Below are 85857 nucleotides of genomic sequence, written 5' to 3' on the forward strand. Positions count from 1 at the left end.
GGGCAGCCACCGATTCGGTGGTCAGAGCCCTGTCGCTGGTCCGCGAGATGAGCGCCTGACACCGCACGGTCGACGGGGACGGGCGGGTGTTGGGCGAGCCGATCAGCCGGTCGGCGAGACCGAATCCGACGGTGCGCCCGACGTCGGGGCCGGTGAACCATCCGACCAGACGACCGGCGCGGACTTGTAGTCGAACTGCTCGTCACCGGTGTCCGCCCAGTAGATGACCCGGGTCAGCTGGGTATCCGGGTCTGCCAGCGCCACAAGGCAGGTGGCGTAGGACTGGCCTTTGGCGAGGGTCTCCGGTGGCGGGGTGGCCTGGCAGCCCGCGACGTTGTCCGGTGGGGTGAGGGTGAGTGCGGGCGTCACCCCGTCTGCGCTGCCCGCGAAGCCCGCGACCGACAGCGCGTTGCGTTGCCGGTCCACGGCTTGTGTGACGGTGAGATGGATGAAGAAAGGGTCGCCGCCGTGGGTGAACGAGTCTGGTAGGTCTGTGCCGGCGGGTTCGATCCCGGTGACCGTGAAGCCGGAGAGCTGCTGGCCAGGCCGGAATGCGTCCGAGGGCAGCAGCGCGGTGTCCGACCACAACAGCGCTTCGCCGGGTTCGGTCAATGCGAGCGGCCCGGCCGGGAGGGTGACGTTCGCCGAGGTCGGCACCGTCACGCTGGGGGTGGTCCGAGTCGATTCGTCCGAGTCGCCACCGTTCGAACACGCGGCCACGGTCGTCAACAGCGCCGCTGCCACCACAGCAGATGCCACGCCATTTCGCACAGTCATCTCGTGATCGTATGTGGTCGACGCCGTTCCGGGGCGACGTAGGGTGTGCACCATGGGAAATCAACAGGACGAGGTGTACGGGCGCGGAGCTTTCCAGCTCTACGGCAGCGAACTGCAGGTGAAGATCAGCGACCTGCTGGCCGACGTCTTCGGGCGCGACGACATCACCTGCTGGGCCGGCGACTGGCGCGGAATCCTGTACTTCACCCTCGATGACGAGGACGGCGTCGACCCGCAGCAGATCTTCGGTTTCGATCCTTCCACCGGCGACAGCGGAGAGCTCGCGACCCTGCCCGAGTTGATGGCGGCCATCGACCGCGGAGACATCGCCGACGCGGTCGACGGGACCGGGTTCGCGACATGGCTGGCCGAGACGGGAAACACCGAACTGGCCGTGGCGACCTGCGCGCCGACGGTCGAACTCGAGTTCATCGGCGGTTCACCGGATGAACGGGTCACCGAACCTCGCGATGTCGTGACCCACGTGGCCCTGGCCGCCGTGATCATGGGTCGGCTGCAAGCCCTCGACGTCCAGCCCGGGGACCCGATCCCGGACGAACTGTTCGACCGATCACGCTGGGAATGAGGTCTATTCGCTGCCCTCGGCGACCTTGACCAGCGTCGACGGTCCCATCTCGCGGCCCGTCGGATACGGCATCCGAATACCGTTCGTCTCGTACGCCGCCAGGATCTGCTTACGGATCCGTCGCTGTAGAGCCCACTGCGCATTGGGGCGGGTCTTGAGGAGGATCCGCAAGGTGACCATGTCGGCGGAGATCTCCTGCACACCCAGCATCTCAGGGACACCGAGCACATCCTTGGCGACGGCATCGTCGGCCACCGCGTCCTCCGCGGCCTCGAGCGCCACCCGTTGAGCCCGCTCGAGATCGACGTTGTGCGCGACGGGGACCTCGATCCTGGCGACGGCGTAGTCCTGGCTCATGTTGCCGACCCGGACGATCTCGCCGTTGCGGACGTACCAGAGGGTGCCGTCGATGTCTCGCACGGTGGTCACGCGGAGGCCGACTGTCTCGACCTCGCCGACGGCCTCACCGAGGTCGACGATGTCGCCGACACCGTATTGGTCCTCGAGCAACATGAACACGCCGGAGACAAAGTCTTTCACCAGGTTCTGGGCACCGAAACCGATCGCCAGACCGACGAGGCCCGCCGACGCGAGGAACGGCGCGATGTTGACCTGCAGCACACTCAGGCAGGTCAAGACGACCCAGACGAGGATCAGGATCGATGCGGTGGACTTGAGCACCGAGCCGATGGTCTCGGCACGTTGCTGCCGACGTTCGATCACCTGCGGGTCTCGTAGGGCCTTGGGGCTGCGGTCACGCAGGTGACGCAGCAACGCCGGCTTCTTGCCCTCCTCACCCGATCCTGCGGCCGGTCGCCTGGTCGCGCGGTTGATGACCCGATGAGCGACATACCGGGCGATCAGTCCGACAGCGACATAGATCACAATCCTGATCGGGTTCTCGATGAGCCAAAGACGGTTGGTATCAGTCCATTCGAATGCGACTGCGGTAACACTCATGGCCCCGACGTTACGGATTTGTTGTCATCTGTCCAGCCGCGGTGGGTTCATTCACCAGTGATCGGCGGTCAGATCCCAGTGTCCGAGAACCTTGTTGATCAATTCGCGAAGGTCTGCGTGATGTGCAACGGTGGGGTCCGGCACGCCGATGCAGATGGTCACATCACCGCCCGCCGTGGCGGCCCATCCGGAAACCGAGCACCGGGTCTGTGTGCTCCCCGAGGCGCTCAGATGGGGATGCACCGATCGAGCGGCGATGGCCCGGCCCCGATGTCCGGAGAGCATGGTGAGCAAACCGTCCAGATCGCCCATGTTCGATGCCAGACCGTCCCGCGATCCGGGGTCGGGAACCAGTGCGTGGGCGGCGCGGTGGCCGATGACCCCGAGCACTTCTTCGGGCATGCCTGCGGGCGGCCCCATCCCGCGGCCTGCCCCTGCGTCTGTGAACGCGGCGCGTGCACGCTCGCGCAACAGCGGCAGGTCACGACATTCGTCGATCGACGCGACATCGATGGACGCGGCGGTGATCGTGTTCGCGCCCTCGCCGCCCTGCGACACCGGCACCGCCAGTTGCGCGGGCCCTGATCCACGGATCTGCAGGACGAGTTCCCCGATGAGCGCCGTGAACAACGTATTGGTGGTGCCGCCGTGGCGCCGGGCCGAGGCGTTCCAGGTGGCGGCGTCGACAGAGAAGATCGCCGTCGGCTCCCGCCACTCCGAAGAGCCAGGGGGTTTCGATGGTCGCGGTGATACCGGCCTGCGGGCGGCAGCGAACAGTTCGGCACGATGCGCCGGGTCGCGCACTCCCCGGGCGATACTGCGGCCCACCCCTCCGACTGCGATCCGGAGCTGGGACAACGCATCCCGCGCATCGTCACCGAAGGTCGGCAGCGCTGGGACCGGCATGGCGGCGCCGGCCTCGTCCACGGCCATCGCCGCGGCGCGGATCAGGGATTCGGCGTCGGCCACCACGTGCGAGCACAGCAGGGACACGACCGAGCCCCCGGTCTCCAGGCGTGCGAGCGACAGCTCCCACACCGGTCCTCGAGCGATGTCCAGATCGGTGTCACCGCGGGCATCAGCCCACGCGGTGATCGTCCCCGACGCCAGCGGTTCGGGTTCGACGTACACGGGATTCAGGACAACGCCGCCGGCAAAATGGTTGCGGGCGGGCCAGATCCGGCGCCGGACCACTCTTCTGGTCAAGGGTCCGGCCGCCAGGGTGCGGTGGGGCAGTTCCAGATCTGCCGCGGTCAACGTCGCATCGAACCGCCAAAGTCCCTGCATGGCGATGGGTATGCCCATCCCATGATGGGTCCGCCAGAAGATGTCGTCCGCGACACCCAGGCGGCTGACCCCGGCGGCGGAACTCACGCGCTGCGGCCCCGGTACGTCCGGTACCAGCGAACCAGCGAGTCGGTGGACGAGTCGTCGTGCGTCTCGGGCGATTCGTCCTCCGTGATCACCTTGAGGAGCTCGGACGCCTGCTTCTTGCCGAGCTCCACGCCCCATTGGTCGAAGCTGTTGATGCCCCAGATCGCGCCTTCGACGAACACCTGATGCTCGTAGAGTGCGATCAACTGACCCACCACCGACGGGGTCAGCTTGGGGGCCAAGATCGACGTCGACGGCCGGTTACCTGGCATCACCTTGTGTGCCACCACATGTGGATCGACACCCTCGGCGGCGACCTCGTCGGCGGTCTTGCCGAATGCGAGCACCTTGGTCTGGGCGAAGAAGTTGCTCATCAGCAAATCGTGCATGCTGCCCGTGCCATCGGCTGTAGGGAGATCATCGGTGGGCTCGGCGAACCCGATGAAGTCGGCGGGAACCATCCGGGTGCCCTGATGCAGCAGCTGGTAGAACGCATGCTGACCGTTGGTACCGGGCTCGCCCCAGAAGATCTCACCGGTGTCGGTGGTGACGTGATGACCATGGGTGTCAACGGATTTGCCGTTCGACTCCATGGTGAGTTGCTGCAGGTACGCCGCAAACCTGGACAGATCGTTGGAGTAGGGGAGCACCACCCGGGATGCGGTGTCCCAGAAGTTCGAGTACCAGAGGCCGATCAGGCCGAGGATCACCGGCGCGTTCTGATGCAGTGGCGCGGTGCGGAAATGCCGGTCGACGATGTTGAACCCGTCCAGGAAGTCGGCGAAGGCCTCCTTTCCGATGGCCGCCATCACCGACAGCCCGATCGCGGAGTCCACCGAGTAACGGCCGCCCACCCAATCCCAGAAGCCGAACATGTTGGCGGTGTCGATGCCGAACTCCGACACCTTTTCGGCGTTGGTGCTGACCGCGACAAAGTGTTTCGCCACCGCGTCGTCGCCTGCCCCGAGCTTGTCGAGCAGCCACCGGCGCGCAGCCGACGCGTTGGTCAGCGTCTCGAGCGTGGTGAACGTCTTCGAGGCGATGATGAACAGCGTCGTCTCGGCGTCGAGGTCGGCGAGGGTGGAGACGAGATCGGCGGGGTCGACGTTCGAGACGAAGCGACAGCGGATGTCGGTGTCGGCGTAGTGCCGCAGGGCCTGGTACACCATCACCGGTCCGAGGTCGGAACCGCCGATACCGATGTTGACGACGGTCTTGATCGACTTGCCGGTATGGCCTTTCCACTCTCCGGACCGCAGCTTGTCGGTGAAGGCGCCCATCGCATCGAGGACCTCGTGCACATCGTGCACCACGTCCTGGCCGTCGACCTTCAACGTCGCGTCACGGGGAAGGCGCAGCGCGGTGTGCAGCACGGCACGGTCCTCGGAGGTGTTGATGTGCTCGCCCCAGAACATGGCGTCGCGTTTCTCGGCGAGGCCGACCTCGCGGGCCAGCCCCAGCAGCAGTTCGATGGTCTCGCGCAGGACCCGATGCTTGGAGTAGTCGATGTGGAGGTCTCCGACGTCGATCGTGAGTTCGGCCCCCCGCTTGGGATCGACGGCGAAGATCTCGCGAAGGTGCATCGCGTAGACGTGCGGTTGGTGTGCGGACAGTTCCTGCCAGGCGTGGGAGCCGGTGAGGTCGAACTCCCGGGTTGACTCGCTCGGACCGCTGCTCATGTCGACAGACCCCTTCATCGGTTGCAGATTGCCAAATCTGCACTTGGTGACCTTGAGTATCAGCCTAGTCAGGCTTGGGGTCGTACTTGTACCCGAGCGACATAACCGGTCGAACGACTTCGGGTTTCCTATCCCTCAGGCGGCCAGCGCGTGTCCGGTCGCGGGCACCCGGCCGACCCGGACCACGTCGGAATCGGAGGTGTCGATACGAGCGGCGAGGCCCTGGGCAGCGAGCCAGCGAGCCGCGGCGGCGGGATCGACATGAGATCTGAGGCCGGCGGCTTGAGCCAGGGCGGCTGATTCGGCCACGACGCTCACGCACTCGAGGAAGCTCTGCGGCGGGACGTCGTCGGGCGCCACCGGCAAGCTGCGGTAGTCCGCTGCCGTGACCCGGGCGACGGCCAGACCCGCGCCGAGCGGGTGTTCCATCCCGAGGGCTCCGCAATCCCAACCGTCTGCCGGTGCGGGACCCGCGGTCGCGGCAAGGTCACCGACCCGGACCAGCACTCCGCAGCCAAGAAGCTCGGCGAGGTGAGTGCTGGCCTGGTCGGCCAGCAATGCCCGGGCGGTGGCGAGCAGTTCGAGCCGGACCTCGTTCGGCACGGTCACCGTTCCGCGCCCGATCTGCACGCGATGCCACACGGGTATCGGAGAACTGACGGCCGAGGTCATGCCCGCCGACGAGACGGAGAACGTCAGACCCGGCAGGTAGCGGTAGTCCGGTGTGCCCGAGCGCCGCACCGCCCGTGTCGCACCATCGGTGAGGTCCTCGAAGAAGAGTGCCTCGATGATGAGTTGATCGAGGAGCGAGGACACCATCACCGGCCGCCCGGCGGCATTGTCGAGCGCGAACACCTCGGCGGACGGCCGGGCGCGGTTCACGGTGCGATCGAGTCGCTCGGCGAGCGCGCTCACGTGGTCGACCGCACGGCCGTGGTGGTCGGGCGCGGTGACCGACACCGCAATATCGGTGTCGAGACCGAAAAGCGCAGTAGTGGCGATCATCGTCGTACCTCTTCGTCCGGGTTGTCTTCTCTTGGTGTCTTCCACTGTGAGCGTTGAACCTGGTAAGGGGCTGTGAGTAGGGGATGAGCAGCCTGGTGAAATGCCCGAATCCGGGCCACCTCGAGGGAGGTGGCCCGGATGGGGTGCGCGCTATGCGGAGATCGAGATGTCGTAGACCCCGTCGTAGTCGACGTCGGAGACGTACTCGTCGACGTAGCCGTCGTAGTCGGTGTCGACCTCGGCCTCGTCGGCGATCCCGTCGGCGTTGGTGTCCCATTCGGTGACGTCGACATATCCATCGCCGTTGGTGTCGGTGACGATGGTGTCGACGATGCCGTCTGCATTGGTGTCGAAGTACTGGGTCTCCATGGGCTTCTCTTTCTCGCGTAGTGGGTGATGCTGTCCTGCAGCTTGTTCGCTGCATTTCGGAGATAAGAGATCGGCGGTCGACGAAATGTTCCCGCGAGTCAGGCGGGCGCGTCGGGTAGCAGTGCAGAGGTCAACGTGGTGCGGATCCAGTCCTCGAAGTCGTCGTAGGTGAATCCGGCCCGAACGACCAGCTGCTCGTGGGTGTGCGGGCTGGCGATCACCCATGCGGTGTCACCCGCCGATTCCGGGGTGAGTTCGGGGCGGAGCTGATCGACAGGAATGTTGCCGACCAGATTCCGGATGGCCATGCGCCTGATCTCCATCAGGTTCTGCCAGTCGGTGGCGGCCTCGGGGTCGATCGCCGCGGCCTGCGCGTAGGTCCCGAACCCGACCGCGGCCCGTTCGGTCAGGAGTCGGAACTGATGAGCCGCATGCGCGATCAGCTCTCGTGGGGTCGCGGCCGTCGGGTCGAAGGCGTTGAGGATCGCCGCAGGCATGTCTTGTGGGTTCACCGCTCCGGGCTGCCCGCCCATCAGTTGAGACTCCAACATCCCTCGCAACAGGCCTCGTTTGTTGCCCCACGACGAGTAGATGCTCTGCACAGAGACGTCGGCGCGCTCAGCGATCTTTGTGACTGTGGCTGCAGCATAACCACTTTCGGAGAAGACTTCGATCGCCGCCGCCAAGATGCGCCGCCGCGTATCGGCCCTGGTGACCGCGCCGGCCTCACGTTGCCTGCTGGTGCGACGGGATGCTTTTTCCGGTTCGCTCTTGCTCATGGTCTCCAGTGTATGCCATGCTCTGGAAAGACGTTCTAAATCATTGGAACGCCACTCCGAACCAAGCCGGGTTCACTCTGAAGGATCAGTCATGAATACCGTGTCGCCCACGACCCAGAAGCCGATCAACACGCGCGCCGTGATGATCGTGGTGTGCCTTGCCCTTGCGGCAGTGGTCGCCGCGATGTCGTCGCTGAACGTCGCCCTCCCGGACATCGCGCGTTCGACCCATGCGAGTCAGACGCAGTTGTCGTGGATCATCGACGCGTACTCGCTGATCTTCGCCTCGCTGCTGCTACCGGCCGGGGCGATCGGAGACCGATACGGTCGTCGCAAGACGTTGCTGGCCGGATTGGCGATCTTCGGTGTGGCCTCGATCGTGGCAATGACCGCGGCGTCGGCGTCTGAATTGATCGGCCTGCGCGGGGTGATGGGGCTGGGGGCCGCCCTCGTCATGCCTGCCACGCTGTCGACCATCACCAGCACGTTTCCGGACAACAAGCGCCCGCAAGCCGTGGGGGTCTGGGCGGGCGTCGCCGGTGGCAGTGCAATCCTCGGATTGCTCGCCTCGGGCACATTGTTGGAGTTCTTCTCGTGGCGTTCGGTGTTCGGTCTGAATGTGGTGCTGGCTCTGGTGGCAATCGTCGCGGCGTGGCGGGTGGTCCCCGAGTCGGCCGACGCATCCGCACCCAAGCTCGACCTCATCGGCGCGGCGCTGTCCGTCGCGGGGCTCGTGGTGGTCGTCTACTCCATCATCGAGGCGCCCGAAGCCGGCTGGCTCAGCGCCCGGACCCTGGCCGGGATCGTCGGGGGATTCGTGATCTTGGCGCTGTTCATCCTGTTCGAACTCCGCACCAAGAACCCGATGCTCAACCCCCGGATCTTCACCCATCGCGGTCTGAGCGCAGGCAGCCTGTCGATCTTCATGCAGTTCTTCGCGTTCTTCGGATTCATCTTCGTCGTCCTGCAGTACCTGCAGATGGTGCGCGGCGACTCGGCGCTGATCTCTGCGGTGTCGATGCTGCCGATGGCCGCATGCATGATGCCGTCGGCGCGCCTCTCCCCGAAGCTGACCGAGAAGTTCGGTTCGCGGCCCGTCTGCATCGTCGGACTGGTGCTGGTCGCGGTGGGTCTGTTCATCCTGTCGCGGCTGGGCGTCGACAGCTCCTACTGGTTGCTGCTGGCCGGTCTCATCCCGCTCGGCATCGGGATGGGTACGGCGATGACGCCTGCCACCAGCGCCATCACCGGCGCACTCCCGAAGGCACAGCAAGGCGTGGCATCGGCGATGAACGATCTGTCCCGTGAGGTCGGCGGCGCACTCGGGATCGCGGTTCTCGGCAGCGTTCTCACCCAGGGATACCGGAGCAATCTCGAGGTGCCTCGGGTGCCTGCAGAGATCCTGGAGAAGGCGAGAGCCTCGTTCGCCGGCGCCTCACATGCCGGCGGTCAGATCGCGGCGCACGCCGACGTCGCCTTCGCAAGCGGAATGCAGAGCGCTCTGCTGGTGGCATCCATTGCGGTCCTGGCGGCAGCTCTGGCGGTGGGGATGCTGATGCCCAAGACCCAGGACTGATTTCTGACCAGAAACGTCCCCGGAAGGGCTACCCGAGGGCGACACGCCCTCGGGTAGCCCTCTCGGGGCCGTTTGTGGTGCGACTAGCGGCCGAGCGGCCCGCGGCCGAGCCGAAGCAACAGCATGGCAAGGGTGTGACCTTCTTGGCCCAGCTCGCTGAACCGGTCGAGAACCTTCATCTCGCGGCTGTGCACCAACCGGGGGCCACCGGTGGCCATGCGGGTCTGACCGACCTTCTTGGAGACTGCGGTGCGACGTTTGATCGCAGCGAGGATGATCGCGTCGACACGGTCGATCTCAGAGCGCAACTCTTCGATGTCTTCGGGGATATCGCCCACGTCAGAGCCCAGATTGAGCCCGGACAGATCGATTGGCTGGTCAGCAGTCACGCGCCCAAGTGTGCCACGCGAGGTGGTGCCACTGGTAAGAGTGGTCCGATGCATCGGCGAGCTTCGACACTTCTGGCACCGACCGGCCCCACGGCCGGCGCGGTGACCCGGGCCGCGCGGTGGGTGGTCCCGGTGGCGTTGGGCCTGATCGTGATCCAGCTCGCCGTTCGTTCCTGGCTCGTGGCCCGAGGGAACTTCTACTGGGACGACCTCATTATCATCGGCCGGGCGTCGGAGGGGTCGATCTTCTCGTGGGACTTCCTCATGCACGACCACGACGGACATCTCATGCCGGCGGCGTTTCTCGTCGCGGGAGTCACCACCGACATCGCCCCACTGAACTGGGCGCTGCCCGCGATCACGCTGGTGATCGGTCAGCTGCTCGCGTCGCTGGCGGTGCTCCGGTTGCTTGTCGTGATCGCCGGTCGCCGGCGGCCTGCCGTCTTGCTGCCGTTCGCCTTCTACCTCTTCACCCCGATGACCGTGCCCGCGTACAACTGGTGGGCTGCGGGCCTCAACACCTTGCCGCTGCAGATCGGCATGGCGATCGTGACGGCAGACGTGGTGCAGCTGTGCCGGGGCGAGGTCGATCGACGCCGGGTGATCATCCGTTCGCTGGTGGTCTTCGTGGTGGCGCTCGCGTTCTTCGAGAAGTCCGCGCTGATCGGGCCGGTCGCCGGGATCACTGCGTTCCTGTGGTGTTTGCTCGCCGATGACCGCGGAGTACGGGCTGCCCTGCACTCGGCGTGGAACGCCGCGCGTGAGCTCTGGATCGGTCTGGTCGCGATCACGACCGTGTGGGCGGTGGGCTATCTGGCGCTCACCTCCGCCACCGCCGGCGAGCACTCGATCGCCCAGACCATCGCCCTCGTGTGGCGCTCGATCAACAAGGGCGTTGTCCCGGGAACCGTTGGCGGGCCCTGGTTCTGGGAACGATGGGTACCGAGCCCACCGATGGGCTTCCCGTCCTGGTGGCTGATGGCGGCTGGTTGGCTGGTGGTGATCGGCGCGGTCGTCATCGCGTTGCGGACGCGGCAGCGGTCAGCCTGGGTGATCGGTGCGGTGTTCGGCTACGTCGCCGTGCTGCAACTTCCGTTGCTCTGGAGCCGCACCAGCGAGAACACCGCGCTCGAACTCGCCCAGACTCTGCGCTACCTACCCGACAGCGCGCTGGTGATCGCCACCGGCGTCGCGCTCATCCTGCAGGCGCCGAAACGGTCTCTGTCCCACGCGGTCGACGATGCACCGCGCTGGCTCCGGCCGGTCGCCATCGCGTCGGTCCTGGCGTTCATCGCGAGTTCGCTCGTGTCGACCGTGCGATTCTCGACCGAGTGGCGGGAGGACCCCACCGCCGACTACCTGGCGAACGCGCGCGCGTCGCTCTCGGAGGCGAAGGACACCCCGATGTTCGACCATCCGCTACCGCTGCTGGTGTTGCTTCCGGTCGCCTATCCCTACAACCAGGTGAGCAAGGTGTTCGCCGGTCTGGACGATCGGCCCGAGTTCGGCCGGTGGACCGACAAACTCCAGGTCCTCGACGACAGCGGGCATCTGACTCCGGCCGAGGTCACCCCGCGACGTGCCACCGAGGCCGGCGCCGGTGCCTGCGACGATCCGGAGGTCACCGGTCCGGCGGCGATCGATCTGGACGGGCCGTTGCTCGACTGGTTGTGGACGGTGGCGTTGCCCTATTGCGCCAACACCGACGGGCAAGTGCAGATCGGCCTCGCAGGTGGCGATCCGGTGACCGTTCCCGTTCGGGCCGGCCTGCATTCGGTCTATGTCCAACTCCAGGGTTCCGGTACCGCGCTGCAGGTGCGGCCGTTGACGCCGGGCGTGGAACTGCACCTGGGTGCGGCGCGGGTCGGCGAGGTCGTCCGGTCGCCCTGAATCACGCGGCCGGAGGTACCACCACGATCTCGATACCCCGTACTCCGTTGTCGTCGAGTGTCTTCTTCGTCGCATCCGCGGCATCCTGTTCGGCGAAGACCCAGCGCACCGGGGTGGACCGGGCCGCCTTGATCTGTGCTGTGGCGGTGTCGACGAGGGCGTCCGTGCCCGCCCATCCGGTGTCGAGCGAGCCATCACTGCCGACGTTGGCCGAGTAGCCGGGACCGAACGTCATCAGCAGGGTGCCGTCGGGAGCGCGTCCGTCGAAGGCCGCGTCGTTCACGACGTAGGTGTAGGTCGACGGTGCGCCGGTCACCTGCAGGTTGTAGTCCCTGGCAGCCACGTCGCCCTTGAATCCGGTCGGGGTCCAGGTGCCCTGTGCCTCGGCGGTGGAGATCTGCTCGTTGGCGGCCAGGGCCCTGGTCAGCACAGTGGGGTCCTGATCGACATACGCGGTGAAGACGTAGGCCACATCGCCTTTGAGGGTGCCGTCCTCATTGGGGACGGTGAACGGGCAGCGCGTCTCGGCCTGGCCGTTGAGCGGCACCGTGACGGTACGCGTGCACGTGCCGCCGACGGGGCGGTCATTGAGGGTGAGTGTCATGTCACCGACCACCGTGATGGACCCGGGTTGCGTCGCGTTGGACGTCCGCGCGACGTAGGTGACGATGTACTCGCACACCGGCGGAGAACACGGAGACACCGTGAGCCGGAATCCGCTGGCGTCGAAGTTCGGACTCAGATACGGCGCGGGGATGTGCGCGAGGGTCTGGGCCTGGGCGTCGATCCGGTCGTACAGTCGTCCGATCTCGTTGGGCCCGATGGGCGTCACCGCGACGTCGACCTCGACCCGGTCACCACCGGTCTGGGTGATCGGGCCTTTCACCGTGGTCAGGTTCTTGTCCGGTCCGGTGGTGGCACGCATGGAGCCGCCGGAGACGAAACTGTCGCCTTCGACGGTCACATCGGGCAGTCCTGCGGGCAGGAAACGGCCGTCAGGGGTGCCGACCAGTCCGACCGGCTGCCCCTTGGATTCGAGATCCACCGCCTCTTCGTCGTTGGACAGTGCGAAGGCGAGGTTGGGTGGAGCCAGTAGCCAACCCAGGTTCGGAAAGGTCGCCGGATCGAGTTTGGCCCAGCCGCTCGCGACGGCCTCATAGTTCATCTTGGGCTTCTCGAGCTGGCTCTTCCAGAAGCTGGCCGAACCCTTGGCGTACGTCAGGCCGTTGACGCCGATGATCTCGGCGGACTCGCCTCCGACCTTGATCTGGCCTTGCAGATCGCCGCTGGCCGAGACCTCGACGTCGGTGAGGTTGATCTTCATCTCGCCTGCGGTGACCGAACCGGTGTACTTGGCGCCCGGCTGATCGGCGAAGGTGGTCGCGACCTCGGTGAGCGACTTGTAGGCCAGGACAGCGGCGGGCGCGGTGGCCGTCCCGTCGGCGCTTCGTGGCAAGAAGATGAGCACGAGTACCGCGACCAGGGCCACGATGGCGGCCCCGAGTAGTGCACCGGGTAAAGCCTTGCTCTTCATTGTCAGCCCCCAGGTTGAAGTGGCGCTGATGTTACCCAATGCCCGGTTCGCGCCGTGATGGCGGAACTGTCGGGGTCAGCGGGTAACTTTGGACCACGATGAAAAGCACTGCTCCGCACCCCGCGCTACCGGGTATGGCCACTGGAAACCTGCAGGACACTCCCCAGTCCGAGTCGAGTCGTGCTCGCGAACTCCTCGACGGCCTCAATCCTCAGCAACGGGCGGCCGTCCTGCATTCGGGATCACCGCTGCTGATCGTGGCCGGTGCCGGTTCGGGCAAGACCGCGGTGCTGACCCGCCGAATCGCGTACCTGCTCGCCGAGCGGGATGTCACGCCCGGTCAGGTGCTGGCCATCACCTTCACCAACAAGGCCGCAGCCGAGATGCGAGAACGGGTCGCGGATCTGGTCGGCCCGCGCGCGCATCGCATGTGGGTCAGCACGTTCCACTCCACCTGCGTCCGCATCCTCCGCGCGCAGGCGACCTTGCTGGCCGGGATGAACTCCAATTTCTCGATCTACGACGCCGACGATTCGAAGCGCCTGTTGTCGATGATCGTGCGCGACCTGGATCTGGACCCCAAGAAGTTCAGTCCTCGTGGTGTCGGGATCGCGATCTCGAACTACAAGAACGAACTCATCGATCCAGACGCCGCGCTCGCGGACGCGGAGGAAAAGGCCGAACCCGCGCTGGTGACCATCGCGCAGATCTATCGGCACTACCAGCAGCGGTTGCGATCGGCGAACGCTTTCGACTTCGACGACCTGATCGGCGAGACCGTCGGACTGCTCCAGGCGTTTCCCGAGGTCGCGGAGTACTACCGCCGGCGATTCCGGCACGTGCTGGTCGACGAGTATCAGGACACCAACCACGCCCAGTACATCCTGGTGCGTGAACTCGTCGGCACCGGGGGCGTCGGGAACGTCAGCCCGTCGGAGCTCTGTGTGGTCGGCGACGCGGATCAGTCCATCTACGCGTTCCGCGGCGCCACCATCCGAAACATCGAGGAGTTCGAACGCGACTTCCCAGACACCGAGACCATCCTGCTCGAACAGAACTACCGCTCGACCCAGACCATCTTGTCGGCTGCCAATGCGGTGATCTCCCGCAACGCGGGGCGTCGGGAGAAGAAGCTGTGGACCGACAGCGGCGACGGGGAGCTGATCGTCGGGTACGTCGCAGACAACGAGCACGATGAGGCGCAGTTCATCGCGCGAGAGATCGATTCCCTTTCGGACACAGGGGAGTTCAAGTACTCGGAGATCGCGGCGTTCTACCGTACCAACACGGCTTCACGTGCTCTCGAAGAGGTGTTCATCCGGCTCGGCATTCCTTACAAGGTCGTCGGTGGGGTGCGGTTCTACGAGCGCAAAGAAGTCCGCGATATCGTCGCCTACCTGCGGGCGGTTGCCAACCCGGACGACACCGTGAGTCTGCGTCGCATCCTGAACACCCCCCGCCGCGGTATCGGCGACCGGGCCGAGGCGTGCGTGGCGGTGCATTCGGAGAACACCGGGACGAGTTTCTACCAGGCACTGATCGACGGCGCCGAGGGCAAGGTTCCACTGCTGGGAACCCGTGCCGTCAAGCAGATCTCGAGCTTCGTCGAGCTCATCGAAGGTCTGCGTAACGACTTCCTGTCGAGCTTCGGTGCGGCGGGCTCGTCGGACGCCGACGTCGCTTCGGTGGATGCGGGTAGTGAGGCGGGCGACATCGGTGAACTGGTGGAGGCGATCGCCGAGCGCACCGGATACCGCTACGAACTGGAGGGTTCGTCTGACCCGCAAGACGGGGCCAGGCTCGACAACATCAACGAACTCATCTCGGTGGCAAGGGAATTCAGTGCAGAAGCGGCTGCTGCCGAGCCACCGGAGACGCAGCTGGATGAGGATGGCCTGGCTGCAGATGAAGGTGAACCCGACCCGGGTTCTCTCGCAGCATTTCTGGAGCGGGTCGCACTCGTCGCCGACGCCGATCAAGTTCCGGACGACGAGGACGGCGTCGTCACCTTGATGACGCTGCACACGGCGAAGGGCCTCGAGTTCCCGGTGGTGTTCGTGACCGGTTGGGAGGACGGACAATTCCCGCACATGCGCGCGTTGGGTGATCCGGCTGAGCTGTCGGAGGAACGCCGTCTCGCGTACGTCGGGATCACCCGGGCGCGTAAGCGGCTGTACCTGAGCCGGGCGATGGTCCGTTCGGCGTGGGGTACGCCGATGCAGAACCCGGAATCCCGTTTCCTGCAAGAGATTCCGCAACACCTCATCGACTGGCGTCGTACCGAACCGAAGCGCAGCATGGGTCGTCGATCCAGTGACGGCAGCCGCGACTATGGCGACAACGGCCGCGGCTTCGGCGGTGGCGGCTTCGGTGAACAGCGGTCGTATGGCGGCGGATCACGTCGTCAGGAGTCATTCGGATCGCCGACGCGGGGGCGCAACAAACAGATACATGTCGAGGTGGGGGACAGGGTCACCCACCCCAAGTACGGCATGGGCAAGGTCGTCGGCAAAGAAGGTTCCGGACCGACCGAGCGGGTGATGTTCGACTTCGGCAGCGCCGGGCGGATCACCCTCATGTCCCTTGGCGGGCTACCCGTCGAGAAACTCTAGCGGGGGGTACAGCCACAAACCCACCCGTTCCAGGCAAAACCACCCGCCGCAGCAACTGGTTTTGCCTGCAGCGGGTGGGTTTGTGAGGAGAGCGGGGGAGTCAGCTGCCGGTGTAGGAGGCGAGACTGATGCCGTGCGCGGCGAGCCAGGGAGCGGGATCGATTTTCATCGTGCCGTTCTTCCAGACCTCGAAGTGCAGGTGCGGGCCGGTGGAAAAGCCTTCGCTGCCGACGAGTGCGATGATCTGGCCTGCGGTGACCTTCTGGCCCTTGGTGACCAGAACGCCGCTGGAGGCCATGTGGCCGTACATGGTGACGGTGCCGTCGTCGGACTTGATCTGCACCCAGTTGCCGTATCCCGATGCCGGCCCGGCGTCGATCACTTCGCCGTCGGTGGCGGCGTGGATGGGAGTTCCCAGAGGTGCGGCCATGTCGATGCCGCCATGGAACGAGCCCCAGCGGTTCGCATACGTGGACGTGAAGGTGTACGCGCCGGGCGCGATCGGCGAGACGAACAGCGGGATGCGAGCCGCGGCGTCCGCCTGAGCTTTCGCCTCGGCGATCTCCTGGCCCTCGGCGAGCTGGCTCGTAAAGGTGTCCATGTTGGCCGGTGCGGGCGCGCCTGCGATACCGGCTGCCGGACCTTGGGTGTCACCGTTGGTGACGGCCACGGGAGTCGGAGTCGCGGACTGCGCGTTGTCGTCGGCCGGCTGGGCGAAGCTACCAGTTGCCGCGGCGACCGCGGCACCCGCGGCGACTGCGAGCAGTGCGGCGCGACCCTTGAGGGCCTGCGGCGGCGCTGCAATGCGATGTTTGCCGGAACCGCGACGGGGGGATTGTTGCTTCTGCGGCGTCCACAGCGAGTCCTTGGACTCCGCGTCGAAGTCGTCGTACTCGGCGCCATGGATCTGGAAGGGGTGCTCGTGGGCGTACTCGTCGAACTCGATCTCGGCGACGACGATGTCTTGGGTGATCTCGGCCGGTCGCGGCTGGTCGTACGCGTCGCGATCGAAGCGGCGAGCACCGGAGCGGTCGGCACGGCGGCGTCCGCCGGTGCTCAGGGACTCGTTGCGCCATTCGGAGAGCGGCCCGTCGGCGTACTCCTCGAGACCGAAGTCTTCGACGGGAATGATCGAGGTGATCTCGTCGTGTCGCATGACTGCCGGCAGCTCATCGAGGGTTCGGGCCGACGGGAGCGCTGGCGCGCCGCCACCGGAGATCGTTCCACGAGCTGACAACAGATTGGGCCTTTCTAACTGCGATCTGACGGCCGGCGCGTATGCATCGGCGCGTGTGCACAAATCCGGTGTGATGGATCCGTGACCTTACTGACTCAGCGACGGTAACGAAATGATTGCGACGGGCGCAACCGGACGCGGTAATTGGGGTGCTCGTTGTGAGGTGGATCACTCGGTTGCGTACGCTTTGTCCGTTGCTGGTTCCCAGGTCACCTCACCGGGCATGACCCTCGGAGCGTGAGCTACCGGTGAGTGGGTCCGTGTCAGTGATCTGTAGCACAAGCTGCGGGAGCAGTGATAAGCGCTGTTTCTCGCGGCGTTACAGTCACTTCGGCCCGCAACACCAACTGCGGGCAAATCTACGAGATGGTGAGCTGAATGGATCTCTTCGAATACCAGGCGAAGGAGCTCTTCGCCAAGCATGAGGTGCCGACCTCGGCCGGCCGTGTCACCGACACCGTCGATGGCGCACGGCAGATCGCCGAAGAAATCGGCAAGCCCGTGATGGTCAAGGCGCAGGTGAAGGTCGGTGGCCGCGGCAAGGCCGGCGGCGTCAAATACTCCAAGAACGTCGACGAGGCCGTCGCGAACGCCGAGTCGATCCTCGGCCTCGACATCAAGGGCCATGTCGTCAAGAAACTGCTGGTCGCAGAGGCGAGTGACATCGCCGAGGAGTACTACATCTCCTTCCTGCTCGACCGCACCAACCGCACTTACCTGGCCATGTGCTCGGTGGAGGGTGGCGTCGAGATCGAGGTCACCGCCGAGGAGAATCCCGACGCGCTCGCCAGGATCCCCGTGGACGCCGTCAAGGGTGTCGACCTCGCCTTCGCGCGTGAGATCGCCGAAGCAGGCAAGCTGCCCGCCGAGGTCCTCGACGCCGCGGCCAACACCATTCAGAAATTGTGGGAGGTCTTCATCAACGAAGACGCACTCCTCGTCGAGGTCAACCCCCTCGTGCGCACGCCGACCGATGAGATCCTCGCCCTCGACGGCAAGGTCACCCTCGACGCCAACGCTGATTTCCGCCAGCCGGGCCACGCCGAGTTCGAGGACAAGGACGCAACCGATCCCCTCGAGCTCAAGGCGAAAGAGAACGACCTCAACTACGTCAAGCTCGACGGTCAGGTCGGCATCATCGGTAACGGTGCCGGGCTCGTCATGTCGACACTCGACGTCGTCGCGTACGCAGGCGAGAAGCACAAGGGCGTCAAGCCTGCCAACTTCCTCGACATCGGTGGCGGTGCCTCGGCCGAGGTCATGGCCGCGGGTCTCGACGTCATCCTCGGCGACGAGCAGGTCAAGAGCGTGTTCGTGAACGTCTTCGGTGGCATCACCGCGTGTGACGCGGTCGCCAACGGCATCGTCGGCGCACTGAAGAAGCTCGGCGACGACGCCAACAAGCCCCTCGTTGTTCGCCTCGACGGCAACAAGGTCGAAGAAGGCCGCAAGATCCTCGCCGACGCGAATCATCCTCTGGTGACGCTCGCCGAGACCATGGACAGTGGCGCCGACAAGGCCGCCGAACTGGCGAGCAAGTAGGAGCAACAGATCAATGTCGATTTTTCTGAACAAAGATTCCAAGGTCATCGTTCAGGGCATCACCGGCGGTGAAGGCACCAAGCACACCGCACTGATGCTCAAGGCAGGCACTCAGGTCGTCGGCGGTGTCAACGCCCGCAAGGCCGGCACCACCGTCAGCCATGACGGCGGCGTCGAGCTGCCCGTGTTCGGTACCGTCGCCGAGGCCATCAAGGAGACCGGCGCAGACGTGTCGATCGCTTTCGTGCCGCCGAAGTTCGCCAAGGACGCGATCATCGAGGCCATCGACGCCGAGATCGGTCTGCTCGTCGTCATCACCGAGGGCATCCCGGTGCAGGACAGCGCATACGCGTGGGCCTACAACGAGTCCAAGGGCAAGAAGACCCGGATCATCGGGCCGAACTGCCCCGGCATCATCACCCCCGGTGAGTCGCTCGTCGGCATCACCCCGGCCAACATCGCCGGCACCGGCGGCATCGGCCTGGTCTCAAAGTCGGGCACCCTGACCTACCAGATGATGTACGAGCTTCGTGACATCGGCTTCTCGACCGCCATCGGCATCGGCGGCGACCCGGTCATCGGAACCACCCACATCGACGCCATCGAGGCGTTCGAGCAGGACCCCGACACCAAGGTCATCGTGATGATCGGTGAAATCGGCGGTGACGCAGAAGAGCGCGCGGCCGACTACATCAAGGCCAACGTCACCAAGCCGGTCGTCGGCTACGTCGCCGGCTTCACCGCTCCCGAGGGCAAGACCATGGGCCACGCCGGCGCCATCGTCTCGGGCAGCTCGGGCACCGCTCAGGCCAAGAAGGACGCACTCGAGGCCGCAGGCGTGAAGGTCGGCAAGACGCCGTCCGAGACCGCCGATCTCGCGCGCGAGATCTACAAGAACCTGTAAGGCTTCCCGCCACACGTTCGCTCGTCGAAGGGCGTCGGTTCACTCGAACCGGCGCCCTTTGCCATGTCCGGTGTAGTTCAGGGTTTGGCGAGTAATGTTCTGAGTCTTACTGGTAGGCGAGTGAAGGAACCGCACGCGCATGGTCACCGGCGGAACATTGGGGTCCGGCCTGGCTCGACGAGCCGGATCGGCGTACTCATTTGCCTCCCGTATCCCGGTCGTCGGCCCGGTTCTGACACGGACGACGGCAGAAGCGATCGCGTTGGGGGAGCAGGCCCTCGCCGGCGCCCTGGAACTGACCCGCGCTGCTCTCAAGGTCATCATCCGGGAGGTGATCGAAGCCCTCGTCGTCGAAGTCGATCTCACCGAACTCGTCAAACGCCACGTGGACATCAATGAGATCGCCACCGTGATCGATCTGGACACCATCGCCGCACGGATCGACATCGACGCCATCCTGAACCGGGTAGACCTGGACGCCGTCATCGAGACCGTGGACCTGAACCGGGCCGTCAGCGGTGTGGACCTCGACGCGATCGCCGCGAAGATCGACATCGAGGCGGTGATCGGTCGTGTCGACCTGATCGGTCTGGCCAACGAGATCATCGACGGTGTGGACCTCCAGGCGATCGTCCGAGAGTCGACCACCACCCTGACGACGGGCGTGCTCGACGACGTTCGCACGCAGGGGGCCCGCGCGGACGATGTGGTTGCCGGGGTGTTCGGACGGCTGCTCGGCCGGTCGGTCCCACCGCCCCGCGGCAGGCCCGGTCTGAACGGGACCGTCCCGGCGGCCGCCGCCGCGCCGAACACCGCAACGTCGGTCACCGAGGTCGTGGTCGACGTGCACCGCCGCGATCGTGGACACACCCCGTTGGACACCCATGAGTGAACTGGCCCCACAGCCGCCGCACACCAGCAGCGACGATCTCGAAAGCCGGTCCGCGGGAATCGTCAGCCGCGGCGTCGCAGCTGCGGTCGACGTGGCCGCCGTCGCCGTGATCCTCGGAGCGATGTACCTGGGCCTGCTGCTCCTGTCGCTGCTGTTCAACTCGGGCTCGTTCTCTCCGCCGAGTCCGGGCATCCTCTTCACGGGTGTGGTGGGTTACACCACCGCGATCCTCTATCTCGCCGGCTGTTGGGCGGTCTCGGGACGCACCGTGGGTTCGGTTGCCATGGGTCTGGAAGTGGTGAGCCGCAACGGCAAACGGATCGGGCCCTCGCGCTGCCTGGTCCGCGCGCTCTTCTACGCATTTTTCCCGATCGGGCTCGCTTGGGTCGCCGTCGACCGCCGACGGCGATCGGTGCAGGACATCGTGCTGCGTAGCAGCGTCATCTACGCCTGGTAGCTCTCGTCGACCGTGCCGATAACGCCGCCGACCGTGCTCTTCTGGACGCCGACCGTGCCGATAACGCCGCCGACCGTGCCCATCCGATCGTCGATCGTGCCTGTCCGATTGGGTGTTGCACTGGCACTCAACGCTTCTGGCCGCTGCATCGCCGGTAAAGCACGGTGAGTGGTCGTTACGGCACGGTGAGCGGTCGGTAGGGCACGGTGAGTGGTCGGTAGGGCACGGTGAGCGGTCGGGAGGGCCCGGTCGGCGCCTGACAAAGGCGCGCCAGGGACATTCCCTAGAATCTGCGGGATTCTAATTCGACACGCCGATATTGCTCCAGGTCAACGTCTTTGGTAGCGATGGGGAGCAACTGCGCGGGTCAGGGATCGCTGGAGGTAGTCGTTACAGTTTCCAGGCGCCGGAGTCGATCCGGCCCGTGAAACGAAAGGTGACGGGTGTCATGCGACTGAAGAGACTTGCCCTCCTGCTGGTGGTGCCGCTGTTCGCACTGGGGGTGGCGGCCTGTGGCAGTGACGATTCGGACACCGTCAAGATCGGCGTCGCCGACGCCAGCGAGAGCTACTGGAACGTGTTCAAGGAGAAGGCCTCTGGCGAGGGCATCGACGTCGAACTCGTGAACTTCACCGACTACAACCAGCCGAACCCGGCCCTTGCCGAGGGCGAGTTGCAGCTCAATGAGTTCCAGCACTTGCTCTACCTCGCGACCTACAACGCCAAGAACAATCAGAACCTGGTACCCATCGGCGCCACGGCCGTCTACCCACTGCCTCTCTACTCGACCAAGCACGCCTCGGTCGACGAGATCCCGCAGGGTGGAAGCGTCGTGATCCCGAACGACCCGACCAATCAGGCCCGTGGACTCCTGGTCCTGCAGCAGGCCGGCCTCATCTCGCTGAAGAACGGCGGCAACGCGTTCTCGACCCTCGCCGACATCGACGAAGGCGCGTCGAAGGTCAAGGTCACCGCGGTCGACGCGGGCCAGACCGCGCAGAGCCTCGACTCGGTCGATGCCGCGATCGTCAACAACAACTACGCGACCTCGGCCAACCTCGGTGCCGACAAGGTGATCGCCCAGGACGACCCCAACAGCGACATCGCGAAGCCATACATCAACGCATTTGTGGCACAGGACAAAGACAAGAACAACGCCGACTATCTCAAGCTCACCGAGATCTATCACGATCCTGAGGTCGAGGCCGCTGCCAAGAAGGATCTCGGAGACAGCGGGGTCTTCAAGACGAACCCGCCGACCGAACTCCAGGAGCTGACCAAGGAACTCGAAGCTCAGGTCGACACCAGCGGTGCCTGAGAAGACACTGGTCGACGCGCCGGCGATAGCCCTGCGCGGGGTCACCAAGAAGTTTCGTAGCCGAAAAGGCAAGGAACTCATCGCGGTCGACAACGTCACGCTCGAGGTGGGAGCCGGCACCATTGCCGGTGTCATCGGGTACTCGGGTGCAGGTAAGAGCACATTGGTCCGGCTGATCAATGGCCTCGAGACCGTCGACGAGGGGCAGGTGCTCATCGACGGAGAGGACATCAGCCGGGCTGGGGAGCGGCAGCTGCGACGGGTTCGCGGTGAGATCGGCATGATTTTCCAGCAGTTCAACCTGTTCGGCTCGCGCACCGTTGCCGGCAATGTCGAATACCCGCTGAAGGTCGCGGGTGTCCCGCGGACCGAGCGGGCGCAACGAGTGGCCAAATTGCTCGAATTCGTTGGGATTGGGGACAAGTCGAAGCAGTACCCGCAGCAACTGTCCGGCGGACAGAAGCAGCGGGTGGGTATCGCCCGCGCGCTGGCGACCAACCCGAAGATCCTGCTCGCCGACGAGGCGACCAGCGCGCTCGACCCGGACACCACCACGGAGATCCTCGGATTGCTCCGCCGGGTGAACCGTGAATTCGGTACGACCATCGTGGTGATCACGCACGAGATGGATGTGGTGCGTGAAATCTGCGACCACGTGGCGGTGCTCGATTCCGGCACCCTGGCCGAGCACGGGGCGGTGTACGACGTCTTCTCCTCGCCATCGTCGCCGATCACCAGGCGCCTGGTCCGTTCGGCGATCGGCGACGTGCCGACCGACGCCGTCCTCGAACGCCTTCGCAGTCGCCACCGAGGGCGGCTACTGACTGTGGCGATTCGCGAATTCGACGCTGCTGCGGGAGATGTGACGGCGTACTTCGCCGTGCCGGGCGTCGACGCCTCGGTGATTTTCGGTGGTATCACCGAATTGGCGAGGCGGCCTATCGGGTCCCTGACCTTCGCGGTGCAGGGAACCGCCGCCGACGTCGACCGCGTCATCGAGCGGCTGCGCACCGTGACGACCGTGACCGAACACCAACTGGCCGGACACACTGTTACAGGGGAGGTGTGAGCATGTTCCTCGGAGACATCATCACCCCGGAGCTGCGCCCGATCCTGTGGGAGGCGGTGATCCAGACCTTCCAGCTGGTCGGCTTCACGCTTGTGATCGGCGGCGTGATCGGTCTCGGTCTCGGTGGCCTGCTGTACGCCACCAGGCCGGGCAACCTGCTCGCGAACGCGGCGGTTTATCACACGCTGAACATCGCCGTGAACATCGTGCGGCCCATCCCGTTCATCATCTTCATCACGGCCATGGCGCCGTTGACGAAGGAGGTGATGGGCACCCGGATCGGCACCGAGGCAGCGATTTTCCCGGTGACGGTCATGGCGGTGTTCGTGATCGGTCGGGTGGTGGAGCAGAACCTGATCGCCGTGGACCCCGGAGTGGTCGAAGCCGCCCGGGCCATGGGCACCAGCCGCACCCGCACCCTGCTGACCGTGGTGATCCCGGAAGGACTGCCGCCGCTGATCCTGGGTTACGCCTTCGTCTTCGTGGCGATCGTCGACATGTCCGCGATGGCGGGGTACGTCGGCGGCGGCGGACTCGGCGATTTCGCCCAGCAGTACGGCTACCAGCAATTCAACTGGAAACTGACGGTCGTCGTCATCGCCATGCTGATCGTCCTGGTGCAGCTCGGTCAGTTGCTGGGCAACTGGTTGGCCAAGCGGGCGCTGCATCGATAACTCGCGAGCGTCACGGTGCCGATCTTGGTACCATGAGCGGTGCCGGCGAGTCCAGGAGGTCACCGATGGCGTCTCTCAACATCAGCTTCACTGATCAGGAAATGGAAGCGCTACGGGTGGCCGCCGCTCGCGAGGGAGTCGCGCTCAAACCGTTTGTGCATGCCGCAGCTGTAGAAGCGGCGAGTGCGCGTAAAGCACGAGTTGCGGAATTGGCCAAGAGTATTGCCCAGAAATCGGCGGAGTTGAATCGGCGCCTGGCATGACACTCTTCCCCACGCGGGATGAAGTTCTCACCGTCGGGTCGGTAGCCTGCGGCTTCACCGTCGTTGTGGGCGATGAGGGTCTGCTGGCCGCCGCAATAGCGCGTCCACAGACCAGTGTTTTCGGGATCGATGCCTATCCGGCGGATGTTGACAAGGCGGCCGCGTTGATGCACTCGCTGTGCCTGAATCGCCCACTGGTCGACGGAAACAAGCGAACTGCGTGGGCTGCGGCCTGGCTCTTGCTCGGCCTGAACGGGATCGATTTGAGCGCCGATTTCGACGTGGACGCTGCCGAGGCGCTCATGAACGCCATTGCGATCGAGCATCTGGACTGGAGCGCAATCGCTCTCACGCTCAGCAAGTTCCGGGTGCCAACCTCATGACCACCCAAGAACCAACTGCTGCCTCGCCGGTGACCCGTCGTGGCCAGGCGAAGGCTGCTCGGCGACGGGAGTTGCTGGCGGCCGCCGCGAGGTTGATGGCCGAACGTGGATTCGCGGGCGTCCGGCTGGAGGACATCGGCGCCGCGGTCGGCATCAGCGGACCGGCCATGTACCGGCATTTCTCGGGTAAGGACGCAGTTCTCGAAGAGATGCTCGTCGACATCTCCCAACGTCTGTTCGGTGGCGGGCAGGATGTGCTGAGGCTGTCGGACGACGACGAGACCGCGCTGGCAGGACTGATCGAGTTCCACGTGCGCTTCGCCACGACCGAGCCCGAACTGATCACGGTCCAGGATCGGGACATGTCGTCGCTCACACCCGAAGCCAGGCGCGAGGTCCGTCGGTTGCAGCGCAAGTACGTCGAGTTGTGGACCGACGTGCTCGTGCGTCTGGCCGATCCGATGCCGCGCGAAGAGGCCCAGACCCGGGTTCAAGCAGTGTTCGGACTGATCAACTCATCACCCCGACTGCCCGAACTCGACGCCGCTCGTCAGTCTGCGTTGCTCGCTCAGATGGCTCATGCCGCACTTGTGAGCTCCTGAGTGATAATAGTTCCGGCGACGTAACGCGGGAAACAAACTCGTAATCTCACGGCAAATAGCCGCACAACTAAGACCCTATTATCGGTGCCCTGCCTCGAATGAGGTATATCGATATTTGCCACTGCAGGGGTATGTTGTCGCAGGTCCGGCACTGGTTGACTTCAGCGCTATGACCACCGGAGATGACCAGGGCGCACTTGTTCCCGCTCTGCAGATGCACGGAATTGCAAAGAGTTTCGGCGCAGCGATCGCGCTGCAGAATGTCGATGTTCGTTTCCATTCGGGAACGGTGACGGCCCTCACCGGTGAAAATGGTTCGGGTAAGTCGACCATCGCGAAGATCATGGGAGGCATCCTCGCCCCCGATACGGGCACGATCATGGTGCACGGCCGGGAACTCACCATTCCCAACGCCAAGATCGCCAGATCTCATGGCATCGCACTGATCAGCCAAGAACTCACCCTGGCAACAGATCTGACGGTCGCCGAGAACATCTACATGGGGAGGCTGCCGCGGGTCCTCGGGACGATGGTGTCGTGGCGCAAGGTCCGCGCGTCGGCGAGCGAGGTCCTCGAGGCGTACGGGATGTCGATCGACCCCCAGGCGCGGGTCGGTGACCTCTCGCTCGAGACGCAGCAGCAGGTGGAGATCGCCCGTGCGCTGGCCACCGACCCCGACGTGTTGATCCTCGACGAAGCAACGAGTTCGCTGTCAGAGAAGGCCGCCGCCCGACTGCTCGATCTGGTCGAGGTCCGGCGGGCGATGGGCACCGCCGTGGTGATGATCACCCACCGCATGAACGAGATCTTTCAAGCCGCCGACACCGCCGCCGTCCTGCGAGACGGGCACATCGTGGCCACCCGACCGATCGCGCAGACCAACGAGGCCGAACTGGTACGCCTGATGGTGGGCCGCGAGCTCGGCGATTACTACGGCGGTCGCACGGACACCCCCGACCTCACGAACGCCGTCCTCGAAGTGTCCGGTCTGCGCGCGCCCGGCAACGGCCTCGAGACCGTAGACCTGACGATCGGCAAGGGCGAAATCGTCGGTGTCGCCGGTCTTTCCGGATCGGGCAAGGAGATCCTCGGACACGCTCTGGCAGGTGCCGTCGACGCAGAGGGCACCGTCAAGGTGGCGGGCACATCGGTACCGCTCGGCCGTCCCGACCGGATTCTCAAGGGCGGACTGGGATTCGTCCCCGAAGACCGCAAGGCGATGGCACTGATGCTGGGCCGATCAGTCGCCGAGAACCTCGCCCTGGCCTGGAAGAACGACATGTTCCGTTACGGCCTGCGGCGTATCGGCTTCGAGCGGCGACGGGTCGTCGATACGGTGGCGCGCTACGACATCCGCACAGCGTCCACCCAGCTCCCGATCTCCCAGCTCTCCGGGGGTAACCAGCAGAAGGTGACTATCGGCAGGTTGTTCGAACTGAACCTGCCGGTCTACGTGATGAGCGAACCCACCCGCGGCATCGACGTGGGCGCCAAAAGCGCGATCTACACGTTGCTTCGCGAGCAGGCCGCCCGCGGCGCCGCAGTGCTCTTCATCTCGTCCGAACTCAATGAACTGTGCGGGATGTGCGACCGCGTCATCACGATGTACGGCGGCCGGGTGGTCGCCGAATTCACCGGCGCCGACGTCAACGAAGAAACCATCAACCATGCCATGGTCACCGGACACACGGCCACCACCGAGGTGCTGGCCACGGCCTGAAGCCGAGCACGAATCTCTTTCTACAACAGCCCGAACGACATTCCAGGAGTTCCCCATGACCGCAACCCTCGACAGGCCCCCGACACCGTTGCCCGAACCGGCCTCGGCCGCCCGGAAACTACCGCGCCCACGCTTTGGTGACAGTGGCGGCGTCGTCGTCGCACTGGTGGTGCTCATGATCATCGCGGCGATCAGTCAGCCGAGTTTCATGACCTGGTCGAACATGATGAACATCGTCGGCGCCAACAGCGTTGCCCTGGTGCTCGCCATCGGTTCGACGTTCGTCGTGATCGCCGGTGGCATCGACCTGTCGATCATCTCGATGACGGCGGCAGCCGGAATGATCTTCGGCCTCATGCTCCAGGGCGGAGTGCCCGCCCTCATCTGCATCCTCGGTGCTATGGCCGTGGGTGCGCTGATGGGAATCATTAACGGGATCTTGATATCCCGTGCCGGGATCTCCTTCCTCGTCGTCACGCTCGGTATGGCGTCGATCGCCGCCAGCGTCGCCCTCCTCTCCAACGACGGCGCCACCGTCAACGTCTTCGACATTCCGGCGTTCTCGTCGATCAACACCTTCGCCACCGGCAAGATCGGCGAGATCCCGATCATCTTGATCTTCGACATCCTGCTCGTGCTGCTGGCCATCGGCGTGCTGGGCTACACCAGGTTCGGACGGTCCGTGTTCGCCATCGGCAGCAACGTCGAGGCAGCCCGACTGAACGGCATCAACGTTCGCAACACGACCGCGATCGTCTACACCCTGGCCGGGCTGGCCGCTGGTGTCGCCTCGATCATCCAGGTCGGACGCCTCACCGGTGCGTCACCGCAGATCGACCCCGCACTGTTGAACGGTGTTCTCGCCGCAGTTCTGATCGGTGGCACCTCATTCAGCGGCGGTAAGGGTGGCATCTGGGGGACCGTCGTCGGTGTCCTGTTCCTCGGAGTGGTCCAGAACGCCATGACCATCGCGGACATCTCGAGCTTCTGGCGCCAGGCCGTCAACGGCGCCTTGCTCATCCTCGCGGTGGGCCTGGGTGTTGCGCGGTCGTCGGCGATGCGTAGCCGGCTGCGCAGAAAGTCCTCCGCGGCAGCCGCCGCCGGACCGAAAGAGGCCGCCGGTGTCTGACATCTCCACCGACACCTGGGTGATGGTCTGCGCCACCGACGAACTGGTCCCCGGTGAAGGCGTCAAGGTCGGCACCTGCCCGCCGATCGCCCTGTTCAACATCGACGGTGAGTACTTCGCCATCGACGACACCTGCTCGCACGCCGAATATTCCCTGTCGGATGGGTATCTCGACGGCGACAAGATCGAATGCGAACTGCACTACGCCACCTTCTCGGTCCGCACGGGAGAGGCATTGACCGCTCCGGCCGCCGATCCGGTCGGCACCTACCCCGTCCGCGTACAGGACGACACCATCTTTGTTGCCGCGACACAGCGCTGTGTCATCGACAAGTTCCGCAGCTGAACCCCAGCGCCACTCTCCACAGCCCGCCCTCGAAAGGAAATCAAGACATCATGCGTTACAAGGGATCACAGATCGCGATGGCAATCGCCGCCGTCGGCGTCATCGCCGCGGCCACCACCGCCTGCGGTGACAGCGGATCGAGCTCGGACACGTTCCTCGGCTTTTCGTCGCCCACGATGGCGCAGGAGGGTGGCAAGTTCACCGCCGACGCCGTCAACGAAGCCGCCAAGTCGATCGGCTGGAACGAGCAGAGCTACGACGCGAACCTCTCGGCCGACACCCAGGTCTCGAACATCCAGACCATGGTCGACCGACCGGCCACCGCCATCGCCGCGTGGGCCCTCGACGAAGGTGCCATCGCCGGCGCCTACTCGCGTGCCGCGTCGGCCGACATCCCCGTGGTCGGTGTGAACTCCGGTGGTACCGGCGTCAAGTCCATCGTGTGGACCGAGGCAACGACGTGTGAGGACGGCGGCGTCGTCGCACAGGTCGCACAGCTCTTCGCCACCGCCAAGCCCGGCGGCAACATCGCCATCATGTCCGGACCGCCGGCACCCTCGATCGTGTCGATGACCGAATGCTTCAGTAACGCTGCGAAGGGTCTGGGCCTCAATATCATCGCCCAGCAGGACAACACCGCGGACACCAGCTCCGGTGCCTCCACCCTGGCCCAGGACATGCTCTCCGCCAATCCGAACATCGACGGATTCTGGGCGTACAACGACGCCACTGCACTGGGCATCGCATCGGTCCTCGACGCGGCGGGCAAGAAGGCCTACTCGACGACCAATCCGACCGGCATCGTCGTGACGGGCAGCAACGGTGACTCGTCGGCTATCAAGGCTGTCCAGAACGGCACGATCACCGCGACCGTCGACACCGATCCGGTCTGCACCGGTTGGACCATCGTGGCCGCCACCCGCGACAGCATCGACGGCAATGCCGCCGAAACTTACGTCGTCAAGAGCAACATCGTCGACTCGACAACCATGGCCGACTACGTAGCACCCGAGGACAAGACCTGCTCGCTCGACGACCTCCCGTTGGTCAAGTAACCCCACCTCATACCCGAGAGACGAGAAAGGCACAGCGCATGCGTGACATACAACTCGCCGAGCCCGACGGCAAACAGATCGAAGCCGGCGGCCACACCATCCACTACATCGACATCGGTAGCGGTACACCGACCGTCTTCCTCCACGGCGGCGGTCCCGGCTGTTCGAGCTGGACCGACTTCGGCACTGTCGCAGGCATCTTCGCCGACAGCCGTCGCCTGATCCTCATGGACATGCTGCAGTACGGCCGCTCGAGCAAGGAGCCGTTCACCGCTCCCCGCTGGAGCTACCACGCGCAGGTGATCGCCAAGGCGCTGGACGCGATCGGGATCGAGAAGGCCGACTTCGTCTGCAATTCCATCGGTGGCGCCACCGCGTTGGCGCTGGCCGCCGAGCGCCCCGATCTGGTCGGCAAGCTCGTCATCACAGGTAGCGAACCCGTACCGGGCGCGGTGCCGCTCACCCCGGAGCTGGGTGTCGCGGGCAAGACCGCCTGGACCCGGTATTACGCCGATGAGGGCCCGACGCACGAGAAGTTGTTCGACATCATGGCCGATCTCGAATGGCACGGTGGCGACGATATCCCGCAGTGGACGTTCGATCTGCGGTGGGAACTGAGCCGGCAGGACGATCTGATCGCACTCGGCCCAGACTGGAGTCCGGGTGGCGGCCGCGGCATCCCGCAGGACCTGTCGGACCACCTCCCACTGGTCCAGGCGCCCACGCTGTTCCTCTGGGGAGACAGCGACGCGTTCGCGGTGCCCGAATACGCACTGGCACTGAAGCATCTGGTTGCCGGCTCATCTCTGCACGTCATGGGCGGCGGCGCCCACCACATGGAAGAACAGCAGCCCGCCGAGTTCGCGGCGATAGTCAACGCGTTCCTCGACCACTGATCCACTGAACGGAGCACTCGCATGACACAGGACATCAACGACCGGTTGACCGAGCTGGTCAACTGGGAAGACGGGCTGATCAGCCCGGAGATCTTCATCGACGACGAGATCTACCGCAAAGAACTCGAGCAGGTCTTCGGGCGGGCGTGGATCTTCATCGCCCACGACTCGATGATCGCGAAGCCGGGCGACTTCTTCAACACATACATGGGCGGCGACCCCGTCCTCGCGATCCGGCAGAAGGACAACAGTGTTCGGGTCTTCCTGAACGCCTGCCGCCATCGCGGAATGAAGATCTGCCGGGCCGAGGACGGCAACGCAAAGAACTTCATGTGCACCTATCACGGCTGGACGTATAACACGTCCGGCGAGCTCATCAACGTGCCGAACCTCGACACTGCGTACTTCAACGAGCTGGACCAGAAGCGTTGGGGCTTGGTCGAAGTGGCCCAGGTCGCGCAGTACAAGGGCTTGTGGTTCGCAACGTTCGATGCGACGGCACCGCCGCTCGAGGACTTCCTCGGCGACATGTGCTACTACATCGACAGCTGGGTCGACCGCACGCCCGGTGGGATCGAGATCCTGCCCGGCGTCATCAAATGGACGATCCACGGCAACTGGAAGATGGGCGCCGAGCAGTTCGGCGGCGACGGCTACCATGCCGTGATCACCCACGCCTCGTCGTTGGGTACCTTCGACCCCGGATTCCTGAAAGACATCAAGGGCATCGAGTTCGCATCTCGTCAGGGCCACGGCTATTCGATGGTCTTCGACCGGATGACCCGCTTCGCCGACGATCCGCTGGGCCGTTACAACGAATCCCAGGTCTCGGACCGGTTGGAGCGGCTCGGTGATGCGCGCGCCAACACGGTCGGCAACTTCACGGTATTCCCCAACTTGTCGGGGCTGCCCGGTTCGGCGAACCTGCGTATGTGGCACCCCAAAGGACCCAACGAGTTCGAGATCTGGTCCTGGACCGTGGTCGACAAGGACGCCCCGGACTCGGTCAAGCGGGCGCAGCGCACCTCGGCGGCCTTCACCGAAGGCGCCGCCGGCGTGGTGGAGACCGACGACGGTGAGAACTGGGACCTGATCGGGCAGATGCTCGAGCGCGGTGTCCAGACCCGCAAGATGGCGTGGAACTACCAGATGGGTCACGGGCACGAGACCGACAACGACCCGGTGTACCCGGGGCGTGTGTTGCGCAACTACTTCGGCGAAGGTCCGCAGCGCGGCTTCTACCGTCGCTGGCTCGAGTTCATGACGTCGGAGGAGTGGCCGGTCGCGCCCGCGACAGAGCCCGAACGTACCGAGCACGAAGCCATTTCGATGAAGGCCCCCGCCGGGGCCCGGGCGATCGCGGCCATGAAGGGAGCCATCAATGCTGACAACGGGTGAACAACTCAGTCGCGGGCGCAGCGCCCCGATGTTCCGGTCGATGGGCATGGCGCCGGTCACGATGGAAGAGCAGTTCGCGATCGAGCAGTTCCTCTTCGCCGAGGCCGAACTGCTGGACGACTGGCAGTGGCGGACGTGGTTCGAACTCTTCTCCGACGACGCACATTATCGGATGCCGATCCGCCGAAATCGTCTGCGCCGACAGCGTAAGACCGATGAGGCCGACGACATGAACGGTCTCGAGGTGGCGCACTTCGATGACGACAAGACGTCACTCGACATGCGGATTCAGCAGCTCGAGACGGGCATGCACTGGGCCGAGGATCCGCCGTCGCGGTCCCGACATCTCGTGACCAACGTCCGGGTACAGCGGGCCGAGGTCGAGGGGGAGTACGACATCCGGTCGAACTTCTTTGTCTACCGTAACCGCCTCGAGGCCGAGGTGGATCTGTGGGCCGGCGAGCGCCGCGATGTGTTGCGGGTGGCCGGAGACAGCTTCCAGATCGCCGACCGCATCATCCTGCTCGACCAGAACCTGATTCTTGCCAAGAATCTCAGCGTGTTTTTCTGACACCAGGAGTCGTCGACGATGCCGAATATGAAGTCATTTGTGATAGTCGGTGCCGGTATGGCCGGTGCCAAAGCCGCTGAATCACTGCGGAACAAGGGGTTCGACGACCGTATCTTTCTGGTCGGAGACGAGGGGCGGTTGCCCTATGAGCGACCGCCGCTGTCCAAGGAATGTCTGATCGGTTCGAAACCCCTCGACATCACCACGATCCGCGAGTGGGACCAATGGATGGAACTCGCCGTCCACCTCGTCCTCAACGATCCGGTCACCGCCCTCGATACTTCCGGTGGCGCCGTCCGGCTCGCCAGCGGCATCGAGATCAAGGCCGACAAGGTTCTCCTCGCCACCGGTGGCCGGGCCAACGTGATGGATGTGGCGGGAGCCGATCTGCCCGGTATCCACACGCTGCGGACGGCGGAGGACTCCGATGCACTGGGTGACCGGCTCCGCCGCGGTCGAGCCAAGGTTGCGGTCATCGGCGGTGGCCTGTTAGCCGTCGAAGTTGCTTCGGCGGCAGCGACTCTGGGTAACGATGTGACCTGGATGGTCCGGTCGCGCCATCCTTTGACCGCAGCGGTGGGAGCCCATGCGGCCGACACCCTGGCTCGCCGCTATGCGACGTCGGATCTCAACATCATGACCGGCGTCTCGGTGGCCGGATTCGAAGGGCGCGACAAGGTGCAAGGTGTCGCCCTGGACGACGGCCGCATCATCGAGGCGGACATCGTGCTGGTGGCCATCGGGCAGAGCCCGTCGGTCGGCTACCTCGACCGGTCGGTGTTCGACACCAGGCATGGCGTGCAGGTCGATGCCCGTTTGGAGACAACGGTTCCCGGTGTCTTCGCGGCGGGTGACCTGGCGAGCTTCGACGATCCGTTCATCGGGGGCCGGGTGCGTCACGGCACCTGGCTGAACGCGCAGCAGCAGGGTGACTACGTCGCCGGGGCTATGATGGGTGAACCGGAACCGTTCCGCAGCGTTCCTTGGTACTGGTCGGATCATCACGATCTGAACGTGCAGGTCGTCGGTCGCATCGATGAGACGGCAGACATCGTCACACGACTCCATTCGGACGACTCGGTGAGCTACTTCTATCTGTCCGGCAGCAGCATCGTCGGCGCGGTGGGAATCAACGCCAACCGCGATATCCGCGGTGCGATGTTACAGATGGAGAAGGGCGCGGCGATCGATCCGGGAGCGCTGCGCGATATCAAGTCCGACGTCCGCAAGATCGGGGCGAAGGTGGCGGCACTGTGACGGTCGAGGCAGTCCGGTCCGATGTCCTGGTCGATCCGCGCTATCAGCGCAGCATCACCACACCGGAGATGGAGGTTGGTTACGTCGACCGCGGCGCCGGCCCGATCCTGATGATGGTGCAGGCCTGGGGTCCCCGGCCGGGCAGCACCGCGTCGCTGGTCTACAGCAAGGTCTTCGCCCAGCTCGAGAAGCGGTTTCGCTGTATCGCGGTCGATCTGCCCAACTACGGGTTGACCGGTCCGGTCGAGTACCACGAGCCGGTGCACGATGTCGCGGTACGGGGTGTGCTGGCGGTGATGGATCACCTGCGGATCGACAAGGCGCCGATCGTCGGCAGCTCGATGGGCGCGACGACGGCGATCGACCTCGCACTGGCGAACCCGGAGCGGGTCGAGTCACTGTTGATCGGTGCCTGTCATGCGTCGACCGGCGGGGATCCGTATCTGATCACACCGTTCCCCTCGGAGGTGTTCCGGCTGTTCGGCGAGCTCGACGAGGCGCCGGACGACGAGGACCGGCTGCGGAGGTTCCTGCGGGCGCTCTGGTACGACGAGTCGCTGGTGACCGACGACCTGGTGGCGGCGATGCAGGCGATGCGCACCGACCACGCCGATCACGGCGAGGCCGACCGTCGGTCGGTCAGCGTCCCGCACAGCAACATGGCGGCGCTGGCGGAGCTGACGATGCCCGTCACGGTGGTGCATGGTCGATCCGATCGCATGGTGCCGTTCGAACAGGCACTGGCGATCGGTTCGTACATCCCGCACGCCGACGTTCGGCTCCTGGGGCAGTGCGGACACTGGCCGGCCTTTGAGCGGCCGGATGCGTTTGTCGACGCGGTGTTGGCAGTGACGCGCTCGTGACCGTCACGCTCGTGATCGAGAACTCAGTTATGAGCCGAGCGAACGATCAATCGTCGCCTTAAACTTGACACTTCAGCTGTTTGCGCGCCGTCAGGCGATACCCGACGATGTGTGGCCCGATTGATGTCCTGCCGACCAGCCCGCGGCAGGCATCGGGCGCGAACATCTGTTGCCGCACGCGATGGAAAAGTCGCGGCGGCGGGCGAAGAGTCAGTAACGGGAGTTGCCCAATGGAACCCAGTCCGATTCGGACGAGCAATTCGATTGCGTGGGCGGGGGAGCGTACCAACGGGAAAGGTGATCGATCCAGGTACGCCGCGTTGATGAAACTGTCGGCATCGCTTGTCGATGTCAATGATCTGGCCGAACTCGGGGAAGCGTACTTCGGGCAGATCGGTGCCGTGATGGACCTGCCGATGCAGGCGATTTACCTCTTCGAGGACGGGACTCCGAACCCGCAGTGGTACGACTCGCGCAACGTCAGCGACCGCTTCATGACCACGTACGAGCAGTGCGGCCGACCGGTCGACGACGAGCTGCGCAAAGCCCTGCTGACCGCGGTGCCGGTGTACAACCTGGCTGACCGCACCGTCGCGCAGTGGCGGGAGACCGAGGTGTATCAGCGCGTCGATCGTCTCGAGAACATGCTGCACGTCCTCAAGGCGCCGGTCGTCGTCGGCGGCACGATCATCGGCACCATCGACTTCGCGTCCGACTCGCTCGGCACCGAAGTCGGTGAAATCGACATGGATCTCATGTCTGCCATCGCCGATGTCGTCGGAGGTGCGGTGACGAACCTGCGTCGCCGCCAGGATCTGCAACAGCAGGTCGAGGTCTCCCAGTTGGCGCTGCAGACGAGTTCTGCTGCAGTGGTCTACTTCTCGGCGAACTCCAATGATCCGAACCTGACACCCTCGGCGGCCGAGCTGCTCGGCGATCTGCAGGAGGGCAGTGACATCCTGTACCGGATCCTGCGCGATGTCGGGGTGGCGACATCGGTGTTGCATCGGTCGTATCTTGTGCGGATGACGGACGGGGCCAAGGACGTCCTCGAATGCACCGTGCGTCCGGTGCCGGGTCAGCCCGGGGCGCAGGTCCTCGAACTCGAACTCGAGGCCGCTCGCACCAGGTATCGGAGTCCGCGGTTGCTGGCCCTCTCGACCCGGGAGTACGACGTGGCCGGTCTGGTCGCGGCGGGCTTCGCCGACCGGGAGATCGCCGACGAGCTGACGCTGAGCCTGCATACCGTGCGCCAGCACGTGAAGAACATCTACGCCAAGCTCGACATCAGCAGCCGGGTGCAGCTGACCAGGGTCTATCACGGCATGACGGCCCGGTCGGTGTCGGCGCGGGCCTGACCCCTCGCAAACGCGCCACCTTTGCGTAGACGATTTAGCTGTTGCCGGATCGTCTACGTATTCCCGGATCGCCTGTTTCATTCAGTGCGCGCGCAAGGGTTTTCGCCGGCGCCCGATGCCGAGATGGTCGAGGCATGGTTCGAAGTCGCAGCACGCTGCATGTTGCCGTCGAGATCGACGGTGCGGGCGCCCATCCCGCCGCCTGGCGCGTCTGGGGGCGCCCGCCTGTGGAAGTGGTGTCCGCGCAAGCGCTCCGGGACTCGTTGGCGGTCGCCGAAGCGGCGGGAGTCGCGCTGGTGACCTTCGACGATCGGGTGGTGCCCGGCTCCTCGACGACCCCTGTGGGTCGCTTGGACAGCGGGACAAAAGCTGCGTTCGCGGCGTCGACGACCACGACGGTCGGACTCGGTCCCACCGTGCAGGCGCTGACCACCGAACCGTTCCACCTCGCAACGGCGCTCGCGAGCCTCGACCACGCATCGCACGGTCGGGCGGCATGGGTCGTCGGCGTCGACAACTCGCCGGACGTCCACGCCGCCGTGGGTTCGGTGCCGCGTGATCCGGCTGCGGCGGTGCGCGAGGTGAGCGACGTCGTCGAGGTGGCCCGCCGTTTGTGGGATTCCTGGGAGGACGACGCGGTGATCAGGGATACCGCCACCGGTGATTTTCTCGACCCGACCAAGGTGCACCACACCCGATTCAACGGTGAGTTCTTTTCCGTCGTCGGACCGCTGATCACTCCCCGGCCGCCGCAGGGACAGGTGGTGGTCATCGCGGACGCCTCCCTGGACATCTCGGGCCAGCTGGACATCGCCTTGGTCGCCCGCTCCGATGTCCCGTCGATCGCTGCCTCTGCGGCAGCGGCGAGGGATGCGGGAGCCGCCCTGGTCTTCGCGGAGGTCGAGGTGCTCCTCGACGCAGAGGAGGATCCGGCCCGCCGCCGGGCCGCGGAGCTAGGCGGACATGCCGACTGGCCCGACACCGGCCGGTTCCGTTTCGAGGGGTCGCCCACGGACCTCGTCGAGGCCCTGACCTCGCTGGCGGACGTCGTCGACGGGGTGCGGCTGCATCCGGCGGTCACGACCACCGATCTCGATGTGCTTGCCCGCGAGGTGATCCCTGCGCTCACCGCGCTGGGGGTGCACTCACCCCCGACGGCCGGTGCCACCTTGCGGGAGACGCTGGGTCTGCCGTGGACCGCGAGCCGCTATGCCGGAGACCGACGCACTGGAGGTGCATGAGCCATGGTCGACCGCCACGCAACGCCCGATACCGGCGCGCCGTACGACGCCGACGCGCAGATCCATCTCGGCGTCTTCTATCCCGGGGTCGGGCCACAGACGGTGTGGGAAGACCCGAACGCTGCCGATCACGCATCTGCAGACACGTTCGTCAAGGTCGCCACGACCCTGGAGCGTGGACTGTTCGACGCGTTTTTCCTCGGCGATGGTCAGCGCGTCCGGGAAAATCGCGGCGACATTCTCTCGACCGACGTCGCCGGGCGGCCCGATGCCATCACACAACTGTCGGCGCTCATTGCGGTCACTGACAGGATCGGGCTCGTCGCAACGCAGAACACGACCTACTCGCTGCCCACCGATCTGATCAGGCGGCTGGCGAGTCTGGACATCTTGTCCGACGGCCGTGCCGGGTGGAACATCGTGACCACCGACAACGCGTGGACCGGAGAGAACTTCCGGCACGGCGGCTGGCTCGACCACGAGCGCCGCTATGAGCGTGCCACTCAGGTCGTCGACTTCGCCAAGGAATACTGGTCTGCCTGGGGCAACGCCGACGTCGCTGAGGACGGCGGGGCCGAGAGTTGGTTGTCGGCAGCACAATCGCGGGTCGTCGAGCGCGAAACCGACCTCTTGCAGGCCCGCGCGCTGCCGACGGTGCCGTCGAGCCGGCAGGGTCGTCCCGTGCTGTTTCAGGCCGGTGACTCCACCGGGGGCCGCGAGCTGGCGGCCCGCCATGCGGATGTGGTGTTCTCTGCGAACGCGGAGTTCGACGCAGCGGTGACCTATGCCCGCGATCTGCGGACGCGACTCGCCGCCTATGGCAGGGCCCCGGATTCGCTCCGTATCCTGCCCGGGGTCACCCTTGTCCTCGGCGACACCGATGCAGAGGCGGAAGAAAAAGGGCGGTGGCTGCACGCGAACACCTACAACCCGCAACGCTCCATCGCGTTCCTCGAGCACTACTGGGGCAAAGATCTGTCCGCATACGATCCGGACGGTCCACTGCCCGACATCGAACCGGTCGAAGATGAACTCGATCCGAGTCGCGGAACCCTGGCCGTCGCTTCTCGGACCGGCAAACTCGAGCAGATCGAGCAGTGGCGGACTCTCTCCCGGGAGAAGGGGCTGTCGATCCGAGAACTCGTCCTCGAAGTCGCGCCGTCACCGAAGTTTCACACGGGCACAGCGAGTTCCGTTGCCGATCGATGGGCGGATCTGGTGCGCCATCGGGTTGTCGACGGCTTCAACATCAATCCGTACCACGTGCTCGATTCGGTCGACGACCTCGTCGACAAGCTGGTCCCGGCTCTGCAGGACCGGGGCGTGTACCGGACCGAGTACACCACCACGACGCTGCGCGAGCACCTCGCGTTGCCGCCCCTCTGACCCAGCCACACGCTCCACTTATACAAAGACGCGCCACAAATATGTGGCGCGTCTTCGTAAAGGTGGAGCGTATGCGGGGCTAGATGCCCAGTGCGGCTCGCTGCTCGGCCACGGCCGCGCGGTACCGCTCGACGTTGCCCATCTTGATGTCCTCGTAGCCGCGGACCATGTCGGGTAGGGCGGCGAGGGCGATGGCACTGTGCCGCATGTCTTTTCCGACAGTGCCGTCGGCCATGGCAGTCAGCAGGGCGCCGATCATGTCCCGGTACTCTCCGATGAGCGCGCGCTCGGTCTGCCGCACCTCGGCGCGCGCGAACGGATCGAGTCTGGTGCCGCGCAGGCGCTTGGCCTTGGCCAGAGCCGACATCGCGGGCACACCCCAGCGACCGATTGCGATCTTGTTCTTCATACCCAGCGCCCGCAGGGTCGGTGGGTGAAGGCGTACCGCGACCTTGGCGTCGTCGCCGAACTGGTCGGCGACCTCGGCGGCGAATGCAGTGTCCTGGGTGAGCCTGGCGACCTCGTACTCGTCCTTGTATGCCATGAGCTTGAACAGGTTCCGGGCCACGGTGTCGGTGAGTCCGGACGCCGCCGGATCACCTTCGGCGCGGGCGACCCGTGCAACGAACTGCGCGTAATCGGTTGCGTACGAGAGGTCCTGATATTCGGTGAGCTCGTCGATACGGCGTTGCACGGTGGCGATCACCTCGGCACTGGCGGTCGCGATCGGTGCCGTGAGAGCGACGGCGCGGGCACTGGGCTGCCAGGGCGGCGGTGCCGGGTGCGTTGCCGCGATCGCTGCGCTGACGGCGTCGCGATCGGCGACGACCTGGCGACCACGACGGAACGCCTGCAGGTTGCGTTCGGTGGCAACTCCGTTGAGATCGATGGCCCGCTCGATCGATTCAGCCGAGATCGGCATCGCCCCGGACTGATAGGCCGCGCCGACCATCAGCATGTTCGCGAACTGCTCGTCACCGAACAGGTCGAGGGTGAGCGCCCCGGAGTCGACGTAGATACCCCGACGGACGGACCGGTTGATGGTCGACGAAATCTCCGAGTCAGCTGGATACGAGACCGAGGTGTCGATCACCATGGCGCCGGTGGGGATCTTGGTGGTGGAGACGATGGCCGTTGTCTTGTCGGGGGAGGTGACCTTCAGGTTCGCCGGGTCGACGCCGACCAGACCGTCACACGAGAGGTAGAGGTCGCAATCGCCGGAGGCGACCTTGGCGGCCTGCTCGACGACGCGGGCACTGACCTTCACATCGCTGACCACGGCGCCGCCCTTCTGTGCGAGCCCGGTCATGTCGACGGTGCGAGAGACGTGCCCGTCCAGGACTGCCGCGGTGGCGATGATCTGCGACACCGTCACCACACCGGTACCGCCGATTCCGGTGACGCGCAACGTGAAACCGTCGTTGATGTCCTTCGTGACCGGCGGGGCGGGCAGGACGCCGGCCGCGATGTCTGCGACGGTCTGGCGCACCCGTTCCTTGTCCGACGGGGTGACGGTGACGAATGACGGGCAGTCGCCTTTGAGGCACGAGAAATCGAGGTTGCACGAACTCTGGTCGATGTGGGTTTTGCGTCCGAAATCCGTCTCCACCGGATGTACCGACAGGCAGTTGCTCTTCTCGCCGCAATCGCCGCATCCCTCACAGATGCGCTCGTTTATCATGACGCGCTGCTTCGGTGTCTCCGCCTTGCCGCGCTTGCGCTTGCGGCGCTTCTCGGCGGCGCACGCCTGATCGTGGATGAGCACGGTGACACCGGGCGTGGTCGCGAGATCCTGCTGGATCTGCATCATCTCGTCCCGCGGGCGTACCTCGACGCCGCCGGGCAGACCCAGAGACCTGGTGCGGATGGGGTCGTCCGAGGTCACCACCACCTTCTGGACACGTTCGGCCAGCAGCAGATTCACGATCTGGGGCAGGGTCATCTGGCCGACGGGATCCTGGCCGCCCGTCATGGCCACGGTGCCGTTGAACAACAGCTTGTAGGTGATGTTGGCACCGGAGGCCACTGCGGACCGCACGGCCAGCGACCCCGAGTGCATGAAGGTGCCGTCGCCGATGTTCTGGACGAAATGGTGCTCGTCCACGAACGGGGACATGCCCAGCCACTGTGCGCCCTCACCGCCCATCTGGGTCACGCCGGCGATCTCACCCACCTGAGAGGGATCCATGAGCAGGACCATGGCGTGACAACCGATCCCGGCACCCACGAGAGTGCCGTCGGCGACCTTGGTGGAGCTGTTGTGGGGACAACCCGAGCAGAAGTACGGGGTGCGTACCGCCAGCGGCAGTTCGATGCGGCCGCGACCACGCCCTTTCGTCTCCAGCCAGTTCACGGCAGCCGGTACCCGGTGCTGCTTACCCAATCGATTCGCGAGGCCGCGGGTGACCGAATCGATGTCGAGTTCGCCGAACCGCGAGAACAGGGTCGAGCCGTCCTCATTGGTCTTGCCCACGATATTGGGCACATCCGGGCGGCGGAAGAGAATGTCGCGCATCATCGTCTCGAGAAAGTCGCGCTTCTCCTCGACCACGATCACCTCGTCGAGACCAGAGATGAAGTCGTTCATGATCTCGCGTTCGAAGGGGTAGACCATGCCCATCTTGAGGATGCGGATACCGAGCCCGGCGAGGTCGTCATCGGAGATGCCGATGAGCCGCAGGGCTTCCCGGACATCCATGTACGTCTTGCCGGCCGCGACGATCCCGATGCGGTCGTCGGCGGTGCGAGCGGTGATCCGGTTGAGCCGGTTGACGCGGGCGTACTCCATGGCCCGCGGCAGGCGGGTGGTGAGTTGATTCTGCTCGAGCTCCATCAGGTTCGCGCCCAGCAACTTTCCGCTGGGGACGTGCGGGCTGGTGCCGAGGTCGCCGTAGACGGGGAGGATGCGGTCGGGGTGGACGTCGGCGGTGGAGGCTCCGTCGGCGACGTGCGCGGAGATCTTCATCGACGTCCACAGGCCCGACACGCGGGACATGATGGCGGCGTGCACACCCAGGTCGAGGATGTCCTGCGAATCGGCGGGGTACAGGATGGGCATGTACAGGTCGGCGAGGGCCATCTCCGAAGCGCAGGGAACGGTCGAACTCTTCGCGCCCGGGTCGTCACCGACGAGCGCGACGGCACCACCCGTGGGGTGGGTCCCGATGATGTTCGCGTGCCGCAGGGCGTCGGTGGCGCGGTCGAGACCCGGCGCCTTTCCATACCAGTAGCCGACGATGCCCTGGGTGGTCCCGGCGAGCGTGCCGACCTGGGCGGCGACCTGCGAGCCCATCACGGACGTCGCGGCGATCTCCTCGTTGAGTCCGGGGCGATGAACGACATCGAAGGGAGTGAGGTATTGCGCTCGACGGGCGATCTCAAGGTCATATCCCGCCAGCGGCGAACCCTCATAGCCCGAGATGAACGAGGCGGTGTCGAGGTTTTGGCGGCGATCGAGTTTTGCGCGGTCACGGACCATACGGACCAGGGCCTGGATACCGGTCAGATACACGGTTCCGGTCTCTCTGGTGTACCGGTCATCGAGCGAGAAGGACTCCACAGGCGAGGCGTTGCCGCCGAGTGGATCGCGATCGTGATCGCCTTCGTTGTGGTGCTGCGTTGCGAGGGTCATGGGTGTTTCCCGGCTCTCTATGTTGTTGTTCCGTCCCGGGGGTGGTGGGACGAGGACGTGCACTTGGGTAACGCCGATCGTACTGCACTGTTGTGATGCCGGTCACGGGAGTGTTGTGGGTGATGGGACGCGCACAGAAGTCGGGGACGGGCGAACTGACACCGCCCGTGTGCGGCCCGCGTGCTCTGGACGAGGGAGCGAGGGAGCGCAGCGACTGAGTCGACTGAGGAAGAGCACGCGATAAAGGGCCGCACACCCCGCGTAGCGAAGCGGAGCGAAAAAACACAGCTGGCCAATCGCGTGACAATTGTCAGGCCAGCGCTTATGGTGATTTCAGTTAATCGCTCCTAACTGAAGGGAGTGGACATTGGTGTCCACGACGGCAGCCACGGCCCAGTGGCGGCAGGCGCACGAGAGCAATCTCGTCGAACTGCGGCGCCGACTCGATCGCGTCGCCCTGGGTGGCGGAGACAAGGCGCGTGATCGCCACCTCGGCCGCGGCAAGCTGCTCCCGCGAGATCGCATCGACACCCTCCTCGATGCGGGCAGTCCATTCCTCGAGATCGCACCGCTGGCGGCCGAGGACATGTACGGCGGCAAGGTGCCTGCGGCCGGCGTGATCGCCGGAATCGGGCGCGTCGCCGGGCGCGAATGCCTGATCATCGCCAACGACGCCACCGTCTCCGGAGGCACCTACTACCCGGTGACGGTCAAGAAGCACCTGCGCGCACAGGAGATCGCCGCCGCCAACAGGTTGCCGTGCATCTACCTCGTCGATTCCGGCGGCGCGATGCTGCTCCAGCAAGACGAGGTGTTCCCCGATCGCGACCACTTCGGTCGGATCTTCTTCAACCAGGCCAACATGAGTGCCGCGGGTATCCCGCAGATCTCCGCCGTGCTCGGATCGTCCACGGCCGGTGGCGCATACGTGCCCGCGATGAGTGACGAGACGGTGATCGTCCGCGATCAGGGCACGATCTTCCTGGCGGGCCCACCGCTGGTGAAGGCGGCCACCGGTGAGGATGTCACCGCCGAGGATCTCGGCGGGGGACTGATGCATTCGACCGTCTCCGGCGTCACCGATCACCTTGCCGACAACGACGAGGACGCCCTCGAGCGGGTCCGGGGTATCGTCGCCACGCTCGGTCCGGTGGAACCGGCGCAATGGGACGTGGAGTCGGTGCGCGAGCCACGTGCGCCGCAGACCGATCTCTACGATGTGGTCCCCACCGACGCGCGGACACCGTACGACGTGCGCGCGGTCATCGAGATCATCTCCGACGGAGGCGAATACAACGAGTTCAAGGCGGGGTACGGCACCTCACTGGTGACCGCCTTCGCCCACATTCATGGTCATCCGGTGGGCATCATCGCCAACAACGGCGTCCTGTTCAGCGAGAGCGCGCTCAAGGGGGCGCACTTCATCGAACTGTGCGACAAACGCAAGATCCCGCTGGTGTTCCTGCAGAACATCACCGGATTCATGGTGGGCAAAGAGTACGAGCAGGGTGGTATCGCGAAGAACGGCGCCAAGATGGTGACCGCTGTGGCCTGCGCGCGGGTGCCCAAATTCACCGTGATGATCGGCGGCTCCTTCGGGGCGGGTAATTATTCGATGTGTGGCAGATCGTATTCGCCGCGCTTCCTGTGGATGTGGCCGAACGCGCGCATCTCGGTGATGGGTGGCCCACAGGCCGCCGACACCCTGGCCAGCGTGCGCCGCAATCAGATCGAACGCGGCGGTGAGGAATGGTCGAGCGAGGACGAAGAACAGTTCAAGGCGCCGATTCGCGAACAGTTCGAACGGCAGTCCGACGCCTACTATTCGACCGCACGACTCTGGGACGACGGCGTGATCGACCCAGCCGATACCCGTACCGTCCTCGGACTTGCACTGGCCGCAGCACGGCACGCGCCGCTTGCGCCGGTCTCCTATGGCGTCTTCCGGATGTGAGTGAGATGACAACGATCAAGAAGGTCCTCATCGCCAACCGCGGCGAGATCGCGTGCCGGGTGATCCGCACGTTGAAGGCATCCGGTATCCGCAGTGTCGCCGTCTATTCCGACGCCGATTCCGATGCGCTGCACGTCCGTCTCGCCGACGAGGCGGTGCGGATCGGTCCGGCCGCCGCGACCGAGAGCTATCTGAGCATCGACGCCGTGATCGGCGCGGCCCAGCGGGTGGGTGCCGACGCGGTGCATCCCGGCTACGGCTTCCTCTCCGAGAACTCCGCGTTCGCCACCGCGCTGGCGGAGGCATCGATCATCTTCCTGGGACCGCCTGCGACGGCCATCGAGGTGATGGGCGACAAGATCGCGGCGCGTGCCGCGGTGTCCGAGCGTGATGTCCCCGTGGTTCCCGGAATCTCCCGCCCTGGTCTCACCGATGACGAATTGATCGGTGCCGCATCCGATATCGGCTTCCCCGTGCTGATCAAGCCCAGCGCGGGCGGTGGCGGCAAAGGTATGCACCGTGTCGCCGATCCCGCAGAACTGCCTGCCGCGTTGCGCACCGCACGACGGGAGGCCGCTGCCGCCTTCGGCGACGACACACTCTTCATGGAGCGGTTCGTCGACACGCCGCGGCACATCGAGGTCCAGGTCCTCGCCGACACCCACGGCAACGTGGTGCACCTCGGTGAACGCGAGTGTTCTCTGCAACGCCGCCATCAGAAGGTCATCGAAGAGGCGCCGTCGGCACTGCTCGACTCGGCCACCCGGGCGCGGATAGGGGCTGCAGCGTGCGATGCCGCGCGATCGGTCGGTTACACCGGTGCCGGGACCGTGGAGTTCATCGTCTCCGCACACAAGCCCGATGAGTTCTTCTTCATGGAGATGAACACCCGTCTGCAGGTGGAACATCCGGTCACCGAGCTGGTCACGGGCATCGATCTGGTCGATTGGCAATTGCGGGTTGCGGCCGGTGAGAAGCTCGACTTCGGTCAGGACGACGTCACGATGACAGGCCACGCGATCGAAGCACGGGTGTACGCGGAAGATCCGGCGGCGGGCTTTCTCCCCACGGGTGGACCCCTGCTGTTGGTCGACGAACCATCCGGGCCCGGCATCCGCGTCGATTCGGGCATCGTCACCGGTGGTGTGGTCGGCAGCGACTACGACCCCATGCTCGCAAAGGTGATCGTCCACGGGACGGACCGGGCCGAGGCGATCGATCGCCTACGGGCTGCACTGGCCGACACCCACGTGCTGGGACTGCAGACCAACGTCGACTTCTGCGATTTCGTCCTCGATCAGCCGAAGGTGCGGGCCGGCGACCTCGACACCGAGCTTCTCGACCGATTGATCGTGGATTACCGGCCGGCGCCTGTGCCGCCGGAAGCGTTGGCGCTCATCGGTTTGCATCGAGTGCGGCAGGCCCGGCATGGGAGTTCGCCGTGGACCTCACAGGTCGGCTGGCGGATCGGCGGCGCGGCACCGACCCGCACCCGACTCCAGGTGGGCGACGAAGTGGTGACGGTGGATGTCACCGGTCCTGAAACCGACGCCCACGTGAGCGTCGGGGAGTGGAGCGCGAAGGCATCCCTGGTGGGTGAGCGGCTCATCATCGACGGCGCAGGCGCGCGCTGGCTGATCGCCGAGACGAAGCCGAGTTCGCAGCTCGAGCACGTCACCGACACCGACCACACCTACTGGGTCAGTGGCACGGTCGCGGGAGCACCCGGCACATGGCAGGTCGGAAAGGCGCGCATTCTCAAATCCTCCGGGGACACCGAAGCTCTCGGCGTCATCACCAGCCCGATGCCCGGCACGGTGGTCGCCGTGCTGAATGCGGGCGGCGATTCGGTGGAGGCCGGAGCGCCGGTCCTGGTGGTCGAAGCGATGAAGATGGAACACACCCTCACTGCCCCGCGAGCCGGAGACCTCACCGTGAACGTTGCGGTCGGCGACAAGGTCACCTCCGGTGCGACTCTTGCCACGATCACCGATTCGAGCGTGGCCGACAATTCGGAAGGAACCCCCGCATGAGCGTGACCGATGATCTGACAACGGAATACGACGAGCTACGCAAAACCGTTGCGGATTTCGCGAAGTCCGTGGTGGCGCCGGTGTCGGCGAAGCACGACGCAGAACACAGTTTTCCGTACGACGTGGTCCGCCAGATGGGTGAGATGGGCTTGTTCGGGCTGCCGTTCCCGGAGGAGTACGGCGGCATGGGTGGCGACTACTTCGCACTGTCCCTCGCACTGGAGGAGCTCGGGAAGGTCGATCAGTCGGTGGCCATCACCCTGGAGGCCGGGGTGGGGCTGGGCGCGATGCCCATCTACCGATTCGGCAGCGAAGAGCAGAAGCAGACCTGGCTGCCCGATTTGACCGCGGGCCGCGCGCTGGCCGGCTTCGGGTTGACAGAGCCCGGTGCCGGATCGGACGCCGGTGCCACGGCCACGACCGCGAAAGAAGACGGTGATCACTGGATCATCAACGGTTCCAAACAGTTCATCACCAACTCCGGCACCGACATCACCTCGCTGGTGACGGTCACCGCAGTCACCGGCGATCGTGCACCCGGTCCCGACGGGAGACCACGCAAGGAGCTCTCCACCATCATCGTGCCCAGCGGTACGACCGGATTCGTGGCCGAACCCGCTTATAACAAGGTCGGCTGGAACGCCTCCGACACTCACCCACTGAGCTTCTCCGACGCCAGGGTTCCGATGGAAAACCTGCTCGGAGAACGCGGCCGTGGGTACGCGAACTTTCTGTCGATCCTCGACGAGGGCCGGATCGCCATCGCGGCGTTGGCGACGGGCGTGGCACAGGGATGCGTCGACGAGAGCGTGAAGTACGCCAAGGAGCGTCAATCGTTCGGTAAAGCCATCGGCGAATACCAGTCGGTGGCGTTCGCCATCGCCCGGATGGAGGCGAGGGCGCACACCGCACGGACCGCGTATTACCACGCTGCCTCGAAAATGCTGGCCGGTAAGCCTTTCAAGAAGGAAGCGGCCATTGCCAAAATGGTCTCCAGTGAGGCCGCGATGGACAATGCGCGTGCGGCCACCCAGATTCACGGGGGCTACGGATTCATGAACGAGTACCCGGTTGCGCGCCACTACCGGGATTCGAAGATCCTCGAGATCGGTGAGGGAACCACCGAGGTGCAACTCATGCTGATCGCGCGGGAACTGGGGTTCTCATGAGCGACGCTGATCAGACATCCGCACCGCCCAGACGGGTGACCCAGCGCGGCTTGTGGTTCGACGAGTTCGAGATCGACACGGTGTACGAGCACCGACCCGGGCGCACGGTGACCGAAGCCGACAACGTACTGTTCACCACACTGACCATGAACTCTCAAGCGCTGCACCTCGATGCCGCCTTCGCCGGAACCCAACCAGGATTCGGCGGGGAGCGCCTTGTGAACTCGATGTTCACGCTCTCGACGATCGTCGGTCTGTCGGTGAGTCAGTTGACGCAGGGAACGCTGGTGGCGAACCTCGGTTTCTCGGAGATCGCGTTTCCCAAACCGATGTTCCACGGCGACACCTTGTACGCCGAAACGGTCTGCACGGGAAAACGGGAAAGCAAATCACGGCCTGGCGAAGGCGTGGTGTCATTGCGTCATATCGGAAAGAACCAACACGGCGATGTTGTGGCCATCGCGCAGCGTTCGACTTTGATACGCAAGGAACCGTAACAACACCACAGGAGGAACCACGGTGACGAACTGGAGCCCACCCGGTCCGGCGATCTTGTTCTGCCCGGCCGACCGTCCGGAGCGATACGCCAAGGCCGCCGAGCGGGCCGATGCCGTCATCATCGATTTCGAGGATGCTGTTCGCGCCGAGGCCCGTGATGAGGCCCGCGAGGCGCTGATCAGCACGCCGATCGATCCGAACATCACCATCGTGCGGATCAACTCGGCGGGCACGGGCGATCACTTCAGAGACATCAAAGCGCTCGCACAGACCGACTATCGCGTGGTGATGCTGGCCAAGGCGGAGAGTGCCGAGGAAGTGGCCGGAGTCGGCTACCAGGTGATCGCGCTGATCGAGACGCCGACCGGTGCCATGCATGCCGACGAGATAGCGGCGGCACCCAACTGCATCGGACTCATGTGGGGCGCCGAGGACCTGGTCGCCTCCATGGGCGGGCGCTCGAGTCGTTTCACAGCCGCCGAGGACAACACCGGGCGCTATCGCGATGTGGTGCGTCAGGTCCGGGCGATGGTCCGGCTGGCGTGCGCCACCCATGGCCGCTTCGCCATCGACTCGGTGCACATCGAGATCGCCGACACCGACGGTCTGCACGCCGAGGCGCTGGACGCGGTGAACCTGGGGTACGAGGCCACCGCCTGCATACATCCTTCGCAGGTCGAGATCGTGCGCTCGGCGTATCGCCCGACCGAGGGTGAGGTCAGCTGGGCCAGGGAGGTTCTCGAAGCAGCGGAGAACAATCCCGGGGGTGTTTTCAGGGTGGGGAATCAGATGATCGATTCGCCGTTGCTCGGTCAGGCAGAGGCGATCATGCGCCGGGCCGGGTCCATCGGCACCTAGAACAACCAGGAGCGTCGAAGATGAGCGAGTTGTCGTACACCGAGGGCGAGGCCACCCCGCCACTGCTGACTGTGACCATCGGGGAGTCGCTGCGGCAGACCGCAGAGAAGTTCGCCGGAAACGACGCGCTGGTGGACGTTCCGACCGGGCGTCGTTGGACCTATGAAGAGTTCCGCGAACAGGTTCGTGCGCTGGCCGCCGGGCTCGCGCGCAGAGGACTCGTCGCGGGCGATCGTGTGGGCCTGTGGGCCCCGAACTGCGCGGAATGGGTGCTGACCCAGTACGCCACCGCCGAACTCGGATTGATCCTGGTCAACCTGAACCCGGCCTACCGGCAGACCGAGATCGAGTTCGCCCTGAACCAGTCCGGTGCCCGCACTGTGATCGCGGCTCCCGAATTCCGTGGCGCCGATTACGCCGGAATGCTCGCCACCGCGCTCGAGAAGTGCCCGGAGTTCGAGGCTGCGGTGCTCCTCGGTTCGCCGGAATGGGCCGAACTCATCTCGACACCAGAGGAATCGGAACTCGCAGAGCTCGACGCCGCGGCGTCCGCTCTGTCGCCGGAGGACCCGATCAACATCCAATACACTTCTGGCACGACGGGAAATCCCAAGGGCGCCACTCTGTCCCACCGTAACATCCTGAACAACGGCTACCTCGTCGGTGAACTCTGCAACTACACCGACGACGATCGTATCTGCATCCCGGTGCCGTTCTACCACTGCTTCGGCATGGTGATGGGCAATCTCGCAGCTACCACCCACGGTGCGGCAATCGTGATCCCGGCGCCGGGATTCGATCCGGCCCTGTCGCTCAAAGCTGTTGCCGCGGAGAAGTGTACGAGTCTGTACGGGGTGCCGACGATGTTCATCGCCGAACTCGCGCTGAGCGATTTCGGCGACTACGACCTGAGCAGTCTGCGCACCGGGATCATGGCGGGCTCACCGTGTCCGGCCGAGGTCATGCGGCAGGTCATCAACAAGATGCACATGTCCGAGGTGTCGATCTGCTACGGCATGACCGAGACATCGCCGGTCTCTACGCAGACCCGGGCCGACGACACCTTCGAGCGACGGGTGGGGACGGTCGGCCGGGTGGGTCCACACCTGGAGATCAAGGTCGTCGATCCGGTCACCGGCGAGACCGCGCCACGGGGCGAGACGGGCGAGTTCTGCACCCGCGGCTACAGCGTGATGGTCGGTTACTGGAACCAGCCGGACAAGACCGCGGAGGCACTCGACACCGACGGCTGGATGCACACCGGTGATCTCGCGGTGATGGACGCGGATGGATACGTACAGATCACCGGACGGATCAAGGACATGGTCATCCGGGGCGGAGAGAACATCTACCCCCGCGAGATCGAGGAGTTCCTCTACACCCATCCCGACATCCTCGACGCCCAGGTGATCGGCGTCCCGGATGAGAAGTACGGCGAAGAACTGATGGCCTGGATCAGGCTCCGTGACGGCGTCACCGCCTTCACGGCCCAAGATCTCCGAGAATTCGCCGACGGCAAGGTGGCCCGGCACAAGATCCCGAAGTACGTGCACGTCGTCGACGAGTTTCCGATGACGGTGACCGGCAAGGTCCGGAAAGTGCAGATGCGAGAGCAGGCTATCGGCATACTCGAGGGGTGACGACAAGCGCGATCGAAGATTTTGCCGCCCGCGTCGGCGCCGAGCGCGGCCTCGATCTCACCGGTTATGAGGCGTTGTGGCAGTGGTCGATCGAGCACCCCGAGCAGTTCTGGCGCGACGTGTGGAACCGGTATGCGATCACCCCGTCCGGCGGTACGGAATTGGGGGAGTCCGACGAGGACATCCTGGCTGACCCGGCCATGCCCGGCGCTCGCTGGTTCCCGGGAGTGTCGCTCAACTATGTGGACCAGATCCTGACCCACACGGACCTCCCGGGTGCTGCCATCGTCGGGCTGACGGAGGACGGCGGGCGAACCGAGATCGCCTGGTCAGAAGTCGCGCCGCAGGTGGCGGGGGTCGCGGCGACGCTGCGGGAGTTCGGTGTCGGACGTGGTGACCGGGTCGTCGCCTATCTGCCGCACGTGCCCGAAGCCGTGATCGCGTTCCTCGCAACGGCCTCGCTCGGTGCAGTGTTCTCCGGCTGCGGGCAGGACTATGCGCCGGAGGGAGCCGCCGGCCGGCTGGCCCAGCTCGAACCCACGGTGCTGGTGTGGGCTGACGGGTATCGGTACGGCGGAAAGTGGATCGACAAGCGCGGTGACAGTGCCGAGTTGGCGGCGATGCTCCCCACGCTCGCGGGTCAGCTCGTGGTGCGGGTCGGTGACGGCGAGTCGGCAACCACCGCAACCGAGTTCACCGCGGCGACGAGCCGGCCGGCAGACCTGATCACCGAACCGGTGCCCTTTGACCATCCGCTCTGGGTGCTGTTCAGCTCCGGCACGACCGGTAAACCCAAGGGCATCATGCACGGCCACGGCGGTGTGCTGCTCGAGCACCTCAAAGCCGTTGGCCTGCACGGCGACATGGACTCCGGTGACGTGTTCTTCTGGCAGACCGCCTTGAGCTGGATGATGTGGAACTATCAGGTCGCGGGCCTTCTCGTCGGGGCCCGTATCGTCTGTTACAGCGGGCATCCCCTCTACCCCGACGCCGATCGGCTCTGGCAGGTCGTCGAGTCGGAGCAGGTCAGTTACTTCGGGACGAGCCCAGGACAACTGCAGGCGTCTCGCAAGGCGAACCTCGATCCTGGTTCCGATCATGACCTCGGAGCGCTCCGCACCATCGGCAGCACAGGTTCGACCTTGGCTGCAGACCTGTTCGTGTGGATCGACGACCATGTGCGGCAGGGAATCCCGGTGTCGTCGATCAGTGGTGGTACCGATGTGGTCACCGCATTCGCGGGCGGATCACCGGGCATCCCGGTTGTTGCGGGAGAACTGTCGGTCCGCTACCTCGGGGTGGAGTTGGAGAGCTGGAGTCCGGATGGCACACCTCTGGTGGGGGAGGTGGGCGAGATGGTGATCACCACCGCGATGCCGTCGATGCCGGTGGGATTCTGGGACGACCCCGACGGCGAGCGCTACCGCGCGGCCTACTTCGACCATCAGTGGTCTGACGGACCGAGGCCCGGTGTGTGGCGCCATGGGGACTGGGTGACGCTCACCGAGCGGGGTTCGATCGTGATCCATGGACGGAGCGACGCGACCCTGAATCGCAACGGGATCCGGATGGGATCCGCGGACATCTATGAGGTCGTCGAGGGGATCGACCAGGTCGCAGAGGGGTTTGTGCTCGGCGTCGACGGCCCCGGGGGTGCCTACTGGATGCCGCTGTTCGTCACGCTGACACCGGGGTCGAACCTGGACGACGCGCTGATCGCCGAGATCCGGTCGGAGATCCGTGCCCGGCTGTCACCGCGACACGTGCCCGACGAGGTGATCGTCGCACCCGGCATCCCTCACACGCGGACCGGGAAGAAGCTGGAGGTCCCGGTGACGGCAATTCTCGCCGGACGATCCGACGTCGCGGTCGATCCCCGCTCGGTCGACGACCCGGAGCTGCTGGGGTGGTTCCGCGAGCGCGGCGCCGCACACAGCTGGAGCTGAAACCCGTGGCTGTTACGCCCAATGCGCGCCAAATCGTTCACATGCTGCCGGCACACGTGATCGGATGGCTCGATGGGCATCGGGACCCGGTGCCGCCGACCTCGTCGTAGACCAGTCGGCTGCACGCGTCGGTACCCGGTGTCGCATGCATCGTCCACGCCACCAACCGTAGTTCCGACAGATGACACGAGGACCGTGGACAGACCACGTCGCGGCGAAATCGGACCTTGTCGCCACAGCCGCATGTACTAGCGTGGTGCCCGACGAACAACAGGTCCGTGAATATCGATTGGGACTACACCCTCGAACGCAGGAGTGAACATGAGCTATCAACCCGGCGGGTCCGGCTACGGTTCGCAGCAGCCTTACCAGGGCGGCCAGTACCCCGGCGCAGGACAACCCGAAGCTGGCGGGCAGACGTACAACCAGGGATACGGCCAGCAGGGCTACGGTCAGCAGCCGTCCGCGGGGCAGCAGGGCTACGGCCAGCAGCCCGCTTCCGGACAGCAGGGATACGGGGAGCAGCCGGCTCAGGGTTACGGTCAGCAGGGCTATGGCCAGCAGGGTTACGGTCAGCAGCCGTCCGCCGGGCAGCAGGGGTACGGTCAGCAGCCCGCGCAGGGTTACGGCCAGCAGGGATATGGTCAGCAGCCGGCCCAGGGGTACGGCCAGCAGGGCTATGGCCAGCCCGCCGCCCGCGCGCCCCAGGGTCTGCCCGCGGCATTCGGGACCTACCTCATCTACGCACTCGGTGGCCTCGGGCTCATCAACTTCTTCCTCGGCTTCGCACCCGCCCTCGACGGCGACGAGGCACCGAACAACTTCGGCTGGTTCCCGGCCATCGGCCTGGTCGCCCTGGCCATCGCCGGCTTGACCGCCGCGACGACACTGCTGCCGAACCAGACGGCCAAGGTCAGCGGAGCGGTGGCGGTCACCTCCGTGGTCGCAGCACTGTTCCTGCTGTTCCATCTGATCACCGGCGTCGACATCTTCGGCGACTCCGCCATCGGGTTCATCCTGCTGCTCGTCTTCGGCTTCATCCAAGCCGCAGTCGCCGTGGTGTGGCTGTTGGTGGATTCCGGGATCATCAAGACCGGCCCGTCGGCTGCCGCGAGCTCCGCGGTGAGCACCGACACGGGATCGCTCAACACGGGAACACCGCAGACCGGACCCACCCAGGGTGCTGAGCAGAGCACGAGCTACGGCCAGGCCGGCGGCTACGGCTCCGCGTACGGCCAGCCTGCGACGGGGCAGTCCGCGCAGTCCGAACACAGTGGTGGCCACCAGGCCGCGGCACCCGGCCAGAGCAGTCCCGCCCAGAGCAATCCGTACGCGCAGGCATCGTACGGTCAGAGCAACACCCCGGACTCACCCGCGGTGGGTCTGGGCAAGGCTTCGGATTCGAATGCGTCCGACGCCACGACCGCTGTGCCGTCGAGCAGCCCCAGTACCCCGTCCGCATCAAGCACCCCGGGCTACGGCGCACAGCCGAGCACGCCGAATCCCTACGAGACCCCTGCCGCGGGCAGCAGTGCCGAGCAGAACCCGTACGGAGACCAGACGACGCAGTTCAAGTCGCCTGAACACTGAGAACAGAGTGATGCGGTACTGACCCGCACACACCATCCGGGCACCGTCTTCCGAGGAAACTCGGGCGGCGGTGCCCGTTCTTCTGTGATTGCGGTTACGTTGTGGTCGATTGCGCATCGACCGGCGCGCCTGACGTGCCGTTCGCCGGGCGAATGACACCCTGACAAGGGTGGCCAGCTCTACAGCGGAAAGACCTTCTGGAGAGAATCTCGCTGCGCGTCTGAGGGAGATGCGCCGATCGCGGCGCGCTGCCGAGGCCGGTGCGGCGGATTCGGCTCGTGCCCTGGTCCGGCTGGCATTCGGAACCACCGCCGCGACCCTGCTGCTGTTGGCGATCGTGGCGGCCATCATCTTGCTCGCCGTCGGAGACGGTCTCGGCAGCGTTCCGGCCACCGTCGCGTCGATGTGGCTGGGCATCCATCAGGTCCCACTGACAGTCGGCGACGTGACACTCGGCGTGCTGCCGCTCGCCCCGACCTTCGTGATGGCCGGGTTGACCGCCCGGGCGACTGCCCGCGCCACCGACATCGACCGCCCGCAGTCCGAGGTGACGGCGGTGGTGCTGTCCGCTGTCGGTGGGCCACTGCTGGCGACAATTCTCTCGCTCGCCGTCCTGATGGACGCATCCACCGTGATGACCGTCCAGAGTCCTGATGCGCTCCTGGCGTTCGCATGCACCTTTGTTCTCCACCTGACCGGCGCGGTGATCGGCGTCGGATACAAGTGGTGGTCGACGATCGTGGTGCGGCTCGGGTTGCCGGCGTGGGTGCTCAAAGGGGTGCGCTGCGGTGTGATCGCCGTGGTCGCGCTGCTGAGCGTGGCAGCGATGCTCGTGGCCGTCCGGCTGGTGATCAATTGGTCCGTGGCGGGCGAGTTGTTCGAGGCCGGTAACGGCTGGATCGGCGCCATCGGCCTGACCCTGCTCTCGGTGCTCTACCTCCCCAATGTCGTGATCGGCACGTTGGCCGCGCTGATCGGGGCGCCGGTGCAGGTAGGCGGCGCCCTGGTGGATCTGTTCGGCTCGCACGGCGGACAGGTGCCGCCGCTTCCGGTGCTGGCGGTGTTGCCCGACGGCGGCGCCGGCCGCTGGAGTGCGCTGCTGCTCGTCTTCGTCGCGATCGTGTCTTTCGGCGTCGCCCGGCTGTGTCTCGACCTGTCCCTCCTGCGCAACATCCGAATGGTCGCCGTCGCCGCCGCGACGTCGTCGCTGCTGGTCGTCGTGTTGGCGACGCTCGCCGGTGGGGATCTCGGCGTGCTGGGCGGCGTGGGTGTGAACCTTCCCGTGGCCGGTGTGTTCACCTTCGGCTGGGTGGCGGTGGTGGGTGCTGTGACGGCGCTCGGGTACAGCGCGTTGCCGGGGACCAGGCGTGCGAGGGCCGCCCTGGTCGGCAACCTCCATTTCGACGACGACCACGTCTCGGACGACACGTTCGAGGACGAGGACGACCACGACGAGGTGGCACCGGCTCCCGCGGAACCAGAGATCGAATACCGGCAAACCGCAGGTCACGTCCGCGACGCCGCCGGTGAGGTGGACTCTGCCCCCGTCATCGACGGCTGGGACGCCGACGACTGGGTTGTCGATCTCGAGTGGGAGGGGTCGACGCAGGATTCGGTCGAGGATGTCGCAGGCTGGGACGATGCCGGCACCGCCCCGATCGCGCCCGCTGTCGACGGGGAGGAACTGGTGTCCACCGACGACTTCGGTACCCGGCGAACCCGCTGAAGTCGGGGCCATTAGGCTCGAATCTGCCTCACCGGCACTTCATCTCCGACCCGAGTTCGAGGAGCCCAGCCCTGGACGCCATCCCGTCTGCCGAATCGCTGACCGTCGTGATCCTCGCGTCCGGCACCGGTTCGTTGGCCTCTGCGCTGCTCGATGCCGTCGAAGACGACGAGTATCCGGCGACCGTGGCGGCCGTGGTCTCCGATCGTGAATGCCCTGCCCTGAAATCGGCAGAGCGCCGCGGAGTGGCCACGACCGTCGTGCCGATGACCGACGACCGGGCCGAGTGGGACCGCGCCCTGGCCGACACCGTCGCCGGCTATCACCCCGACCTGGTGGTCTCCGCAGGTTTCATGAAGATCCTCGGCGCCGATTTCCTGGCCCGATTCGGTGGCCGCATCATCAATGCGCACCCTGCGCTGCTGCCGTCGTTTCCCGGTGCTCACGCGGTGCCGGCCGCCTTGGCGCACGGTGTCAAAGTCACCGGGTCCACCATCCACCTGGTGGACGAGGGCGTCGATACCGGACCAATTCTCGCGCAGGCGCCCGTCGCGGTGAATCCTGCCGACGACGAGATCACACTGCACGAGCGAATCAAGATGGTCGAACGGGTGCTGCTTGTCGCAGTGGTGCGTTCGATCGCCATCAAAGGTGTTGTCATCGAAGGACGAAAGGCCTACATCCCGTGAGTAATGACCTGCAGCGCAAGCCCTTTCGTCGTGCACTGGTAAGTGTGTACGACAAGACCGGGCTCGCTGAGCTGGCGAAGGGACTGCACGCCGGTGGCGTCGAGATCGTGTCGACCGGGTCGACGGCGAAGAAGATCGCCGAGGCCGGGGTCCCGGTGATCGAGGTCTCCGACCTCACCGGATTCCCCGAGGTCCTCGAGGGCCGGGTGAAGACACTGCACCCCACCGTCCACGCCGGAATCCTGGCCGACACCCGCAAGCCGGAGCATGTCGAGAAGCTCGCGGAGCTGGGTGTTGCAGCCTTCGAGCTGGTCATCGTCAACCTCTACCCGTTCTCCGAGACCGTAGCGTCAGGTGCAACCCCGGACGAGTGCGTCGAGCAGATCGACATCGGCGGTCCGTCGATGGTCCGCGGCGCCGCGAAGAACCACCCCTCGGTGGGTGTGGTCGTCGACTCCGGCGACTATCAGGCCGTGCTCGCTGCCGTCGAGGCCGGCGGGTTCACCTTGGACGAACGTAAAGCATTGGCAGCGAAAGCTTTCCGCCACACCGCCGATTACGACACCGCGGTCGCGTCGTGGATGGGGTCTGTGGTTGCTCCCGAGCCGGACAGTGACAATTCGACCTCGGCTTTCCCGGTCTGGATGGGCAAGACGTGGGAGCGGTCGTCGGTCTTGCGGTACGGCGAGAACCCGCACCAGAGCGCGGCGCTCTACGTCAGCACCTCCGATGCACCCGGGCTCGCGCAGGCACAGCAGCTGCACGGCAAGGAGATGAGTTACAACAACTACACCGACGCCGACGCCGCATGGCGTGCCGCCTACGACTTCACCGATCCGGCCGTCGCGATCATCAAGCACGCCAACCCCTGCGGCATCGCGGTGGCCGACGACGTCGCGGCCGCGCACCGCAGCGCACACGCCTGCGACCCGGTCAGTGCCTACGGTGGGGTGATCGCCGCCAATCGCCCGGTCAGTACCGAGATGGCCGAGCAGGTGGCCGAGATCTTCACCGAGGTGATCGTTGCGCCGGGCTTCGAGGACGGCGCCCTGTCGGTACTCACCCGCAAGAAGAACGTCCGGGTGCTGCTCGCACAGCCGCCGCAGCGCGCCGGGGTCGAGTTCAAGCCGGTGTCGGGCGGACTGCTCGTGCAGCAACGCGACATCCTCGACGCCGCCGGCGACGACCCGGCGAACTGGCAACTCGTGGCCGGTGACCCGGCAGACGACGCCACCCTCGCCGACCTCGTATTCGCCTGGCGGGCTTGCCGTTCTGTGAAGTCGAACGCGATTCTGCTCGCCTCCGACCGGGCGTCGGTGGGGGTGGGCATGGGCCAGGTCAACCGCGTCGACTCGGCACACCTGGCCGTGACCAGGGCCGGTAAGCGGGCAATGAACAGTGTGGGCGCGTCCGATGCGTTCTTCCCGTTCCCCGACGGTCTGCAGGTCCTGATCGATGGCGGTGTGAAAGCCGTTGTGCAGCCCGGTGGTTCGATTCGCGACAACGAGGTCATCGGTGCCGCGCACGACGCCGGGGTCACCCTGTATCTCACCGGCGCCCGGCACTTCGCCCACTGACCCCCCAAACCCGAAAGTGGTGGTTTCTGGCGAGTAAAACCCCAGGTGGGCCTCGCCATAAGCCACCACTTCCGGTGGGCCTAGATCGGTAGCAAGATGTTCTTCACCTGCGGGTCGGTCGCCAGGTACTCCTGAACGGCCGGGTCCTTGAAGACCTGGATGAGCTTCTTGATGTTCTCGGTGTCTTTCCATTTGCTGCCGATGGTCAACTGCCCGGCGAACTCGTCGGGCGCGGGCGGAGCAAAGATCTGCTTGTTTACGTCGATTCCGGCGGCGAGGTAGTACTCGGTGTAGCCGACGGCGGCGTCGAGATCAGGCAGGGCTCGCGACTGGGCTGCGAAGTCGAGCAGCTTGAACTGCAGGTTCTTGGGATTGGAGACGATGTCCTTCTGTGTCGCCTTCCATTTGTCGGCGTTCGGGTTCAACCCGATGAGGCCGGCACGCTCGAGCAACCAGAGGCCCTGGGCCTCGTTGGCGGGGTCGGAGTACAACGACACGGTGGCGCCGTCGGGTAGCTGGGCGGGATCGGAATACTTGTCGGACCAGATGCCGAACCCCCAGCGGAACACCGGCGTCGCGGCTTCCTCCTTGAAATCGGGGTTGGCTTCGAGAACCTGTCCGAGCCAGAGCTTGTGCTGGTAGATGGTGCCCGCGATCTCACCGTCGCTGACGGCCCTGTTGATGGTGGCGCTGTCGGCGAGGCCCTTGAACTTGATCTTCAGGTCGTAGTTCGGCGCGACCTTCTCGGCGATGAAGTTCACCAGGGCCTCTTCGGCGGCATTGCCCTCCGCGGTGGCGATCTCGAGGGTGGCACCGGCGGTCTCGTTGGGAGACTTGGAGTCCGAGCCGCCCCAGAAACGCCATCCGGCGAACGCCAGCACGACGACCACGATCACCCCGATCGCGATGTACAGGGGCAGACGTCTGCGTGACTTGATGTCGAACCCGCCGGGGTCTCCGGTGGGTCGTGGTGTGGTGGTGGTCATGGTTCTCCTCTGGTGGACGAAAATGGCAGAGCTGTGGGATATTTCGGCGGAAATCGTGGATCAGACGGGGGTGCGGGTGCGCAGGCTTTGTCCCGGCGTCAGATGGCGGACGAGCGCGTCGCCGATGATCTGAATCAGCGCGACGGTGATCACGAGGGTGACGATGGTCGCGATCATGACGCCGTGGTCGAACCGCTGGTATCCGTAGGTGACGGCGATGTACCCGAGACCTCCCGCGCCGATCGTGCCGGCGATGGCGGAGTACTCGATCATCGCGATCGTGTTGATCGTCAGTCCACCAACGATGTTGGGGAGGGCCTCCGGGATCTGGGTCTTCCAGATCACCTGACTGTTGGAGGCGCCGGAAGCCCGGGCCACGTCGATCACCGACGGAGGTACCGAGCGCAGAGAGTTCTCCACGATCCGGGTGAAGAACGCCACACCGGCGAGCGACATCGGAACCACGGCGGCCGGGATGCCGATGTTCGTGCCGGTGATCCACCTGGTGAGCGGGATGATGGACGTCATGAGCACCAGAAAGGGGAGGGAACGTCCGATGCTGATCACCCAGGAGAGAGGGGAGTGCAAGGCCTTGTTCTCGTACAGGCCCCCCGGGGCCAGGTTGTGAATGGTTGCACCCAGAGGCACTCCGACGAGCAGCACGATGACCATCACAATGGACACCATGGTCAGGGTGTCGACGAACGCGGGTATCAGTAGATCGGGGATCTCGTTGGTGGGAACCGTGATCGCGGCCAGGTGTGTGGTGGTACTCACGCGGCCACCTCGACCTGGGATGGTGTCGTGACCGAGCCGGCCAGCCCGTGGCGGGCGGCACTGTCGATGAATGCCGCAGCCACCTCGTCGGGGATCGATACCGTGACCGAGCCGATCGACACCCCTTCGACGACCTGCACGGCGGCTCCGAGCACGGCGACAGGAGTGGCCAGTTCGGCGCTGATGCGGGTGATCCAGTCGGCCGGTACGCTCGCGGAATTGTAGGTCAACTCGACGGACCGCTGGCCGGGCCCGGGGTCCGCGGATGTCCCGCGAGGCCGCAGCGATCGACCCAGCACCGAGGTCGAATCGGTGAGAAGGTCGACCAGCAAACCTTTTTCGACGATGCGACCAGAATCGAGCCTACCGACGCTGTCGGCGACCTTCACGATGGTGTCCATCTCGTGTGTGATGAACACGACGGCGAGATCCAGTTCCTGTCGAACTTCGCGCAGAAGCTCCAGGAACGAATCGGTGGTCTGTGGATCCAACCCGGACGTCGCCTCGTCGGACAACAACACCGATGGGCGTAGCGCGAGGGCGCGGGCGATGCCGACCCGCTGGCGCTGACCACCGGAGAGTTGATGTGGGTACAGGGTTGCGCGATCGGTGAGACCGACCCGATCGAGGAGTTCGTTCACCCTGCTCCGGGTCTGGACCTTGGTGACGCCCAAGAACTCCAGCGGCAGGGCCACGTTCTCGGCCGCCGTGCGGCGCGACAGCAGACTCGACGACTGGAACACCGTCCCGATACGTCGGCGGGCATCACGCAATGCGCTGCTGCCGAGTTCGGTGAGGTTCTGGTTGTTCACCACCACCTTTCCGGACGTCGGCCGTTCCAGCAGGTTCAAACAGTGTGCGAGCGTGCTCTTTCCGGCGCCGCTGGGGCCGACGATGGCGAAGATCTCTCCGGGGTCGACTGTGAAGCTCACGTCGTCGAGAACGGTGGTCGCCGCGGGGCCGGAGCCATAGATCTTCCCGAGCTTTTCTACTTCGATCACGGAGGGTGTCTTTCTCAGCAAGTGGTCCGACGCCAGGCGCGGCGGTACGCCAGTCATCCTGGCCACCGGCTGCGGATCGGGACACCTTTGCGATCAGTGTGACCGCAAGTGGACGGGTGCTCATAGCGGTCCGAGGGTCGATTGAACTGAAAAGAACCTGATGTCATTTCCTCTGCGTTAGGGTTGCTCCACGGTGCGGATGGGGCTCGGTAGTCGCCGGACACAGGGGAGCGCAGAGTGATCAGCAAAGCAGCGGGCAAGGTCGGCGAACACGGCGCCGAGGAGGCAGGTCGTGAGGAATCCGGTCACACGGTAGGGGTCCGCGACCTGCTCTCCGGCATCGCGGAGATGCGACACGATCTTCCGTCGATCGCGCGAAGTCTGCCCGCTCTGGCCGATCACCGGCGATCGCGGAAGATGACCATCGGCAAACGATTCCAGCAGGTGGCGGCGGCCCACGCCGAGCGTCCGTTCCTGCGGTTCGCCGGCGAATCGATCTCGTACGCGGAGGCGAATCGGACGGTCAACCGGTACGCGTCGCTGCTGTCTGCCCGTGGCGTCGGGGCCGGTGATGTGGTCGCGATCTGCTCACAGAACAAGCCCGGCATCGTGCTCGCCACGCTTGCCACCGTCAAACTGGGTGCGACGGCGGGCATGCTCAATTACAACCAGCGCGGCGAGGTACTGACGCACAGTCTCGGGTTGCTGAAGGCGACGATCTTGCTCGTCGACTCCGACGTCTGCGATGCGTTCGATTCGGTTCCCGAGGATGCGTTGCCGGCGACGACCCTGAGTTTTCTCGACCTTCACGAGGAATCAGCCGGCCTGTCCGATCGCAACCCGTCGATCACGGCGCAGCTGCCCGCTTCGACCACGGCGTTCTACATCTTCACCTCGGGTACCACCGGGATGCCGAAGGCGAGCGTGATGTCACACTCGCGGTGGCTCGCTGCGATGTCCGGAATCGGCGGTGTGGGAATACGTTTGAGAGAAGACGACACGATGTACGCATCGCTGCCGTTCTATCACAACAACGCGCTGACAGTGTCCCTCGCATCCGTGCTGTCCGGCGGTGCCTGCCTGGCCATCGGCAAACGATTCTCTGCCTCTACCTTTTGGGACGACATCGCCCTCAACAAGGCGACCGCATTCTGTTACATCGGTGAACTGTGCCGGTATCTGCTCGCTCAGCCGCCGTCGCCCGCGGACCGGGAGCACTCTGTTCGCCTGGTGGTGGGCAACGGTTTACGTCCGGGCATCTGGGATGAGTTCACGCAGCGGTTCGGGATCACGCGGGTGGTGGAGTTCTACTCGGCCAGCGAAGCGAACATCGGCTTCATCAACATGTTCAATGCGCGGAAGACGGTCGGGTTCTGTCCGCTGCCCTTCGCGATCGTCGACTACGATCCAGATACCGGTGAGCCCCTGCGTGGGGGAGACGGACGGTTGATCGAGCTCCCCAAAGGCGCTGCGGGACTGCTGGTGTCCAAGATCAGCGAGCGGGTTCCGTTCGACGGGTACACCGACCCCGAGGCGTCGTCGAAGAAGATCGTCACGAATGCTTTCAAAGACGGGGATCGCTGGTTCAACACCGGCGACCTCGTTCGCGGGCAGGGGTTTTCACACATCGCCTTCGTCGACCGGCTCGGTGACACCTTCCGGTGGAAGGGCGAGAACGTCGCCACCACGGAGGTCGAGAACGTGCTCGACGGATCCGGCCAGGTGGCGCAGTCGGTGGTGTTCGGTGTCGCGATCCCCGGGACCGACGGAAGAGCGGGGATGGCGGCGGTCACCCTTGGCACCGGCGAGTCGCTCGATACCAGAGCACTGGCCGACCACCTCAGTCGGCAGTTGCCCGGCTACGCCACGCCGCTGTTCATCCGGGTGGTCGAAGAACTGGCGCACACCTCCACCTTCAAGAGCGTCAAGGTCGCGTTACGGGACGAGGGTTACTCCGAGACCGGCGACGACGAGGTCTATGTGTTCGTCGGCGGTACCGACGGCTACGCGCCGTTCTACGACGGATACGTCGATGAGGTCGCTGCACGCAGCATGCCGCGCACGTAGCTCGTCGCCGGGCTGTTTCGCCGAGGCGTGCCGCAACTGGTGCTCACCTCACCGCCGGTGAGCCATCCATCCCACTGGTGGGGTAGGTTTCGGCGTTGTGGCAGAAGTGGCGTTCCTCGTTGTCGCCGGATTCTTCTCCGGCGTGGTGGGTTACGTGACCGGTATCGCCTCACTCGTGAGCTATCCGGCTCTGTTGCTCGTAGGTCTACCGCCCATCACGGCCAACGTCACCAACACGGTCGCGTTGATCCCGGTCGGTATCGGGAGTGCCACACAGGCTCGCGCGTCGATCACCTTCGACCGCAGACTCGGTCTCCTTCTCGGCGCCGCCGCAGCGGGTGGTCTCGTCGGCTCGGTGGTCCTGCTGCTCACCCCCGCGACTACATTCGAGGCGCTCGTGCCGTATCTCGTTGCGTTCGCGGCCCTCGCGGTGTTGTGTCAACCGCTGATCAGGCGGCTCTCGGGCCACCGCGATGCACCGACGGTGTTCGGGATCGGCGTCTTCGTCATCGGTATCTACGGCGGCTACTTCGGCGCCGGGGCCGGAATCATCTTCATGGCCCTGGCGTTGCTGGCCACCGGCCAGACGATGTTCCAGGCGACGCTGCTCAAGTCGCTGCTGTTGTGTGCGTCGAATCTCGTTGCATCGGTGGCGTTCGCATTCTTCTTCTCCATCGACTGGGTGGCGGCGGCCAGCATGGGCATCGGCTGCCTCGCGGGTGGGTGGATCGGACCACCCGTCGTCGCCCGGTTACCGGTCTCCGTGCTGCGCACCGCCATCGCGTTCAGCGGCTTCGGGCTCGCGATCTGGCTCGCATTCCGGTAGCTGGACGCAGAGTCAGATGATCCCGTCTTCCGCCAGCGTGCCCAGCTCGTCCTCGCTCAAGTTCAGAAGCGAGCCATAGACTTCCGAGTTGTGCTGGCCAGGGGCGGCCGAACCGGCGTTCCGGATCCGGCCAGGGGTACCCGTCAACTGCGGCACGATCCCGGGGCCGCGCACGTTCTCGCCGATCCGTTCGTCGAAGTGGTCTGCGATCATGCCCCGAGCGATCAGCTGAGGATCGTTGATCACCTCGGCGACGGTATTGATCGGCCCGACAACGACTCCGGCACCGCTGAGCCGCTCGATCAATCCGTCGTGCGGTTGTTCGGCGGTCCAGGCCGCGATGAGCTCGTCGAGTTCGTCCTGATTCTCGCCGCGCGCGCCGTGGGTGGCGAATCGGGGGTCGCTGCTCAGCTCGGGCTGTCCCATCACCGCGCACAACCGGGCGAAGACGGTGTCCTGGTTGGCCCCGATGACGACCATCCGGCCCTCTGCGGTGGGATAGATGTTCGAGGGCGCGATGCCCGCGAGCCGGGTACCGGACGGACCACGGACGATGCCGCCCTGGTCGTAATCGGGAATCGTGGATTCCTGGATCGCCAGACAGGATTCGTTCAGCGCGGTGTCGACGATCTGACCTTCCCCGGTGATCGTGCGCCGGTAGAGGGCTGCCAGCGCTCCGTGCACTGCGAACATGCCCGCCAACGTGTCTCCGAGCGACAGCGCGAGCCGAGGCGGCGGTTGATCGGGATAGCCGTTGAGGTGGCGTAGTCCGCTGACGGCTTCGGCGACCGAGGCGTAGCCGGCGCGGCCCGCGTCCGGTCCGGTCTGCCCGTAGCCCGACACCCGCACGAGGATGATGCCCCGATTTCGTTCGCGGAGTGTGTCGTAACCCAGTTCCAGCTTCTCGAGCGTCCCCGGCCGGAAGTTCTCGACGATGATGTCCGAGGCGTCGACGAGTTGAAGGAACAGTTCGCGGCCACGGTCGCTGCGCAGGTCCAGCGTGACCGCGCGCTTGTTGCGGGCGTAGACGGTCCACAGGAAACGATGTCCGTCGCGCTCTGCCTGACCCCAGCCCCGCAGCGGGTCGGGCTTGCCCGGTGCCTCGATCTTGATGACGTCGGCACCCAGGTCACCCATGAGACGCGCTCCGAACGGACCGGCGATGAGTGAGCCCAACTCCAGCACCCGAACTCCGTCGAGCGCACCCGTGGGCGACTGCGTGTCCTCCACCGTGTTCTCCTCCATCGATCCAGTCTCACCCATCGGCTCGCCGGGGCGATCGACACCCCCGCAGCGGCGCCGACGGTTCCTCTGCAGGCGTAAAGGAGTGCGTTTCTGCGGTAGTGCTCGTAGCGTGGAAGGGGTGAGCACACCCCACACCGCGAATATCACCACTGCCCACCCCTCGCCGCGCACCCTCGGGGAGCTGCGCGCGTCCGGTCATGTGCAGCGCAGCGTCAAAGACGAGATCCGCCACAACCTGCTGACGAAGCTCCGTGCAGGTGACGATCCGTGGCCCGGGATCCTCGGGTTCGAGGCCACCGTCATCCCGCAGCTCGAACGGGCGTTGCTGGCCGGGCACGACGTCGTCATGCTCGGTGAACGCGGCCAGGGCAAGACCCGGCTATTGCGCACCATCTCGGGACTCCTCGACGAGTGGACGCCCGTCATCGACGGCTCCGAACTCGCCGAGCACCCCTTCGAGCCCATCACCCCGGCGTCCATCCGCAAGGCCGCCAACCTGCAGGAAGACCTCCCTATCGGCTGGTTGCACCGTAGTGAGCGGTACAGGGAAAAGCTCGCGACCCCGGATACCTCGGTAGGCGACCTCGTCGGCGACGTCGATCCGATGAAGGTGGCCGAGGGGCGCAGTCTCGGCGACCCCGAGACCATCCACTTCGGACTGATCCCTCGCGCACACCGCGGCATCGTCGCCATCAACGAGCTGCCCGATCTTGCCGAGCGGATTCAGGTCGCGATGCTCAACGTGATGGAAGAACGCGACATCCAGGTCCGCGGCTACAGCCTGCGCCTGCCGCTCGACGTCGTCCTGATGGCCAGCGCGAACCCTGAGGACTACACGAACCGCGGCCGGATCATCACCCCGCTCAAGGACCGTTTCGGCGCCGAGATCCGCACCCACTATCCGATCGAATTGGACGACGAGATCGCGGTCATCGAGCAGGAAGCCGACCTGATGGCAACCGTGCCGACGTTCCTGGTCGAGATCATCGCCCGGTTCACCCGGCATGTACGCGATCACCCGGCAATCGATCAGCGCTCCGGCGTCTCTGCGCGCTTCGCCATCGCCGGTGCGGAGACCGTCGCGGCTGCAGCGCTGCATCGTTCGGCGGTTCTCGGCGAGGAGTTCCCGGTGGCCCGCATCGTTGATCTCTCTTCGGTGATCGAGGTGCTGCGCGGCAAGGTCGAGTTCGAATCCGGGGAAGAGGGTCGCGAACTCGAGATCCTCGAACACCTGCTGCGCAAGTCGACCGCGGACACCGTCCGAGCGCACCTCGGTGGGGTCGACCTCGCCACGCTCGTCACCGCACTCGAGGCCAGCGAACCGATCGTCACCGGCGACCGGGTCTCGGCGTCGCAGCTGCTCAGCTCGATGCCCGAGGGCACTGAGCCGGTGGTCAACAAGATCGCCGAACGCTTCGACATCACCGACGAGGGTGAGCGGGCCAGTGCGTTGGAGCTCGCCCTCGAGGGGCTGTTCCTGGCGCGGCGGATCGGCAAAGAGGCCGACGAAGAGGGCCAGACCATTTATGGCTAGAGACCACTAGATCTTTCGACGGGAAACATCATGGCCCGCAGTAATTTTCATCGCGCACGGTATTTGCGCTACACCGGTGGACCCGACCCACTCGCACCGCCCGTCGATCTGCGTGAAGCACTCGACGCCATCGGTGACGACGTGATGGCCGGCGGTTCACCACAGGCTGCGATGCGGGAGTACCTGCGCCGCGGCAGCGAGAACATGCGGGGCCTCGACGAGCTCCGCGAGATGGTGAACAAGCGGCGCGAAGAGATCCTGAAGTCGCGCAACCTGAACGGGACCTTCGAGGAGATCCGGCAGCTGCTCGACGACGCGGTACTCGACGAACGCAAGCAACTCGCGCGTGACCTTGACGACGAGGCCCGGTTCGCGGAGATGCAGATCCAGAACCTCCCGACGTCCACCGCGCAGGCGGTGCAGGACCTCGCCAATTACGACTGGCGCAGTCCCGAGGCCAAGGAGAAGTACGACAAGATCAAAGATCTGCTGGGCCGGGAGTTGCTCGACCAGCGCTTCGCCGGCATGAAGGAAGCCCTCGAAGGGGCGACCGAAGAGGACAAACAGCGCATCACCGACATGCTCAAGGATCTCAACGAGCTGTTGGCGGCCCATAATCGCGGCGACGACACCACCGAGCAATTCGGCGAGTTCATGGACAAGCACGGCGAGTTCTTCCCCGAGAATCCTAAGAACACCGACGAGCTGATCGATTCGCTCGCCGCCCGTGCCGCTGCCGCGCAGCAGTTCTACAACTCTTTGTCAGATGAGCAGCGCGCCGAGCTCGATCAGTTGTCGCAACAGGCTTTCGGGTCACCGGATCTGATGAGCCAGCTCTCGCAGATGGATTCGCAACTCCAACAAGCCCGTCCGGGTATGGGGTGGGGCGAAGGCCAGGACTTCGAGGGCGGCCAGGGCATGGGTATGGGTGAAGGCGCCGGAGCCCTGCAGGATCTCGCCGAGCTGGAGTCGCTGTCGGAGCAGTTGTCACAGCAGTATTCGGGCGCGCACCTCGATGACGTCGACCTCGACGCGCTGGCCCGCCAGCTCGGTGCCGACGCGGCCGTCGACGCCAGGACCCTGTCCGAGTTGGAGAAGGCACTCAAAGAGCAGGGGCTGCTCGAGAAGGGCAGCGACGGCCAGCTGCGCCTGTCGCCGAAAGCGATGCGGCAACTGGGTCAGTCGATCTTCAAGGATGTGGCAGAGCAGCTCTCGGGTCGCGGCGGTGATCGTCAGACGCGCCGGTCGGGACAGGCGGGGGAGCCCACGGGCTCTTCTCGTGAATGGGAGTTCGGCGACACCGAACCGTGGGACGTCACCCGCACGGTCTCGAATGCCGTGTTGCGCACCATTTCCGAAGATCCCGACAAGCTGCACGCCGGTAACGGGATGCTCCGCGACGGAGTGAGGATCAACGTCCGTGACGTGGAGGTCGGCGAGACCGAGGCGAGGAGCCAGGCCGCGGTCGCCCTGCTGGTGGACACCTCGTTCTCGATGTGGCTGGAGAATCGCTGGACGCCGATGAAGCGAACGGCGATGGCGCTCAACCACCTGATCTCCACCCGGTTCCGTTCCGACGAGCTCGAACTGATCTCCTTCGGGCACTATGCCCGCACACTCGAGATGAGCGAGCTGATCGGCCTGGACGGCATGCGCCAGCAGGGCACCAACCTGCATCACGCATTGCTGCTGGCGCAACGGCATTTTCGGAAGCATCCCAACGCCCAGCCTGTGGTGCTGATCGTCACCGACGGCGAGCCGACCGCTCATCTGCTGCCGGGTGGTGAGCCGTTCTTCTACTATCCGCCGCATCCGGCGACCCTCGGAGCAACCGTCCGGGAGTTGGACAACGTGGCCAGGATGGGCGCTCAGGTCAGCATCTTCCGGCTCGGCGACGACCCGGGTCTCGTGCAGTTCGTCGACCAGATGGCCCGCAGGGTGTCGGGGCGCGTGGTGGCCCCTGATCTCGACGGTCTCGGCGCTGCGGTGGTCGGTGACTACCTCGGTGGCAAACGTCGTCGCGGCCGGCGCTGACCCGCGTGGATGGGGAGTCGGCGTCTAGTCCTGAAGTAGGGGGTCGGCACTCCGTCCGGAGTTGGATGCACAAACGGGCTGCACACCATACTGTTCAGGCATGGATGCGACCCGGAACGATCAGGTTCGACTGTATGCCGACCTTCTTTCCGAGGTAAAAGCCCTTGGCCTGCTCGAACGCAGGGTCGGCTGGTACGCGGCCCGGCTCGCTCTGCTGCTCGGTGCGTTTCTCGCCACGTTCGCTGTGGTCTTCGCACTCGGTTCGACGTGGTGGCAACTCGCGATCGCTCCAGTATTCGGAATCTTGTTCACCCAGACGGCATTTCTGTCGCATGACAGCGCCCACAAGCAGGTGTTCGCCTCCGGCAAGGCGAACGAGTGGGCGGCCCGACTCATCGGCAACCTGATCGTGGGTCTCGGATACGGCTGGTGGCAGGGCAAACACTCCAAACATCACGCGAATCCGAACAAGATCGGCAAGGACGGTGACATCGCGACCGGTGCGCTGATGTTCGTGCCAGAAGATTTCGAGGACACCGGCGGCCTCAAGGGTTGGATCAGGGCCCACCAGGGTTGGCTGTTCTTCCCGATGCTCACGCTCGAAGGAGTGAACCTGCACTTCGAGTCGCTGAAAGTTCTCTTCGACGGCACCCGTCCGAGTCGGCGTCGCCTGGAGCTCACTCTGCTCTCGATCCGGTTGATCGGTTTCCCCGTGCTCGTGTTCAGCGCGATGGGCTGGGGCGTCGGCGCGGTGTTCCTCATCATCCAGTCGGTGGTCTTCGGGCTCTACATGGGCGCCAGTTTCGCCCCCAATCACAAGGGGATGCCGATCGTCCCGAAGGACGTTCGGGTCAACTTCTTCGAGCGGCAGGTCCGCACGTCTCGCAACGTTCGCGGTGGTCGGGCGATGGACTGGGCGATGGGCGGACTCAATCTGCAGATCGAGCACCATCTGTTCCCGAGCATGCCGAGTGCGAGCCTGCGGCAGGCCCGGCCGCTCGTCATCCGTTACTGCCTCGAGAACGATGTTCCGTACACAGAAGCGGGTCTGATCGAGTCGTACGGCATCGTCATCAAGTATCTCAACCGCGTGGGCATGGGATTTGCCGATCCGTTCGACTGCCCGTTCGTCGCCGCGTACCGCTGACACCTCGGGCGGCGCCGACGGGAGTCGTCACTTGTCGAGTGACATCTTTTCTTCACCTTGCGGACTCCGGCGCACCACTTCGACCCCGCCCATGATGGCGAGCCCACTCACCGTGATCGTCGGAGCGCCGGGGACGCCTTTGCCCTCGGCGTTGCGGCTGCCGCTGAACCCGCCCATGATGCCCATCCCCGTGATCCGCACCGTCGCATCGTGGGGCACGACGATCTCGATGCCGCCCATGATCGCGTTCGCGCGGATCGTCAGCTGGTCGGACGTGAACTCGGCGTCGCGCAGATCGATCTCGACGCCGCCCATGAGAGCAAAGGCGTTGAGATGCTCGCCGACGGCGACCCGACCCTTCAGTTCTGAACCACTCATCACGGCCACGCGACTGGTGATCACCTCGACTCCGGCGGACGCTTGATTCACCCGCCGCGAAGTCGCGACCGGTGCTGTGGTCAGCTGGTTGACGGGCAGATCGTCGGTGAGCGAATCGAGTTCGCCGAAAGTCTTGGCCGCGACGGCTTTACCGGCCCGTTCCTCATATTCGACCGGACTCAGATGGCCTTGGCTCATCGCAGAGGACAGGATCTGGTGAACGAAGTCTCGGTCACTGTCGCTCGCACGCAGGCGGCTGCGGCCCTGGTCAGGGTCTTCTGCAGGAATCAGGTCACTCACCCTTGTGAGGTTAGCCGCTGCCCGGTGGTCTCGACCATGGGCCGCGGTTTCCCTCCCAGCTCAGAGTCCCGCGCTCTGATGACTCGTTCGCAGTGCACAAGGATTGGCGCCGGGATATCGTTTCTCATCCGAGACCGGAGGACCCGATGACGTTGTTCCGCCTGCCCAGAGTTCTGTCAGCCGTCGCCATCTCGGCGGCGATGGCGGTCGGTGTGTCCATCACCGCCGCGCCGGCCGCCGCCGAACTCAACTTCCCCGCCGCCGTCGACGACGTGATTCTCGATGCGGTGGGTGACGGCAATCTGCGTTCGGCGATCGTGCAGGTTCGGGTGGACGGGAAGGTCGTCGCCGATCTCGCGTTCGGCGAGGCCGCACCGGGGGTGCCTGCGACCACCCGAGATCACTTCCGTAACGGGGCCATCGCGATCACGTACACGGGCGCGCTTCTCGTCGAACTGGAGAAGCGAGGCATCGTCGGCTTCGACGACCCGATCTCGACGTGGCGTCCCGACCTGCCGTACGCCGACAAGGTGACCCCACGCCAGCTCGCATCGATGACCGCCGGATACCCGGACTATGTCACCGACGAGTCGTTCACCGAGCAGAATCTCGCCGACGTCTACAAGAACTGGACGCCCGAGGAGCTGCTGTCGTTCTCGTTCGCCCAGGAACGCACCTTCGAGCCCGGGACGGAATTCGGCTACTCGCACAGCAACTACGTGATCCTGGGCCTGGTGCTCGAAAAGGCCACCGGCACGCCGCTCGCCGAACTGCTGCGCACCTACATCTCGAATCCGCTCGGACTCACCGAGACGGTGTCGAATCAAGAAGCGGCCATCCCGGCGCCGGCACTGCACGGATTCAGCACCGACCGCGGTGTCTACGAGGACACCATCGACTGGAGTCCTTCGTGGACCATCGCCAACGGGTCCGTGCAGACGACCACCATCGACGACGCCGCTTCGAGTTTCGATGCGCTGCTGGGTTCGTCCCGGTTCCTCGGTGAGAACGGATATCAAGAGCTCACCGATCAGGGTCTGGCCGGTCTACCGTTTGGCCCTGCCACTCTGACGACCGCGCGGTCGTACGGTCTGGGTGTATTCATCAACAACGACTGGTTCTACGCGAACCCGTTCTTCAACGGGTACACCTCGACGGTCCTGACGCTGCCGGCCCATCGTTCGAAGATCGGCACCGTGACGATCGCCGTCGCCGCCACGCCTACCGAGCAGGGGACGCAGGAGGGCAACATCGCGTACCCGCTTGCCACCGACATCGCGGCGTTGATCGCACCGGATCATCCGATCGCGTAGCGACTCACGCAAGCAGGAATGCGATCAGCGCGATCGCCGGTATCGCGATCAGCGTCGTGACCAGCGCCGAATCTCTGGCGAGCACCACCCCGCGCTGGTAACGCGTGGCGTACACCAGGACGTTCTGGGCGGTCGGCAATGCTGCGATGACAACGAGGGCGAACAGTTCGTGGCCGGTGGCACCGAACGCGAATCGGGCGAGGAAGTACACCAGTACGGGCTGGACCACCATCTTCAGGAAGGCAGCGAGGGCGACGTCGCGGCGGGGGCTCTGCCCCTTCTGCAGCACGCTGACGCCGGTGAGTGACAACCCGAACACCAGGAGCGCCCCCGGGACCGAGGCGTTGCCGAGCATGTCGAACGGCTCCATCACCGCCTCGGGCAAGGTGACCCCGATGATGGAGATAGCCAGGCCGGCCGCTCCACCCAGCACGATGGGGTTGGTGAACGGCGTCACGACGGTGTCGCGGAACGATATTCGACGAGTGGCGCCGTCGGAATCGGTGCGTCCCACTGCGGTGAGATCGAGGGCGGTCAGCGCCAGCGGGGAGTAGACCATGATTTGGAACAGCAGCAGCGGCGCCACGAACGAGGCGTCGTCGAGAACGAAGATCGCGATCGGGATACCCAGGTTCGCACTGTTCACGTACGACGCAGACAGTGCGCCGATGGTCGCCTCGGGGACCTGCCGCTTCAGCAACCACCGGGCGATCACGAAATAGATCGCACCGATCAGCAACGCACTGCCGCCGGCCACCACCAGCGTCGTCGAGAACACGTCGGCGAGGTCGGCCTTGGCCAGGGAAGAGAAGAGCAGCGCCGGCGTGCAGACGAAAAACACCAAGCGGGACAACACTATTACCGCACCTGGACCAAGAGCCTCGGTGCGGCCGAGGATGAATCCCACGAAGACCACGATGAAGATCACCGTGAAACCCTGGATTACGCCTGACACCTCAGCAGTCTAGGTACCCCCGATGGTGGGTCCTTTTGGCGGGTCCCACCTGGGCTTTCGTTCGCCAGAACGACCCATCATCGGGGATCGAGGAGGGCGCGGAGGGCGTTGCGGTGACTCTCGTAGGCCCGACGGCCCGCCGAGGTCATCCGGAAGGTGGTGCTGCTGCCACGTCCGAGACCTTCTTTGGAGGCCGTGATGTATCCGGCGGATTCGAGGGCCGACATCTGCTTGGACAGGTCGGAGTCGGCGAGCTTCAGATGGTCCTTGAGGAACTTGAACGACGTGCTCGAGCTGTTTGCGAGAATCGCCATGGCCGCGAGCCGCTTTGGGGCGTGGATGAGCGGGTCGAGACCATCGATCATGCCAACCGCGCCCTGGTCGCCGCGGCCGCCCGGTCATACCGTTGCTCGTAGAACACCAAACCGGCTGTGACGACTATGAAGGCCGTCAGCGCCGCGACCAGCACCCCGCCGAGCCACCACGACAGTGCGACGACCGCGGCGACCACCGGTAATGAGATGAAGTAGCCACGCCAGACCGGTTGGATCTCGGCCGGCGGCGAGCCTTTGCCCGGCATCGGCAGTGCGCCGTGCCGACGGGTCATCCACCGCAGGAACACGATCTCCAAGACGATCAGAACGGCGATCGATCCGACGAACAGGGCTGCGTTCTCCCGCCACCAGGTGAAGGTCGCGATCATCGCCGCGGCCCACGCCCCGATCGTCGGAAAGTACCACCAGGGAGTCGGTGGGTAGTCGATGTACGGGGCGGCCTCGGCTCGTTCGGCGACCCGCAGTAGATCTTTCGCCTCATCACTTTCCATAGTGGAAAGCCTAGGTGTCACTTTCCACTTGTGCAAGTGGAAAGTTCTGCCGCTATCGAGTGGAGCCGGGGTAGGGCAGCAGCGCCATCTCGCGCGCATTGCGAATGGCGGTGGCGACCTGGCGTTGCTGCTGTGGGTCGAGGCCGGTGATCGAACGACTACGGATCTTGCCGCGATCGGACAGGAACTGGCGAAGCAGGGCCGTGTCCTTGTAGTCGACGGTGGTCACGCCGGCCGCGAGCAGCATGTTGCGCTTGCGCTTGGCTGGGAGGTCGGGTTTGGCGGGGCGCCTGGCCACGATGGTGTCTCCTTGTTGGTCGAAGGTGTCGGGCGGTGAACGCTGTTGTCACCAGCTGGATTTGGTGATGCCCGGGAGCTCGCCGTTGTGCGCCATCTGACGCAGCCGGATTCGCGACAGTCCGACCTTGCCGATGTATCCGCGCGGCCGGCCGTCGACCGCGTCGCGATTGCGGATGCGGGTGGCGCTCGAGTCGCGGGGGAGTCGCTGTAGCGCCAGTTGGGCCTCGGCGCGCTGTTCGTCGGACGACTTCGTGCTCCGGATGGTCTCTTTGAGTGCCGCTCGGCGCTCGGCGTACCGCGCGACGATCACCTTGCGCTGCTCGTTCTTCTCGATCTTGGACTTCTTCGCCATCAGCGCTCCTCGCGGAAGTCGACGTGCCGCCGGGCGCGCGGGTCGAACTTGCGCAGCACCATCCGGTCGGGATCATTGCGGCGATTCTTTCGGGTGACGTAGGTGAATCCCGTCCCTGCTGTCGACTTGAGTTTGATGATCGGGCGAATCTCGTTGCGTGCCATCTAGATTTTCTCTCCTTGTGCGCGAATCTTCGCGACCGCGGCCTCGATGCCGATGCGGTCGATGGTCTTGATGCCCTTCGCCGAGACCGTCAACGTGATGGTCCGGTGCTCGCTGGGCAGGTAATAGCGACGCCGCTGGATGTTGGGATTCCAGCGGCGGCTGGTGCGCACGTGTGAATGCGACACCTGTTTGCCGAAGCCGGGTGTGCGGCCGGTGACCTGACAGTGCGCGGACATCGAGGCCCTCCTCGTTGGTTAATGGGAATGGTTGTCGACAACCGACGAGTTGGACTGTACCTTCAACACTCAGTAATTGAAAACGATTCCCGATAGGAGTGTGTTCAGTGACCCGCCTGGTCAACAAGACCCCGCTGGTGATCGTCACCGGTTTCGATCGCGGGGCCACCATCCGCAGTGCCGAGGCCCTCGCGGTACCCGGTACCGCGGTGGTCCATCACGACCTGTCGCTCGTGGGGGTGGGAACGATCGTCCGAACCGTGTCGACCACCGACTTCAACGGCCACACAGATTCACGCACGACACAAAGCGCACTGGATCACGGTTGCCTGTCCTGCGCCATGCGCGAGGACGTGCTGCCGTTGCTCCGAGCGCTGCACCGGCGTGGCAACGTCGACCGCATCGTGCTCGCCCTCGACCCCGCGCTGGAACCCGAACCGCTCTCGTGGGCCATCTCCAACGTCGTCGTCGCGGACGTTCCCGGGCAGGTGGACGGTCCCGCCGGCCTCGACGTCCAGATCGATGCGGTGATCGGTTGCATCCACGAGGGCACCTGGCTCGAGGACGCCACCGGAGACAGGATCCTCGCCGAGGACGACCGCGGCTCCACTGAAGACGAAAGGACGGTGGCGCAGTTGGCTGTGGGGCACGTCGACTTCGCGGACGCGTTGGTGGTGCACCGAGACGAAACCGGAGGCGGAGCTCGACCATCTGACGGGCAAGCAGCTGACGGATGGTCGGCTGCGAAGTTGTTCGCCGTCCTCAAGCGACTCAACCCGACTGCGCCGATCATCATGGAGTTGCCGCAGCGTCAGCTCGGACCCACGATCATGCGCAACCTCATCGCCTCGATTCCGGACGGCGCGCGCCGGGGTGAGATCACCGGTCCGCACGATCCGCTGTTGCGGGGGCAACCACCGCTGACCCCGGATTGCGGCGTGAACGTCGTCGAGTTCGAATCCGATCGCCCCTTTCACCCGGAGCGTCTTCACGACGCCATCGACGTCCTGCTCGACGGGGTGGTCGCGGCGCGGGGCCGACTCTGGCTCGCCACCCAGCCCGACGAAGCGCTGTGGCTCGAGAGCGCCGGTGGGGGACTGCGGATCGCGACCGGCGGCACCTGGCTGGCCGCGATGACCGACGACCAGGTCGCGGCGAGTGACCCGGAGCGGCTCGCGATGGCCTCGCTGCGGTGGCATCCGCTGTACGGCGACCGCAGCAGTTCGATCGTGGCGGTGTCGGTGGAGGCCGATCCGAACCGCATTCGGCGGACACTGCAAGCCGCCGTGTTGACCGACGAGGAGCTGGCCGCCGGCCAGTCCGGCTGGCACGGATTGTCTGATCCTTTCGGCGTCACCCACGCCGATCCGTGTGACGACATGCTCGATGAACGAGCGCTGCTCGAGGGAACAGAACCACCCTCCGAATGGTTCCTAGAAGTACAGGATTTGGCTGGTCCAAAGCCTGACAACCCCGGGAAGAACCCGGAAAGAGAGGACAAGTCATGAAGGCGAACATCCATCCCGACTACCAGCCGGTGATCTTCAAGGACGCGTCCACGGGCAAGGCATTCCTCACCCGGTCGACGCTCAGTTCCGAGGTCTTTTTGGATTGGGAGGACGGTAACCGGTACCCTCTAGTGGTTGTCGATGTCACGTCCGACTCGCACCCCTTCTGGACCGGTGCGCAGCGGGTACTGGACACCGCAGGACGAGTGCAGAAGTTCGAGCGCCGCTACGGCAAACGGACACGCACAACCCCCGGAACGTAAACGAAAGAAATGAAGGGCTGAATCATGGCTGTACCGAAGCGCCGGATGTCGCGGTCGAACACTCGTAGCCGCCGTTCGCAGTGGAAAGCGGACAACCCGGCTTTGCAAGAGGTCAAGGTCGGCGGTGTGGCACATCGCGTGCCCCGTCGTCTGGTCAAGGCCGTGAAGCTCGGCATCGTCGATCTCGACAAGCGCTGAAGGCTTTCGAGCCCTTCACCAATCTCTAAACGACAGAGACTGACCGTCAGCTGACGGTCAGTCTTTTGTTGTGCCTGGACGATCTCCCTGAGATCGTCCACTTCCGAGGTGTCCAAGGGCATATTTCCCTTTGACACCACTCACGGGGACGATCTCAGGGAGATGAGGTTCGTGGTGCTGCAAGACGTCCTCAACTTCGCCGGTATCGCCGTCTTCGCGTGCTCTGGCGCCCTCGTCGGGGTTCGCAAGGACTTCGACCTCTGGGGCATCCTCTCGATGGGTGCCGCAACCGGAGTCGGCGGCGGAATCGTTCGCGACCTCCTGCTCGGCATCACCCCGCCGACGTCGGTGCAGCACTGGCCGAACCTGACCATCGCAATCATCGCCGGCCTCCTCACGTTCTTCTTCCACCCGGCGTTCAAGCGGCTCTACCCAGCGGTCCTCTTCCTCGATGCCATCGGCATGGGGGTCTTCGCGGTCTCCGGTGCACTGCTCGCGCTCGACCACGCGTCGAGTGCGATCGCAGCCGTCCTGATCGGGATCACCACTGCTGTCGGTGGTGGCGTGATCCGCGATGTGCTCGCCGGCGAGGTGCCACTGTTGCTCCGGCCGTCCGATCTCTATGCCGTTCCGGCCATGTGCGGGGCGCTGGCCGTGGTGATCGTCGACGGCGTCGGCTGGCCCGACTGGACCGGACTCGTGGTCGGTGGAGTTTTCGCCACCGGGCTACGCCTTGCGAGTCTGCAGTGGAACTGGAAGCTGCCGACCGCGCCGCAGCGGGCGCTCGGTCGGCGGTAGATACGAGTGGGGGAGCCGAGATGAACGTCTACGAAGCCATCGCTGCACGCCGGGACGTGCGTAACGAGTTCACGGGGAACGTCCTCTCCGAAGACCAGCTACACCGTGTCCTTTCGGCCGCCCACGCGGCCCCCAGTGTCGGCAACACCCAGCCGTGGGACTTCGTGGTCGTCCAGGATCGGGATATTCTGCGGCGCTTCGCCGCTCATGTGGCGGAGCGACGAGAGGCCTTCGCCAGATCGTTGCCTTCTGATCGAGCCGACACCTTCAGGCCGATCGTCGTCGAAGGGATCGAGAGTTCGGGCACCGGGGTGGTGGTGACCTACGACCCGGCACGCGGCGGGCGACACATTCTCGGCCGTCACACGATCGACGAGACCGGACGGCTGTCGGTGGGGCTGGCGATCCAGAACCTGTGGCTGGCGGCCACCGCCGAGGGTTTGGGGGTGGGATGGGTGTCGTTCTACACCGAATCGTTTCTGCACGAGCTGATCGGCATCCCCGACGGCATCGAGGTGGTGGCCTGGCTGTGTCTGGGGCCGGTCACCGAACTCCAGGCCGTACCCGATCTCGAACGGTTCGGTTGGCGGGATCGACGCTCTTTCGACGACGTGGTGCACCGGGAGTCGTTCGGCGCGTCCTGAGCAACCGCGTCAGTTCATGCCGTTGTTGAGCGTGATGGATTCGCCTGACTGGCAACGCCCTTCATCGGAGACCAGGAACAGCACCGCATTGGCCACATCCTGTGGTTCCAGCAGGCCCGGCCGTGGACGGCCCTGCCGGAACATCTCTTCGACATCATCTCGGGTCGGGTTCTCCAGATCGGGCCGGATCATCCGATAGGTCGTCGGGTTGTGGATCATCTGCGTGTTCACCCCGGCGGGCAGGATTGCGTTGACGGTGATCCCGTACTGCGCGACCTCGAACGCCACCGACTTCACCAGGGCCAGGACCCCGGCTTTCGCCGCGGCATAGTGCCCGGAGTTCGTGGCGCCGGTCGGGGCAACCGACGACGAGGTGGCGACGATCCGTCCTGACCCCCGCTCGATGAGGTGCGGGAGCACCGCCCGAAACGTGTTGAAGACGCCGGTGAGGTTCACATCGATCATCGTCTGCCAGCGCTCGGCGGACATCGTGGCGATCGGCGCCGCGCTCGCGATGCCGGCATTGGCGACGACGATGTCGATCTGCCCGAACGTCGCCACCGCCTTCTCTGCGACCCCCTGCATGGCCTCCAGTTCGCGGACGTCAGCTCGCAGGTCGAGGCATCGACGGTCCAGCGCTTCGACCTCGCGCACCGTTTGTTCGAGATCTGCCGGAGTCGGCAGGTCGTAGTCGACCTCATCGATCCGGGTCACGGCGTCGCACACGACGATGTCCGCACCGGCGCGGGCGAGCGTCACTGCGTGTGCCCGCCCCTGTCCCCGCGCACCCCCGGTGATGATGGCGACCTTGCCATCGAGTCCAGCCATCCGAGCCTCCATTCGGCGCAGTTCTACTCTCATGACGTCAGACCCGAGTTCTGCGCAGAACTCATCGTGTCGCCACCGGCTTTTGCATCTGGACACGCCGGGAACAGGGGTTCCTTAGCGCACTCTCAGTCGTGCACGTAAGACTGTTGGCATGCGCATTCTTGTTGTGGACGACGATCGTGCCGTTCGCGAGTCCCTGCGCCGGTCCCTGACATTCAACGGGTACACGGTGACCACTGCGGGCGACGGTGTCGAAGCACTCGAAAAAATCACATCGGATCGCCCCGAGGCGGTGGTTCTCGACGTGATGATGCCGCGGCTGGACGGGCTCGAGGTGTGCCGCCGACTGCGCAGCACTGGCGACGACCTGCCGATCCTCGTACTCACCGCTCGGGACTCGGTGTCCGAGCGGGTGGCCGGTCTCGACGCCGGGGCTGACGACTACCTCCCGAAGCCGTTTGCACTCGAGGAGTTGCTCGCCAGGTTGCGGGCGCTGATGCGTCGCGCGACGGCCGAGCCGTTGCCGGACTCGGAGGCGATGACGTTCGAGGATCTGACCATGGACCCGGTGACACGTGACGTCACCCGGGGCGAGAGGTCGATCAGCCTGACCCGCACCGAATTCGCGCTGCTCGAGATGCTGATGGCCAACCCGCGGCGGGTGCTCACCCGCAGCCGCATCCTCGAGGAGGTGTGGGGTTACGACTTCCCGACCTCGGGCAACGCGCTCGAGGTGTACGTGGGGTACCTCCGTCGCAAGACCGAGGCCGAAGGTGAGATCCGGTTGATCCACACCGTGCGGGGCGTGGGCTACGTCTTGCGGGAGACCCCGCCGTAAATCGTGAGCTTCTATCACCGTCACGCCTCTGCGCCGGCCGATCAGTCGACCGGGCCGGGCATCCTGACCCCGAGGCGCCCTACGCAACTCGACGCCGCTCCGGCGCCGAGGGAGATGCGCGCGCCCACGCCGGTCACTCGGGTCATCTCACTGCGTTGGCGCATCACCATCCTCGCCGCGACCGTGGTCGGTATCGCCGTCGCCGTGATGGCCGCTGCCGCCTTCGCGGTCGTCTACCGGGCCATGTACGCCGACGTCGATTCCCAGCTCAACAACCGGGCCAACGGTCTGACCGCCGTGGCGCAGCTCGGCATCCTCGACGACTCACCCGAATCCCTCGTCGCCGGAACGGTCTACTCGACCGACATCTCGGTGGCCCTCGTGATGCCCGGTGGTCGCGGATTCCAGCTCGGTAGCGTGCCGTTCGGCGCGTCCGAGCAGGAGGTGGTGGACGGGAAGTCCGAGTACTCGTTGCGCACCGCCAAGAATCAGCGGGTGCTGGCGCGCAAACTCGCCGACGGCAACACCATCATCATCTCGCAGGGTCTGGCCGCCACCGACGACGTACTCCATCGATTGGCGTGGGTGCTCGGCGTGATCGGAGGTTGCGGCGTCATCCTGGCCGCGGTGGCCGGGACGACAGTCGCCCGAGCCGGTCTGCGACCGGTGGCCCGGTTGACCCGCGCCGCCGAACGGGTGGCCAGAACCGACGACCTGACGCCGATTCCCGTCATCGGCAATGACGAACTGGCAAGGCTCACCGAGAGTTTCAACCTCATGCTGCGGGCGCTGGCCGAGTCGAGAGACCGGCAGAGCCGCCTCGTGGCCGACGCCGGACACGAGTTGCGGACCCCGCTGACGTCGCTGCGTACCAACCTCGAATTGCTGATCGCCTCCAGCGAACCCGGCGCGCGTCCGATCCCGGAGTCCGACATGGCCGAGCTGCGCACCGATGTGATGGCGCAGATCGGGGAGTTGTCGACGCTGGTGGGCGACCTCGTCGACCTTGCCCGGGAGGACGCCCCCGAGGTCGTGTACGAAGAGATCGATCTGGCAGAAGTGGTCGACCGCAGCCTCGAGCGGGTTCGCCGGCGCCGCAGCGACGTCGACTTCTCGGTGCAGGTCAGTCCCTGGTTCGTGTTCGGTGAAAGTGCCGGACTCTCGCGGGCGGTCCTGAACGTCCTGGACAACGCCGCGAAGTGGAGCCCGCCGAATCAGCCCGTGGTGGTCCGGCTGACACAGGTCGAACCGGACAGGGCAGAACTGGCCATCGCCGACGCCGGTCCGGGTATCCCACCCGAAGATCGTCAGCTCGTCTTCGAGCGCTTCTACCGGTCCACCGCCTCGCGGTCGATGCCCGGATCGGGGCTCGGCCTCGCGATCGTGCGGCAGGTGGTGACTCGCCACGGCGGTTCGGTATGGGCCGAACAGTCCGAGTTCGGCGGCGCTCTGGTGACCATCAGCCTGCCCGGATCGCCGACCGCAGCGGAGATCGCACCGCGCGTGGTGCAGCAGTAGCGTCCTCCGTGGACAGGTCCGCGGTCATTCGTTGAGCCGACCTCCCTTCCACTCATAGTTACTGGTGGGAGAATTGAGGGGTAAACCAACAGCGCTATCTCAGCCCCATCTCAGGACGACACAGCAAGGTATTCATCAGTGCCGAGAAATGTTGCGGCAGCGGAGAGCGCGCAATGGTGCGCATGGCAGAAAGCAAGCGGAGGACATGGTCGGCAACAACGACAACGAGCGCGGAACCGGTGACGGCGAAGGGTTCGGTGCACAATCGGGTCAAGCGGCACAATCGGGTCAAGCGGGACAGCAGAATCCCGCGGAACAGTTCGGTAGGCACGAGGATGCTGCCGAGTCTGCGCCTCAGAACAACCCTTACGGTCGGACGTCGTCGTTCGACCCTCGTTCGGCGGGCCAGCAGCCCCCGGCCGGGGAGCCCACCACCAATCTGGGAACGCAGGGTTTCGGCTCTTCGGCCCAGACCCCGTACGGGCGCCCGTCCACCGGCCAGCAGCCCACCCCGGGTCAGGGCGGCGCGGGCCAGCCCGCATCCGGCCAGCAGCCCGGCTACGCCTACGGCGCGCAGGACCCCTACGCGGGCCGCTACGGCCAGTCCACTCCCTACTCCGGGTACGCCCAGACCACGTCCACACCGGGCACCAACTCGTTCCCCGGCGCCGGTGACAACAACCCCTACGGCGGCGGACCCCAGACCTACGCACCGGCCCAGCCGAAGGCCAAGTCGGGACGCTCCGGCGGAGCGAAGGCCGGATTGGCCGCTGCGGCAGTGGCATTGGTTCTGGTGGCCGGTGGTGTCGGTGGTGTGGTCGGCGCCAATGTGAGCGACAACGCCTCCAACTCGAGTTCCAACAGCGACAGCGTGCTCGGCGGCGACCGCAACAACACCCAGCCCGCAGCCGCTCCGGCCGGGTCGACCCAGGCCGTGGCAGACAAGGTCACGCCGTCGGTGGTCTCCATCGAGGTGCAGGGCAGCCAGGCCTCCGGTTCCGGATCCGGCATCGTGCTCACCGCGGACGGCACCATCCTGACCAACAACCACGTCGTCGCCGGCGCGGGTGGCTCGCCGAAGCTGACGGTCACCTTCAGCGACGGCAGCACTGCCGCCGCGGAAGTCGTTGGTGCTGATCAGATCTCCGACATCGCGGTCATCAAGGTCGACAAGACCGGGCTGACCCCCATCGAGGTGGGTACTTCGAACAATCTGGAGGTCGGTCAGGAAGTCATCGCCGTCGGTTCCCCGCTGGGTCTCAACGGCACCGTCACCACCGGAATCATCAGCGCACTCAACCGGCCGGTGTCCACGCGTGGCGAGGGTGACGGACAAGCGTCGGTCATCGACGCCATCCAGACGGACGCGGCCATCAACCCGGGTAACTCCGGCGGCGCCCTGGTGAACGCCAACGGCGCGCTGATCGGGGTGAACTCGGCGATTGCCAGCCTCTCCGAGGGGCAGACCGGCGGCAGCATCGGCCTCGGCTTCGCCATCCCGATCGACCAGGCCATGCGCATCGCCAACGAGCTCGAGCAGACCGGCAAGGCCACCCAGGCGGGTCTCGGAGTGTCGGTGCGCTCGGGTGCACCGTCCGCCGACGACCCGGGTGCCCTCATCAGCGAGGTCACCAGCGGGGGCGCTGCATCCAAGGCCGGCATCCCGAACGGCGCGCTGGTCACCAAGCTCGACGATCGGGTCATCCCTTCCGGTGACGCTCTCATCGCTGCGGTGCGTTCACACGCACCCGGTGACACCGTGGAGATCACCTATGAGGTGAACGGCCAGGAGAAGACCGCTCAAGTCACGCTCGACACCTTGGACACCGGAGGACGTTAGCCCGTGAAATCGCCAGACTCTGAAAAAGCCCCTGACAGCCTCGGTGCCCGACTGAGGACCGTGACGATCACCCCGCCCGATACAGTTCCCTTCGGAGATGTCGATATCTCCGCGATGGTGATCGGGGAGGCGGATGTTGTGGCCGCAGATGCTGCGGCCGAACAGCTCGCCGTCCGCGCCGAAGAGATCGAAGCGGAAGGACTGCGGATGAGGTCATTGAACCTGGCTGAAGAGGATCTGGGCCGAGCCCTGGTCGTGATCGTCGACGATCGTGCGGCGCACGGTGAGGATCAGAGTCTGATCGGGCCGCTGGTGGGCGAGTTGCTCGAGGAAGCCGGTTTCCACGTCGACGCCGTCGTCGCGGTGGAGTCCGACGAGGTCGAGATCCGTAACGCCCTCAACACGGCGGTCATCGGTGGCGTCGATCTGGTGATCTCGGTCGGAGGTGTCGGTGTCGCCGGGCGTGACGTGACCCCGGAGGCGACCGCGGATCTCCTCGACCGCAAGCTGCCGGGCATCGAAGAGGCGTTGCGCAGTTCGGGTTTGGCTGCCGGCGCGATGGACGCGGGTCTATCTCGCGGACTCGCAGGTATCTCCGGGCAAACGATCGTGGTCAATCTGGCCAACTCCAGGGCCGCGGTCCGGGACGGGATGGCCACCATCACCCCGATGGCCAAACACCTCATCACCTCGATCAGCAACTTCTGAGGCCACTGCCATGCCGGACCCTTCGATAGCCAAGCGAAGTAAAGAACGCGCGGAATTAGAGAAGATTTTCGGCGACGATCTGCCTTCGACCACCCGCGATGAGCGACCGCTCGGTCGTAGTGACGAAGGTCACACAGGCGACGATATGCAAAGTGACGAATGGTTTCTGGAGAATCGTCCGCCTCATCACGGGTGAATAGCATTTCAGTTACAGGTCGGTCCTGGCCTTTTCCTGATAATTCACTGAATCTGCTGCACTACCAAAGATCCGCTGTCCAGTACAGCGGATCTTTTGTTTCCGAACACGCTCTCTTCTAACTGTTGCTTGCGGTCGGCCAGCACACTAACGTTCCGCTCGATACTTCCAGTACCAGTGCGGGGGCTGGACGTGTCCCGTGACCCGTCCCCAATGGCGATCGCGGTGTGGCCGAATGTTCGGCCGGAATTAACAAATGGGAAACCTTGGGCATACCCGCCCGTTAACTCTTCCCATAGAAGATTCCGACGAACCAGTTGGTCACTTCAAGCTCACGATTTGGTTGAGCTTGGATTACACAGCAATCCTGTGAGAGGGAACGAATGAGCAAGATGAGCATGTTCGGCCTGCGCCGAGTCGTTGGCGTTGGCGCCATTACCGCCGTTGCGGCCCTTGGCCTGGCAAGCATGGGCGCCGGCAATGCCGCCGCCGGACCGCTGCCCAGTGGCGAAAAGGTCACCGTGGGTGTCGACGACACCGTCGTGAAGCTCACCCGGACCGGCGAGAGCGCGTACCCCGTGCCGTCGCAGGCGAACAACGGCGCGGGACGCGCCGCTGAGGTCTCCGGGCTAGTGACCGTCCAGGCCGGAGAGGCTGCTGGAACACTGACCACTGGCTACATCATCGGCTGCCAGATCAACATCGACGGCCTCGAGGGCGCGCTGACTGGTAGCGCAGACATTGGCGGCACCGTTGGGCTGTCCGGAAGCTTGACGGTTCCGTTGACCCCGGGCGAGGTCAAGGTTGCAACCATCGGAAGCAAGAGCTTTGACGGAGGCTTCGCCAGCATCCAGTACAAGCGACAGGGCATCGATGTCCAGCTGTGCGGCGGATACGCTCAGGCGCGCGCGTTCACGATCGTCCAGACTGAGGGCAACTACGTCATCAAGTCGACACTTTACGGCGCACCGTTCTCGATCAACTGATCGCCGGCAGATAGTCCAACCAGTCTCGAACTCTTATCTGCCGCAAGCAGATTGATATTCTCATAAGGGGAATCATGAAGAACAAAACTTCGCGTCGTCTCGCCGCGATCGCCGGCCTCGCCGGTGTAACCACTATCGCACTAAGCAGCATGGGTGCTGGCGGTGCCGCTGCAGGTGCACTGCCCGGTGGAACCGCAACCCAGAAGTTGATCGACGGAACGAGCGTCACTGTCACGCTCAAAGACGAGTTCGTCAACTACCAGCCGTCGACGGTCGCTCTGCCGACGAGCCGCAACGTGTGGCTGTCCGGCAAGGTCCTGGTTGACATCGCAGGCGAAGCTGACGGTGCAACCGTTGAAGCTGGCTACATTGTGGGATGCCAGCTCAACTTCGGTGCCGGCGGCAAGGGTGGCGCGGGTCTCGAGAACGCGGCGCCCAAGACGCCTGGTGGCGAGCGCGTCACCACTCCATCGGGTAAGGGCGAGCTGGGCTTCTCGCTGAAGCCGGGCGAGGCCACGTACGTGCCTGTGATTAGCGGTGGCGAGGATGATCCGACGAACTTCACGTTCGAAGGCAACCAGGGCGGCATCGCCTACAGCCAGGAAACCTTCAAGATCGACGGCTGCGCCGGCTTCGCTGAAGCGAAGGCGTATGTCAATGTGACTGTCGAGACTCCTTCGGTCACCGGCATCGTCACCCTCTGGGGCGCTCCGTTCAGCATCGGCTGATAGCAGCACTGCTGTTGTAATCTCCGCATTATTGGCGAAAGCCGGAACACCACGCGGTGTTCCGGCTTTCGTCGTTTCTTGGCTGCTGAGGCCAGCAGGGACATCCCAGACTCCAAAGTTGCAGCCGACATCGAGCTGAATACTTCCTGGTTCATCAAGTGTCAACCGCGAGATTGGTTCGAACAAACATTCGACAAATCTAAGTTTCTGGGGTACCGTCGGTTGTAGAGAAACTCTTTTGACGACGAATCCGTTCTGGTTGTTGTTGTCCGCGTGTGTTTCTGGGGCTGGGGGGCCTGCATGTCTGATGGTGTTGTCATCGATTCGCCGGTGGTGGGTGTGGTGTCGGAGTTGGATGCTGCGATCGCACGCCTGTCGGAGTTGGATCTGACTGCTCTGTCTGACGTGGATTGTGTGCGGGTGGTGGAACGGTTGGAGGTCGCGTCGCGGCGGTTGTCGGCGGCGGGGTTGCCTGTGTTGCGGGAAGTCGCTGTGCGGCGGGCGTATTCGAAGGTGGGATGTTCCTCTCCCGCGGCGGTGTTGACGTCGGTGGCGCGGTTGCGTCCGGGTGCGGCGAAGGCGCGAGTGCAGGCGATGGATGCTTTGACGCCGTCGGTGACTCCGAGCGGTGAGGTGATCGAGCCTCGGTTCCCGGAGACCGCAGCCCTACTGGCCGAAGGTGTGATCGATCTCGATCACGTCGGTGCGGTGGTGAAGGTGATGGGGAAGATTCCGCACAAGATCGATCCGGAGCAACGGGCGAATACTGAGGTGGCGCTGGCTGATCTGTGCCGCAGATACAATCCTGCTGCGGTCGAGACGATCGGCGAGCGGATCGTGGACTACTTGGATCCCGACGGCAGGCTGGCTGATGATGTTGATCGGGCGAAGAAGCGCGGTGTCAGCGTGGGCGATCAAGCGGTGGACATGATGGCGAAGGTGGCGGGCCATCTGGATCCG

At 65.1% G+C, this 85857-nt stretch carries 81 protein-coding genes (1 of these 81 cut by a window edge); 56 read left to right on the top strand and 25 right to left on the bottom strand.

Going from position 1 to position 85857, the window contains the following annotated elements:
* Nucleotides 1-59: the 3' portion of an aminotransferase class I/II-fold pyridoxal phosphate-dependent enzyme gene (locus tag BH683_RS24605; RefSeq protein WP_084838907.1), read on the top strand. The gene continues 946 nt to the left of window position 1, outside the view; only the last 59 of its 1005 coding nucleotides appear in the window; its start codon lies off the left edge, out of view; the stop codon is at nucleotides 57-59.
* A gap of 43 nt (nucleotides 60-102) precedes the next feature.
* Here BH683_RS24605 and BH683_RS24610 read toward each other — a convergent pair whose 3' ends face one another.
* Nucleotides 103-777, bottom strand: a complete 675-nt coding sequence (locus BH683_RS24610) for a hypothetical protein (RefSeq protein ID WP_084838997.1) — start codon at nucleotides 775-777, stop codon at nucleotides 103-105.
* Between the two features lie 52 nt (nucleotides 778-829).
* Here BH683_RS24610 and BH683_RS24615 point away from each other — a divergent pair, with 52 nt between their 5' ends.
* Nucleotides 830-1363, top strand: coding sequence for a hypothetical protein (locus BH683_RS24615; protein ID WP_084838908.1), 534 nt, complete (start codon nucleotides 830-832; stop codon nucleotides 1361-1363).
* Between the two features lie 3 nt (nucleotides 1364-1366).
* Here BH683_RS24615 and BH683_RS24620 read toward each other — a convergent pair whose 3' ends face one another.
* From BH683_RS24620 to BH683_RS24645, 6 genes are all read right to left on the bottom strand, one after another.
* Nucleotides 1367-2323 carry a mechanosensitive ion channel family protein gene (locus BH683_RS24620; protein WP_084838909.1) on the bottom strand — a complete coding sequence of 319 codons (957 nt, stop codon included), beginning with the start codon at nucleotides 2321-2323 and terminating at the stop codon, nucleotides 1367-1369.
* 51 nt (nucleotides 2324-2374) lie between these two features.
* On the bottom strand, nucleotides 2375-3697 hold the full coding sequence (locus BH683_RS24625) for a hypothetical protein (protein ID WP_084838910.1): 1323 nt from the start codon (nucleotides 3695-3697) through the stop codon (nucleotides 2375-2377).
* Nucleotides 3694-5376, bottom strand: a complete 1683-nt coding sequence (pgi, locus tag BH683_RS24630; protein ID WP_084838911.1) for a glucose-6-phosphate isomerase — start codon at nucleotides 5374-5376, stop codon at nucleotides 3694-3696. Before pgi ends, BH683_RS24625 begins: the two co-directional genes overlap by 4 nt.
* Nucleotides 5377-5511: 135 nt before the next feature.
* Nucleotides 5512-6381, bottom strand: coding sequence for an FAD:protein FMN transferase (locus tag BH683_RS24635; RefSeq protein ID WP_084838912.1), 870 nt, complete (start codon nucleotides 6379-6381; stop codon nucleotides 5512-5514).
* Between the two features lie 150 nt (nucleotides 6382-6531).
* On the bottom strand, nucleotides 6532-6750 hold the full coding sequence (locus BH683_RS24640) for a hypothetical protein (RefSeq protein ID WP_084838913.1): 219 nt from the start codon (nucleotides 6748-6750) through the stop codon (nucleotides 6532-6534).
* A 98-nt stretch (nucleotides 6751-6848) separates the two neighbouring features.
* On the bottom strand, nucleotides 6849-7529 hold the full coding sequence (locus BH683_RS24645; protein ID WP_084838914.1) for a TetR/AcrR family transcriptional regulator: 681 nt from the start codon (nucleotides 7527-7529) through the stop codon (nucleotides 6849-6851).
* Between the two features lie 91 nt (nucleotides 7530-7620).
* Between BH683_RS24645 and BH683_RS24650 the strand changes: the two genes are divergently transcribed.
* Entirely contained in the window at nucleotides 7621-9105 is a 1485-nt protein-coding gene (locus tag BH683_RS24650; protein ID WP_084838915.1) for an MFS transporter, read from the top strand.
* 83 nt (nucleotides 9106-9188) lie between these two features.
* Here the strand turns inward: BH683_RS24650 and BH683_RS24655 are convergent, their stop codons facing one another.
* Entirely contained in the window at nucleotides 9189-9494 is a 306-nt protein-coding gene (locus BH683_RS24655) for a chorismate mutase (protein ID WP_246833577.1), read from the bottom strand.
* A 48-nt stretch (nucleotides 9495-9542) separates the two neighbouring features.
* On the opposite strand from BH683_RS24655, the gene BH683_RS24660 reads away from it, so the two are divergent.
* Nucleotides 9543-11384, top strand: coding sequence for a hypothetical protein (locus BH683_RS24660; protein WP_246833578.1), 1842 nt, complete (start codon nucleotides 9543-9545; stop codon nucleotides 11382-11384).
* A gap of 1 nt (nucleotide 11385) precedes the next feature.
* On the opposite strand, the gene BH683_RS24665 is transcribed toward BH683_RS24660, so the two are convergent.
* Nucleotides 11386-12918 (bottom strand): hypothetical protein, encoded by a 1533-nt coding sequence (locus tag BH683_RS24665; protein WP_084838918.1) that lies wholly within the window; start codon nucleotides 12916-12918, stop codon nucleotides 11386-11388.
* Nucleotides 12919-13052: 134 nt separating this feature from the next.
* Between BH683_RS24665 and BH683_RS24670 the strand changes: the two genes are divergently transcribed.
* Complete coding sequence (locus tag BH683_RS24670) at nucleotides 13053-15530, top strand: UvrD-helicase domain-containing protein (protein ID WP_094647722.1); 2478 nt, start codon at nucleotides 13053-13055, stop codon at nucleotides 15528-15530.
* A gap of 100 nt (nucleotides 15531-15630) precedes the next feature.
* Here the strand turns inward: BH683_RS24670 and BH683_RS24675 are convergent, their stop codons facing one another.
* Nucleotides 15631-16767, bottom strand: coding sequence for a M23 family metallopeptidase (locus tag BH683_RS24675; RefSeq protein WP_246833579.1), 1137 nt, complete (start codon nucleotides 16765-16767; stop codon nucleotides 15631-15633).
* Nucleotides 16768-17145: 378 nt separating this feature from the next.
* On the opposite strand from BH683_RS24675, the gene sucC reads away from it, so the two are divergent.
* From sucC to BH683_RS24695, 4 genes are all read left to right on the top strand, one after another.
* Nucleotides 17146-18309, top strand: coding sequence for an ADP-forming succinate--CoA ligase subunit beta (sucC, locus tag BH683_RS24680; protein ID WP_084838921.1), 1164 nt, complete (start codon nucleotides 17146-17148; stop codon nucleotides 18307-18309).
* Between the two features lie 13 nt (nucleotides 18310-18322).
* The gene (sucD, locus tag BH683_RS24685; protein ID WP_084838922.1) at nucleotides 18323-19213 is read left to right on the top strand and encodes a succinate--CoA ligase subunit alpha; all 891 of its coding nucleotides are present in this window, start codon (nucleotides 18323-18325) and stop codon (nucleotides 19211-19213) included.
* A 139-nt stretch (nucleotides 19214-19352) separates the two neighbouring features.
* Nucleotides 19353-20105 carry a hypothetical protein gene (locus BH683_RS24690; protein WP_084838923.1) on the top strand — a complete coding sequence of 251 codons (753 nt, stop codon included), beginning with the start codon at nucleotides 19353-19355 and terminating at the stop codon, nucleotides 20103-20105.
* Entirely contained in the window at nucleotides 20098-20562 is a 465-nt protein-coding gene (locus BH683_RS24695; RefSeq protein ID WP_084838924.1) for an RDD family protein, read from the top strand. The genes BH683_RS24690 and BH683_RS24695 overlap by 8 nt, the downstream gene beginning before the upstream one ends.
* Here BH683_RS24695 and BH683_RS28775 read toward each other — a convergent pair.
* Nucleotides 20550-20711, bottom strand: coding sequence for a hypothetical protein (locus tag BH683_RS28775; protein WP_168187115.1), 162 nt, complete (start codon nucleotides 20709-20711; stop codon nucleotides 20550-20552). The genes BH683_RS24695 and BH683_RS28775 overlap by 13 nt on opposite strands.
* Nucleotides 20712-21010: 299 nt before the next feature.
* On the opposite strand from BH683_RS28775, the gene BH683_RS24700 reads away from it, so the two are divergent.
* The 18 genes from BH683_RS24700 (at nucleotide 21011) to BH683_RS24785 (ending at nucleotide 38091) form a co-directional block, all read left to right on the top strand.
* The gene (locus tag BH683_RS24700) at nucleotides 21011-21880 is read left to right on the top strand and encodes a MetQ/NlpA family ABC transporter substrate-binding protein (protein WP_084838998.1); all 870 of its coding nucleotides are present in this window, start codon (nucleotides 21011-21013) and stop codon (nucleotides 21878-21880) included.
* The gene (locus tag BH683_RS24705; RefSeq protein WP_246833580.1) at nucleotides 21873-22949 is read left to right on the top strand and encodes a methionine ABC transporter ATP-binding protein; all 1077 of its coding nucleotides are present in this window, start codon (nucleotides 21873-21875) and stop codon (nucleotides 22947-22949) included. Before BH683_RS24700 ends, BH683_RS24705 begins: the two co-directional genes overlap by 8 nt.
* Nucleotides 22950-22951: 2 nt before the next feature.
* A complete protein-coding gene (locus BH683_RS24710) occupies nucleotides 22952-23623 on the top strand; it encodes a methionine ABC transporter permease (RefSeq protein WP_084839000.1) in 672 nt (223 codons plus the stop codon).
* A 65-nt stretch (nucleotides 23624-23688) separates the two neighbouring features.
* Complete coding sequence (locus BH683_RS24715; protein WP_084839001.1) at nucleotides 23689-23886, top strand: antitoxin Phd; 198 nt, start codon at nucleotides 23689-23691, stop codon at nucleotides 23884-23886.
* The gene (locus BH683_RS24720; protein WP_084838925.1) at nucleotides 23883-24269 is read left to right on the top strand and encodes a Fic family protein; all 387 of its coding nucleotides are present in this window, start codon (nucleotides 23883-23885) and stop codon (nucleotides 24267-24269) included. The genes BH683_RS24715 and BH683_RS24720 overlap by 4 nt, the downstream gene beginning before the upstream one ends.
* Nucleotides 24266-24871 carry a TetR/AcrR family transcriptional regulator gene (locus tag BH683_RS24725; RefSeq protein WP_084838926.1) on the top strand — a complete coding sequence of 202 codons (606 nt, stop codon included), beginning with the start codon at nucleotides 24266-24268 and terminating at the stop codon, nucleotides 24869-24871. Before BH683_RS24720 ends, BH683_RS24725 begins: the two co-directional genes overlap by 4 nt.
* 169 nt (nucleotides 24872-25040) lie before the next feature.
* Nucleotides 25041-26591 (top strand): sugar ABC transporter ATP-binding protein, encoded by a 1551-nt coding sequence (locus tag BH683_RS24730; RefSeq protein WP_084838927.1) that lies wholly within the window; start codon nucleotides 25041-25043, stop codon nucleotides 26589-26591.
* A gap of 55 nt (nucleotides 26592-26646) precedes the next feature.
* A complete protein-coding gene (locus BH683_RS24735; protein WP_084838928.1) occupies nucleotides 26647-27720 on the top strand; it encodes an ABC transporter permease in 1074 nt (357 codons plus the stop codon).
* Nucleotides 27713-28066, top strand: coding sequence for a bifunctional 3-phenylpropionate/cinnamic acid dioxygenase ferredoxin subunit (locus tag BH683_RS24740; RefSeq protein WP_246833581.1), 354 nt, complete (start codon nucleotides 27713-27715; stop codon nucleotides 28064-28066). The genes BH683_RS24735 and BH683_RS24740 overlap by 8 nt, the downstream gene beginning before the upstream one ends.
* 50 nt (nucleotides 28067-28116) lie before the next feature.
* Nucleotides 28117-29121, top strand: a complete 1005-nt coding sequence (locus BH683_RS24745) for a sugar ABC transporter substrate-binding protein (RefSeq protein ID WP_084838929.1) — start codon at nucleotides 28117-28119, stop codon at nucleotides 29119-29121.
* Nucleotides 29122-29159: 38 nt separating this feature from the next.
* Complete coding sequence (locus BH683_RS24750; RefSeq protein WP_084838930.1) at nucleotides 29160-30017, top strand: alpha/beta hydrolase; 858 nt, start codon at nucleotides 29160-29162, stop codon at nucleotides 30015-30017.
* Between the two features lie 21 nt (nucleotides 30018-30038).
* Nucleotides 30039-31415: an aromatic ring-hydroxylating dioxygenase subunit alpha gene (locus tag BH683_RS24755; RefSeq protein WP_084838931.1), complete on the top strand. Its 1377-nt coding sequence runs from the start codon at nucleotides 30039-30041 to the stop codon at nucleotides 31413-31415.
* Nucleotides 31399-31986, top strand: coding sequence for a 3-phenylpropionate/cinnamic acid dioxygenase subunit beta (locus tag BH683_RS24760; protein WP_084839003.1), 588 nt, complete (start codon nucleotides 31399-31401; stop codon nucleotides 31984-31986). Before BH683_RS24755 ends, BH683_RS24760 begins: the two co-directional genes overlap by 17 nt.
* A gap of 27 nt (nucleotides 31987-32013) precedes the next feature.
* Complete coding sequence (locus BH683_RS24765; RefSeq protein ID WP_168187116.1) at nucleotides 32014-33243, top strand: FAD-dependent oxidoreductase; 1230 nt, start codon at nucleotides 32014-32016, stop codon at nucleotides 33241-33243.
* Nucleotides 33240-34106: an alpha/beta hydrolase gene (locus tag BH683_RS24770; RefSeq protein WP_246833582.1), complete on the top strand. Its 867-nt coding sequence runs from the start codon at nucleotides 33240-33242 to the stop codon at nucleotides 34104-34106. Before BH683_RS24765 ends, BH683_RS24770 begins: the two co-directional genes overlap by 4 nt.
* A gap of 323 nt (nucleotides 34107-34429) precedes the next feature.
* Nucleotides 34430-35464, top strand: a complete 1035-nt coding sequence (locus BH683_RS24775; RefSeq protein ID WP_168187117.1) for a LuxR C-terminal-related transcriptional regulator — start codon at nucleotides 34430-34432, stop codon at nucleotides 35462-35464.
* A 134-nt stretch (nucleotides 35465-35598) separates the two neighbouring features.
* Nucleotides 35599-36705: an LLM class flavin-dependent oxidoreductase gene (locus BH683_RS24780; protein WP_084838934.1), complete on the top strand. Its 1107-nt coding sequence runs from the start codon at nucleotides 35599-35601 to the stop codon at nucleotides 36703-36705.
* Nucleotides 36706-36708: 3 nt separating this feature from the next.
* On the top strand, nucleotides 36709-38091 hold the full coding sequence (locus BH683_RS24785; RefSeq protein ID WP_084838935.1) for an NtaA/DmoA family FMN-dependent monooxygenase: 1383 nt from the start codon (nucleotides 36709-36711) through the stop codon (nucleotides 38089-38091).
* 79 nt (nucleotides 38092-38170) lie between these two features.
* Here the strand turns inward: BH683_RS24785 and BH683_RS24790 are convergent, their stop codons facing one another.
* Nucleotides 38171-41722, bottom strand: coding sequence for an indolepyruvate ferredoxin oxidoreductase family protein (locus BH683_RS24790; RefSeq protein WP_084838936.1), 3552 nt, complete (start codon nucleotides 41720-41722; stop codon nucleotides 38171-38173).
* 367 nt (nucleotides 41723-42089) lie between these two features.
* Between BH683_RS24790 and BH683_RS24795 the strand changes: the two genes are divergently transcribed.
* The 11 genes from BH683_RS24795 (at nucleotide 42090) to purH (ending at nucleotide 57402) form a co-directional block, all read left to right on the top strand.
* The gene (locus BH683_RS24795; RefSeq protein WP_094647724.1) at nucleotides 42090-43676 is read left to right on the top strand and encodes a carboxyl transferase domain-containing protein; all 1587 of its coding nucleotides are present in this window, start codon (nucleotides 42090-42092) and stop codon (nucleotides 43674-43676) included.
* Between the two features lie 5 nt (nucleotides 43677-43681).
* The gene (locus BH683_RS24800) at nucleotides 43682-45709 is read left to right on the top strand and encodes an acetyl/propionyl/methylcrotonyl-CoA carboxylase subunit alpha (protein ID WP_084839005.1); all 2028 of its coding nucleotides are present in this window, start codon (nucleotides 43682-43684) and stop codon (nucleotides 45707-45709) included.
* Complete coding sequence (locus tag BH683_RS24805; RefSeq protein WP_084838938.1) at nucleotides 45706-46878, top strand: acyl-CoA dehydrogenase family protein; 1173 nt, start codon at nucleotides 45706-45708, stop codon at nucleotides 46876-46878. Before BH683_RS24800 ends, BH683_RS24805 begins: the two co-directional genes overlap by 4 nt.
* On the top strand, nucleotides 46875-47375 hold the full coding sequence (locus BH683_RS24810) for a MaoC family dehydratase (protein WP_084838939.1): 501 nt from the start codon (nucleotides 46875-46877) through the stop codon (nucleotides 47373-47375). The genes BH683_RS24805 and BH683_RS24810 overlap by 4 nt, the downstream gene beginning before the upstream one ends.
* 22 nt (nucleotides 47376-47397) lie before the next feature.
* Nucleotides 47398-48234, top strand: a complete 837-nt coding sequence (locus tag BH683_RS24815; RefSeq protein WP_168187118.1) for a CoA ester lyase — start codon at nucleotides 47398-47400, stop codon at nucleotides 48232-48234.
* A gap of 20 nt (nucleotides 48235-48254) precedes the next feature.
* A complete protein-coding gene (locus BH683_RS24820) occupies nucleotides 48255-49874 on the top strand; it encodes an AMP-binding protein (RefSeq protein ID WP_084838940.1) in 1620 nt (539 codons plus the stop codon).
* Nucleotides 49871-51820: an acetoacetate--CoA ligase gene (locus BH683_RS24825; RefSeq protein ID WP_084838941.1), complete on the top strand. Its 1950-nt coding sequence runs from the start codon at nucleotides 49871-49873 to the stop codon at nucleotides 51818-51820. The genes BH683_RS24820 and BH683_RS24825 overlap by 4 nt, the downstream gene beginning before the upstream one ends.
* 321 nt (nucleotides 51821-52141) lie before the next feature.
* On the top strand, nucleotides 52142-53410 hold the full coding sequence (locus BH683_RS24830) for a DUF5336 domain-containing protein (RefSeq protein ID WP_143696127.1): 1269 nt from the start codon (nucleotides 52142-52144) through the stop codon (nucleotides 53408-53410).
* A gap of 229 nt (nucleotides 53411-53639) precedes the next feature.
* Nucleotides 53640-55136 carry a DUF6350 family protein gene (locus BH683_RS24835; protein ID WP_084838943.1) on the top strand — a complete coding sequence of 499 codons (1497 nt, stop codon included), beginning with the start codon at nucleotides 53640-53642 and terminating at the stop codon, nucleotides 55134-55136.
* A 98-nt stretch (nucleotides 55137-55234) separates the two neighbouring features.
* Nucleotides 55235-55825: a phosphoribosylglycinamide formyltransferase gene (gene purN / locus BH683_RS24840; protein ID WP_246833587.1), complete on the top strand. Its 591-nt coding sequence runs from the start codon at nucleotides 55235-55237 to the stop codon at nucleotides 55823-55825.
* On the top strand, nucleotides 55822-57402 hold the full coding sequence (gene purH / locus BH683_RS24845) for a bifunctional phosphoribosylaminoimidazolecarboxamide formyltransferase/IMP cyclohydrolase (protein ID WP_084838944.1): 1581 nt from the start codon (nucleotides 55822-55824) through the stop codon (nucleotides 57400-57402). Before purN ends, purH begins: the two co-directional genes overlap by 4 nt.
* Before the next feature lie 80 nt (nucleotides 57403-57482).
* Here purH and BH683_RS24850 read toward each other — a convergent pair whose 3' ends face one another.
* From BH683_RS24850 to BH683_RS24860, 3 genes are read right to left on the bottom strand one after another with little or no spacing between them, the layout of a single operon-like run.
* Nucleotides 57483-58388: a MetQ/NlpA family ABC transporter substrate-binding protein gene (locus tag BH683_RS24850; RefSeq protein WP_084838945.1), complete on the bottom strand. Its 906-nt coding sequence runs from the start codon at nucleotides 58386-58388 to the stop codon at nucleotides 57483-57485.
* Between the two features lie 60 nt (nucleotides 58389-58448).
* The gene (locus tag BH683_RS24855) at nucleotides 58449-59165 is read right to left on the bottom strand and encodes a methionine ABC transporter permease (RefSeq protein ID WP_084838946.1); all 717 of its coding nucleotides are present in this window, start codon (nucleotides 59163-59165) and stop codon (nucleotides 58449-58451) included.
* Nucleotides 59162-60166: an ATP-binding cassette domain-containing protein gene (locus tag BH683_RS24860; protein WP_084839008.1), complete on the bottom strand. Its 1005-nt coding sequence runs from the start codon at nucleotides 60164-60166 to the stop codon at nucleotides 59162-59164. Before BH683_RS24860 ends, BH683_RS24855 begins: the two co-directional genes overlap by 4 nt.
* A 237-nt stretch (nucleotides 60167-60403) precedes the next feature.
* Here BH683_RS24860 and BH683_RS24865 point away from each other — a divergent pair, with 237 nt between their 5' ends.
* The gene (locus tag BH683_RS24865; RefSeq protein WP_084838947.1) at nucleotides 60404-62233 is read left to right on the top strand and encodes a long-chain-acyl-CoA synthetase; all 1830 of its coding nucleotides are present in this window, start codon (nucleotides 60404-60406) and stop codon (nucleotides 62231-62233) included.
* A gap of 97 nt (nucleotides 62234-62330) precedes the next feature.
* The gene (locus BH683_RS24870; RefSeq protein WP_084838948.1) at nucleotides 62331-63059 is read left to right on the top strand and encodes a sulfite exporter TauE/SafE family protein; all 729 of its coding nucleotides are present in this window, start codon (nucleotides 62331-62333) and stop codon (nucleotides 63057-63059) included.
* 12 nt (nucleotides 63060-63071) lie between these two features.
* On the opposite strand, the gene BH683_RS24875 is transcribed toward BH683_RS24870, so the two are convergent.
* Nucleotides 63072-64304 carry a CoA transferase gene (locus BH683_RS24875; protein ID WP_084839009.1) on the bottom strand — a complete coding sequence of 411 codons (1233 nt, stop codon included), beginning with the start codon at nucleotides 64302-64304 and terminating at the stop codon, nucleotides 63072-63074.
* Nucleotides 64305-64413: 109 nt separating this feature from the next.
* Here BH683_RS24875 and BH683_RS24880 point away from each other — a divergent pair, with 109 nt between their 5' ends.
* From BH683_RS24880 to BH683_RS24890, 3 genes are all read left to right on the top strand, one after another.
* Nucleotides 64414-65838 (top strand): sigma 54-interacting transcriptional regulator, encoded by a 1425-nt coding sequence (locus BH683_RS24880; RefSeq protein ID WP_084838949.1) that lies wholly within the window; start codon nucleotides 64414-64416, stop codon nucleotides 65836-65838.
* Between the two features lie 30 nt (nucleotides 65839-65868).
* Nucleotides 65869-67872, top strand: a complete 2004-nt coding sequence (locus tag BH683_RS24885; protein WP_084838950.1) for a VWA domain-containing protein — start codon at nucleotides 65869-65871, stop codon at nucleotides 67870-67872.
* 100 nt (nucleotides 67873-67972) lie between these two features.
* Complete coding sequence (locus BH683_RS24890) at nucleotides 67973-69019, top strand: acyl-CoA desaturase (RefSeq protein ID WP_084838951.1); 1047 nt, start codon at nucleotides 67973-67975, stop codon at nucleotides 69017-69019.
* A gap of 27 nt (nucleotides 69020-69046) precedes the next feature.
* Here the strand turns inward: BH683_RS24890 and BH683_RS24895 are convergent, their stop codons facing one another.
* Nucleotides 69047-69688, bottom strand: coding sequence for a DUF1707 domain-containing protein (locus tag BH683_RS24895; RefSeq protein ID WP_094647748.1), 642 nt, complete (start codon nucleotides 69686-69688; stop codon nucleotides 69047-69049).
* Nucleotides 69689-69843: 155 nt separating this feature from the next.
* Here BH683_RS24895 and BH683_RS24900 point away from each other — a divergent pair, with 155 nt between their 5' ends.
* Nucleotides 69844-71010: a serine hydrolase domain-containing protein gene (locus tag BH683_RS24900; protein WP_084838953.1), complete on the top strand. Its 1167-nt coding sequence runs from the start codon at nucleotides 69844-69846 to the stop codon at nucleotides 71008-71010.
* Nucleotides 71011-71014: 4 nt separating this feature from the next.
* Here BH683_RS24900 and BH683_RS24905 read toward each other — a convergent pair whose 3' ends face one another.
* The 7 genes from BH683_RS24905 to rpmB all read right to left on the bottom strand — a co-directional run bounded on the left by BH683_RS24905 (nucleotide 71015) and on the right by rpmB (nucleotide 73844).
* Entirely contained in the window at nucleotides 71015-71965 is a 951-nt protein-coding gene (locus tag BH683_RS24905; protein WP_084838954.1) for an AEC family transporter, read from the bottom strand.
* 77 nt (nucleotides 71966-72042) lie between these two features.
* Entirely contained in the window at nucleotides 72043-72330 is a 288-nt protein-coding gene (locus tag BH683_RS24910; protein ID WP_084838955.1) for a transcriptional regulator, read from the bottom strand.
* The gene (locus BH683_RS24915) at nucleotides 72327-72791 is read right to left on the bottom strand and encodes a hypothetical protein (protein WP_084838956.1); all 465 of its coding nucleotides are present in this window, start codon (nucleotides 72789-72791) and stop codon (nucleotides 72327-72329) included. The genes BH683_RS24910 and BH683_RS24915 overlap by 4 nt, the downstream gene beginning before the upstream one ends.
* 52 nt (nucleotides 72792-72843) lie before the next feature.
* A complete protein-coding gene (rpsR, locus tag BH683_RS24920) occupies nucleotides 72844-73089 on the bottom strand; it encodes a 30S ribosomal protein S18 (RefSeq protein ID WP_084838957.1) in 246 nt (81 codons plus the stop codon).
* Nucleotides 73090-73137: 48 nt separating this feature from the next.
* Nucleotides 73138-73443, bottom strand: coding sequence for a 30S ribosomal protein S14 (rpsN, locus tag BH683_RS24925; RefSeq protein ID WP_084838958.1), 306 nt, complete (start codon nucleotides 73441-73443; stop codon nucleotides 73138-73140).
* The gene (gene rpmG, locus BH683_RS24930) at nucleotides 73443-73607 is read right to left on the bottom strand and encodes a 50S ribosomal protein L33 (protein WP_084838959.1); all 165 of its coding nucleotides are present in this window, start codon (nucleotides 73605-73607) and stop codon (nucleotides 73443-73445) included. The genes rpsN and rpmG overlap by 1 nt, the downstream gene beginning before the upstream one ends.
* On the bottom strand, nucleotides 73608-73844 hold the full coding sequence (gene rpmB, locus BH683_RS24935) for a 50S ribosomal protein L28 (RefSeq protein ID WP_084838960.1): 237 nt from the start codon (nucleotides 73842-73844) through the stop codon (nucleotides 73608-73610). It lies immediately after the preceding gene.
* A 107-nt stretch (nucleotides 73845-73951) separates the two neighbouring features.
* On the opposite strand from rpmB, the gene BH683_RS24940 reads away from it, so the two are divergent.
* From BH683_RS24940 to bluB, 5 genes are all read left to right on the top strand, one after another.
* Nucleotides 73952-75352, top strand: a complete 1401-nt coding sequence (locus BH683_RS24940; RefSeq protein WP_246833583.1) for a GTP-binding protein — start codon at nucleotides 73952-73954, stop codon at nucleotides 75350-75352.
* Nucleotides 75349-75615 (top strand): type B 50S ribosomal protein L31, encoded by a 267-nt coding sequence (locus tag BH683_RS24945; protein ID WP_084838961.1) that lies wholly within the window; start codon nucleotides 75349-75351, stop codon nucleotides 75613-75615. The genes BH683_RS24940 and BH683_RS24945 overlap by 4 nt, the downstream gene beginning before the upstream one ends.
* 24 nt (nucleotides 75616-75639) lie before the next feature.
* A complete protein-coding gene (gene rpmF / locus BH683_RS24950; protein ID WP_023962752.1) occupies nucleotides 75640-75813 on the top strand; it encodes a 50S ribosomal protein L32 in 174 nt (57 codons plus the stop codon).
* A 174-nt stretch (nucleotides 75814-75987) separates the two neighbouring features.
* Entirely contained in the window at nucleotides 75988-76611 is a 624-nt protein-coding gene (locus tag BH683_RS24955) for a trimeric intracellular cation channel family protein (RefSeq protein WP_084839011.1), read from the top strand.
* A 20-nt stretch (nucleotides 76612-76631) separates the two neighbouring features.
* Complete coding sequence (gene bluB / locus BH683_RS24960; protein WP_084838962.1) at nucleotides 76632-77255, top strand: 5,6-dimethylbenzimidazole synthase; 624 nt, start codon at nucleotides 76632-76634, stop codon at nucleotides 77253-77255.
* Between the two features lie 9 nt (nucleotides 77256-77264).
* Here the strand turns inward: bluB and BH683_RS24965 are convergent, their stop codons facing one another.
* Nucleotides 77265-78083 carry a mycofactocin-coupled SDR family oxidoreductase gene (locus BH683_RS24965; RefSeq protein ID WP_084839012.1) on the bottom strand — a complete coding sequence of 273 codons (819 nt, stop codon included), beginning with the start codon at nucleotides 78081-78083 and terminating at the stop codon, nucleotides 77265-77267.
* Between the two features lie 151 nt (nucleotides 78084-78234).
* Between BH683_RS24965 and BH683_RS24970 the strand changes: the two genes are divergently transcribed.
* From BH683_RS24970 to BH683_RS25005, 7 genes are all read left to right on the top strand, one after another.
* Nucleotides 78235-78921, top strand: a complete 687-nt coding sequence (locus tag BH683_RS24970) for a response regulator transcription factor (RefSeq protein ID WP_084838963.1) — start codon at nucleotides 78235-78237, stop codon at nucleotides 78919-78921.
* Nucleotides 78922-78981: 60 nt separating this feature from the next.
* Nucleotides 78982-80439, top strand: a complete 1458-nt coding sequence (locus tag BH683_RS24975) for a HAMP domain-containing sensor histidine kinase (RefSeq protein WP_246833588.1) — start codon at nucleotides 78982-78984, stop codon at nucleotides 80437-80439.
* A 205-nt stretch (nucleotides 80440-80644) separates the two neighbouring features.
* Nucleotides 80645-82279, top strand: coding sequence for a trypsin-like peptidase domain-containing protein (locus BH683_RS24980; RefSeq protein WP_084838965.1), 1635 nt, complete (start codon nucleotides 80645-80647; stop codon nucleotides 82277-82279).
* A gap of 60 nt (nucleotides 82280-82339) precedes the next feature.
* Complete coding sequence (locus tag BH683_RS24985) at nucleotides 82340-82987, top strand: MogA/MoaB family molybdenum cofactor biosynthesis protein (RefSeq protein WP_240498368.1); 648 nt, start codon at nucleotides 82340-82342, stop codon at nucleotides 82985-82987.
* Nucleotides 82988-83566: 579 nt separating this feature from the next.
* Nucleotides 83567-84169 (top strand): MspA family porin, encoded by a 603-nt coding sequence (locus BH683_RS24995; protein ID WP_084838967.1) that lies wholly within the window; start codon nucleotides 83567-83569, stop codon nucleotides 84167-84169.
* 74 nt (nucleotides 84170-84243) lie between these two features.
* Nucleotides 84244-84897 (top strand): MspA family porin, encoded by a 654-nt coding sequence (locus tag BH683_RS25000; protein ID WP_084838968.1) that lies wholly within the window; start codon nucleotides 84244-84246, stop codon nucleotides 84895-84897.
* Between the two features lie 300 nt (nucleotides 84898-85197).
* A partial coding sequence (locus tag BH683_RS25005) for a DUF222 domain-containing protein (RefSeq protein WP_143695959.1) occupies nucleotides 85198-85857 on the top strand: 660 nt, incomplete at its 3' end.

The sequence above is a fragment of the Williamsia sp. 1138 genome (genome assembly GCF_002095435.2).
Taxonomy (GTDB): Bacteria; Actinomycetota; Actinomycetes; order Mycobacteriales; family Mycobacteriaceae; genus Williamsia.

Coding starts and splice junctions, on each gene's coding strand:
- BH683_RS24610 (WP_084838997.1), bottom strand. CDS start 777: ATGACTGTGCGAAATGGCGTGGCATCTGCTGTGGTGGCAGCGGCGCTG.
- BH683_RS24615 (WP_084838908.1), top strand. CDS start 830: ATGGGAAATCAACAGGACGAGGTGTACGGGCGCGGAGCTTTCCAGCTC.
- BH683_RS24620 (WP_084838909.1), bottom strand. CDS start 2,323: ATGAGTGTTACCGCAGTCGCATTCGAATGGACTGATACCAACCGTCTT.
- pgi (WP_084838911.1), bottom strand. CDS start 5,376: ATGAGCAGCGGTCCGAGCGAGTCAACCCGGGAGTTCGACCTCACCGGC.
- BH683_RS24635 (WP_084838912.1), bottom strand. CDS start 6,381: ATGATCGCCACTACTGCGCTTTTCGGTCTCGACACCGATATTGCGGTG.
- BH683_RS24640 (WP_084838913.1), bottom strand. CDS start 6,750: ATGGAGACCCAGTACTTCGACACCAATGCAGACGGCATCGTCGACACC.
- BH683_RS24645 (WP_084838914.1), bottom strand. CDS start 7,529: ATGAGCAAGAGCGAACCGGAAAAAGCATCCCGTCGCACCAGCAGGCAA.
- BH683_RS24650 (WP_084838915.1), top strand. CDS start 7,621: ATGAATACCGTGTCGCCCACGACCCAGAAGCCGATCAACACGCGCGCC.
- BH683_RS24660 (WP_246833578.1), top strand. CDS start 9,543: ATGCATCGGCGAGCTTCGACACTTCTGGCACCGACCGGCCCCACGGCC.
- BH683_RS24665 (WP_084838918.1), bottom strand. CDS start 12,918: ATGAAGAGCAAGGCTTTACCCGGTGCACTACTCGGGGCCGCCATCGTG.
- BH683_RS24670 (WP_094647722.1), top strand. CDS start 13,053: ATGGCCACTGGAAACCTGCAGGACACTCCCCAGTCCGAGTCGAGTCGT.
- sucC (WP_084838921.1), top strand. CDS start 17,146: ATGGATCTCTTCGAATACCAGGCGAAGGAGCTCTTCGCCAAGCATGAG.
- sucD (WP_084838922.1), top strand. CDS start 18,323: ATGTCGATTTTTCTGAACAAAGATTCCAAGGTCATCGTTCAGGGCATC.
- BH683_RS24690 (WP_084838923.1), top strand. CDS start 19,353: ATGGTCACCGGCGGAACATTGGGGTCCGGCCTGGCTCGACGAGCCGGA.
- BH683_RS24695 (WP_084838924.1), top strand. CDS start 20,098: ATGAGTGAACTGGCCCCACAGCCGCCGCACACCAGCAGCGACGATCTC.
- BH683_RS28775 (WP_168187115.1), bottom strand. CDS start 20,711: ATGCAGCGGCCAGAAGCGTTGAGTGCCAGTGCAACACCCAATCGGACA.
- BH683_RS24700 (WP_084838998.1), top strand. CDS start 21,011: ATGCGACTGAAGAGACTTGCCCTCCTGCTGGTGGTGCCGCTGTTCGCA.
- BH683_RS24710 (WP_084839000.1), top strand. CDS start 22,952: ATGTTCCTCGGAGACATCATCACCCCGGAGCTGCGCCCGATCCTGTGG.
- BH683_RS24715 (WP_084839001.1), top strand. CDS start 23,689: ATGGCGTCTCTCAACATCAGCTTCACTGATCAGGAAATGGAAGCGCTA.
- BH683_RS24720 (WP_084838925.1), top strand. CDS start 23,883: ATGACACTCTTCCCCACGCGGGATGAAGTTCTCACCGTCGGGTCGGTA.
- BH683_RS24725 (WP_084838926.1), top strand. CDS start 24,266: ATGACCACCCAAGAACCAACTGCTGCCTCGCCGGTGACCCGTCGTGGC.
- BH683_RS24730 (WP_084838927.1), top strand. CDS start 25,041: ATGACCACCGGAGATGACCAGGGCGCACTTGTTCCCGCTCTGCAGATG.
- BH683_RS24735 (WP_084838928.1), top strand. CDS start 26,647: ATGACCGCAACCCTCGACAGGCCCCCGACACCGTTGCCCGAACCGGCC.
- BH683_RS24745 (WP_084838929.1), top strand. CDS start 28,117: ATGCGTTACAAGGGATCACAGATCGCGATGGCAATCGCCGCCGTCGGC.
- BH683_RS24750 (WP_084838930.1), top strand. CDS start 29,160: ATGCGTGACATACAACTCGCCGAGCCCGACGGCAAACAGATCGAAGCC.
- BH683_RS24755 (WP_084838931.1), top strand. CDS start 30,039: ATGACACAGGACATCAACGACCGGTTGACCGAGCTGGTCAACTGGGAA.
- BH683_RS24760 (WP_084839003.1), top strand. CDS start 31,399: ATGCTGACAACGGGTGAACAACTCAGTCGCGGGCGCAGCGCCCCGATG.
- BH683_RS24765 (WP_168187116.1), top strand. CDS start 32,014: ATGAAGTCATTTGTGATAGTCGGTGCCGGTATGGCCGGTGCCAAAGCC.
- BH683_RS24775 (WP_168187117.1), top strand. CDS start 34,430: ATGAAACTGTCGGCATCGCTTGTCGATGTCAATGATCTGGCCGAACTC.
- BH683_RS24780 (WP_084838934.1), top strand. CDS start 35,599: ATGGTTCGAAGTCGCAGCACGCTGCATGTTGCCGTCGAGATCGACGGT.
- BH683_RS24785 (WP_084838935.1), top strand. CDS start 36,709: ATGGTCGACCGCCACGCAACGCCCGATACCGGCGCGCCGTACGACGCC.
- BH683_RS24790 (WP_084838936.1), bottom strand. CDS start 41,722: ATGACCCTCGCAACGCAGCACCACAACGAAGGCGATCACGATCGCGAT.
- BH683_RS24800 (WP_084839005.1), top strand. CDS start 43,682: ATGACAACGATCAAGAAGGTCCTCATCGCCAACCGCGGCGAGATCGCG.
- BH683_RS24805 (WP_084838938.1), top strand. CDS start 45,706: ATGAGCGTGACCGATGATCTGACAACGGAATACGACGAGCTACGCAAA.
- BH683_RS24810 (WP_084838939.1), top strand. CDS start 46,875: ATGAGCGACGCTGATCAGACATCCGCACCGCCCAGACGGGTGACCCAG.
- BH683_RS24820 (WP_084838940.1), top strand. CDS start 48,255: ATGAGCGAGTTGTCGTACACCGAGGGCGAGGCCACCCCGCCACTGCTG.
- BH683_RS24830 (WP_143696127.1), top strand. CDS start 52,142: ATGAGCTATCAACCCGGCGGGTCCGGCTACGGTTCGCAGCAGCCTTAC.
- BH683_RS24835 (WP_084838943.1), top strand. CDS start 53,640: ATGCGCCGATCGCGGCGCGCTGCCGAGGCCGGTGCGGCGGATTCGGCT.
- BH683_RS24850 (WP_084838945.1), bottom strand. CDS start 58,388: ATGACCACCACCACACCACGACCCACCGGAGACCCCGGCGGGTTCGAC.
- BH683_RS24875 (WP_084839009.1), bottom strand. CDS start 64,304: ATGGAGGAGAACACGGTGGAGGACACGCAGTCGCCCACGGGTGCGCTC.
- BH683_RS24885 (WP_084838950.1), top strand. CDS start 65,869: ATGGCCCGCAGTAATTTTCATCGCGCACGGTATTTGCGCTACACCGGT.
- BH683_RS24890 (WP_084838951.1), top strand. CDS start 67,973: ATGGATGCGACCCGGAACGATCAGGTTCGACTGTATGCCGACCTTCTT.
- BH683_RS24900 (WP_084838953.1), top strand. CDS start 69,844: ATGACGTTGTTCCGCCTGCCCAGAGTTCTGTCAGCCGTCGCCATCTCG.
- BH683_RS24910 (WP_084838955.1), bottom strand. CDS start 72,330: ATGATCGATGGTCTCGACCCGCTCATCCACGCCCCAAAGCGGCTCGCG.
- BH683_RS24915 (WP_084838956.1), bottom strand. CDS start 72,791: ATGGAAAGTGATGAGGCGAAAGATCTACTGCGGGTCGCCGAACGAGCC.
- rpsN (WP_084838958.1), bottom strand. CDS start 73,443: ATGGCGAAGAAGTCCAAGATCGAGAAGAACGAGCAGCGCAAGGTGATC.
- rpmG (WP_084838959.1), bottom strand. CDS start 73,607: ATGGCACGCAACGAGATTCGCCCGATCATCAAACTCAAGTCGACAGCA.
- rpmB (WP_084838960.1), bottom strand. CDS start 73,844: ATGTCCGCGCACTGTCAGGTCACCGGCCGCACACCCGGCTTCGGCAAA.
- BH683_RS24945 (WP_084838961.1), top strand. CDS start 75,349: ATGAAGGCGAACATCCATCCCGACTACCAGCCGGTGATCTTCAAGGAC.
- rpmF (WP_023962752.1), top strand. CDS start 75,640: ATGGCTGTACCGAAGCGCCGGATGTCGCGGTCGAACACTCGTAGCCGC.
- bluB (WP_084838962.1), top strand. CDS start 76,632: ATGAACGTCTACGAAGCCATCGCTGCACGCCGGGACGTGCGTAACGAG.
- BH683_RS24965 (WP_084839012.1), bottom strand. CDS start 78,083: ATGGCTGGACTCGATGGCAAGGTCGCCATCATCACCGGGGGTGCGCGG.
- BH683_RS24970 (WP_084838963.1), top strand. CDS start 78,235: ATGCGCATTCTTGTTGTGGACGACGATCGTGCCGTTCGCGAGTCCCTG.
- BH683_RS24980 (WP_084838965.1), top strand. CDS start 80,645: ATGGTCGGCAACAACGACAACGAGCGCGGAACCGGTGACGGCGAAGGG.
- BH683_RS24995 (WP_084838967.1), top strand. CDS start 83,567: ATGAGCAAGATGAGCATGTTCGGCCTGCGCCGAGTCGTTGGCGTTGGC.
- BH683_RS25000 (WP_084838968.1), top strand. CDS start 84,244: ATGAAGAACAAAACTTCGCGTCGTCTCGCCGCGATCGCCGGCCTCGCC.